Genomic DNA, 115,343 nt, shown 5'->3' with positions numbered 1-115,343 from the left:
CCCTTTATTATTTCAATTCTCTAAATTCTCAATCTTCCTTTCGAATCCAAGTCTGATAATGAATTGACTCGGGATCGAGGATTGTTCAAACAAGAATTACTTTGCTCTCTCCGGCTAAGATCAATCTAGGGTTGGAAATTCCGTACAAAAGACCCGACGGCTATCACGAGATTCGTAGCATCTTTCTTCGAATTAATTGGGGGGACGATATTAGGATTGCACCCATCGATCCCGGTCTCTTTCAACTTGTATCCGAAAATCAAATCATTGCAGAGAAGCGTTCCCTTTATGACGAAGTCTCCGAAAAAGGGGACGTAACTAAGAATATTCTATACAAAACCTATCAAAAGATTCGATCTCAGTACCGGGAATTACCCGGGGTTCGGATTCATATAACAAAAAGGATCCCGCCTGCGGCAGGGTTGGGAGGCGGATCTAGTAACGCCGCATCGCTATTATCTTTCTATTTCGGCTTAACCCAGGAATTTAGCTCGGACGGACTCTCCGATTTGGCAGCGAGCATAGGTTCGGACGTTCCTTTTTTTCTAAACGAAGGCCATGCATTCGTTTCCGGAAAGGGAGAAGTCTTGGAAGATATAGAAGTTCATTCGGGCCAGGGAATTTTAGCTCTCACTCCTCAGATTTTGTCTACGGCTGAAATGTATGCAGGTCTCAAAAAACCTTTACAAGCCGACCCTCCCTCGAAAAACTGGACTTCTCTAGCCAAAGACGTCGGATTTGCTCTGAAAGAAGGAAATTGGGCGGATTTGGAGGGAAAGCTCGTAAACGACTTCGAGCCGTTAGCCTTCCAAACCTTTCCGGAACTCGGGGGATTGAAGAAGTGCTTTCTGGCAAACGGAGCCAGCTATTCCTCGATGACCGGTTCAGGATCTTGCATCTATGGATTGGTTCAAGGATTGGAGATACGGGATGAACTGCTTGCAAAAATGAGAGCAGAGTTTCCAGGTCTTACGTTTGTAAGCTTTAATTATTAAAGATAGAAACTGGGCCGTCGCCAAGTGGTAAGGCAGCGGTTTTTGGTACCGCCATTTCCTAGGTTCGAATCCTAGCGGCCCAGCCATTGTTCTACTTCACCGGATAACGAATGAATATCTCAAAGGAAGCTGTTGCTGTGGTACTTGCTGCAGGCAAGGGAACCCGCATGAAGACCGATCAACCTAAGGTCGCGGTTTCTTTGAACGGAAAACCACTCCTGATCCATGTCATCGATCACCTTCGCGAATCAGGGGTCGGTGATATCGTCGTCGTCGTCGGTTATAAAAAAGAAGAAGTTCAGGCTCTCTGTGCGGGAATTCCCGATTTAAAATTCGCAGAGCAGAAAGATCAGCTTGGAACGGCTCATGCAGTTTTAAGCGCCGAGCATTCCATCAACGGACATAGCGGTCCTATCTTAGTAGCTTGCGGGGATGTCCCTATGATTACCGGCAAAACATTCCGCTCTCTTATTGCAACGCATAATCAAAACGGATTCTCTGCAACTCTACTCTCCGCGAAAGTGGATAATCCGACCGGTTACGGCCGAATCGTTCGTAACGGAAGCGGGGAAGTAATTGCGATCGTGGAAGAAAAGGATGCGGACGCAGAGCAAAAGAAGATCGATGAGATCAATACCGGAACCTACGTTTTCGATTCCGAGGCTTTGTTCGATTCGCTACGTAAAATTGGAAATAGCAATGCCCAAGGCGAATATTATCTCCCGGACTTGGTAGCTTTGTATAAGAAGGAAGGAAAGAAATTGGGCGCAGTTGTGCTGAAAGACAGCGGTGAAAGCCAAGGGGTCAACTCTCCCCAAGATTTAGAGGCTCTCTCGGCAATCCTAAAGGGAGAAGTTCCTGCAAAATGAGCCAATTAGCGGTATTCTCTGGATCATCCAATCGCACAATTACCGAAGAGATCTGTAAAGAGCTTCAAATTGCGCCGGGCAAAATCAATTTACGCAAATTTTCCGACGGAGAAATCGCCGTCAAAATAGATGAGAACGTGCGAGGCAGGGATATATTTCTTATCCAATCCACTTCGGCTCCGGCAAACGATCATTTGATGGAACTCCTACTCATCATGGACGCCTTACGAAGAGCATCTGCAAACAGTATCTCGGTCGTAATGCCTTATTATGGATACGGCCGTCAAGATAGAAAGGTGGAACCTCGCGTTCCGATTTCGGCGAGGGTCGTGGCGGACCTGATCGAAGTTCAAGGTCCGACTCGAATGATTACGATGGATCTTCACGCCGATCAAATTCAGGGGTTTTTTAAAGTTCCGGTGGATAATCTTCATTTTAATCCCGTTCTCGTAGAATATTTTCGTAATAAAAAAATCGATGATTTAGTCATCGTCTCTCCGGACTCGGGCGGCGCAGAACGGGCAAGATCCTTCGGTAAGAAAGTTAACGCTACTTTAGCGATCATTGATAAGCGTCGTCCAAAAGCGAACGTTTCCGAAGTAATGCATGTTATCGGAGAGATAGAAGGAAAGAATTGTATCCTTCTAGACGATATGATCGATACTGCCGGTACGATCTGTAAGGCGGCCGACGCTTTGTTGAAGAACGGAGCAAAAAGCGTCTATTGTGCGGCAAGCCACGGAGTTCTATCGGGAGAGGCAATCGATCGATTAAATTCGACTCCGTTCATAGAAGTCGTTCTTTCGAATTCCATCGAAATTCCGGAATCCAAAAAGATTTCGAAATTAAAAACTCTCTCGGTTGCCCCGCTTTTTGCCGCGGCAATCCAGAGAATTTCAACCAACCAATCGGTTAGCGATCTATTTAATTAGGAAACAAGGGTAGGAACCATGAGCCACAAAATTACCGTTAAAAAGAGAACGGAAACCGGCAAAAACGTCAATAATCGCCTTCGTGCGTCCGGAATGGTGCCCATAAACATCATCGGCAGCGGGAAAGCTTCTTCCGGAGCCGTTAATGAAAAAGAACTGGATAAACTAGTTCATTCCGGAATTCGTCAATCCACTCTTATCGACTTAGAAGTCGAAGGAGAAGGAACGCATAAGGTATATGTTAAGGAAATCCAAAGATTTCCAGAAATCGATCGGATTCGTCACGTCGATTTCTACAAAGTGGAGCCGGGCAAAAAGATCATCACTAAGATCGGAGTTCGCACGGAAGGACTTGCAAAAGGATCCAAAATGGGAGGTCAGTTCGACCATCTAATTCACGAGATTCGAGTTAAGACCATTCCCGAAGATCTGTTGGAAAGCTTAGTTATCGACGTTTCCGACCTAGATGTCGGCGATTCGATTAAAGTAAGCCAACTAAAAGTTCCTGCAAGCTGGGAAATTCTGGTAAACGGAGATCCTATCGTTGCTTCCGTTCTTAAAACGAAAGCCCTGCTTGCTCAAGAGCGTGCCGATGCTAAAGAAGCGGCCGACGCAAAAGCTAAAGCCCCCAAAAAGGGCGGAAAATAATCAGGAACGTGCTCGGGTCTAAAACTTCGGAATACGGTAATCTATGAAGCTAATCGTCGGACTGGGAAATCCCGGAGACAAATATAATAATAACCGAGCGAATATCGGCTTCAAGATTCTCGACGTTATTGCGAATAACATTAACGTAGAGATCAAGACGAAGAAGAAAAAGTCTCTAATCGGAAGAGGAGACTTCGAAGGCGAAGAGGTGGTTCTTCTTAAACCTCAAACTTTCAGCGACTTGTCTGGAGAGTCCGTACTGTACATTGCTTCTTTTTTGAAAATCCAAGTCCAGGATATCCTGGTCATCCACGAAGACTGGACCCTACCCTTGGGTAAGATCGTGGTGGATAAAGGAGCTAATGGCACGGAAAACGCCGGAGTGAAGTCGATCGTTCAATCTTTACGTTCCCCTAATTTTATTAGAATTCGGATCGGAATCGGAAACGATATTTTCGACGGTTCCAATTTGGAAAGCTTTTTGAAGGAAGATTTTCAACCTTTAGAGAATTTAAGTCTAATTCAGATTATTAACGATGCGGAAGCTGCAATTCGATCCATTAGTCTAGGCGATATCGAAGACGTAATCGAAAAATATAGACTTTGATCAAGACCATTCTGTAAGGATATGGGCCTATTTTCGCTAGGTCCATAACTTAAAATGATTCCATTTTTCAACACGGATTCTCCTTTACTTTTCCGGAAAAAACCTGATTCTGAATTAAAGGAACTTTTTGAGAGAAAAGAGTTTCCAAGCAATATCTGTCCGAATTGGATTTCGCGGCTTGTACGCAGTTTTTTGGAGTCTAAAAGTCGGACAACGGCGATCAGAAGGATCGTGGGGGTTAGAGCAATATGAATAACAATAATAAAGGCCTCAGATTACTAATTCTATTTATCGTGGGGATAGTCGTCGTCGCCTATTACGGACCCCAAATTAAAAACTACGTGGATCGAAGTCCTAAGTCGATTCCGTTCTCACAATTTATGAATATGCTTGAACCCGACGGTTCTAAGCCGATCGGAAAACTTGTTAAGAACGCAAAAATACCCGGCTGCGAAAAACTGATTATGGAACGCGATGTGGTGGAAGGTTGTTACGAGCCTTTGGATTCCACGTCTAAAGAACCTGTTCGTTTCCGCACGACCATTGCGCCTATCGATAAGGAACTCCTAACGTCCCTTCGTCGCTCTAATATGGATTTTGAATTCGTTTCCGCCGAAGACGGCCGCGGTTTCGGAATGTTGAGTTCCTTTTTACTATTAGGAGTCGTTGCAATATTCGTATTTTATTTCTTTATAATGCGCCAAGTTCAATCAACGGGTAATAAGGCCTTTTCTTTCGGTAAATCGAAGGCTAAACTAACCGTCGATCCGAAAGTCAAAGTAAGTTTTGCAGACGTTGCAGGTTGCGAAGAGGCCAAAACCGAATTGGTTGAAATTATCGAGTTCCTAAAAGATCCGAAGAAATTTCAATCGATGGGAGCTCGCATTCCAACCGGAGTTCTGTTAATCGGTCCTCCAGGTACGGGTAAAACTTTATTAGCTAGAGCTGTCGCCGGCGAGGCAGGTGTTCCCTTCTTCAGTATTTCCGGATCCGACTTTGTGGAAATGTTCGTCGGTGTGGGTGCATCCCGCGTTCGCGACCTTTTCGATCAAGGGAAGAAGAATTCTCCCTGTATTATTTTTATCGATGAGATAGATGCTGTTGGTCGCTTAAGAGGCGCAGGCTGGGGCGGAGGACACGACGAAAGAGAGCAGACTCTGAACCAAATGCTTGTCGAGATGGACGGTTTTGAAAAGAACGAAGGCGTTATCGTAATGGCTGCTACGAACCGTGCAGACGTACTCGATCCCGCATTATTAAGACCGGGACGTTTTGACCGTCAGGTAATGGTGGATCTTCCGGATTTAAACGGTCGGGAACAGATTTTGAAAGTTCATTCTAGAAAAGTTCCGTTGACTAGCGATATTTCTTTGAACTCGATCGCAAGAGGCACGCCTGGTTTTACCGGAGCGGATCTTTCTAACTTGATCAATGAGGCTGCTCTGCTTGCCGCTCGCAAGAACAAGAAACGAGTTACTCAAGACGAATTGGAAGAAGCTCGTGACAAAGTGATGATGGGTCCGGAACGTCGTTCCTTCTTTATTTCCGAAAAAGAGAAGGAAGTCATCGCATACCACGAAGCAGGTCACGCGATTTTAGGAACTCTTTTGGCATATACAGAGCCCGTTCATAAAGTTACGATCATTCCTCGAGGAAGGGCTCTCGGGCTAACTCAGTCTCTTCCTACTGAGGATAAGCATATTCACACGAAACCGTATTGGCTGGACCAAATCGTAGTGTGTATGGGCGGCTTTATCGCGGAAGAATATAAATTCAAAATGACTTCAACAGGTTCTAGTAACGATATTCAACAAGCGACCAATATTGCAAGACGTATGGTTTGCGATTGGGGAATGTCCGAAAAACTCGGAACGATTAATTACGGTAGCGGACATGAGAATCCCTTTGTCGGTCGAGATATGGGGCAGAGCAATAAAACGACTAGCGAAGAATTTGCAGCTTTGATAGATAAGGAAATCCGAGATATAGTTCAAACTTGTTTAAATAAAGGTCGCGAACTAATAAGAAAGAATTCGGCTAAGTTTGAAAATCTTGCTAAGGCTCTTTTAGCTAAGGAAACCGTGAATCACGACGAGCTTATGGCTATCGTTCACCCGGCCAACGAGGAATCGCGCAAAAAAACGGAAAAACCGGCTAAGAAAGAAAAGTCTTCAGGAATTCCTACAAAACCGGCTTATTCAACCGGGGTGGAATGAATTATTGGCTTTTTAAAACCGAGCCGGATGCGTTTTCCATCGATGATCTAAAAGCTTCTCCAGGGAAAACAGCTCCTTGGGAAGGCGTCAGGAATTATCAGGCGAGAAATTATTTAAGGGACCAGGTCAAAAAAAAAGACTTGGTTCTTTTCTATCATAGTAGTACAAAACCGACTGCGATAGTCGGTTTAGCCGAGATCGTAAAGGACGGTTATCCGGATCACTTCGCTTTCGACCCGAAACATAAGTACTACGATCCTAAGAGTAAGTCGGATGCGCCTACTTGGTTCATGGTCGACCTGAAATTTAAAGAAAAATTTTCTCGCGCAATTTCGCTGGAAGAATTAAAATCCCACGGGAAACTGAAAGACATGGTACTCTTGCAAAAAGGGGGCCGTCTATCGATTCAACCGGTTAGTCGAGAACAATTTTTTTATATCTGCAATTTAGCCGGGGCGAAGAACCTTCCCGGTTGAGGGGGGATTCTTGGTCAATTTTTTCCGGAAAGTCCGGGATGCGACTCTTGTTTGCTTTCTTTTCTTGAGCATACCAATTTATGTTCTAGGAGCAAAGGAAGTCGCCCCACCCGTATATTCACTCTCCGGTCATATGTCAGGAATCGCGCTAAATAAGTTTATGCTTATTAGCTCTACCAGTCTCGATAACGCACAAAAAAATCAATCCCAAGTAATCCAAGAAGATCAGTCATGGACGCCAGTGACCAAAGACAGTCTTTCATTAAGTTTTACCGACGAGATATTCTGGCTCCGATTTAAAGTAAAATCCCCTAAACAAGAGGGAAGTTTAAACTGGTATCTTGTGTTGAACAACCCCGGTATGGAAAATCTTGTGATTTTTCAAAGGGAAGAATATGGACAATCTGTCTGGCGTGAAATCGGAAGAGATCAACGTATTTCTTATATGCATCCTGCTTACCTCATTGAGACGCATTCGAATTCGGAACATGAATTTCTCGTTCGAGCTTCTAGTCGTCGTTCGGTAGTTCTCAATTTTCAAGCCTGGTCGCCGCAAGAATTTTCGAGTCGGATCCAAACCGAGAATTTGCTTTTGGGGGTCTTTTTCGGCGCGATCGGAGTTATGCTAGTATATAACGGATTTCTTGCTTTCGTAGTAAAGGATTCTAGTTATTTTTTCTACGTTTTCTATCTTCTATTCTATGCGCTCTGGCAACTTGCAGTCTCAGGAATCGGAGCCCAATACCTTATCCGCGTTTCTCCGATAGGCTGGAACGATTACCTCGTCGGTTTTGCATTTCTTTCCGTATCATTCTCTCTTTTATTTACCCGATCTTTTTTACATATGGAACGGGAGACAGGCTGGAGGGATTGGGCTTTCCTTATCTTATCGGTCTTTGCAATATTAGGTTTTTTTGTTTCTTTAATTCCTTCGGCTTACGGTTTTATGATGAAAGCCGTTTCTTGGTTTCCCTTCCTGGCTGCAGGCTTGGTAGTCTATTCCGGCTTTTTACGACTTCGCCGGGGATATCGCCCTGCTCGTTATTTTCTACTTGCATGGTCGGTTCTGATCGTCTCCGTTTTAGTTACTGCGATGCGAAATCTTTCTTGGATTCCTGATTCGTTCTTCGCTCATTGGTCGGCTCAATTCGGTTCGGTTATCGAAATGACTCTACTATCGTTTGCTCTTGCGGATAGAATCAAAACTTTGGAAAAGGATTCTCTCCAAGCCAGACTCGAAAACTACGATAGTCAGCTCAAGTTGACGGAGATTGAACAAGAGCTGAAAATTGCCCGCGAATTGCAGGAAGCGATTCTTCCCGATCAACTTCCGCAAGTACCCAATTTAAAATTATCCGTTAGAAGCGAATTTGCCAGTTCCGTCGGAGGGGATTTTTACGATTTTCATTACTTAGGTTCGGATAAATTGGGAATTTTTCTTTCCGATGTTTCCGGTCATGGAATTCCCGCGGCCATAATCGCTTCGATGGTAAAGTTGGCTTTCTCCATAGAAGCGAGAAACCATGAAGACCCGGCGGAAGTTTTACGGAATATAAATCGTTCTTTGAGCGGTAAATACGGAAAACATTATATTACTGCAGCCTATTTACTCGTCGATGGATCGACCGGAAAGGTAACGTATTCGAACGCAGGACATCCGCCGTTAGTCGCCATTGCCAGAAGTTCCGGAACGGCCAAGGAAATATATTTACCCGGTTGGATTATGGGGATGGATCCGAGTTTAAAGAATTCCGTAAAGGAGTTTCAGTTGGAACCCGGCGACAGACTAATCATTTATACCGACGGAATAACCGAAGCAAGAAATAGTAAAGGCGAGATTTTCGGTTTTCAAAGGTTTTATAAATTGCTCGGCGAGAATATCGGTTTGTCCGGAGAAATCATGGCAGAGACATTGTTTAAAACCGTACGGGAATTTACGGGAAACCGGAAGCATTTTGAGGACGACCTTACGTTAATCGTCCTGGATTTTCAGCCGGCTCCCGAAGTAAGTCCTGTAACGGAAGTTACTTCAATCCTTTCAAAAAACTAATAAGTTCGTTAGGAATCTGAATCGGTCTTTTTCTGTAGGTTTTCTTATATTCTTTTTTGTATTCCTTATGGCAATTTTTGCATGAAGATTCGAGATCTCCGCTCGAGATAGCCGTGTCGGTAATTTCTTTCCATTTCGTCTTTTGATCTTCTAAAGCAAAGTTCGGAACTTCTTTCAGGATTCTCTCTAATCCGGTTTTATCGCCTTTCTTAGCTTTTTTGGAAAACGGTTTGGTATAATCTTCCATAAAATCATGCAGAGTAGTTTCGGTCGTTCCTGCTTGGGCGGAAAGGGAAAAATTAGCGCCTACTAGTAGAACGGTTCCAATCATAAGGAATAAGTGGAGATTTTGTTTTTTCATTATTACCTCGGTCTAAGAATTTTTACTCATTTTCCCGATTTTCAGTATGTAGAAAAGCCATTTCTTATTTGAAAAGGCTAACGAAAACGGAGAATGAATATGCATTTTTTATGAACGAGTTTAGAATTGAACGGGTCGCACGAAAAGCGGTAAGATATCGCGCATAAATTAAATGATCGAATTTACATTAGATGGAGAATGTAAATATTTCCCCATCCAATCAAAGATAAACGTTATTCGGTCAAAATTTAATTCCCCAAATTTTAGTCTTTGTAGATAAATGAATAGAATATTCTTTTAAAAATCTCCGCCAGGATAAAGTACGCGATTACGATTCCCGCCATGGCAAAGTAAAAAGACGCAGGTAACGGAGTGAAGTCAAACAACGTCGAGATCGGAAGATACGGTAGAGCCAGCGTGAGGATTAGGACGAAAGAGGTAGCTAATAACAAATAGAATCCCGGCATACTTTTATAGAAGACTTTTCTTGTTCGAACTACTAGTACTACGATGGTAGCTGAAACTACCGATTCGATGAACCATCCCGATTGAAATTCTTTTTCCCCCGCGTCTAACACATATAATAGTACGCCGAACGTTGCAAAATCGAATACGGAGCTAAGCGTTCCGAATACGAACATGAATTTCCGGATTGCAATAATATCCCATTTTCTCGGCGATACGATCCATTCTTTGTCGACATTGTCCGAGGATATCGTCATCTCGGGAAGGTCAGTTAATAAATTCGTTAATAGAATTTGCTTCGGAAGCAACGGGAGGAAACTTAAAAATGCCGACGCTCCTGCCATACTGAGCATATTTCCGAAATTTGCGCTCGTTGCCATAAATACGTATTTTAAAGTATTTGCAAACGTCATTCTGCCTTGTTTAACTCCGTTAAGCAAAACGTTTAAATCGTTATTTAAAAGTACGATATCCGCCGCCTCCTTGGCGACGTCTACTGCGTTGGCGACGGAGATTCCGACATCCGATGCATGAAGTGCGGTAGCGTCATTAATTCCGTCTCCTATATATCCGACTACGTGTCCGGTTTTTTGCAAGGACAGAATGATTCTTTCTTTTTGGTTAGGCTCGATCTCGGCAAATACGTCAGTGCTATCCGCCTGCCGTTGAAGAGCTTCGTCACTCATACTCAGAAGTGCGGTTCCGGTCACTATTCTCGGATTTTTAAAACCGACGGATTCGGCGACTTGCTTAGCAATGAGATTATTATCGCCTGTTATGATCTTTAAGGAAATGCCTAGATCATTCAACTCTTTGATCGTTTGGTCGATGTTTTCGATAATCGGATCGGACAGCGTCACGAAACCTTGGAATATCATATTATCTTCATCAGCTACAGTAACATCGGTCTGATTGGGCAACGTCTTGATTGCAATTCCTAATGTTCTAAAGCCTTTAGAACTCAATTCCTTATATTTCGATTCGATGATATCCCGGACCGCTTCGATCGGAGTCAACTTCCCATCGGGATCTTGCACGAATTTTGATACGTTTAAGACCGTTGTTAAGGCTCCTTTGCAAATTAGGACTGTTTCAATTCCATTTGAAGCTAAAATGCTGATTCGTTTTCGGGAGAAATCGTAAGGAACTTCCGCAAGATACTCGAATTTATCCGTACCTGCGATCGGCAACGAGGAAATTGCCGAATCAATCGGGTTGTTGAATCCTTTTTGCAATTTAGAATTGATCGATGCGTAAAATAAGGAGAGTCGACTCGGTTCGCCGGAATAATCTAGAGTATTTTGGACTTTGACTTCCCCTAACGTTAAAGTTCCCGTTTTGTCGGAGCAAAGAATATCCATGCTTCCGAAGTTTTCGATGGAACTTAGTTTTTTTACGATGACCTTTTTTTCGGCCATCCTCGTCGCTCCTTGGGCAAGATTAACATTGATGATCGCAGGCAATAATTGTGGAGTTAGTCCGACTGCGATCGCTAGCGCGAAGAGAAAAGAATCGACTACGGGTTTTTGTAATAGTATGTTAATTCCGATGATTACGAGCACCAACACCATCGTAATTTCCATAAGCATATAGCCGAATCGTCTGACGCCGCGTTCGAATTCGGTAATCGGCTGCGCTTTTTTCAAGGTATCGGCTATCTTCCCGAACTCAGTATCAAACCCCGTTTTTACTATGATCGCTTTTGCGGAACCGCTTACGACATGAGATCCTGTAAAGAGGACATTCGTCCGTTTTGAAAGAGGAGTGGACTTGGACAACCGATCTTCGGTTTTTTCGACAGGAAAGGATTCTCCGGTTAAAGCCGCCTCATCCACATACAATCCGTTTGCTTCAATTATCAATGAGTCGGCAGGGATAACATCGCCTACCGTGAGAGAGACGACATCTCCGGGAACGATCTCTTCGAAATTCGTTTCCGACCAAATACCATTTCGCAGTATATTCGCGTTTAAACGAATCATCTCCAGTAATTTACTCACCGAATCGGATGCCCCTTTTTCTTGCCAAAAGCCCAGTATGCTGCTGATTAGAATGATTGAAAAAATAATATACGAATCCGTTCTACCTCCTAAATTCCAGGAAATGAGCGCCGCCCCCAGCAAAATCAGAGTAATCGGGCTTTTGAATTGACTTAGAAGCAATCTTAGGCTCGTGGCAGAGCGTGAAGATTTTAGAATATTCCTTCCATAGATTTTTTGCCGTGCCTTGGCTTCTTCGTTCGTGATTCCTTCGAGAGAACTGGATAGTAAGTTAAAGACCTCTTCGTTCGAGTAGGTCCAAAACTCTTTGATAGTCGGATTCGTTTTATCCATGGGTAATCTTCAACAGATACTTCGTTCCGAGAAACGTCCAAATCGTAAAGACTTCAATCGGGGAAATTACTCGCGATGAAAAGCAAGGCGATTGAGTGCGATGGGGTTTTTTTAAAATTCGATGTTTAGTTTCATTCCGAATCTTTACGGCATTAGTCGGGTTCTTTATTTTAGGATGGGACATTATACATTGGATGAGGAATATCTTCTTCGGTTTCCTCAGCGGATTCGCGGGCTTCCGACAGTAAAGAAACTGAGTCCGTGAGCGATTTTTTTCCGTATTATATCCCAGTTTGCTCTTCGAATAAAGAAAGGGAGGTATAATAATAGGATGACTCCGATTCCTACGATCTGAAGCGATATCAAATAGAAAGGCCATTTTCCTAAATAATCCAAGAATGATCCGTTAGCCGATTTATATCTTAGAAAACCGTAATTTGTGTCTAGTTGGAAATCCAAAAGTAACGCGAGGATAAAGTATATTTGACTATAAAGAAGTACTCTCGTCACAGACCCTTTTCGAGGATATAATTTAAGACCGAAAACCAAATATAAGGCTGCAATAATTAATCCGGAATGTCCGATGAAAAACAAAAAGAAGTACGCATGCGGAAAATTAAACTGTAAATTCGGAGTGATGGCCGCCTGTATGGATCCGCCTAAAACCCAAAAATAAGAAAGCTCGGAGACAGTCCTTTTACGGGTAACCAACGCTAATGTGGTCACGATCATCGCCCAATCGCAAAACTCCATTGGAAGATCGTAACGGAGGTCCCAATAGCCTCTGCTAATTCTGTAAAAGACATAGACTGACGCATTAATTATTAGTACGGCGGCAATTCCATAACCGATCCGTTTGACAGTTTCCTTTTTTTGCACGGATTTTGCGATCCAGATTAACGAAACGGATAAAAAAACGGTAATTATTAGGATAATATAATGCTCGAAGGATCCGATTATCGATTTCATTCCGTTGCGCCTTTGCCAATTTTCCGGTTCTTATTCTTAATCGGTTTTATCCGTGAAAAAAAGGCGGAGGAGTGTGAAGATACAGTAACGAATGAAAATAAGTTTATCATCATAATTTTCGCGGCTATTAAGATATTCGTCTACGTATGCGTACAATAACCGATTCTGTGATATTTTTCCACGCGATAATGATCAAACCGTCCTATAGCGAAGATGATAATTATCAACGGTAGGACAGTTAGGCAATTGAAAAGCGGAAGTCTCGCGGCAACGATGCGGAGGGTGCGAAGCAGTCACGGCAATAGAGTAAATATAGGTTTTAGAATCGATTTAATGCGCCGTGACCGTAGCGAGCGCGGAGTCCGAAGCAGCGTGACCCGAACAAAGAGAGGGGGCCGCCCAAAAATTCAATCCAACAATCGATTCCATTCCTGGTCATAATATCGAACTAACGATTGATTGTCCAGTCGATTGGATTCTACCGGAAGGCGAGACATGTCTTCCGGAAAGTCCGAAAGAGTTTCCAATTCCGTAAGATTCAAGAAACGTAATTCTTTCGGAAGGTCGCGACTATAATCCGGTAATTGTCGCGTTCCCGCTAATACGAATCCCCATTCGCCGAAAGAAGGAACGTACACATGTAAAGGTCTAGTTTTAAATCCGGACTCGCGAAGAGTCGCCTCTACGCACCAAAACGACATTCTTGCAAACAACGGCGAAGTGGATTGAATTTCGACGATCGATAACGGATTCAATCTGCGCTTCAAGCTTTTATAAAATGCAGTCGTATATAATTTTCCGATAGAAAAATTGCTAGGGTCCGGAAAGTCGATTAAAACTACGTCGAAAGTTTCGCCAGATTCTTCCAGCCAAAGGAAAGCATCCGCATTTTGAATTTTCACTCTCGGATCGTTAAGACTGGAACGGTTGATTTGCGTTAATAACGATTGTTGTGCGAAAAGCTTGGTCATTTCCGGATCCAGATCGACCAATGTCACGTTTTGCACGTTAGGATACTTTAGAATTTCACGAACTGCGAGACCGTCACCTCCTCCTAATACGAGAATTCTTTTAGGGTTGGGATGAGATAGCATAGCTGGATGAACTAAAACTTCGTGATATCTGTATTCGTCTCTCGAACTAAATTGCAAATGTCCGTTTAAAAAAAGTCTAAGTTCGCTTTTGTATCGGGTTACTATGATCTTTTGAAAACGAGTCTGTTTCGAATAAACGATTTCGTCGGTGTAAAGATTCTCCTCGCTATAAGTGGTAATCGATTCGGCGAAGGCCAGTCCAAAGGACAAGAATGTTAGAACGATTACGGATTTGGTTCGTAGCATATTCTTTTCCCTTTCCGATAAGGGAAGCATCCAGGTTCCCCATAGAGCGGTTCCGGCGTTTAAAATTCCGAAGAAAAAGGAAGTCCTGACCATTCCTAATTTAGGCGCAAAGAAGATCGGAAAGGCTAGGGAGGCTAGGAGGGCGCCTGCATAATCCAAACTCAAGACCTTGGAGACCAGATCCCGGAAACCGAGTTTCTTTTGCAGAATGCGAAGCAGCAAAGGAATTTCCATGCCGACTAGAATTCCCACTACGACTACGATCGCGAAAAGAGGGATTTGAAAAATTCGAGTATGCCCGAAACTTAGAAATAGCAATGCGGCGCTCGATCCGCCTAATAATCCTAAGGCGAGCTCAACTTCGAGAAATTTGGGCACCAGGTCTTTTAGAAGGTATCGGGAGAGCCAACTTCCGATACCCATGGAAAATAAATAAACACCGATGACTAGGGAGAACTGAGTGACAGTTTCTCCGAGAAGATAACTCGCGACGGTCCCGGCTAAAAGTTCGTAAACGAGTCCGCAAGAAGATAGGATTAATACGGAAACTAATAGCGCCCGTTGCAGATTATTTTCCTCCGGAATACGTCGAGAACCAATTATAATGGGATCGATAAATCCCCGGATTTTGCCTCACCGTTTTAGGAACTTTCGAAATAGTTTCGTATTCGGTCGAAGCTCCGCCCGTTCGATATTGGGAGTAAAATCCGAAGGCCATTGATGCGGCAAATAAAGGGTAAAGTAAGCCTTTTAAAAAATTCGACATAAACTCGTTTTAACCTCTTTTGCTTTCGAAGGAGTAACTTCGAAAGAAGGTATATATTAAGGGAATCCAAAGTAGAATTCCAAAGATAAAGAAAGGCGCCGGACTCATCACGCCTCGAATCACTTTTACTTTATACTTGGCTCCCGCACCATAACGAAAGTCCGATTGAGTTTCCAGACGTAAGTAATAATGTCCGGGTGGAATTTCCGCTAGCGATTTTGAATCCGACTTGGAACCTTCCGACCAGGATTCTCCGTCGTCCACTCCGTGATAGTAACTGGTTTCAACGGAAGTATCGTAAGCGGTATCAGTATCCGCATCGATTAATGCCAGTGAGAAATACATATATTTATTATCTAGATCGGGCGCTTCCAGTTGGATTTCGACGTTATCGGAAGCGCTTCCGGGAATTTCAAAAATATCGGTAACGAATGAATTATCCCTATAGTTCGGGGATCCGATATCGGTGCCAGGCACGGATGTTTGCGTATAATTGAAGTCACCTTCGAACACGGTAAGGTTCTTGGATTTTAAACAACCATATACTTGAAACAAGAAGAAGGCGGCCGTTAGTACTGCCGCTACGAGCAAATTTCGTTTCAACCGGATCTTAAAAGGATTGGGTTGGCAAGCACCTACATCCTCAGGGCGCTGTAATTTAGACGCGACTTCCAGAGGCACTGCGGTTTTCATTTGATCGAACGGAACAAAGGTCCCTTTCGACCAAAAAATTTCACGATCCGTTCTTTCGGAAGAAAGCATATACGGAGGAGACGTAAAATCCTCTATTTCCGCTTTTTCTCCCGCTTGGACTTTCCAGTAGAATTCACCGAGTGCAAGATCCGTATTGGAATCGGATCTTCCATACCAACTATATTTTTCCTTTCCGAAAATTCTTTTAAGCCCAGGAGCCCATTTCGGAATCCCGAGTAAAGGTTCAAAATAGGTCCAGTTTAGACCGTTTTCGTTTAACCAAGCATATCCGCCGGGATAGTGGAGTAGGTAATCAGTCCATTCGAACGTTTCCCCGTCGTCTTCGGTGGATTTTCGAAGGATTCCCAATACCTTCGACTCAGGGTGATTCGGTAATTTGATTGGAGTGCCCAGAGGTAAGAAAATTCCTTCTTTAGAAACTTTCTCGAATTTTGCGATGACTTTCAAATCGTCCCGCTCAGTGTCCATTACGGTTCCGCAATATTCGCATGCGATTGACTTGGAAAAATCAGGCCTAAGTTGGTTGATGGATGCCCCGCATCCGACGCATTGTATCGAACGCGCTTGGATTTGTCCTGCACCGTATGCGATCGCATTCTCTTTCAGATTTCTTAGATGAAGCTCTTCAAACGTTGCAGAATCACCTAGAAAGAATAGAGGCGGATTTTCGGAATAGTCGATCGTGGCGAAGCGACCTTCTTCATTTGCAAGATCCAATAAGACGGCGGTATATCCTGTTTCGAATCCGATGGGGAGCTCACCTTCGCCTCCGACACATTCGGCCGTCATGATTTCTTTTAGAGTCCAGGTTCCATTGAGACTGAACGTATCGCCCGGAGTTAATTGGTCTTTTTTCCCTCCTGCCTCGTAAACGAGTATGGGAGCCTCTTTTTCGGGGATCGGAATGTGAGGAAAAAGATTCGGTTGGATTTTAGAATCCAATTTGGTGTAAAAATAAGTTCCTTGCGCTTCCCCGATCCAAGCGGTATTTCCCCCGTCTTCCGTGACGTACCATTCATTCCAGAATCCGAGATCGAATTTTAGCTGAATTCTCCCGAGGACCCTGAAGTTCTTATTTTGAAACGTTCCTTCTGTTCCGATTTGGATAAGGGTATTGTCATCCGTTAACTCTCCGGACGTTCCGATTTTCTCGAGGTTTACGTCATTTTTTAACGAGAGAGTCCTGCAATTCGAGCAAATTGCGTAAACGGACGCTTTATTAACAAATGGTACGGGGGCTCCGCAGTTGGGACAAGTTAGTTCCGGCACAAAGGAAGGAAATACCGTTACGAAGACTAGTTGTCAATCCTGGTTTTATTTCGATGAAAAGAAATTTCCAATCGTGTCAGGGGCTTTTTAGGGAGTTAGGCTTCGTTTTGCCTGACGACGCTGGCGATTTAAGCCCGGATCGATTTCACCCAATGATTTCTCGAGTTCTTCCAAAGCCGGAGCCGCCCAAGTGGCTTCGTAGAGATTTTCAGCGTTGAAAATCATGAAGTTATTATCGAAGTGAATTCGGGAATATTGATCCGCTTTCGTGAACATCGCTCGATTGATTTCATTATAAACTTCTTCGAATTCGTGAGATTGCAAATCGGGCTGGAAATCGGATAAAAACTTAAGGGAAAGTAATACCATATACTTGCGGGATTGCTTTAATAACTTTAAGGATTCATAAAGATATTGGGTTTTGATACCGGGCAGGTAGGGCCTAGTATTGTCAGCGATCGTTTTCTTAATTCCTGCCGCTCCTAATTCCCTGTATCCGATTTCCAACTGATGAATTGCCTCAGCATCCTTTGTCCGGAGGGCGTATTTTGCCAGGAGGTCCAGCTCGCGTCGCACCTGATTTCGATTGGTCTCCACGACTCCGGAATATAGACCGACTAAAAGTCGCTGTGTTTGCCTCATTTCGTCATAGGAATGGGGCAAATCGAATTGCAGATAAAGAGTGAAGGTTTCTATGTGATGCTGGATGCAACGACGATATAAAGCCCTATCGTCCTGGCTTCCGAAGTTCGAGATTGTGCTATTTATGGTTTTGAGATGGAATTCGTTTTCCTTCAGTCCATGTTCAATTCGAAGTAATGCCGTCGCCCTGTTGCTGTCTATATCCGCTTTGATTCCGCCCGTTGGAACACCGAGCAAAATCGGTAAGCCGAATAAAATTAAGCCAAGTCGAAACTTGTTAGCAGGTAGGCTTAGCATACTCTAATTTTCGGTTTTATAGGGGGGTGAAATTGACCTCGCTGTCAGATAAGAACTAGTTCGTGAATTTCATCCTTATGTCCGATTCAACGTAGAGGCATACTGCGGAATTCGTCTTTCATTTTCTTTTTAAACGTAAGGCATTCCCCACAACCGAGACGGAACTAAACGCCATTGCGGCTCCGGCAATCCAAGGCGCCAAATAACCGGCTGCGGCGATCGGAATTCCTAACGCATTATATGCTAAAGCCCAAAACAGATTTTCTCGAATATTGCGCACTGTCGCTCTGCTGATTCGTATTGCATCTGCCAGTCTTCTCAAGTCGCCTTTTACAAGCACCACTCCGGCGGTTTCCATTGCGATATCCGTCCCGTTTCCCATTGCAAAACCGACTTCCGCTTTTGCCAGAGCCGGTGCATCGTTAATTCCATCTCCAGCCATTCCGACTTTTTTTCCGGTCGATTGAATGCTTCCGATAACATCAGATTTTTCTTTTGGATGTAAGGATGCACGGACTTCGGTAATCCCAAGTTTGGACGCGATGCTTTCCGCAGTAAGTTTATGATCTCCCGTTAAGAGCACCAATTCCAAACCCAAGCGATTGAGTTCATCGATGGCTTCTTTTGCGGTATCTTTTAATTTATCTTGAACGGAGAGGATTATCGAGGACGGAATAATCCCATCTACTTTTCCCCAAACTATTGTCTTTCCTTCCGCTTCCCATATTTTGCTTTGAACGACCAATTCGGGAGGGAGGTCTTCGGGATTGGAAGAGAGGAATTCCGCCTTTCCTACGATAACGGACTCGTTACTGATATGAGCCCGTAGTCCTCCTCCCGGCTCCGCTTGAAGATCCGTCGGAAGTTCTAGGCGCAGCCCTTTTTCTTTTCCGAATTCTACGATTGCTTTTGCCAGCGGATGTTCCGAAGCGGATTCGGCCGAAGCAATTTTTCGCAAAATCTCCAATTCTCCAATTCCGATCGTGAGAATTTCGTCAACGGCGGGTCTCCCTTCGGTTAACGTACCGGTTTTATCGAATGCGAGTACTTCCAGGGTTGCCGTAGTTTCGAGGGCTTCGGCATTTCTAAATAAGATGCCTTGGCTAGCGGCTTTTCCGGTACCGACGAGAAGGGAAACGGGAGTCGCAAGACCCAAAGCGCACGGACAAGCAATTACAAGAACTGCAATCGATTTCTCTAATGCAGCTCCCAAAATTCCGGACTCCAACCAAAAATACCAGAGAATAAAATCCAAGGCTGCAATAAGAACCACCGATGGAACGAAAACTGAGGAGATTCGATCCGCGACTCTTTGAATCGGCGCTTTTGAAGCTTGCGCCTCCTCGACGGTTCGAATAATGGAAGAAAGAAGTGTTTCCGATCCCACTTTATCCGCTCGAACGATCAATGCACCGTTGCCATTGATCGTCCCGCCCATGACCTGAGATCCTTGGTATTTTTCGATGGGGAGGCTTTCTCCGGTTAGCATCGATTCGTCGACGGCGCTAGATCCCGAAAGCACAGTTCCGTCGGTGGGCATTCTTTCTCCGGGACGTATCTGAATTTCGTCGCCTGGATTCAAATATTCGGCAGGAACTTCGATCCATTCTTCTCCTTCCCTTATTCTCGCTATTTCCGGCTTTAACGCAAGCAGGGATTGTATCGCTTGTGAACTTCTGCCCTTAGCAACCGCCTCCATCCACTTCCCCCCTAGTAAAAACGTGAGCAATACTGCGGACGTTTCGTAATACAAAGGCGGATATATCGAATGTGCCGAGTGATTGTCGGTTACCAGAAAAAACGGATTTCCGTTCGCAATTCCGGTAACAAGACTGATCGCCAAACTATAGCCGAAAGCTGCAGTCGTTCCGAGAGCAACTAACACGTCCATATTCGCCGCGCCGTTTCTTAAAGCTCGGAAGGCGCCTCTATAAAATGGAAATCCGATCCAAAATTGAACCGGAGCTGCAAAGACGAATTGAACCCAAGGATTCATGAGTAAACTCGGTAACGGTAGGAATGAAAGGAATCCGAAATGGGAGACCATCGAATAAAGTAACGGAAGCGAAAAAAAAGTAGATAATAAAAATCTAATTTTCAAGGAATTCATTTCATTTTGATGGGCTTTACTTACTTCGCCGGAGTTCTTATCAGAATGCTCGGAGGCTTTATATCCGAGCGACTCGACTTTTGAGAGCAGGTCCGAAGTCTTTGTTTCGGAATTATGACGCACGAAAGCGGTCTCTCGCGCGAAATTGACTCTCGCTTCCGAGACTCCCGGTAATTCGGACAGACCTTTCTCGATTCGCAAGGCACAGTTTGCGCACGTCATACCGAATAAATCTAACGTAACTTCTTCGGTAGCTTGGGTTTTATTTGCGATCATTTTGATTACGATTTCTCCTAAACGAATACCACGGCGCGAGTATCGTCATTGTTTCAAGAGTTCACAATACGATGTTCGGGAATATTCGATTTCATCTTTGTGACTCTATATATTCTTAACGGACACGATAGTGTATCCCTCTTCCCGAATCGCTTTCGAAAGGTCGTCTTCGGAAGAACCGCTTTCTATTTTAGCTATGCCTGTTTTTAAGTCGATTTCGATCTTCGCATTCGGATCCATTTTCTGAATCGCTTTTTTGACCGTGGATACGCAATGATCGCAGGTCATTCCATCAATCTTTAGCTCTCTCATTTGAGTTTTCTCCTCTATCGCTATGGCATAGTCTAAAGCTTCCCACTATGGGAAGGTCAATAGGCTAAATTAAAAAAAAAAGATAAAAAGTAACTTTTCTTCAATCCTTCCCGTTATTGGAATGTTTTACGATTAAGAGAATTCTTAATTCGGGTGCAAATTATGAACATTGGCGAGTTGTCTAAACTTACCGCGATCAGTGCAAAATTGATCAGACATTATGAATCCACCGGACTTATTCCAAAAGCCTATCGGACCGAATCAGGATACAGAATCTACGAAGAAAACGACGTACACACCTTGAGATTCATCAAGCGTGCACGCGGGTTAGGTTTTTCTTTGCAGGAGATTAAACAGCTTTTAGGATTATGGAGAAATAAATCCAGAGTCAGCGCCCAAGTGAAAGCGTTAGCAATGTCTCATGTAAGGGAAATGGAGGAAAAAATCGCGGAATTAGAAGGAATGTGCGCTACCTTACGTCACCTTTCCAAACATTGTCATGGAGATAATAGACCGGATTGTCCGATACTGGAGGAACTAAGCGGTAAGTAGGGCTTTCCATTCCTGACGATAACGGCGATTCAGGGCAGATCATCGCGGAATTTATTAGACTAGAGGCTTCTTATCCTTATCGAAAAACTTTTTATGAATCAGATCTTGGATTAGTTCGCGATCCTCATCCAAAAGATTAACGAAGATAACATTGGCTTTTTTTCCGGAGACTCGGATCACTTCGGATTCCAGTTCCATGTTCTTGCCGTTGATGGGCGCAAAGAGAAAGATTCGATCCCCTTCGAAAACGGAAGTTCTAGTTTCTAGACCTGCCCCTCCCGTTCCGATATCCACTACGTGTACCGGAAATCGCTGAGACTTCCCTTTAACTGAAAAATCGGCATCAATCGTGATTTTGACGCGAGCGTTCTTCCTCTTTTGTTGAGAGGGGTCCCGGTACTCGTATTTATCGTCGAAAAGAGAATGCGTGCCCGCCATAGGACAATCATAGAGAGGTTCGAAATTCAGTCAAAGTGAAATTGAATTCTTCTTCGGGACCTTCTTCGCAAGGTTGAATCGGCTTATAGAACAAGTTAACTTGTTCGTTTTCGACAACAAAAATAGTTCTAGATACCGTAGTCGCGTCTCTTCGATGCATGCATGGTGAGAGAGCTCCTTTTTCCGGTAAGTGCGAGGAAAGGAAATTCTTCGCTAAGGAAAGGAACTCATTTCGATCCGGTAATATCGGCGGTAAAAAATGTTTTTCGAAGATGTCCCGTCTTACTACCTGCGCTTTTGGACCCTGCGTGAAAGAACTTCCGAACACCGTATAGATGCCCTGATCTTTTTCGGTTTCATACGTTTGGCTATCCCAAACAAAAATATCAGTTTCATCCCGTCGAATCCTGAATAATTTAAAAGGATAGTACTGCCCGAGTTCCGAAACGGAATATGATTCCGGAGTGCGTTCTTTCAAAAGAATAGAACGCACTAAAAGTCCCCGGCTAGTCGGATTGCGCAGAAGTTTTAAGGTAGCTTCGTAGTAATTCAAAAGACAGATAATCTCCCCGTCTCGTGAAATTCCGATCCAGGTCCCACCCGCGTCTCCGTCTATGGGTGCAATCGCTTTCCCCGAAGTAGATTCCAATAAAATCGGAGATAGGGAAGGCTTCCGTTTTACGGATTCGTCCCTGTTAAATCCAAGTCCGTAAAGATTGCGAGTCGGATCCCGATAGATTAAGGCTGTGCACATTTATTATTTTCCCACACTTAGAAAAAAATCAATTCGTTGGTTTCGATCCATTTCGTAAATCCCGTTTCCCGGGATCAATGGAAGAGTTTCTCCGAACCCTCGAAATCGGTACCTACCGAATTCCGATTCTTTCCCAAAGAAGGAGCGAAAGATTTTTCGGGCCTTCTCTTCCGAAAGTTTCAAATTGTATTCATCGTCTCCATAATGAGAGGTATGAAATTGGAGTTCGATTTTATATCCGGGTAGTTTAGTTAAGATGGATTTTAGAGTCGAAGGGAGAGTCCACCAACGTTCTTCATAGAGTCGTTCCGGAATTGAAATCCTATATCCTTCCTTTTCTTTTATAATCAGGATACCCGTTCTAAGACGGCCGACTTCCTCCTCTCCTTCTCTCCCGAAAAGATCTTTATAACGAAGGACGACCCGTAACGGAGCTAAGGAACCGATCCGTCTTCCTTGGTCGTCTTTTCCGGACCATGACAGTCTGTCCGGAATTGAGTTTTGTCCCGACCATACTCGAACGATTCTTTCCTCCTTTTCATCATCTCCGAAGGATTCTAAAAGAGAGATTTTCCAATTTAAGATCGGCAATTTTTTTGAGCGAATCCGAATTTCCAAACTATCCTTATGCCAATCGTCGTCGGGAGTTACTCCGTTTGGGAAAACGTCGTATGAAAATTTTGCCTTATCGTCGGATAACGTGAACTTCTTAGGGAAGCTCGAGAATTTATCGTAGCGACTGTAAATTGTTAAGCGAACGAAATATGTTCCGGAACTTAGAGGTCGATTTTCCTTATCTTTAGGTTCCCAGGTCCATTCGGCAGGAGGCTCGCCAAGTCCTTTATGCGAATAAATTTGAGTTTCGTCGTCGCCTTTTCGTTTAAAAACCTCCCATTCAAACGAATCCGATTTTAATTTGGAGGAAATAAAAGCGATAAATCGAATACGACTTAACGTGACGCTCGGATCGGTGGAGTAAAGTTCCGTATCCGTATTGATATCCGCTCCGACCGCTTCAGATTTAACGGAGAGATTATCGACTCGGGCGGAGGATTCATTTCCGGCGGGATCTCTCGCGGTCAGTTTGTAGGAATAAAGTCCGACAGGAGCCTGTTTTCCGGATGCATCGGTTCCGTCCCAACTTAAGGTAGAGGGGAGATCCCTCGTTCTCCAGCTATAGGATTTTATCGAGCGGCCTTGCGCGTCCAAAAATTCACCCAGAAAAATATCGGCCGATTCTCCGACTCCCTTCTGCTGGATTTGTATCTTGGATAAATTTCTATCTTCGAAAAGAAGTAGTCGGTTTTTTGTTCCGATCTCCACTTTCGGGGGATGCGAATCCAAATAAATGGTGGCTTCTTCGGAAAGAATTCTTTCTTGGTTGGAGGTTAATAATAATAGTTGGTAAGTGTAGTAACCGTCCGGAACGATATTACCGTTTTCATCTTCTCCATTCCATTCTAGATTATCCGGCACTATCACGTCTTCCGGAGCGAATTCGTTTTCGTCCCAAAAGAAGACGAAATCCTTTCTTCGAAGACGATTTGCCTCGAATTTGCGAACGGAATCTCCGGAAGCATTTCGAATCGTGAGTTCCCAATCTTGCAATTTCGGTAGGGAGGAGGACTGAATTTTAAATCGGAGGGAATCGATCGATCCGTCCAAATTAGGAGAAAATGTCGTAGTTTCCGTGCTAATCAAAGAATTGGCATGCAAAGCAGAACCCAAAAAAATCCCGAAGATCAGCAAGCGCGGGATCAATTTGATACGCATGCTCCTAGAAAAATTCGGTTCGGAAAAATTGCATCGGTTTTTCGAATCTTGGAGAAGGATAGAAATATTCGATCTAAAGAAATAAATCGGGCCAATGATTCGGAACCTGTCAATCCACATTCTTTTTCTTTCGATCGGCGGATAAGGAACCTAGGTGAATTCCGCTTTCGGGAATTCCTTCTTCCTCGGTATATTTACGTAAGGCATACGTTACAGAAGCGAAAGCGATTTCTTCCCAAGGAATCTCATCCGGTGAGAATAACTTTACCTCCTCGGATTCGGGACTTACGTCGAATTTTCCGTCTACGAGATTCGCTAGGAAAAACATATAAACCTGGCTGATATGAGGAATGCTATAAACGGTATGCAGTCGGAGGATTTGTATTTGCGCGTTTGCTTCCTCGGAAGTTTCCCGAGAGGCGCCGTCCTCTACAGTTTCTCGATTTTCCAGAAATCCGGCTGGAAGAGTCCAATAGCCTTTTCTGGGTTCTATCGCTCTCTTGCATAAGAGGATTTTGCCTTCCCAAATCGGTATGCTTCCTACGATCACCTTCGGATTTTGGTAATGGATAGTACCGCACGTTTCGCAGGTATATCGAGGGAGACTATCTCCTTCGGGAACCCTCAATGAAACCGCGGAACCGCAAACGCTGCAAAATTTCATGTTCGAGAAAACCGCCTCCATGCTAGGATTGCCTCCACCAGTAACCAGAGAGTGAGCAGGATTAAGGTTCCGCCCACCGCCGCGAGTAGGTAATTCGGAGTTTTATCGAATAGGAATTCGTAAAAGTTCACGATCATCGCCCATAAAGTCGCAGTTAATACGAATAACATCGGAATAAACGAAACCCAAGTTTTTCGTTTCGAATATAGTAAGTAAATCGTAACCACGAGTAAGGCCAAGCCTGCCAGCAATTGGTTTGTAGTCCCGAACAATTTCCAAAGAGCCAACCCGGCGGCTTTTTTCTTTCCTCCTTGTTCGACTTCAAGAAAGGCAAAAAAGGCGATGGCAAGACAGGCAATCGTGCTTGAAATATATCGATTTCCTAATGTTTTTTTTATAAAATCGATTCCTGTGCTTTCGGCAATTTCTTCCACATTATAACGCAGTAAACGTGTCGCCGAGTCTAACGACGTTAAAGCGAAACTGACCACGATCAATGCGATAAACCCCTGAGCGAATCCTTGATCGAATCCTAATTGGGAAATGAATCTACCGGTTCCGTAAATATACGCTCCGACCTGAGGAGCTAAGCCCTGAATTCCTGCCCAAGATTTATAGAAGGAAGACCATTCGGTGGCCGAAGAAAAACCGATCGTGCAGGCTACGACTGAAGTGAGACCCAATAAGGATTCGCCGATCATTCCGCCGTAACCTATCGGTCTTGCGTCCACTTCACGATTTAACTGCTTAGCGGTTGTTCCTGAACTGACCAAGGCGTGAAATCCCGAAACGGCTCCGCAGGCGATCGTAATAAATACGAAAGGTATCAAATCCAAACCGATCGATTCCGAACGAACTGCATCCGCATTGAACGATGTGAATTCTCCGAGTATGCTTCCCTTGAAGAAACCTAGATATATGGCGATGATCCCGATGTATAAAAGAAAGGAATTAATATAGTCGCGACTTTGTAGCAAGAGCCAAATAGGAGTTACGGACGCTAAAAATGCATAGAGTAGAAGCAAAATTTTCCAACTAGGAATACTCGGCGATCTATCGGCGTCCCCCAATCCCGTCCAGGAGAGAACGGATTCGTTCATTCCGATAACCATTACGATTAATGTAAGAACTACAGAGAGTATGGTAAGCGGTGCAAGCTTGAACCCTTTCTTAAAATGCAACCAACCGACCAATAAAGCGAGAAGCATGAGTCCGACTGTCGGAATAACTGCTTCCGGAAAATTACTTCTCAATTGAATCGGAGAAGGGCTCTCGATTCGAATTTCATCGGAATGAGCGTGAACCGAGGGAACCTTTTCTTCCTGAACGGAAACCGTCGGCTTTGGATTTAGAGGGACTATTTTTTTCCCCGCCGAGAACATTTCCGCAAGTACAATGACGAAAACGCCCATGGCCAGCGCGACTAGGAAAAAAATAATTGCATGGAATAGACTTCTTGCGCGCGGCCCTAATAAATCTTGTGCCACTTGTCCGATGGACTTTCCTTCGTTACGAACGGAAACGACTAAGGCTCCAAAATCGTGAACGCATCCTATAAAAATCGCTCCGAAAACGACCCAGAGCATGGCAGGAAGCCAACCCCAAATCACCGCAACGGCCGGTCCTAAAATAGGAGCCAGTCCGGCAATCGAGGCATAATGGTGTCCGAACAGTATTGACGGTTTGGTAGGAAGGTAATCTACCCCGTCGTTGTATCGATGCGCCGGAGTATCCCCTGTCGTATCTTTTAGCTGGAAAACGGACCTGGAAAGATATCCGGAATAGAATTTATAGCCTAAAAAATATAGGAGGAAACAACCGAGAACGGTAATAAGGGGTAGCATGGGGGAAAGGTCTTTCCTTACCCGGCACCGATCAAACCTTTTTTACCGGGAAAAGGATTGGACAATCAACCTTGAAGAAACAGGGTCTAATTTAGGGAACTGATGTGGCGGCGAAAAGTTTCGATCAAGTGAAGTCCTCTATCGAGGATATACTTTTTGAAATCCAATCTTCTAGTACGGATTGTGAATGGTATATTTCTGCCGACAAATTAATCGAAATATTGGATATCCGAAGGGAGGACTACTATAAAATCCTCTATGGTCTTCGGGCAGACATGGCATATTCTTCGAAAGGAGCGCAGGGGTTTCGGGAATCTAGAGCTGATATCCTGGTTCTTCTCTTAGGTAAGATTCTAAAGATCGAAGGGTTGGAACACGAATTTGCAAAAGCCGGTGTCTATTTCGACGACGTTTATTTAGAGGAACTTCGGATCCATTTAAAAGAGATCGTAATCGCAAAATTGGACAAACACGATTTGGATAAAGAGCTGCTTTTACTCTTAATCTCCTCTACTAAGAGATTTGAAGATGCTTTCGATTCCTACTTCGACGATAAATTCGATTTGGGACGTTTAGTCGATAACGGAATTGCGGAATTTTTGGATCGAAAATCCATCCCGGCAGATTACGGAGCGGACGTTTTCCTTCGAAAGTACTTTTACCAAATCTTAAACACAAAGGTTTTTCCGCTTCGGGAGTTCACAGCAGAATATCGGGACCGAGCTTACTATGAAATTTTCGGTCGCTTTCGAAAGGATGAACAAAAGAAGAAAAAAACCAAAGCTCATAACCGTCGATCGCGGGTCGTAAATTCATATGAAGAGGACGAAGAGACACGCCATCATAGGGAATTTTTGGGTTTGGCAGAAGAGTATGACAGTGGAGATCTTAGAAAGAAGTATAAGGAATTAATTAAGAAATACCATCCCGACGTAAATAAGGATGGCCTTGAAATGACTCAGAAGATCGTAGCTTCGTATAACTATCTCATTATGAAGGGAAGAAGCGAATGATCGCTTCTTCTGTAAATAAAGGATTTATAAATTACGGAATTTCCTTTTTCTTTGGGAGTTTAATCCACTGGTCGTTCGCTTTCTTTATATTTCCCGGAATGTCTCGACTCCAGAATCCATTTACTTTTTCATTATAGTTCAGATATAGTTTCCCATCCACGATTTTCCATGCGTTCGGATCGATTTCATAGGTTTCGCCATCACGCATAGCATACGCGCAATATCCGCCGTATTGAGGCGCAAAACTTTCGGGCTTTTTCTTAAATGCCTCCATATTTTTATTCGAGGAAAATTTCCATTTCGCCCCGTTCCAAGTGGTTTGAAATTTTTCGTTTCCGGCGACGGCTTTATTTTCCGAAAAGTAAGCTACAGGATCATAGCCGCGAATCGCGACCAAACCGTCGGCTTTAAATATCGGGTCGACTGCCTGTCGGGCGCTACAAGCCGCGATGAAAAGCAAAAGAGATGGAAAAAGAAAATACAACTTGTTCATGTAACAAGCTTCGTTTTAAATCGAAGTAAGTTACATATAACGATGAGCTGGTATAAATTCCTAGCTTAATAGATGGGGGGGAGTCGCACTTTATCGATAAAATTCCCCACCCTCGTGGGCGGGGGCCGGAGCGAAGCGGTGGAAAATGTCGAATTTCACAAAATTCGTCGTTTTTCAAACCTTTTTCCTAGGGTAATTTGTGGGAGTTCCTACGGAATTTTGCGTTTTATGTTTCGATCGAGAAGCTTGAAGAAAGGATTAGAACAAAATCGTTGAAGTTATTGGAATGATTCAGGATGGGAGACATAGTGAACATGCCGAGTCCGAAAAATAAGGATCGATCGATCGACACCTTAGGCATCGGTGTCGGCCTTCGCTCGGAACATTATCCGTACTTACGGGAAAGAAAACCGGTTAGAATCTCTTGGTTCGAAGCGATTACCGAGAATTACATGGATTCGGAAGGAAAGCCTCTCGCAATGCTTGAAGAAGTTCGAAAGGATTTTCCTGTCGCATTGCATGGAGTATCCTTATCGCTGTTAGGTGGGTCTTTCCCGAATCCGCGTTATATGAGCAGATGGAAGTCCCTGATAGAAAGAATCGATCCCGTGATCGTCTCCGATCATCTGTGCTGGACGGATCATGACGGCCAATATTTGCATGATTTACTTCCATTCCCGTTTACCGACGGATTTCAAAAACTGGCCGTCGAGAGAATTGAAAAAATTCAAGAGTTTTTAGGAAGAAGAATTCTAATTGAAAACGTTTCGACATACCTACGATTTCGTTCGGACGAAATGACAGAATGGGAATTTCTTGCAGGCGTTCTGAAAGAGAGCGGTTGCGGCCTACTATTGGATTTAAATAATGTTTATGTAAATTCGTTTAATCATAGTTTTTCTGCGAACGAATTCTTAGAAGGGATTCCTTGGGATTCGGTAGGGCAAATTCATATCGCCGGGTTTACAGATACCGGAGAGTTTCTGTTCGATACTCATTCAAAACCGGTTTCGAAACCGGTTTGGGATCTGATGGCCGCATATGCAAAAAAAATTGAAACCATCCCGATATTATTGGAGTGGGACGCCGATATTCCCGCATTTCCGGAATTGGAAATCGAAGCTTTGAAAGCCGCGGAATTCCTATCGATTGGAACGATATGAAAGAAAATACCTTTCGGGAGCTATTTGCTAGCGTAATCCTAACTTCGAATTCAAAAAATCCCCTACGGAAGGAAATTCTTCCCGCGGCGCAATTGAATGAAGTTTCGGCTCTGGAAATTTATTCTTCCGGATATATCGTACGGCTAACAGAAGCGTTAGGCGAAATTTTCGAAACTGTCTGGAGAGTCTTGGGAGACGAAGAATTTTTTAATGTTTCAGAAACCTTCCTGCGCGGTGTTCCTTCTATTTCGTATAATTTATCCGATTATGGGAAGGGGTTTCCCGCCTTCTTGGACCGGAAATTTCCGAAGATCGAATTCTTGAGAGAACTGGCAGAGTTCGAATATTTGTTCGCACAACTTTTTCACCGACCGGCCGGTTCAACGATCGATCCGAAGAATTCTTTGGAGGGAAAAGATCCGGGAGATCTTCGTTTGATTTTTTCCGATTCAGCATTTTTTTTGAAAAACAATTTTCCCGTTTACGAGCTATGGAAGAAAAGAAAGGAAGAATCTTGTCAAATTCCGGAGGAAAAAAACGCCGAATTTCTGTTATTAGGTAAAAAAGGGCAGGATATTCGAATCGAAGTTCTGGATGAATGGCGGTGGACGTTTGGTAGGCAGTTACAGGAAAATAAAACCCTCCTGGAGGCAGTGGAATTGATCGGAATGCCCGCCGCATCGGGCACTAAAGCCGTCAGCGATTTTTTATCCACTTTGATCCAAGGAGGGTTCTTAAAGGATATTAAGATTTCTTAAATGTTCCTTTTTTAGCGTCACAATCCTTTTTTGAAAGGGAGAGCCAACCATGACCCTTGCAGGAATTTTTTCCGGCGCATGAATGTCCTTTCCCGCCGCAGTCCCCGGTTCCCTTACAGGAATTAATTCCATGACATTCGCCCTTCGAATCGTCCGATCCGGATTTATCTTCCGCGATGGCTCCGGTCGTTAATAAGCCCGTTAATGCCGCTCCAATGAGTAAATGTTTAGCTAGATCGTTCATTTGATTTCTCCTTTTGAAATTGGGAAGATCGTTCGTTTTTTAGAAACGGTTATGCTTCCGTTAATCTTTTGTTAATTCGGTTAGATGGAGAAATAGTTACAAGATACTAAGAATGTGAAACGATAATTTCAGATTGAAGTCGTATTCGGAAGAGAAAAAGCCAGGAAAAGGCTGCCGTACGATAGGGAGCTATCGAGGTTTGAAAAGCGGGAACGAAAGTGATCCCGCTTTTCTTATTTGATTTATTGCTCCGGAACTGCTTCGCCTTCGATGCGAATAGAAACTTCTTCTCCGACTAACACTCCGCCGGTTTCGAGAGTTTTATTCCAAGTTAGGCCGAAATCCTTTCTATTGATTTTGGTTTCTGCTTCAAATGCAAGATGGGTATTTCCCCAGGGGTCTTTTGCAGAACCGCCGTATTTTACATCGAGTACGATAGGTTTGGTGACACCTTTGATGGTTAATTCGCCGGTAACTTTAGATACGCTCCCTTTTTTAACGGAAGCTTTCGTTGCCTTGAAGGTTATGGTAGAAAATTCGCTAACGTCGAAGAAATCTTTCGCTTTCAAGTGCTTGTCGCGGTCCGCGTCATTCGTCGACACTGAAGCTGCTTGGATCGTTACTTCCAATCCGGTTAAGCTATTGGTTTTTTCGTCGAACGTAAATTTGCCGTTATATTCCTTGAATGTTCCGGGAACATTAGAGATGGCGAGATGTTTGACTTTGAAGCCGACAGACGTATGAGCATTGTCTAACTTAAAGTTTCCAGCCTGCGCGCTAGTAAAAGCGAAGGCTCCCAGCAACAGTGCGAGTAGAATATTTTTTTTGTTCATAAGTAATTACCTGACTCAAATGGAGTTGTATTTGGATAGTTCAACTTGTAATAGTTTAAATTACAAGTATTTTTTTTGAAAAATTCCCGATCGGATTTTTTTACGAAAGACTCGCACTTCGCTTAGCATTTTTTACCGTAATTGCCTTATCGTGCCGGATTTTTGTAGATGAAGTCAATCCGCGAGACTATCTTGCCTTATCTGCCGCATACAGTTTCAAGGTGGCAAGGTCCGACAGGACCAAGGAAAGTATTTAAGTGCGCGATAAAAATCTAAAAGAATTTCTCGTTTTTGCCGTCGCATACTTAGGTTTATTGATTTGGATCAAACCATGGAATGGATTCTTTTCAGATTCTTTATTAAAAATACATGAATCCTATTCGCTCGTTGCCTCCGAGCTTCATTCGGAATTACTTTTGTATCCGGGAAAGGCGATCGATCCGAATTACGAATTTTTTCTATGGCAAGGTATATTTACGTTTCGGTCCGCGGACGGACTTATCGGAGTTTTCCCGGTTTTCTTATCTGTTTTATATCTTCCTCTGACTAGTTGGGAAGCATTTTCACTTATTCCTTTTTTCGGGGCGCTCTTTCATTTGGGGTCGGCATGGATCCTACGAAATCATTGGAAATTATCGTGGTTTTGGACTGCATTTGCATTCTTTGGAACGTACGTTTTTTTAATGGGGCCGGACGCCTCGGAGCATCCGATTCTTTTATTTCTACTTCTGTTAGGTATCACGCAATTTTTCAAATTCGAACATCAAGGGATGATATTAGCAGGTTTACTTTTTGGCCTCGGAGTTTGGCTTCGCCCGGAGACGCTAGTTTTTTTTGTTTCATTCTGGATTGCCGGTTGGATAAGTTTCGGAAGAAATTGGCTTCGAAAATCTTTTTGCTTTTCGATATCCTTTTCCATAATCGTTTTCTTATTCTTCTTATTTAATTTTTGGGACTATCATCATATTTTTGGTCCTCGCGTTTCCGAAAATTTTAAGCCTGACCTTTCGGTCGAAAATACGATCTTCATGAGAGCTTGGGATATTCTTGTGGGATCCTATGCGATGCCCGGATTCTTACTATATTTGCCCGTATCAGCGATATTGTTAGGGGGAATCTTCTTTGCCTGGTCAAAAATCACTTCCGTAGAAAAAATCCTGTTCTACACACTTTGCATTTTTATTCCTGCAATCGCGATTCTCTCTCCAAATAACGGGATCTCCAACTGGGGTCCTAGATATCTCGGATTATCCTTATTTCCTTTCGCAATACTTTTATCGAGAGTGTGGACGGCCTCCGATTGGAGGATCACCCGCGTATCGGGAATTTTGAACGGAATAGGTATGCTTTTGATACTTTATTCTTTTCTAATGAGTCTTGCGGGAATTTTGATTTATAGAAGCAGCATTCGTCAGGTTCAGGATACACGCTCAGTTGCCGAAAAGGGACATCCGGATATTCTGATCTATTCGGATGGTGTTCTTTGCAATTCGATCGGCACCGAGTTTTTTAGAAAAATCGTATTTTGTTCCCAAGCTGGAATTTCCAAGGCGAGAATCGAAAAGCTATTAAACGATATATCCGAATCTTACAAAGGTAAACGACTAGGTTTTATTTCCTACGGAGAAAAAGCTTACGAGATGGCCTCGCAAAAGAAAGACCTAGACTCCAATATCCGCGGGTATTTTTCCGCGGTGCTTTCCGGGAAACAGAATAGGGACTTTTGGCTCGATTCTTTTCGAACAAGATTCGGAGAAGAAACACTGGAATCGAGGAAAATCTGGGAATATAGGGAGTATATAATTAAATGAGAATTCTCTATATTAAAAAAGAGTAAATTATCCGAATAAATTATATCTTACTATGCAGTAAATGGCCCGAAATCCGTCTTTCCATCCGATTTTCTTACCTTCCGCGTAAGTTCTGCCGTAATAGGATATGCCTACTTCGTAAATACGAATTCCCGGAATCTTAGCTATTTTTGCAGTAATCTCCGGTTCGAATCCGAATCGATTCTCTTTAATCTGGATGCTTTGAATAATTTCCCGCCGAAAAGCTTTGTAACAGGTTTCCATATCGGTGAGATTAATATTTGTGAACATGTTTGAAAGGGTGGTTAATACTAAATTCCCGAGTCTGTGCCAATAATAAACGACTCGATGTGGGCGGTTTCCCATGAAGCGACTTCCAAACACTACGTCAGCCTTGCCCTTATAAATCGGGTCTATGACGATCGGAATTTCAAAAGGATCATATTCGAGATCCGCATCCTGTACGATAACTATATCTCCGGTCGCAGATTGAAATCCGGTTCTAAGTGCGGCTCCTTTTCCTTGGTTTTTTTCATGAAGAACCAATCGGTCGTACAGCTTTTTAAACGCGGGTGTCTGTAACAATTCCCGAGTTCCGTCGGCAGAATAATCGTCTACGACGATGATTTCTTTATCTTTGAAAGGCACTTTGCGGACCGTTTCCAAGATGTTTTTAATAGTTTGTTTTTCGTTGTAACAAGGAATAACGATGGAAAGTTTCATTTAGGATCCAAGCCCACTAATTCGCTCATTCGGAAATCCCGGATGATATTTTCGACGCGGACTATTATTTTCTCTAACGCGATGCCGAAAAGCAAATTCTTATAGGCTTCCGCGGCTTTTGGAAATTCCCGTTCGGATATTTGCACCGTCATTCGATCGCTCACTCGATTTTTTTCGATACAATCTTTAATGGTTTGCATCAACTTCGCCAAAGCTATGGACACTTCTTTCAGTATATTCTGACTATCGCGCTCCATAGTAGATTGGTTTCCATTGGCGTCTAACAACGCTTTAATGTGTTCCGCGATTCGTAAGGACGGCATTCCTCTTCGAGTAACCCCGATTCTTTCAATCATGGCCAGAGAGTCTTGGAAGGAAGAAAATTCGGGAGTTCCTCGGAAAATATGGATCAAAACAGGATATTCCGTTTCTGCGAAGCTTGTCATTGCTCCATAAAAATATCTCATTTCCGTTCTCGCCAAGGGGTGAAAATCGACTCTGGGATATTTGGAAAGTTTTTCTTCCTGCTCGTCCAAGATCCGGTTAATCGTATCCCCTTTGGAAGCGTTGCGCCGCTCCACTAGTTCCCGGTGTTTTTCCTTAACTTTTTCTAAAAAGCCTACTTCGTCCTTCAGGAATTTTTCCAGATTTCCCCGATGCTTCAGAGTCTGGATATACCTGTCTTCAAAACCTTTATTGTCGAAAAGCTTCGGGCTCTGTTGAGCGCCTTCCCGGTATTCGGACCGGATTCTTTCCACGATTTTTTTGAGTTCTTCGTCAGTGAGAGACATGCGGAAGGTTCTACCCTTCGCTATCTACCCATTTTTGCAAGGATATAAGTAGTGCCCCTACATCCTCCGAGCAATATAATAAAGCGTTCCTAGCGTCTTTGAACATTTGCTGCTGGTTATAGGCGATTTGCTTAAGGTGGTTATCGTTCTTAGTATTTAAAACGTTTAACGTATCGAGCATCATTTTCTTCAATTTTTTCGTTAAAGATAAGAGCATTTCCTGCATTTCCCAGCGGATCACGAGTTGTAATTTCTCTTGGTCGCCCGATCTAGACTGAAGCGCTTGCTTTCTGCCCGACTCGTACTTTGCGACATAGTAGGTTATTGATCTAGGGAAAGCGGTCAATTCCTTATGATAATTCAAGATCTTGTCTAATTTTTGAAAAAACTCCAGGTCATACTCCCGATTGAGGTTGCCGATGATATTTTTATTCTCAGAGGGATCCCCGGTGGCTTCAAAGATCTTAGAGTTACGAATATTATTCAGAACCGATTCGATTCTTTCCTTAATTCGTAAAAATCCTGCAAGCGTATCTTCGATAAATTTCGTTTCGCGACCGGCATTGCCTTCCGACGGTTCGATAAAAAATGGAGTATCATCCTTCTCGGGAACGGCAGTATTTCTGCTTTCCATAATATTTAAATCGACTTTAGAAAGATCGAATTTGTCGAAATTAGCGACGGAAGTTTTTGCCGCCGCTTCGGAGAAATCGGTCGCGGAAGTGACCATTTCGACTTCGCGGGCGGGAATTCCCTCCGCATTGGCGGGAGAGATCGCCTTCGCTTCCTTTGCCTTTTCCACAAGGGCGTCTATCCATTCGGTATTTTGCTGCTTCGTGCTCTTCAAGAGAACCGATAATTTTTCGAGATCCAGCGGCTGTGAAGCTTTGCCGGACTTAGGTCTTGGGCGCTGAGGCGGAAGCGCCTCCGACGCTTTTTGTAATGTTATCCGAACTAATTCGGCTTTTCGATTTTCCTTATTAAAGCGAACCGCATATCGATTGCCGAGACGATCCATATACTTTGTGCCTAATTGTGAAAGGGAGAGTTTGTTCGGATCTATTTGACTGATCGAATTAACGAGTATGTATTGCGGTTCTTGTCCAGGAATCATAGTGAATTCGTTCTTAGCGACGTTAGGATTGGACGGTAACGCATAGTAAAAACTACCTAGGCTTTCCCATTTGAACTAGTTTTTTGAACGTAAGGAAAGAAAAAAAATCTAATATTCTTAGCGAATCGGTACAAAGTGTTTCCGTCTCCTCCCTTCTTTGAGTGATCTGTCTTCGAGTCCGCATGAACCGTTCGACATGTTTGAGCTTTAGCCGGAAAAAATCAGAAAGTAAGTACAAGAAAATCGGAGAGGAAGGTTTTCCCAGCGAACAGAGCAACTGATTTGAAGACATAATTTAAATGTCTCATTACAATGAAATCATTCAAACCCAAAAAACCGTATTGACACCGAAGAAAGATGCGAAAACCTGGATAACATCCCTCTATAGGAAGGTCGATCCTTGGCGAACATAAAGTCTTCAGAAAAAGATATCCGTAGGACTAAACGCAGAAATGCGGCAAATTCCCAGAATCGGAATCGCCTTAGGACCCAAGCAAAGAAGATCCTAAAGGCCATCCAAGATGGTGAAAAGGAAGTGCTTAAAAGCCTGTACAAGGAATACGCTTCTCTTCTCGATAAAGCAGCCAAAACCAACCTCATCCACTCTAAAAACGCAGATCGTAAGAAGAGTCGGATGGCATTGCGCATTAATAACCAAGCTGCCACCGCGTAAAAACCGTTTTCATAACGGGCGATTAGCTCAGCTGGGAGAGCGCCTCCCTTACAAGGAGGATGTCGGCAGTTCGATCCTGTCATCGCCCATGTCATTTTTCAATTTCAAGAGATTCTATCCGGAACCATGGCTTTAGATCCACGATCACCGGTTTTCCAACATCCCGATCTGATGGTTTCCGTCTCCGGAATCCGCGGCATTATTCCGACGGGACTCAGTTCCGATGTCATCTATGACGCACTCCGTGCTTTCGGCTCCTGGCTAAAAGGCAATACTGTCGTAATTGGGCGGGATTCTCGTCCAAGCGGAGCTTTCATTGAAAGTATCGCGATCGGTGTTATGCAGGGCCTGGGGAAAAACGTAATTCTACTTGGAGTAGTTCCTACTCCGACAGTTAAAGCGGTTGTAAACCAAACCAAGGCGGCAGGTGGAATCATGATCTCCGCCTCGCATAATCCGGTAATTTGGAACGCTTTCAAGTTCATTGGCCCGGGCGGCTTTTTTACCGGTGCGAGCGACCTGGAAGAAATTCTGGATATAGTCAGAAACGAGAGTTATAAACCGTTTCAATTTAAGCCGAATGCAAGGGTGGAGGAAGGCCACGATAAGATTCGAGGACATATTGATTCCGTACTTGCTAGGGTCAATGTCGCCGCCATTAAGAAAAAAAAATACACGGTATTCTTAGATGCGGTAAACGGAGGAGGAAGCTTTGTTTTACCTGAATTATTAAAGAGTTTAGGTTGCAAAGTGATTGCCTTACATTGTAAACCAGACGGGACATTTCCTCGTCCCCCCGAGCCGACGCCGGAGGCACTACGCCAATCCTCGAGAACGATGAGACAATCGGGAGCCGATATCGGTTTTGCTCTGGATCCGGATGCGGATCGTTTGGTTCTAATGACTCCAAAAAAAGGGGCGATTTCCGAAGAATATACTTTGCCATTGAGTTTTTTGTCTTATCTGGCCTTCAATAAAGTTCCGAAGCGCGCTTCCCTCACGGTAAATCTTTCCACGAGCTTTATTAACGATTGGGTCGCAACCTCGGCAGGGATTCCCACCTTTCGCTCTAAAGTCGGAGAGGCAAACGTTGTGTCGGAAATGATACACCGAAAATCGGTGTTCGGCGGGGAAGGAAACGGCGGTGTTATAGATCCGGCTATTCCTTCTTTCGGTCGAGATTCCCTCTCAGGCGTGGCTCATGTCTTGAATCTGCTTGCCCTGAAGGGAGAAGGAGTCGATTCTGTGCTGAGCGGTCTACCGGCTGTCCATATGCGAAAAATCGCCTATAAGATCAGCGGTAAAAAGCCGGAACAGATCTATTCCCAATTCAGAAATGAATTTCCGGATCACGGGGAAGACGTGAGGGATGGTTTGCGCTTAGCCTCCGAGGATTCGTGGATTCATATTCGTCCGTCGAATACCGAACCTATTCTGAGGGTTATCGCCGAGGCTCGAACGAAAAAAGATCTTGCTGCGCTGATAGAAACGGCAGGAAAGATTATGGAGAACTCATAAATATGTGTGGAATCGTAGGATACGCCGGTGATAAAAATGTAGAGTCCGTTTTGGTAGTGGGACTCATCAGCTTGGAATACCGGGGATACGATTCTGCTGGAATTGCAGTCTTGGATAAAGGCGAAATCCAAGTTCGGAAGCAAAAAGGTAAAATTAAGGACTTGGAAAATTACCTGAAAGAGCATCCGGTCCGTGGAAACGTGGGTATCGGCCACACTCGCTGGGCGACTCACGGCGAACCGAGCCAAATTAATGCCCATCCTCATACCGATTCTAAGGGAATCGTAGCCGTCGTCCATAATGGAATTATAGAAAATTACGGAGAACTTCGCCAGGAACTAAAACACTTGGGTCATGTTTTTCACAGCATGACGGATACGGAAGTACTGCCGAATCTTTTGGCCGAGAGTCGAAAGCAAGGAAAATCGAATAGGGAAGCTTTCTTAGACCTTTTTTCTAAAGTCGAAGGTAAATGGGCCATTGCGGTGGTATTCGATAACGAACCCGAACGCGTTTATTTCGCTCAAGACGGAGCTCCTTTATTGATAGGAAAGGGAAAAGAAGAGTATTACCTTGCCTCCGACATTTCCCCTTTAACCCGCAATTGCCGGGAAGTTTACTTTATTAATTCGAAAGAATGGGGATACTTTACAAAAACCGAATGTAAAATTTTCGGATTCGACGATGTGGAAAAACCGCTCGAATTTAAGAAGCAAGAGATTAAATTCGAGGACGTGGATAAAGGCGGATACCCGCATTTTATGATTAAGGAAATCCACGAGCAGCCCGGAATTTTCAGAAGGATCATCCAGTCTAGAATTTCGGATAACGGAGAAATACAATTTCCGGAAACCGCGATTTCAAGAGACGTACTTTCACGGGTTAATCGAATTATCATTCAAGCAGCGGGAACAAGTTATTATTCCGGTATGCTCGGAAAACATTATCTTGAAAATTTTGCAAAAATTCAAACCGATACGGAAACATCCTCCGAATTTCGGTACCGAAATCCGGTAGTGGAAGGCGATACACTAATTATCGGAATTTCTCAATCGGGCGAAACTGCCGATACTCTCGCTTCGATTTTAGAAGCGAAGGCAAAGTTCATTAAAGTCGTTTCTCTCGTAAATAACGTAAATTCGACGATAGCCAGGGAATCCGATTCTTATATTAGAACCGACGCAGGACCCGAAATCGGAGTCGCAAGTACGAAAGCGTTCACAGCTCAAGTGATCAATCTTCTGTTATTTTCCCTATACGTCGCGAGATTGAAATGGATTATTTCCGAAGAAGAGCTCCGAGTTCTACTGGACGAAATTCGACTTTTACCCGGAAAAATGGATCAGATTCTTGCCAAGGCTCCTTTGCTAGAATCTTGGGCGGCGGATTTCACTAAGACCAAGGATTTTGTTTTTCTTGGACGAACTTACAATCATCCGGTTGCTCTCGAAGGCGCTTTGAAATTAAAGGAAGTATCTTATATTCACGCTTCAGGTTACGCAGGCGGTGAATTTAAGCACGGACCGATCGCATTGATTACCAACGAAGTTCCGGTGGTTTGTATTGCGACTAAATCGGAGATTTATTCCAAAATGCTTTCGAACATTCAGGAAATCAAAGCTCGAAACGGAATTATTATTTCGATCGCAACGGAAGGCGACAGAGAAGCTAGGGAACTTTCCGACTACTGTTTTGAAGTGCCGGATTGCCCCGAAATTTTAAGCCCCATTCTGAACGTTTTGCCGCTTCAACTTCTGGCTTATTATTCGGCGGTCGCGAGAGGCTGTCCACCGGATCAACCGCGAAACTTGGCCAAATCCGTAACCGTGGAGTAACAATGGCTAGGGTCCAAAGAATCCTAATCGATGAGAGGGAAATTCCTTCCGGTTTAAAGGCTTTAACGAGAGTTAGGTCTTTCACCGAAATTCGCGACGGAATTCTAACACCCTTAGAGCGATTAAAGGCCCAATACGGAGACGCAAAATTCTTCTATGCTCATTCTCTCCCTATATTCGAAAAAGCTTTTTTAGAGCGGAATTCAAGAATCAACATCTACGACGGTCGCGACGTGGATTTGATTATTACTCCCGAAGAATTTCTGCCATGGAAATTAATAGACGGTACCGGTCGCTCGATCGAGCAGGATATCGATTTAAATAAGGATCTAAGAAAGTGGATTCGAAAATTAAAGGTGAAATCCGGAGATTTTCAAATCGTAGGAAAATCAAAGCATTTACACGTACATCCTTCGGCCAGTATTTTTCCGGGAGTCGTTATCGATGTCACGTCAGGGCCCGTCATTATCGATAAGGACGTAAAAATCACTTCCTTTTCTTTTTTAGAAGGTCCGCTGTACATTGGTCCGAGCGCTCGAATCGATAACGCAAGAATCACAGGCGGCACGACAATCGGGCAAGCTTGTAGAATAGGCGGGGAGGTCGGCGAAAGTATTATATTAGATTATTCTAATAAGCATCACGAAGGGTTTCTCGGCCATTCCGTCGTCGGAAGCTGGGTGAATATCGGAGCCCTGGCTACTACTTCCGATTTAAAAAACAATTACGGTATCGTAAAAATCAAGGAAGAAGACGTCGAATGCAATACCGGGTCCATAAAATTCGGATCCATTATCGGCGACTATTCGAAAGTCGGAATAGGCGTAATGTTGAATACGGGTACCGTGATCGATTTCGGTTGTAATGTAGTCTCTTCGCGAGTTGGAGGTTATCTTCCTCCCTTCTCATGGGTTAATGGAGAACCGTACATACTGGATTTATTTTTGCGCGACTCTAGGAAGATCATGGCTCGCCGCAACCGGGAACTTTCTTCTTCCGAATCCGAACTCATCCGAGTTCTTTACGAAACTAAAGTACGTAAGTAAATTCTTCCTAGGAGGGAACCATGGAAGTTTTAGAATCGCAAATTCGTACATCTTCGTCCGAATATAAAGAAAATTACGAGGATCTATCGAAGAGAGTCGAAGCGACTCGTCGGCTCCTGGAAAAAGTTAGGAAGGGTGGTGGCGATAAAGCGATTCAACGTCATAAAAGCCGCGGGAAGTTAACCGCACGTGAACGAGTGGAGGGCTTGCTCGATCCGAACACTCCTTTCTTGGAATTCTCGGGTTTGGCCGGACAAGAAGTCTATGCGGATGAAGTTCCCGCCGCAGGTATCATTACGGGAATCGGTAGAATTTGCGGAACACCTTGCGTGATCGTCGCCAACGACGCCACGGTAAAAGGAGGGACTTATTATCCCATGACCGTGAAAAAGCATATTCGCGCACAGGAGATCGCTCGAGAAAATCGTCTTCCTTGTATATATCTGGTCGATTCCGGCGGTGCGTTTCTTCCGATGCAAGACGAAGTTTTTCCGGACAAGGAGCATTTCGGAAGAATCTTTTATAACCAAGCAAATTTATCGCGGGAGGGAATTCCCCAGATCTCTATCGTAATGGGAAGTTGCACGGCCGGCGGCGCGTACATTCCGGCGATGTCGGACGAGTCCGTAATAGTACGCGGAAACGGAACCATTTTCTTGGGCGGTCCTCCTCTCGTTAAGGCAGCAACGGGAGAAATCGTGACTCCGGAAGAGTTGGGAGGCGCGGACGTCCATTGCAGAATCTCCGGTGTAACGGATCATTTAGCGGAAAACGATATTCATGCCCTCGAAATTGCGAGGCATATCGTATCCACGTTAGGTTCTGCGGGAAATTCGTCGATCCGATCCATTTCCTACGAAGAGCCTTTATATCCTGCCGAAGAAATTTACGGCATTATTCAAAAAGATATTCGCAAGCCCTACGATGTGAGAGAGGTAATCGCTCGGATTGTAGACGGTTCTCGATTTCAAGAATTTAAAAAGAATTATGGAACGACTATCGTTACGGGATTTGCAAACATTTATGGAAAGTTAGTCGGTATCATCGCAAACAATGGAGTCCTTTTTTCGGAAAGTTCTCTTAAAGCGGCTCATTTTATAGAGCTTTGCAATCAGAGAGATATTCCTTTGATCTTTTTGCAGAATATTACCGGATTTATGGTCGGGAAGAAATATGAAAATTCCGGGATCGCAAAAGACGGAGCGAAGATGGTAAACGCGGTTTCCACTTCGGTAGTACCGAAATACACCGTTGTAATCGGAGGTTCTTACGGCGCCGGTAATTACGGAATGTGCGGGAGAGCCTTCGGTCCTAGATTTCTTTGGATGTGGCCCAATGCGCGTATTTCCGTTATGGGTGGCGAGCAGGCCTCGAACGTTTTGCTTACCGTAAAATTGGATCAATTGGAAAAAGAAGGAAAGACCTTGTCCGAAGCTGAAAGGGAACTTTTCCGAAAGCCGATTTTGGAAGATTACGAAAATCGCTCCTCCTATTTATACTCGACTGCAAGACTCTGGGATGACGGGGTTTTAGATCCTGCTAGAACTCGTGAATCGTTGGGCTTAGCATTGTATTCCGATCTTTCCGTGAGAGGACAGAAACCGTCCTACGCGATCTTTCGAATGTAATTCTAACGAATGCTTCTTATTTATTTTGAGATTTTTTAGTCATTTGCCAGTCTTGGAAAGTCTAATTTCCTCAAAAATTTGGCAATTCCCCAAAATGTGCTTAATTAATAAGCAAAGTGTCGACCATCGTATTCTAAAACCCAGAATATCTGTTGCAGCTTGGAGACAAACGAGAGTTTAGACGAAGAAAAACCCTTTCCAGATCAGTATTTTGCCTCTCTCCTGAACGAATCCGTAAATTTCATTTTTTTTTCCATAAATTATAGTTCGGGTACTCTTTTTGCATTAGGGGGAGTAAACAAAATGCCCGAGATGAGATTTGAGAAAATGAAATCGGTTAAAAAAATTCTTCCGTTCCTGATCCTCGTGATTCCAGCCCTAGTATGGGGCCAGGACGCAACTCCTGCTGCCGCAGCTCCCGTGCCGACCTTGGATAAAGGTGATACTGCATGGATGATCGTAGCTTCAGCTTTCGTGTTCTTTATGATCCCCGGCCTCGCCTTGTTCTATGGCGGTCTGGTAAGATCTAAGAACGTTCTTTCCACAATGATGCATAGCTTTATCGCTATTCTCGTATTGACACTGCAGTGGACTATCTTCGGATACAGCTTTGCTTTTTCCGGGGATAATCCTTACTTTGGCGACTTTGCGCTCGCGTTTTTGAACGGAATAGATGAAAATACTTTGGAACTAACCGTTCCAAAATACGTTCACTTCTTGTTTCAAGGAATGTTCGCATTGATCACGCCTGCACTGATTTCAGGTGCGATTGCAGAGCGAGTTAAGCTTTCAGGATACATTGCTTTCATTCTGCTTTGGGCGACATTCGTTTACGATCCTGTCGCGCACTGGGTATGGGCCGGTTCAGGTTGGTTATTTAAAATGAGCGCCCTTGACTTTGCAGGAGGAACCGTCGTTCACTTGATCTCCGGTATTGCAGGATTGGCAGCGGCCATCGTTATCGGAAAACGTAAAGGAGAAGGTATTTCCCTTGTTCAACCGAATAATTTGACTTACACCTTGATCGGTGCCGGTTTACTATGGTTCGGTTGGTTTGGATTCAACGCAGGTTCAGGACTTGCTACTAACGGTATTGCTGCTCGTGCATTCGTGGTAACATTGATTGCTCCAGCTGCTGCGGGTGTTGCATGGTTAGCGATCGAGTATTTACATACTAAGAAAGCGACTGCACTTGGCGCCGCTTCCGGTATTGTAGCAGGCCTCGTCGTTATTACCCCTGCTTCAGGCTTTGTCGGTCCGGTAGGATCCATCTATATGGGCTTGATTGTCGCTCCGATATGTTACGGTGCGATTCTTCTTAAAGGCAAACTCGGATACGATGACTCTCTTGATGCATTCGGTATTCACGGAGTCGGCGGTGCGATCGGTGCCATTCTAACGGGTGTATTCACTCTTACGTTAGGAGCAGGAGTTGCTAGCAAGGGAGATCAGATCGTAGTTCAGTTGATTAGCGTCGTAGCTACCGGCGGCTACTCGTTCATCGTTTCCCTCATATTAGCTTTCGTTATCGAGAAAACTATTGGATTCAGAATTTCCGAAGAGAAGGAAATCGCGGGTCTAGATTCGGAAATTCACGGAGAGAAGGGTTATATTCTTTAATCCTTTGAAAATTTGATTTAATAAGTAAAGGAGAGCATATGAAATTAATCGTAGCAATTATCCAGCCCCATAAACTGGAAGAAGTCAAAGCCGAGCTGACAAAGAACGAGATCTATAGGCTTACGGTCAGCGACGTGCAAGGCTACGGGCAGCAGAAAGGTAAGACCGAAGTCTTCCGCGGTCATGAATACCAAGTAAACCTTCTTCGCAAGGTAAGATTGGAAATCGCGGTAAACGACGAGTTTGTTAAGCCTACTGTGGATGCCATCTTGAAAGCGGCAAAAACCGGCGACGGAAAAATCGGCGACGGAAAAATCCTGATTCTTCCGCTCGAGGATGTTATCCGCATCCGTACCGGCGAAAGAGGAAGCTCCGCTATCTAAAGGATTGATTCTTCCCCCAAACGAGTCGAACCTGCTTGGGGTCGGTATTTACCGGCCCCTTTTTTGTGATTATTTCGTTAAGCGAAGGAATCTATTTTTATGAGATAGATCTTTCCGGATCAATGCTTCCGAATACCCGACGGAAAGGGCTTCTTCGGATAGCCATTGCGAATATTCCGGATGAGTCTCTAAATAAAGTTTTCCGCCCTTCGGTAGGTAAGCTAATGTTTCCTTTAGAAGTTTTGCATGGAATTCTTTGAAATTCGACACAAAGAGAGCGATATGCGGTTCGTAGCCGATCACATCTTGCATTATTTCAGTCTTTTCGGATTCAGGAATATAAGGGGGATTTGCGACGATAAAATCGAAAGAGAGAATCGTAGGTACGGGGGCGAGTAAATCCCCGATGAAGAAGTCCATCGTGCGTTCATTTCCAAGAATTTCCAATCCGTTCCGCTCGGAGATTTTGGAAGCTTCTTGAGAAATATCGGAGAAACTTGGAGACCAATCGGCTCTTGCCTTCGCGAGGCTAATTCCTATACATCCGCTTCCGGAACAAAGATCTAAAAATTTTAGCCGACTGTTCTTATCCGGAAATTCTTCCAGTATCCAAGCCACCAATTCCTCCGTTTCCGGTCTCGGAATCAGCACGGTATTATCTATGAAGAAATCCGAATCGAAGAATGCCTTTCTTCCGATAATATAAGCCGTCGGGCGGAATCTAGAACGTTCCACTATTCTTTCCCGATATGCGTCTTTCTCTTCAGTCGAAAGCGGACGTTCAAAATCCACATATAACTTTACGCGAGGAATCTTGAGGAGGTCTGCCAATAATAATTCTGCGTCTAATCGAGCGGAGGGAATATTCTTTTTCTTAAGAAATTCTTCCGACTTCTTTAGTAAATTAAGGACGTTATCCTGAGGATCCGGCATGATAAAATGAATGGTGGCCCCGAGAGGATTCGAACCTCCGACCAAAAGTTTAGGAAACTTCTGCTCTGTCCACCTGAGCTACGGGACCGAATTTAAAGCGAATATAATCCCGGATATTAAATCGGGATTGCTCAGCCGTCTTTACGACGGTTTGCGCTTCTGGGAGACTATTCTTTGAAAGTCGTTAATATTGTGAATAACGATTTTATCGGAATAGATCTCGATTTTACCGCTTTTTGCGAATTGATTAACGACCTTTTGGACCTCGCCTACCGGTTGTGCGCACCAATCCGCAACATCCTCCACGGTAATGTTCAACACGACTTCCTTAAAGTCCGTGTGAGTGTGCATTTTTTCGTAAAGCATTAGGAATACGTCGGCGACTTTGCCCGTAATATCATCTAATAATAATATAAGAAGACGTCGTTTTGCATCGTAAATACGAACCGAAAAAATCGTGAGAATCTTGAGCGCCAGAGTCGGGTTTTTAGTTAAAAGCAATTCGAAGTTCGCTCTATTAAAATTCAAAACCTTCACTTCGGAAATAGCGATCGCCGTGGCGCTACGAGGCTGTTCTTCCAATATCGCCATTTCGCCGAAGATGTCCCCCTGTTCGAGAATATCCAAAGTTTTGATGGAAGTCCCGACGGTTTTAGTGATTTTCACTTTCCCGGTTTGAATCAGGTAAAAGTCGTTTCCAGGTTCGTTTTCGCAAAAAATAATCTGGTTCGGATCATACGTCTTTCCGAACTTGGAAAACATGGATTCAAGCATCAGATCCATTAAGCGCTAAGCTCCTTGGCCTTTTGCCGGGCTTTTTGGGAGAGACTATCCCGTTCAGGAGGGAGTAGGGCGACTTTGCCGAATAGCATACCGGCTCTCTGGCGATCACCCTGTTGTTCCGCTATTTCAGCCAAATGAAACAAGGATTCTTTGACGGATTCGCCGGAAGGATGTTTTTTAATATACGTAGAAAACGTGTTACTTGCAGTCTCCAAGTTACTCAACTTGAGAAAGCAGACTCCCATTTGGAAGAGAGCATTATCCACAAGTTTTTTCTCGGTGTCATATTTAAAGTCGTTTCGACCGGTCAAATCTTTGAAAATTCCGATAGCTTCTTCGAATTTACCGACATTCAAGAACGTATGAGCCCTATTATAAAGCGAAGTAATCGAATTATCCACTCCCGATCCTACACTGGATTTCTCAGCAGCCGGTTTCATAATATTTTGCAAGTTTTCCTGAGTCATGCGAGGGGCAGAACCCGCATCGTATACGAGCGGGGGCATGTTAATCGGGTAGGGGTTTCCTTTTCTTGCCAGATCTAAGAGTTCGGCCGCTCTACCAGCGTAAGGCCCGCTTGAGTAATGCTCCAAATATTTTGAAAATGCGTACGCGGCATGCTCGAAGTTAGTATTTTTATAAAATACTTCCGCAACGTTCATCAGCTCGAAAGCGGGGTTCCGCGCTTCAGCCTGACCTAGAATTTCTCTCAATTTCTTATGAACCTGGCGTAATTGGCTAGAGAAAACCTTCATCATTTTAAGAATGAGGTGAGTTTTTTCCGAAACAAAGATTTCGAACTCGTGGAGCTTGAATACCAATACGGTAGCCCCACCTACGACCTGCGCCGTCTCTTCCCTTGGGTATTTTCCCAAGGCCGATTTGACTCCAAAGAATTCGCCTAGTCTTACGTCTTCTTTCACTTCATAACCGGTATCGATTGCAGTGTACGTAAGTACGACTCGACCGTTCCTCAGGACATAGATATCCTCAGACCGATCTTTCTCGAAATAAATTATGGAGCCGCCTTTATAATTCCGGATTATGGGCCCAGCCAAAACCGTTACCTTCCACTCTAAATCTCACCCGATGGGAAAAAATGCCAAATCCTTTTTGTAACCAAGGGCGCGAGTGACCGATTCTACCAACCCTAGGGGATCTCCTGCAAGGTATTTATCGGTTCCCGCGATCCTTATTTCGCGTCCAAGAATTCCAGTTTCGTCGAAAAATTCTTTCAAAGTTAGATCCCCATATGCCGGTTTTCCATCTTTGATAACTAATCGTATCGAGTCCAAGTCAGCAGAGCAGAGCGCTTCGTAGGCGTCTTCCTTTTCTGAGGAAAGCACCAAGATATCTGCAATTTTTCCTTCCTCTAAACTTCCCAAATCCTTCGAGATTCGGAACGCTTTTGCCGGATTGGACGTAACCATTTGGAAAATCATCTTTGGATCCAGATCTTCTCCGTATTCTTTCCTAAAAAATGATCGGGCATTTTTAATTTCATCTAAGATGTTCAAGGAACCGGATAGGGGGGAATCCGTACCCAAGCTGACATTGATCCCGGCCTCTAAAATAGCTCGAATTGCAGTCGTTTTTCCGAACATATAAAGATTTGATTCCGGACACCAGACGAAATGCGCTTTAGCTTTTGCTATGGCTTGTATGTCCGCTTCGTCGAAGGCGATTCCATGTACTAATACACTGTGCTCTCCCAAACCTCCCAGAGACTCCAGGATTTGGACGGAATTTTCGGATTCTTCGTCGAATCCTTCGCCTATGTGAGTTACGAAAGGCAAATCTTCTTTTTTGGCCCTTTCATATTCGATTGTGGGACCATCACCCCAGCCTAGCGAATAAGAGCAGATGCTGTGAGCGAGAGTATATCGATTCAGGATACGAACCGGGACCTGATCGACGAAGGGTTCCTGCACGAAATGCGGAATATGATCTTGGACCGAGGTGACTCCGCTAATTAAATTTTTATAAGATCCTAAAAAGTATAATTGTTCCGGTTCCAATTGTTGGCGTTCGGCAAAGACGACTGAGGATTTGAGGTCGTTGTCCCAAGGAAGCCAGTTCGGATACGGACGATTAGTTCCTACCTTTGGAAGATAGGAACCGAGCAGGTGATCGTGAGCGTTGATTAATCCTGGATAAACGAACATCCCGCCTAGATTCAAACGAATCGGGAGATTATCGGAAGGTCTTCCCTTACGGATGGACGCGATTCTCCCGTCCCTTACGCGAATCGTCGCGTTTTCAAGGATTCCTACGGGAGTCACTGCTCTTGCATTAATAATTTCCCATTCCATCAGGTTCTACGTATTTCCTGTCTTAAGACTCGTTTTTAGTTCTTTAATGGCTAATGAAAGGTATCGGGTCCATAGCTTTCGATCCTTGATTGATCTGAAAATACAGTCCTCTCCCTTCTTCTAATTCGCCGACAGCTGCGCCTTTTTTTACACTATCCCCTTCTTTAACGCCAACGGAACGTAAATTCGCATAGATAGTGGAATACCCCCCGCCATGCTCTAAAATAATATATTTCCTGTAGCCGTCCATTTGGTCCACCACAACAACCTTTCCCTCGGACACTGTCCGCACTTCTTTATGTCTTCCCGCTTTGAATAATACTCCCTTATTCGGATAATAACTTACTTTTGAAAAGGGAAGTGCAACCGGCGGAAGCCTATCCAACGGTTTCCTAAATTTAGGTCGAGTCGATACTGTTCCGAGTCCTATCGGTTCTCCTTTTGGTGTTGAACCTTTGGACGGATCGGGAGGCAATCTTAAGACTTCTCCTTTTCGTAATCCGTCGGATTCTTTCTTGCCATTCCATTCAAGGAGAAGGCGCCAATCGATTCCATGCTTTTTGGCGATGGAAAATGCAGTCTCCTTGAGCTGGACGGTATGGGATTCCGAGGGCGAACGAGTGCCGCCTTCGGACGGTTGCGAGATTAAAAGTAGAATTCCGGCCGTAAGTGAAAGCAAAATCGAACGGATTCGGAAGCATTCGCACATACTTTTGGTATCGGCAAATGGTAGGATAAGAAAAAGAAAAGGGAGCCGTAGATGGCTCCCTTTCCGAGGAAAAATCCTGAAAGATCCGGATTAATCTTCGTCTTTCGAGTGCGGCTTGTATTTCTTCATTAGCTCTTCCGCAACGTTCCTTGGTACCGGTGCGTAGCGAGAGAATTCCATCGAGAATTCCGCCTTACCTTGGGTAGAGGAACGGATGACGGTCGAGTAACCGAACATATCCGCTAACGGAACTTCAGCTTCCACTTTGCAGTAGCTGTCTTGTTCCGTAGTGTTTAGGATCATCCCTCTTCTTTGGTTCAAAGAAGCAAGGATGGCTCCTTGAAATTCTGCCGGTCCGTCCACTTCTACTCTCATAATCGGTTCGAGGATTTGAGGGCTCGCTTTTGAGAAACCTTGGCGGAATGCATAACGACCGGCGATTTGGAAGGCCATGTCCGACGAGTCCACATCGTGATACGATCCGTCATTGATAGTCAGCTTTACTCCGATAATCGGGAAGCCGATTAGACTTCCGCGATCCAAGCAACTCTTGAATCCTTTATCTACCGAGGAGATGTATTCACGAGGTATCGATCCACCGACGATAGCATTTACGAATTCGTAATTTTTACCTTCTTCTTGAGGAATCGGTTCGATAAAACCGGCTACGCGACCAAACTGACCCTGACCACCGGTTTGCTTTTTGTGAGTATAATCAAAGTCCGCACGTTGAGTAATGGTTTCTCGGTATGCAACCTGAGGAGCTCCCGTAACCAATTCCACACCGTATTCGCGCTTCATCCGCTCGATATAGACTTCGAGGTGTAGCTCTCCCATTCCTTTAATAATGGTTTGGCCGGATTCCTGATCGACGTGGGTTTGGAAAGTCGGATCTTCTTTGGTAAAGCGATTGAGAGCTTTTGCCAAATTGTTTAGGTGCTTGGATTCCTTGGCTTCGATGGTAAGAGAAATAACGGGAGCCGGAACGAACATGGACTCCATAGAAACTTTCATTTTACCGTCGGTAAACGTATCTCCGGACGCGCAATCGATTCCGAAAAGAGCGATGATATCTCCCGCTTCCGCAGAATCGATGTCTTCCATTTCGTCCGAGTGCATCCGACAGAGGCGCCCTACGTTATGTTTCTTGTTATTGGACATATTGTAGATCGTCATACCTTTCTGGATTTTACCCTGGTAGACCCTTACATAGGTGAGCTGGCCGTAACGTCCGTCTTCCAACTTGAAGGCGAGGCAAACGAGGGGCTTTTCCGGATCGGAAGGAAGAATGATTTGATCTTCGTTATTATTAACGTCAAGAGCCTTGTTGGTGACATCTACCGGAGACGCAAGATAATCTAAAACTCCGTCGAGAAGTTTCTGAACACCTTTATTCTTGAACGCAGAACCCATAAAAACCGGGGTTAATTTTAAAGCGATCGTACCATTCCGAATCGCAGTCTTAATCTGCTCCACCGTAGGTTCGCCTTCGAGCATCGCTTCTGTGAGTTCGTCCGAGAACATAGAAGCAGCATCTAAGAGCTCTTCGCGTTTTTTCTGAGCGAGCTCTAGATGTTCTGCCGGAATTTCTTTCTCGACGATTTGCATTCCTCCGTTCCCTTCGAAATAAATGGCCTTCATCGTTACTAAATCGATGATTCCTTGAAGGTCGTTTTCTAATCCGATCGGAATTTGGACGGCTACGGCATTATGCTTAAGCTTGTCGCGAAGTTGATCGATCACTCGGAACGGGTTGGCTCCGGTTCGGTCCAGTTTGTTGATGAACGCGACTCTAGGTACGTTATAACGACGCATCTGGCGGTCCACAGTAATGGACTGAGACTGAACACCGGAAACTCCGCAAAGAACTAGGATGGCAGAATCAAGTACTCGAAGAGAGCGTTCCACTTCGACCGTAAAGTCCACGTGGCCCGGAGTGTCGATAATATTGATGGTATAATCTTTCCACTTGCAGTAGGTAGCAGCGGATTGGATCGTAATCCCTCTCTCTCTTTCCAGCTCCATGCTATCCATTTTCGCGCCGACTCCGTCTTTTCCACGAACTTCGTGGATAGCGTGGATACGATTCGTATAGAATAGAATCCTCTCAGTCAGGGTGGTCTTTCCGGAGTCGATATGGGCGGAAATTCCGATATTCCTGGTTTTGAGGAGTTTTTCACTGGCTTTAAAATCCGCGACGGCAGTACTCATAGGGTCCTCGTAATAAAGATTGGGTTATAAAAACGTCAGAGGCCCCCAGGGTAAAGGAGCCCTAATTCTTACCAGATTTCTAGAAGCGCCTCATTTGTAAAGATATTCTTAATCGAATCCCTTCTTCGAACTCCGAGCGTCAGGTTTTTCATTGCCTGGCCTGCTTATCGGAAAAAAATATCCCTTCGGAAGAGGGTTTCCCTCACCCAATGCAGTCGATTAAATTTTTTAAGAGAAACATCAATCGGATAGCCCGGGCATTTTTACTGCTTTCGGTCGCTAGAATCCTGTGTTTAGGCTTTGCTGCGGCGATCCTGCTCGGCTCGTTTATGATCTATGCCTCCGAATCCGGCAGATTAGGTTATCCCGACTCGTTTTACATCGCGGCTTCGGCCATTTGTGTCACCGGATTGACTACCGTTTCCATCAGTGGACTAGCATTTTCTACCCAGGTGATCATGATGTTCCTGATCCAGATCGGCGGGTTAGGGATTATTACCTTCACGGTATTAGTCGGAATTCTCGTAGTCAGAGGTTTGTCTCGGAGTACCCGAATTGCAGCATTCGTTTTCGAAGCGATCGATTCGCATGAATCCGAAGACGGAGTGGAGAAATCTTCGAAGAAAGCGCATTATGTAAGAAGAATATTGCTTTCGATCGTTAATATTTCCGTTTCGCTGGAATTGCTTGGCGCACTCTTACTTTATCTATTCATGCCGAAAAATTTAAGCGAATTACCCGGCGACCCAAATCGGGTTTTCCTAAGTTTATTCACCGCAGTATCCGCGTTTAATAATGCCGGGTTTTCTATAGTGGACGATGTTAGTTTTCTTGCAAGCGAACCGGTATGTCTTGTCATCATACAAGGATTGATCGTGATGGGAGGTATCGGATTTCCCGTTATAATCTTCTTCGAGAAAACATTGTTAGAAACGTTTCGCAAAATTATGAATCGTATCGAAGTCGCGATGGAGACATATTTAATGTCTCGAGCATTGGAGGAAGGAAAGGAGCCTTCCTGGATTTACCTACTTCTGATCCGTCTGTCCTTCTGGGCCGAGGATCGTCTGAGTCTATACCGACAAGCCCTGCACGGCGAGTCGAATCGCATTCAGATGAAAGTAATTCTTTATGGATCCTTAATATTGGTACACGTTGGAGGGTTGGGAATCCTTTTTGCGGAATGGGATAATCCGGATACGATCGGAAAATTCGGTTTCATGGATAAACTATTCAATTCATTCTTCCTTTCCGTTTCATCTCGGACGGCGGGATTCAATACGTTCGACCTTTCGGAAATTAGAAGCCCGACATACGTTCTCCTTTGCTCCTTAATGTTCGTAGGAGGCGGGCCTCAGGGTGCGACCGGGGGTATTAAGATTACAACTTTCGTAATTCTCTTAATGTATTTGAGAAACGTAATCAATCCCCAGGCAAGAGTAACCATAATGGGCGAAGAAGTATCCAAAAACTCGGTCGCAATTTCCACTCGAATCTACTTTCTGGCGACGATCGCCATCGTATTTTTTATGTTGGTGATCACCATTACGAACGAACATAGGCACGGGATCGAAGATATCTTTTTCGAGGTGATGTCGGCTTTCGGCACGGTCGGCTTAACTAAGGGCTTGACGCCGTATATTACAGGGTTGGAAAAATTCTTTTACCCTTGCATAATGTACGTAGGGCGAGTCGGGGTCTTTACTCTTTTAATCGCTTTTACCGGACATTCGGGTCTGGGCAGCCTCGGTTCGAAGGACGACGGGATTAAGATTCAAGTAGGATAATACTTCATTATCCGAATCGAGTGGTCAGTTAGCCCCACCCTTCCTGGGCGGGGGCCGGAGCGAAGCGGCGGTACCCCGCTTCCTTATCAGATTTTGTATCCAATGAAAAGCGTTTTTTCTTTCGGATTTCTTTGTGGGAGTTCCAACTCCGGTAAGCAGCAGAGGGGCAAAATGAATTGTTCAGTGGACGAGTGCCCTCGGATCGTCGCAATTTCGAATCAGTTTTTAATTGAAACTCTTGCGAAGAACAACATCCTGTCCTTCACGAACGACATTTCTCCCTGGAGCCAGAATGCTAGTCCCTTACATCAAGCTACTCCGCCCTCATCAATGGGTTAAGAATATTATTCTCTTTGCGGGGATTATTTTTGGCAAAAAACTCGGAGACCTAGAATCCGTTGAACGTGCGATCGCTGCATTCTTTCTATTTTCACTGACTGCGAGTTGTCAGTATGTGATTAACGATTTTTTGGACCGAAAGGAAGACGCTTTGCATCCGGAAAAAAAGCATCGGCCGCTAGCTTCGGGTGCGATTACGCCTACGGTCGCTCTTTTTCTTACGGCGATACTACTCTCGGGAACCCTCATCTTATCGTTTCGTTTACAGCCTGAATTCTTTTATCTAGTTACATTCTACTTGGTTTTCAACGTCATATATAGCCGTTTTCTTAAGCATATGGTGATCTTGGATGTTATGAGTATTTCGATAGGCTTCGTTGTTCGAGCAGTGGCCGGTTCCGTCGTAGTCGGAGTGAGCTTTTCGTCCTGGCTTTTACTCTGTACTTTTATGTTGGCTCTTTACTGGGGCTTCGGAAAAAGAAGAGGGGAGCTTATCATTCTTGAGGATGGCGCAATCGGACATAGAAAGATTTTAGAAGAATATTCGGTAAACTTTCTCGATTTGATGATGGGAATCGTCGCAACCATGACCCTCGTCACTTACGTGATGTATGTGACGAGTCCGACAACGATAGAAAATCTAGGAACGGATAAAATGGTGTATACGATTCCGATCGTAGTTTACGCTATCTTTCGCTCTTTGTACATCATTTATATAAAGAATATGGGTCACAATCCTACGAGAGCCATTCTGACGGATTTAGGGGTGTTGGTTGCCGGGTTTATTTGGCTCCTCTTGGTGGTCTGGATAATGTATTCCGGCCCCGGTCAAAGTTTGCCCATTCACCTTTAAGACGAGTCTAAACAAAGGATGAACGCGAAGACAAAGAGTGCTTTTCAATACGGTGCAGCGCTCATGTTGCTCCTTTTCGCCACGTTTTTTCTCGCTTGGTTTAGGGCTTTAGATACAAAGCCTGTACTTAGTTTGGAAGGAATGGAGTTTCGTATTCCGGAAGGGAAGAAAGCGGAAACAAAAGGGAAAACGACAGTCGTTTATTTTTGGGCAACTTGGTGCGGTGTATGCACTACGAATCTTCCGCTTGTTAAGTGGTATGCGTCATTATTAAAGGAAAGATCAGGTTTTACTTTTCTAAGCGTCGAAGAAGGCGAAAATCCGATCGCTCTAAACGAGTATATCCAGAAAAAATCGATCGATTTTCCCGTAATCCCGGGGAATCCGATTCTTCTCAGAGATTGGAGTATCGGCGGATATCCTAGTTTTTATATTTTAGACGGAAACGGAAACGTTCGTTTTGCTGAATCCGGAATAATGAGCCCGTTCGGCATCTTTCTCCGATTAATTTGGGCGAAAATCTTTTGGCCTTAATCGTCGAATCTAATAGAATATCGTAAGTCGGCTCTGAATTACCGAGCCTTCGATTCCGATAGGATTCTAAAATGGACTCGTACAAACCAAAACCGCTACTCAATAAAAGCGAGCTCCGTCAAATTAAGCGTTCGCGGACGAGAGTCGGCGGAAAGAAAGTAATCACCGATGACGTAAAAAAACTCAAGTCGTTAAGCGTCACTCCGGATCTTCCAGCCGAAGAACTGATCCAGTATTATAAAGAGCCTATTTGGATAGAATATTATATTCCTCGAGAGTCCAGATTCGCATACGAAATAAAATATCTATTCGTAAAGTTGATCGACGTGGAACCGAGACCTGAACCTCAGGATGCGATATTAAGAGAAGCAAGGCAAAAGGATAGCTTCATCGATTTAATGGAAATTATCCGTTTATATCCTGAGAAAGAAAAATTAATAAACACTTCGTATATCAATACGCTTCAATTTTTCGAATCCGTTTCTTCGGGATATCAGCAATATATGCAAACGAAGGATTCTTATTATTTACGAATTCCCTTGTATCATACTGAAGCATTGATGAAACGCGAACCGTCGTTAGCTGCACTGGAATTTTTGGGATCCTTCACTTTGCATAATTTAAATTGGCTAGTTCGTCGACTCAATCAAGGGGGGAAGGAATTTTCTCTCGAGGACGAAACTATTTCGGTATTGATCAAACGTCGGAATGAATACTGGGAAAAAAAGAACCTGCCGGAAGACGAGGACTTCAACTTATTTTCCGCTTTGTTTTACGAACAGGCGTTTCCTCATCGAGGTCTTGAAGATTTGGAAGCCGACGAACTTTTAGAGGAAGAATAGAGTTTATATTTAAGGGATCTTTTTTTCGGACTCATTCCATCCTCTTTCGAAAAAAAAGAATGCAATTCTGAACTTGCTTGTAAGTCTAACGGTTACAGGAGACATTTTCCTTGAAAACTGAAATTTCAATTTATTCGGACGTAGTATGCCCTTGGTGTTATATCGGGAAAAAACGATTAGAGAACGCTATAGAACAATGGAAAGTTACGCATCCGAGTGATTCGATACAAGTTAATTGGAAACCATTCGAGTTAAATCCGGATATTTCTTCAGACGGAGAAGACCGAGTCGCACATATGGTCAAAAAATTCGGCTCTTTGGAGAGGATCCGTTCGATGACGGGGAGAGTCGCCGATATAGCAAAGGAAGACGGTTTATTTTTTTCTAATTTAGATAAAGGTCATCAACCCAATACGTTTATTCTTCATGCTTTGATTCGTAAAGCGAAGCAGTACGACAAGGAATCCCAACTGGCCGAAATATTCTTCCGAAACTTTTTTTCGGACGGAAAAAATTTATCGGACGAATCGGTCATTTTGGAGAGTCTTCGAGAGGCCGGCATACCGGAAACGGAATTCTCATCCGTGAAGGAAGATAAATTGCTATTATCGGAAATCGAAAGAGAGGAAATCGAAGGGAAGAATATGGGTGTTACCGGAGTTCCATTCTATATTTTTAACGAGAAATATGCGGTTTCAGGGGCGCAACCTGTCGAATTATTTTTACAGGTATTCGACCGTTTAGAATCGGAAGGGGCATAATTCGTAGTTTTTACGCCGAAGAATCTCCTCGGATTGCACCGTCTCCCAACCAGAGAAACATTCTACGAATCCTACCGTTAAGGACGGATTGTCCTTTATCATCTGGAATTTTTGGAATATTGGGAAATTCGTATTCTCGGATATTCCGTGGAGTTCCCCCCCAAACTATAGCTTGGTATCCGGATTCTTCGCAAGCCGATCTTAAAGCGAAGCGATCTCGAATAAAAAGTAATAGATCTTTAGGATCGAAGAATGCCTTCGCTAAGTCCTTTAAACCTCTGGCCAGGTCTTGATAAACGTTTTCTCTTCCAAAATCGATTAAACAAAAGCTAAGCGGAAAGTAAGGAACCCCTAAAATAGGACGAAGCTTCTCGATTAATTCTCTGGCTTCGAAAGATTCAGCGTCCAGGATCAACAATCCCGGCTTCGTTTCTTTTAAAAGATTCGGAAGTCCGAAAATATCTCTACACCAATATGCGTTGGAGCCGGCGGCCCTAAACAGGGACCTGTATTTATAATATAAATTTTCGTTCCGAGTCAGTAGAATCGCTTCGGGATGAATCGGTTTACTCGGACGAAATATCGGAAATTCATCCAAAGGGAAAACAGTTAAATCGTAAATTCGATTCGCTCCGGCTCTCAAAAAGGCGTTCTTTTCTTCTCGATCAAACCTTCCGAGTAAGCAAGCTTCGCGCGACCAATCTTTTGTCTGTGCGATGTCTTCCGGTTGTGAATCCGACTTCCATATTAAAGTGTCTTTCGAAACGGAAGGAAAACCAGAAGAGGTCACCCATTCGAAAAATGAAATTCCTTTCCACTTTAGAAGGGCTAACAAGAATTCTCGCTCTTCCGGAGTAAGTCGTCTTAGAAGTAAAACGTCTGAGAGTAGATTCATACCTGCTTGGAATAGAACGGGTTTTTTCCTTGACCTTGGGGATTTTAACCCGATCCTAGAATTGGTGCGTTGCGAAAAACCCGCAACTAGAAAGGCAATCCGAAACAAAAAACGGACTCCTCCTTTATTCGGCTCTGGATCCAGCGCATCGGTCTCGGATTTTTCGAAGCAAAGGCAAACGCCCGAATGAAGGTACTCAAACGATACGCAAACCGAAGGTTGTACGACCCCGAGACTAGCAAAACCATCACCTTGGAAGACGTCGCAGAAATGATTATTGCGGGAAGTGAAATCAAGGTGATCGATAATATGACCGGCCAGGATATTACGCCAAAAATCCTCGGTCAGACGTTCCTAAAAGTCAGCCTAGGACAGAGGAACGAAGAATTTTCCAACTACATGCTTTCGGCGTTAATCCGTGAAACGGGTAAAAATATCAGCGCGCTGTTCGGGCGATTAGTTCTGGGCGGAATCGGACTGGCATATCTCACGAGAGAAAAAATGGACAAAATTCTCCAGAGCATGGTAGCTCTAGGGGAATTAAAACTGGAAGAAGTCAAAAGTTATAGAGAGGACCTCCTCACGCACTTAGCTCAAAGAGCCAGCGAAAACCGAGAACAAATCCAAGAAGATCTCAAAAAAGTGGGTCGAGAATTGGAAGAAGGCGGCGAAAAGGAATTGGCGGTGGAGGACTTTTCGGAGAAAATTCGGAAGATTGCAGAAAGGGTTCGAGACAAAGACTCTCTCTGATTCTTCTTTCTTAGGCCCTAGTGGGTTAAGACGGGGGACCCGAAAACCGATATTTTAGGGGAAAGGGGGGGCCATGTCCGTTTCCAGAATTTCAAGCCTATTCCTAGGTGTATTTTTATTCGTTTCCTCAGCTGTTTCGGCAAAGGAACCAATCCATGATAAATTGGATAAATTATTCTTCGAACAAATTCATAATTTAGAGAGCGGTAGCTTGGAGGAAAAAATCCAAGCCGCCGATTATCTAAAATTCGTTAAAAGCAAACTTGCCGTCCGACCTCTCTTGAATGCACTTAAAGGGAATCCGAAAGTTCCCAAATCGGAGGAAAATTCTCCCACACTTAAATTTGCGGTCGCTCAAGCGTTGGGTGCGATGGAATTGGATATCGCCGCTCCCGAGCTTATGGAGGAATTTAAACGAATCTCTCCTCTCGTTCAGGAAACGGATATTCCGAGTTTCAGTTCTCCCGAAGGATATAACCTGACGATTTCCGTGGGGGAGGTACTTAGAAGCATCGGACTTCTTCCATATTTAAAAGAAAGCGAAGATATTATCGTTTCCGGATTGAGCCATTCTAATTTCTATGTTCGCGCATCGGCGGCGGACGGATTGAAAAATTTGAATCGGAAAGAAACGCTTCCCCAGCTAAATGCGGCTCTCGATAAAGAAAAAAATTCATTCGTGAAAGTTGCCATTTTAAATGCGATTGTTTCAATCAATAGAATTGCGAATCAAAAGTTCTACGACCTCTGTTCCTTTTTAAAGGATGAATCGCCTATGGTTCGTTACAGAGCCTCGATGGCGGTCGGAGAAGTGGATTTGAAAGCGGGAGAATTCTCCCTTAGAGAAGCATTGCTGATCGAACATGAGCCGAACGTTCGGGAACAAATTAAAAAGGATTTGGCGAACGTGATCGGTTTTAAAATGCCCGCAACTAGCTTTATGTTCACGGAACAAATCGGAAAGTAAACTTTTTCAGGATATCGGCTTTCCATAGTAGAGAGCCGATTATAGAAAATTTGCGGGGTGGTGGGAGATACTGGGATCGAACCAGTGACCTCTACCATGTCAAGGTAGCGCTCTAACCAGCTGAGCTAATCCCCCGGTAGCGACCAGTATTTTGCCGTATTCATTGTCGTAAAGCCTTTTCGCCCTTGCATTCTCCTCCTTTATCTTTACTCTCTTTTTACCTCTCCTTTTACGGCACAGAATTCTTGCCAAAATCATCCATTGCTTCCGGTGGGATCCGCGGATCATCGGAAAAATTTTTCCAATAATCCTTATCGATTTCGGAATTAGCTAGGATTTTCCGAGATCGGCGGGCGACCTTTCCGAACATAGGTTATAGTAACCGCTACAAAAGTCGACGTGCTGACTGGGAGACACCTATGACCGTCCAAATGAAACGTAAAAAGAGGGATTTGAAACCGATTGATGCGCAGGCGCCGAGCGTCCGTAAAATGGATTTCGAAGGCTTGGATCAGCTTTCTAATTATTATATCGCCGGGAATTCATTCGTCACGCATACGGTAAACGCCTATCATATTATTTTTCCGGAGGGCGAAAGATTCTTCATTAAAAGCGTAAAAGCTTTCGCTGACAAAGTTCAGGATCCGAAACTCCAGAACAATATCAAGGCCTTCATCGGACAGGAAGTGCAGCACGGTAAGGAACACGAAAAGGCTTTAGAGATGCTTGAGAAGAAAGGATACCCGGTCGCTAAGATTCTAAAATTTTATGTAAAGACGGCGTATGAACTCTTCTGGCCTATTCTCGAGTTTCTTTTCGGTAAAAAACTGAAGTTGTCCGTAACGGCGGGTTTGGAGCATTATACCGCCACTATGGGCGAAATTTCGTTACGTCACAACTTGCACGACCAAGCCGAAGGTGAAATGAGAAACCTTCTTCTCTGGCACGCTTGCGAAGAGATCGAACATAAATCGGTCGCCTATGACGTATTACAGACCGTGTCCAAAAGTTATCTTTTACGGGTTTTCGGCTTTATCGTAGCGACCTTTATGTTTTGGGGTTACGCAATCATAATACAGCATTTGTTTATTTTCTCGGATCCCGGAATCGGTTTTAAAAGGTATTTCGCGGATATGAAAAACGCCGGGCCATATGCAGGATTACTTTGGAAAGATATTTCCAAAGCATTTCTGTTATATTTTAAACGGGATTTTCATCCCGATCAAACCGGCGGGTATGAATTGGCGAACGCTGCGTTAGCAACTATATAATTTAGGTTTTGGTGAAGAGAAATGAGTAATGTAACAACAGCTAAAAAAAGAAATTTAAAGCCGATCGATGCTAAATCGCCGTCGGTTCGCAAAATGGATTTCGTCGGCCTTGAAAACGTATCCGATCACTATGTGGCCGACAATTCCTTTTTAACGCATAATGTAAACGCTTATCATATTCTGTTTCCCGAAGGGGAGAGATTCTTTATTAAAAGTGTTAAGGCCTTCGCAGACCGAGTAAAGGATCCAGGATTGCAGAATAGGGTAAAAGCTTTCATCGGACAGGAAGTCCAGCACGGAAAAGAGCACGAGAAAGCGCTTGAAATTTTGGAAGCCCAAGGTCGTCCAGTTAAGGCCATGCTGAAATTTTATATAAAAACCGCTTTTGGAATTCTGTTGCCCTTACTGGAGTTTCTTTTCGGGAAAAAATTAAAACTTTCAGTCACTGCAGGATTGGAGCATTATACCGCAAGTATGGGCGAGGTCGTTTTGAGAAACAGACTTTACGATTATGCGGAAGGTGAAATGCGAAATCTACTTCTTTGGCACGCATGCGAAGAGATTGAGCATAAATCGGTCGCTTATGACGTCTTGCAAACCGTTTCTAAAAGTTATACTTTAAGGATTTTCGGCTTCTTGATCGCGTCCGCAATATTCTGGGGATATTCACTTTTCTTACAGCATTGGTTTTTAATCGCGGACAAGAAAGTGGGAATCCGCAAATACTTTAAGGATTTAAACGGCGCACGCCCTCAAGGACGAGTATTGTATCCGGCGCTTGCAGGAATGGCGCTCCTTTATTTTAAACCTGGTTTTCACCCGGATCAAACCGGAGGTTACGAACTAGCTAACGCGGCGTTAGCAACCATTTAAGCACCCATCCAATCCACTTGCTCCCAGCTTCCCGCTCAACAATGAGCGGGAAGTCGGTTTTTTTCCATCAACAAAACGTAAAGAATAATCCCGGTTTAGGATCCGGCATTATTTTTGCTGAATCCAATCTTCTAAAAATGTTTGGCGTTTTACCGGAGAAAATTCGGTGAATTTATAGCTTGCATAATCATATTTTTGAAACGGGTCGTTTTGGAATATATCTTGGATTTCCTGCAAAGATTTGGACTTTCCTAAAATCACTCCACCAATTCGAGGTTCCTTGGGGCCGGAGAGAAGGAGAATTCCTTTATCATACAAGGTTTGCAAAAAATTACGATGCTCTACGACTGCCTCGTCAATTTTTTCTATGGGCACGGTGTATAGTAACTCTATTAAGAAAAATTTCATCAATTCTATCCTTGATCCAAAATTTCATTACATTCGGTAAATGCAAAGTATAAGATGCTTTTATCCAGGAGGTTTTTTCCAGGTGGGAAGGACCTTTGCAAAATATGAGAAGAAAAGATCTTCGGCCGTTTCCCTATTAGAATTTCTCAAAGATCCGATAATCACTAAACTGTCTTTGGCTCTAGATAATGCCACATACAGGACTCGGTGTTCTTCCTCTAAGACTTCTTGTGGAGACGTTTGTTTTACGTTCCAGCCGTCGGCGATATCCACAAAAACGGTGTGAAATTCCAGACCCTTGGATGCATGTATTGTCATTAAAAGTTCTTCCGGAATGCCGGCTCGGATATATTCTCTAATACGATGATTGGAACGGCAGAGAATTTTTAATTCGCCTCGACTTAATCGGTATGCTTGACTGAGAAAGGAAAAGAGATCGCTGATTTTATTTATCTTGACACGACCTACGGATGCTTTTCCTGAACGGTGAGCTTGCACGATCTTCGGGATTTTGCTTTTATTTCTATCGATTGGAATCGCCGATATCTCCACGATTTTCGGTAGGGAGCGATAATTCGTAGTTAATGCATGCTGACTAGTTCCCTGAAAAAGTTTCGGATAATCAAGAAATAATTTTACGTTCGAACCTCTGAAGGAATATATACTTTGTGAGTCGTCGCCCACGACTAATCCCTTCATCACCTTTCACAAATCGCAAAATGCCAGCACCCACACCTTCCTACGGAAAGTGCTGGGCACTGATAATTTGCCTACTGTTTCAGGTGAGAATGGATTAGTCGTAACCTCCGACTCGCGTCGCAGTAGTACTGTTAAGCAACTAAAACCTTCAGCAAAAACTCGCTTCAACAGTAAATTTCCTCATATCAATATTTTCTACCATACAGAACTAACGAAATCGCTTCTTAGAAATCTGTATCCTAAAGATTGTCCTAGCTGTAATGTTTCTCTTTCTAAAGATGTTTCTACGAGGGAGAATGTAATTCGATGCCCAAAATGCAAGTATCAGATTTCTAGGACTTCTGGGACACCCTTAGAGCATTTAAAAATTCCATTGTGGACCTTCAGCTATGTATTATTAGAAGCGATTCATAGATTTCCATTAGGATTATCTGCGTCGGAGATACAACGTAGGTTAGGGATTTCTAGTAGAACCTCAACTCTATTAAAGAGGAGACTACAGGTATTTTTAAGTGATCTTATACCATCAATTAAAGATGAGATGGTTAAAGATATTAAGAAAGCTTGGAGAGGTAAAAATTTGCCAGAAAATGGCGATTTAAGACCTTTTATCGAAGGTAAGCCAGTAGTAAGCGTTGATACACTTGCTTTGTTTTCTGCTAGTCAAAGAGCAAATGGTTTTCGGAAAAGATTTAAGCATAAAGGTCAAACAGCAAGTATCTATTTGTCAGATGCCGTAGCAAAACAAAAGGGAGTTTATCAGATCGGGACCTTAGCATTAACCCAAGCTATTAAAGGTGGTCCAGTAATATTCGATTCTATTCCAGATCAAAAACAGAGAACTGTACAGCCTTTCTTAGATTATTTACCTAAGAATACAGTTACTTTTGGTGATGAAGGTTTTCCCTATTTAGAAAGAAATAATGTTAACTATCGCCAGGTGAATCATTCTTTAAGAGCGGTCGATAGTAAAAGGAATGTTTGGGGTAGAAATAGATGGTCTACAGAGGCAGGGGTAAATAACCAGTGCGCCGAAGGAAATCAAAGATCTATCAAGTATTCATTTTTAGCTTCTTACAGTTATTTTAAGCCATCAAATTCTATATTATATTTAAATGAATATTCTGCTTTAAAGGGAATTCGGGTATATGGTTTAGAGAAATTAAATAGTAAAAATCTAAAATTACTGCGAAATGTAAGTAGTAGATCTAGATTTTCTATTAAATCCCGTAGAACTGACCTGAAACCCATAAAACTACTAAAATCAAGGAAAGAACTCCTATATGATTTACCAACGCCGGAGAAGCGAATCCATTTGGATCAAAGTCGATCTAGAAAGAGAATCGATAAGAAATTTAGAGAAATATTACACGAAAATCGTTTCTTCCACCTAAAACAAGCTCACATCGATTATCTAGATTTTATGGAATCTGGTCCTAAACATCGTAAGATTAAAGAACGCTATTATAATTCTGTAGCTTATATGCTTTGGAATAACATAGATCTGAATTCTCCAATTCATCAGAAAAGCTATGAATTATTGGGCAAAAACTCTCAGCGTCCTCTCCTTCGAATAGCAAAACGTTGGGCTAAACTCGGCATAGCTGAAGTTACTCAGGTAATCAGAAAGAAAAGTGATCCAATACAATACTTTATAGAGAAGCACATTCCCGTTCTGCCAGACATTCTATATACATTTGATCGAGATGAATTTCTCAAGGGAAAGGATGATGGGAATATTGAAATAACAGTCCACGAAACACAGATCGGTGCTAAAAGTAAATATGGTTTTAACATGAGAGAGAGGAGAAGATTATATGGGAAAGTTTAAAGAAGAAAGAAAGAAGACATCTAATTTTTCGTGTAGTTCGGAAGAATTTGAAGATATGCGTCGGAATCAAAATAATAGGTGCGCTCTTACAGGACATGAACTTACTCCATTGAATTTAGAAGTAGAAAGAAAAGATCCTTACAGAAGTAAAAATCCAGAAGCTTTATCGAATCATTACATGGTGATTAGGAAACTTTCGTTTTTAACAAGACATGTCGAGGAAAATGAAATTATCAATCTCGCGGTTGATATAATAAAATTTAGGGGTAAAGAAATAGGTTATACTTTAAAAAAAGTGGAAAAGCAGTCGAATAATGAATAAAGATTCAGTTTATACACAGCGGGTTATTCGTACAATTCTATTAAGAACAAGATCAACTCATATAAGAGCTAAAGAAAGAAGGCGATCGGAAGCTGTAGACCAAATCGTAACTTGGTCTCAATGTTTACGACGAAATCAGTGTAAGACATGGAGATTGATAGGTCGAGCCAGGCGAAAGCCCGATATTGATTTAATGGGTAAACAATGGAAATCTGTCTATACCTTTCAAAAGGCTAAGTTGACAAGACTCTATGGATATTTCGAAGCTTGGTCCGCTGTTCAATTTAAGTTACTAGAAAAGATAAATAATCAGAAATTTCCCCAGGAAAAAGGTTATCTTTGGCAATTCATATACAGAAAACAAAGAGCTAAATATAAATCTCTAAACTTTGTACAAAGAAAAGTAAGTAATTGCGATCTTCTAAAAAGGCAGAGAGCTAAATTGTATATGTTTAAGAAAATAAATAGGAAGACTGAATCAGACCGGGAATGGATGATTTGTTTTCTTTCTCAAAAGAGGAAACTTTTAGGGCTTTATCGGGATCAATGGACAAGAAAAATAAATGAGCAGAAAAAGAAATTGGAGCGGAGGCGATAAGGAAAAGAAGATTTAGTATTAAAAGGTTAAATTCTTTACCTTTATTATCTGAGTAAATTAGTTTACCATCGTGAAATATTAGATTTATACACGAAGAATCGCTGTATGAATTGCAAGTAAAGTTTTCTGTAGGACTCAAAGAAAATACGGTATAATTTAACGACGAGTCGTATATTTCAGGGACAATAAAACTTCCGACAGAAGACTCAATTTGCTTTTTAATAACCGGCAAGTAAAGATTAGCGGCTTCTTGCTTCGTAACTAAATTAGTATTAAAAATCCATCTCCGGAATGTCTTTGATTCAGCTGTTTGTATAACTTCAGCCCAACGTCCGGGCATGTTAAAAATATGAACTGGCTTATAAAGGACCTTTAAAAGTTTAACCATTTTCCTTTAATTCCATCTACAATAACTTCATCTTGCGATTCACTGAATACAATAATCATTGTATCCTTAGCAATAACTTCGATAACTTTCCCGGAAAGGCTAGGCTCTTTTCTTAATTTTACCCCCGATTCCGGCATTACATAAAGGTTCTTAACGGAATTATTTTTTGCCCTGCACGTAATTATAATAAAAATGAAAAATAAGAATATGATCCTCAATAGCATCTTACGAACTTCCTTGATATTCGGGACTGATATTTTATATATTCATTAAATAGAAAAAAATCCATTGATAAATAGACCAGCATGGATCGGTTTCTATTTCTTCGATTGCGACTACTTGGGAAATACATAAAATAGAAATGACGGTGAATTATACTCGGGTATTAGTGGCCGGAAAACTCCAGACGTAGATTTAAAAACCACAAGTTCAATACTTCCCGTCAATTCGCTTTGAGTGAAATGAAATTACTGACAGTTACCTCACTTGGATTTCTTTACTTTCATAATTACTTTTCGAATAAAATAAATTAATCCAAAAAGTAATAAAAGACCAAATCCATCAAAAATGAAATTTGCTAATCGAGTGGCCGAAGGAAACCAATAGTAGCCATGACCTTCTTTAAAATGCAACTTCGAAAGTACACTTTTAATTGCTAAATTATCTTCCGGGTTCTTTTCGACGGAAGAAATTGTTATGCTGTATATATAATCTTGATCAAAAAAACCAAAGTTAATATTCGTTTCTGTTGAATCAGGTTTGGACAATCTATACTTTACTGCTTTTCGACCTGCTAATTCGACAATTTCTCTTTCGCTAATATGAGAGATTCCTTTTTCTTTAAGAGCCTCTAAAAAGGTTTTCTGATAACTTTCTTTGGATATATCAAAAAAAAGGGCAGGATGATCGATTCGATTAACGACTACACCGTTTTTTCGTTCGAGATCGTGAATTGAAATCATCTTCTTCGCATCACCATCGACTCTAACCCAATTATCTGGCACTGTTACGATTAATTCATGAAAATCAATTTTCTGTTCCGCGAATAAGGGAAATGAAAATAGGAGGAGAGAAAAAAGAAATAATGCAGCGAATTTTTGACTGTTTATCAATTGAATTTTCCTTAATGATTGTCGATAGAGCATATTCTTTATGGTCCATCACTATCAACTAAATTTTCTTTAGGGAGTCAAATAATCATATCGAATTATAAGAAGCTCTCTTCACCGATTTAAACAACGATTCTAATTTACTTATTGTTAGTTTTTCCGACGCAAAATCGATCGATGATTGAGCAAATCGGGACCTGACGGTTCCTGCGTAGCGAAATAAATTTGTTCTCGAATAATAATTAAACACTCTTAAATATTACCTGGAAAACATGATGTGAATTCTTTTAGCTGACTTGTATAGAATTAGTATTACTGCTTGACGATATTTAATTTATAATCAAATTCACAAAAATTATGCTATCTCATCCTGAAAATCCACTTGAACTAGCTCTTTCAAAAGCGGCAACAGAACCTGCTTATCGTCCGGAATTCTACAGATTGCTGTTGGAGTCTCAACTTTTTGTTCTCGGAGAAAGCGATATAGAACCAGATGCAAATGGAGTATTACAAAGCGAAGCGTCTATCCAGCTTATTAATATTACTTTTGAAAATGAATATTATATTCCTATATTTAGCTCTTTAAGAAGATTGGAGGAATATATTTCGGGAAAAGAGAGTTATTTAAATTTTGAAGCGAAAGCCTTTTTCCAATTTACAAAAGGCTCGCAATTCTTTCTGAATCCAGGTTCAGACTATGGTAAGATATTGAAAGCAGGAGAAATTGAAGGTTTACTTAATGGTAGTCTCTGGCGTCCTAATGAAAGGATTGAAGTGAAAGAAGAGACAGAGATTTTTTTGGGTCAACCCTCCGATTACCCTCATAAACTCGTAGATTCTTTGAAATTGATTTTTAAGGAAAAGAAAGAAGTAAAGAGAGCATATTTGGCTCGTATATTCAATCCCTCTTCTGGTGATCCAGGACATATTTTAATTGGAATTGAAATATCGAATGAAGCTGACTGGGATGAGGTAATGAAGGATACAGGTTTTGTAGCGAAAGAAGCTATGGAAGGTTTAATCGATTTTGTTAGGGTTAATCCACTAGAAAAGTCGTCAAACTCCGTAAGTTCGTATCTGATAAATGATACGAAACCATTTTTTAAAAGAGGATTTTTCGGATAAAATGAATTTTTGAATAGGATAATTAAGATTTGAAAATCGATCTTTTTTTAAAGAAATAATCATGGACCTCATCGAATACCAAAATAAGTGGAGGAATGTTCATTTCTGTGAAAGCAAATTAAGTTTTTTGCAAAAAGTTGGTAGCCATAACTCTATTAATCGAATTTTTTTTGCGGCATACGAAAGAAGGATAATCTTCATCGCGATCTGCATTAAAGATGAAGATCTAAAATCTCTATAGAGAGAAATTTAGCTAAAATCATCGACATTACAATTATCAAGGGTGGGTTTGTTGAGCAAATTATTTTGGATTTACTATTATGGTTTGTCTTACAGACATCGCCAATGAAAAACTAAAAGGCATCTGCCTAACATTTATGATCGAAACTGAATACAAATCAAAAGAAGTTTACGGTAATATTGATGGTTATATGAGTAATATTTGGTCTGAAAATTTTATGGTCTATGATCCAATATTTAATAGTTTATCGAAAGTGATTTCAATCCTTTGTAATATTATCTATGGACAAATAGAATTATTTACAATTTCGAAAGATTTATAAATGAAAGATTTAGAGTCGGGGAGGAATTTCTCTTTCGAAAAAACTTGAATGACCAAATTTTCACCGACTGTCAGCTAATTACTATAACGCTACAACAAACACAATATCTAACGTTACTAGATCGCAACTGCGTTCTGGAGGATATGCTTGGGCAATTTGGGGATTATGCTAGTTCGGGACATCGCCAAAAAAATTATTACTCATTTAGAAGCTCAACGTCTTATGGCATCAAAGTTAGTTTCAGCCTGGATCTTCTCCCATTACAAATCGAGTCCTGTAATGCTCAACGCGTTTCGGCATCAAAGTTAGTTTCAGTTCAGAAATAAAAGATCCAAGGCTTGAAATCTTAAAATATGCTCAACGCCTTTCGGCATCAAAGTTAGTTTCAGCGGACATGTGGCTGAGTTCCAACACCCGTTTCAAATATGCTCAACGCCTTTCGGCATCAAAGTTAGTTTCAGCGATATCGATGTTGGAACCGGCGCAATTAGATACATGCTCAACGCCTTTCGGCATCAAAGTTAGTTTCAGCCCTTGGAAGCCTATCACCACCTTGATCGATACTTGATGCTCAACGCCTTTCGGCATCAAAGTTAGTTTCAGTCGGAACGTCTGGAACTGGGTCACACTATGACATATGCTCAACGCCTTTCGGCATCAAAGTTAGTTTCAGTTCTTTGATCTTACGAATCTCGTCCGCTCCCTTGCATGCTCAACGCCTTTCGGCATCAAAGTTAGTTTCAGACGCAAACGATTCCATTTACGTGGACAGCACCGACGAATGCTCAACGCCTTTCGGCATCAAAGTTAGTTTCAGTAACTCAAAGTTGGTTAAAATGGAATTTTGGAGCAAATGCTCAACGCCTTTCGGCATCAAAGTTAGTTTCAGTCCAATACCTGATTCATATAGTCCCTAGGACAATATGCTCAACGCCTTTCGGCATCAAAGTTAGTTTCAGTCACGTGGACAGCACCAACGACATACGATGTTTATTATGCTCAACGCCTTTCGGCATCAAAGTTAGTTTCAGAGCAATTTATACTGGTGGGTTCTTCGAAGAGAAATTGAGGATACAAGAGGAATTTCTAACGCAAAACAAGTATATTGGATTTTAAAACTAAATTTCATCTGAAAAATTCTCTTAGGTCATTATTTTCTTTCAAATCCCATTAAATATTTAGTTTAAACCATTCAAGTATAAACTTGATGACTTCCAATCATATCTGCTGCTGTAAATTCTGCAACGAAGAATCTTTGATTTATACTTACTATATAAAATGATCTTATAAGGTAATTCTCAGAATATTTAGAATATAGTAGATTTTCAATTCTTCCAAGAAAGCCGATCTACTGGTTTCCTAAAAAATTATGTCTATGCCCTGGATTGATGCTTGAATCAGAGAATTTTGAGGGTTTTGGGGGTGGGAGGCCAGGCGGACTTTTTCTCTTGCGTATGTGCACCGGAAGCACATTTTGCACAGAGAGTTAAGTAAAATACTTCATCTTCTTTTTCAGTTACTTTTGCCAATTTCCAGCGGAGTTTTTCCAATTCCCTGTCCGTTGAGTAGATTCGAAAAACGCTAAACTGGATTCGTTCTCCGAATCCCTCCATAATTTTGGCAACCTTTCGAAGTCGTTTTGGTTCGCGAATATCATAAGCAACTAACCTCCAATGTTTCATTATCTTAACCTTGCTTGTGCGAATATCCCGGCTTCTCCGCTCCATTCTTTTTCCAAGAGCCGAGTTTCCAATTCGATCATTCGGTAATAAGAAAGTGAATAATTTACAACTGGATGTTTCCAGCTATCGTCCAATCTTAATTCGTAGAGCTGCGTTGCCTTTTTGCGACCCGGTTCGGAAAGCCAAACCTTATATTTCGTAATTTCGAAATCCTCCTCATTCCAGGACTTCCGATTTATACTTCCGATAAGTGTCATATCACAGATACTAACTCGAAATAATTCCATTAAATCCAAGACAAGAGGTTCTGCCGAAGATCTTGGAGTATGATAAAAGCCAAAACTCGGATCAAGACCAACAGATATAATTGCTTGCCGAACCGATTTGTAAAGTAGCGAGTAAAAAAAACTTAAAGCGGCGTTAAATGGATCCTTAGGTGGTCGTTTACTCCTGCCATTCGGTATTAGGAATGATTCAGAACTTTTGATTAGAGTAGGTAACCCCGAAAAGTATGCTCTTGCGGATGAACCTTCAATACCTAATAGCTGACTAGCCGACCTTGCTAATTCTATATTTTTGAGTCCATTTCGAATTGTTCCTATGTATCCTTCGGTTTCATTTCTGGTCTCGTCTTTTCCTCTTGTAGCTCGGAGTAAATATCGAAGTTGGGATTCACATTTAGCTGATACTAATTTTTTGGTTAGATTCAATCGAATTGTTTCTTCCGTTAGAGCCTTGAATTGTCTAATTCTCCTTTGAACACCGGAAGGATTGATATTAATTCCGCCTATATAGTTTCCTCCTCCCGAAAACCAATGGATCGGAATTTCTTCTGCAGCTAGAAATTTAATGGTCTGACTTGAAATTTGACAATTTCCGTGGATATTGACAGATTCGATCTCTTGAATTGGAATTTTTTCTAATTTAGGCTTTTCTCCTTTTTCTGCGACATTTTCTACGAGGAGAACGTTGGCAGATTTTTTGATTCTTGAGTCATGACCGAAGACATGTATAGTCGCCCGATCTCTTTTTTCCGGGAAAAGTCTAACCGGTTCGTATTCTGTTTCAGTGACTACTCGAGTTTCTTCCGGTAAACAAACGGGGGCTAAGGAACAATTTTTGCATAAATTTTCGTTTTCTGTTACCGGCGGCCTTTCTGTAGACGTTGATAATTCTTTCGCCCTATTGATTGCTTTTACAGCTTTTAAACGGAGTTCTTCATCAATTTCAATTCGAACTAAATCTTTACTACCATGATATCTAATTTTACTTTCTTGGATTGTTCTGCCCGTTGCCTCTTCCAAAAGTAGGGCATAGACTGTTACCTGGCATTTATCAGATTCCCACGCTTCTGGACCGTTTGCTCCAATTCTTGCGCGACCTCTTTTGTGCTCATAGGGTATCCAGTCTCCGTCTCTTTTTTGAATACGGTCTACCTTGCCTGAAATTTCTAGTTTTTCGCTCGTATAATGAAAAGTTTCTATCCTTCCTGAGGTATCTTCGGTCGGCTCTAATTCTTCGTGCAAAGTTCGTCCTGCGTAAACTCTATCGTCAGCAATTAATACACCTTCCACTTCCTCCAAGTAGAAAAGTCTTTCACAGTATAGAAGGGAATGAATTCCCATTGCACGTAAATTTCCGTAGGAGTCCATATTTAGTTTATAATCCGAATATCGGTTTTCTTAATATCGTATTTTAAGGGTATAAAAATTAGAGATCTAGAATATTTTAATTCATTATATTAAAAAATAATCTATTATTAACGTAATGTATTTCACCGTATCAGGTGAAGCCGTTGAAACATTAATTCGTTATTGATTGGATTAAGTAGGTGGCGTAGGCAATGGATACATTAGACTTTAATTCACTGCATCTTTAGATAGATCCTTTGATTTAAGAAAATCTACCGCAAACTTTCGAGCTTTTGTAAAATTTTAATCTAAGCTCATATTCTTCAACAGGGCCTTACGCCAAGTTGTGTATTCAATTCGGTCCCGATTGTTGAGCGCTATAAAACATTCCGCGTGAACGTCGTCCATTCCGGAAATTAATACTTTAAATCCTTCGTTCTATATCGCTTTTCATTCAATAGCCTCCGTCAATTTGATAAAATCAATTGTAATCGGTTCTCAGTTTTCAAATACTTGTTGAATTAGGAAATTTAGGGTCCTTTCAGTCCATATCCGAGGGAAAGGAAGTAGAGTCACGGGTGAATAGAAATAAATTCGTCGTCTGTAATATCTCTGTATTCTAAGGTTTCCTCAAATAGAAACTGTTGCCATTTTGTTTTAAAAGATCCGACATGATCTGGCCATATTGGTAAACTGATTTCCCCGATTTCAGTTGGTTTTAAGAGTTGAAAGGATTTACGATCGGAATCCTTTGCATACCGTATATCATTTATAAGGTGTGTACTTTCTCCCAGGCAAAGAGAGCCAAAACGACGTATCCCTTTCGGGTTTTCAAATGCATTATTAATTCTCTCTTTCAATGGAGTTTGGTTTATATCCTTTCCATTCCGGACCCAAATAAGCAATTCCGTTCCGGTTAGTAACTCCTGAAAATCGGGCGTAGCATTGTTCCCAAGTCCAGGCCCTAGCTTAACTGATTTAACTCTCCACATCTTTCTTAATATTGTTGAGCGTTCTGGTTTTGAGAGCAGTGCTATTGCGATTTCAACTCCGGAGTGCTTTTCTCTTTCTCTTTCTCCAACGAGCGAAAGTAGCATACCATAAACTGTGGAAGGGGCAGGTACTGGCAGGGTCTCCGCGTAGGTCCTTGCATAGGGTGCACGAAAACAGGCTACTGGAACTGAAACATATAAGCAGATCGAATCACTCATTTGAGATCCACTTTCATTCTTTTTTCCAGTTCGGCAAAGCCTTGTTTAACTCCATCAAATAAGGCGACTTTCTTCTCGCTCAGTTTGACTACTTCTGGGAGTTTAGAAATGGGACCTGCGATAATCAGAGTATCAGCTTCCAAATCTCCTGAATTAACTTTTTCAATGATTGATGGAATCGATAGTGCATTATCAGATTCTTCGAATGCATATAATATTCTTGGAGCGAAATCGTCAGTCCAACGAAGGATCACGGATTCTGGGGAAAAGTCATATAAAAATCTACTTTGGTTTCCTGCTACCTGGTTGAGATTTAAAATTGCATTAATAACCTTAAAAGCCCTGGTTTTGTCTTTTAACATTTCAGGAGTTAGAGAAAAACCGTACTGATAGCGAGTTGCATGAACTTCCGTTCCATAAAGACTTGTATTTGATTTTTCTCCACTCTTTGAATTAAAGGTAATATCTCCGGCATATGGGGTTAATGAAATTGCTCTCGAAAATTCTAACCTACCTTTTCGAATCGTAGCAGTGCCTTTTTCACCGTCTTGTTTACCTGCTTCCGCTAGCATAAATCCTAATACGTCATCATCAATGTACGCCTTAGACCCTTTTTGGGGATTTTCCACCCATCCACGCCATTTGTTATCTTCGAATTTGTGATTATTTGCGTTTGCATCCCAAATACGATTAACTTCTTCTCCTGATAATTGCCAATAATAACGTAATGCCCACCGAATTGCTTCTGCAGATACTGTCGTATGGATTTCATTTTTCCATAGCAGTTTTTGTAGGGTTGTAATATTGCCCTCTGTTTCCCCCCTATTATTTGCGGAGGTCCCATAGGGTGTAATTACCTGTCCAAATAAATGTTTACTCATTATCCTCTCCTTCAATTTCTATATCTAGAATTTCTAATTCTTCTTTCTTTTCTGGTTTATAGCTTACCAAAGATAACAACGCTAAATCTCTGCCCTTTTTCCAATTTTCGGGTCCTAGTAGTGTCATTATCTTTTCCCATCCATCTCTAAGTTCTGGGATATTTCCTGCTCTGGACCAAAAATCTGTGATTGTCTGTCGAAATGATTCAAGGTTTTTACTTTTCGATAGGGCTACTCGTAGTCTTTCGAAATCTCTTGCTACAAGCTTATCAAATGAACCTGCTCCTGGTTTCTTCGAATCGGAACCTAATTTACCGAGTCTATGTTTCCAAGCAGTATGGCAGATCTTAATAAATATTTTTTCCCCTTCATAATCAAAATTAATTTTTTCCACCACTTCGTTTAACTCCTTTTGCTCAAACTTAATCCTGTATATTAATTTCCCCGAACTGTCTTTAGTCGGAACTACCAATTTGTGAAAATTGCTATAAAAAGGTTTTCCATTCGTTAAATTATCGCAGAAAAGTTCTTTTGATACGGGAATTGTGATGTAGCTGCGTTTAGGATTTTTGATGTTTCCTTTTTTATCTTTTTCTTCTTTTAGTAATTGGCAACGAGGTTTTAAGATTTTCGAAATGATAGCATATTTACTGACTTCTTTCTCAGAAGCCATTTTGTATTTATGTAATGAGGTTTTACTTTTTTGGGTTGAGTTCCACTTAGTCTCACCGATACTTATTACTGTGGTATATAGGTTTTTGACAAGGGAACTATTTTGTTTTATATAAAATTCCCGAGCTAAGTATAAACTCGCTTCAGAGAGTCCCGCCATTGTAATTTCTAATTCATTTGATTGAGCAATCCTTGCTCGATTAGAGGCAAACGAATCTAAGTTATCGACGGAAGAAATTACAATCGACGCTCGTATTTTTTTCTTCAAATGCGGATCGGTTACTTTAACAGGTAAATAAATACATCCGATACAAGCGTATAAAAGTGGAAACGCCGTTTCTATTCTCTCTGAAAGTTTAGTGTGATTTCCTAATCCTGCGTGCTTAACTGAGCCACCTATAAACATCCAATTTATTATTTCGATTTCTTCCCGTAATTTTTTCTTTCTGGAATTGTAAAATAATTCAAAGCTTGTCTGACTTGCATATGATATTAGCTTCGAGAAATTCACAACTATAGGTCTGCTCTCTTCTCCGGCAAAGTTCTTAGGAACGGCCTTCTCGCTTTTAGAACTTTTTAGAGTTGGTTGAAAAAAAGTTGTTAATAAAGATTTATGAGAAATTAATTTATTTTCAATTGGTTGGGCTCCGTTGAGTTCTAAAGCTGGAAAATAAAAAAAACCTGTTCTATCTATTTGAAAGGAATATTTAATTAGCTCTGTAAGCGCCTTCCCTAATTTTTTATCATCGAAATTAAGGTTTATACTCGTTGTATTTAACTCATAATTTAATCCTGGAATCTTTTTCTTTTTGAGATCCAATGATTTCAAGGTCATATATAAGCCACCGAGACCTACTTTATGCAAATCGCTCATGCCCGGATTGGACAATGATAAGTTTAATTCTGCCATTTCGCACCTTCCATCTTGTCGTAGCGAATTATTGAATCAGGAAGGATAACAACGTGCTTGTAAAAGTTTGCGGTTTTGAAATTAAATGCGGAATTAATTGTCATGGGTATGGTAAAATTAGTAATCTCCTTTGGACTCTCTTTGATACTAGCAAAATCACTTTCTAAAATGCAAAGTATCGTATTACTTGGTCCTCTTAATCCTTCTATTGCGGGCATAAAATAAAACGTGGGTTTATTGAAATCATAATAAATAGGTGGGTAAAGATTTTCGCTTTCTGGAGTGAGTTTTAAGAAATAGTTTTGTAACTGATTTTGACTAATTTCCACATTCGCCATTCGTAAGTTTTCAATCCACTTTTCTGTAAGCTGCAGATCCGCCTTGTCGTATGGAAATGGTTTTTCCGGTTTAAAAAAATAGACACCCCGACTAGGAAGTTGATTATCCGGGGTAGTTCGTCTATTTAGTCGACCTAAGCGTTGTATAATGGCTGGGATCGGCGCTAGTTCGGAAAAAAGAATATCAGAATCAATATCCAATGACATTTCGGAAACTTGAGTTGTCACACCAACAACGGGTGGTGAGTCTTCTTTAAATGCTGAAATAAATTCCCTGTGCCGAATGACTCTGTCCATATATTTGTATCTACTATGATAAAGTTTTACGTTGAGCACGGATGTGATTAAATTACGATAAATCGTTTGTGCGCGTTTTACCGTATTTACTACTACAAGAATTTTCCCGGAGCCAGCATGTTTCTTGATTCCGTCTAAAAGAAATTCCGATTCTTGAACTTCATTAAACTTGTATCTGGGTAGGTTCATTAAATCAGCTGGAGATTCAACCTCTTGAACATTTAGTAATTCTCGTTTTAGTAGCTCTTTTCTGTCTGGCTGCAACGAAGCACTCATTAATAGAAATTTTGTATTTTTGAATAGTTGCATAAACCGAATCAGAACTAAAAACATTTCATCATTGTAAGAATGAATTTCGTCAAAAACGAATGTGCCAGTGGCAATTGAAGCAAAGGATAAAATAGCCTTTCTGCTATTTTTCATTAAGGAAAGGACTGTATCAGCCGTACAGATTATAATCTTAGGGTGATAAGAATGGAGCGCATTGATTCTGTCCGCTATTTCATTCTCCTCTTCCTCTCCAGTTTTTTGAATTCCTTCTAAATCTACCTGTGATCTCGAATGAATTAATTTTGCCTCATAAACTGAATCGCCAACATAATCTAGATACCCCTCGGTAGCTGTTCCAGTCGTAGGATAACAGAAGAATAATTTAGAATCTAATGCATTATTTGCGGCCCACAAATAAGCTCCTACTGTTTTACCTGACCCACATCCAGCTTCAACCAGTGTAATTCGTCCCCGAGAATTTGCGATTTGGCTTTGGAATTCACGAGGAGATTTCCCGTTTAATCTTTCTAAAACGATCCGATTTATATCATTTTGCTCGATATAATTCTGCAATGATTCTATTATCCAATTCTTATATTCGATCCCTTTAGGAACTAAGGCACTTGCAATAACATCGGCTGAAATTACAAGTGGCTTTAGAATCATAGAAAATATATACCAATCTTCGTTCTCTTTAAGAAAAGCCTCCCATTCAGAGCTAATCTTTTGGAATTCATCGATCCAAGTCTGTATTGACTTAAATCGTTGCTCTGTGTGCGATGATAAGAATGAAAAATAAAAAGCATTAGTCGGCTTATCTTTCCCAAACAAAATATCGAAGTCTGGCGCGTTTGCATATGAAATCAATTCGGTTGGTATTCCACCATTTGAATATAGGCCCGGACAGGCACGCTTTAAATCGATATCCATTTTTAGATGATGAGCCAGGATTCCGCTGTAAATGGAATTAATAAGAGGTGTATAAAACTCTTCATTTTCAATGGAACTGATTTCAGTTTTAAGATACGCCTGTAATTTGTTCTTTGAACGCAGTATCATGAGTACAGAAAGAAATTCGTGTCTTATTGGTTGGCGTTTTACAGAATTGCCTTTAACTAATTCCTGAAACCAATTGTTCGCCTTACCCAAATCATGTAATAGACAGGAAAGGGGTAGGATCTTTTGCAATCTTTTACTCCAAATTTCCGATGATAGGCCGAATGACTTTAAAATTTTTTCGCCTATAGATTCGTAGATAATTAAACCAACCCTTTCCGCTGCTCTAAGGTGCGGAACTAAATACATTTCTGCAGAGTTGTCGCGAGGATCGTTTGAAAGGCGCTTTGCTAATAATCTTTCCGGGTTCATATCCGGACCCCGAGAAAATTCCCGCATCCCATTTTACGTCGTCCACCTAGTCCAAGTTCCTGTATTTTTAGAGAATCTTGAGGTGATAGATTTAGTAGTAAGACCGGAAAACCAACGATTTCCTTGTCGTGGATTTTTGTTGTTTTTCTAATTATTTTTTGGTTGTTATCCGTTATGGTGCCACGGAATAGCAAGGCTTCGCAATTTACCTCTAGAGTTGTTAATTTCTTTTGGATGGAATTTAGAAATGGTTCTTCTTCAGTATATCCTTTAATGGTAACTAATCTGCTATAAAGAGTACGATGCGGTTTTAGGAGTGAAATGGTCGGAATTCCAGTTTGGATTTTTTCATTTGAGATTTGAAAGCTTTTCCCTGCCAATTTAAGTAGTTCAGGTAATAGAGAATATTCGGCTCGGATACGTAATTTGCTACTTGAATTCAAATGGAGGGTTCGATTTCGGTCGGGAATTCCAGAAATTCCGCAAATCGAGAGTTTTTCCGATTCATGGACTACTTGATTTTGTCTAGAAAGGGCCGAATACAATCGAAATCCATGATCCGCCGGAATAGTTTTGCCTATTATTGGAAATTTAAGTTCAATATATTGCATATGGGATATGTTCTTAAATTGCTCTAACTATATTTATTTTTTTGGAGATACTTTTAAAGAAATTTCTTCTTCAAATTCAATTGAACTCTCAGATCCTAAAAAGAGTGAAACCTTTGTCTATTATAAAATACTTCTATGGGCTTTAACAGTATTCGCCCCAGTTTCATCAATTACTCCAGATTCAATGATTTGAAACGTTGGTTGGGATTCGTTTAAGTAGGTCACTCTATTTGCCAGTGGCGGAGACTAATAGTGCCGGAAGACATAAAATCCAAGAATGAATTCAATTACGGTTACTACAGTAAGAGAATGGTTAAATATGTAGTTAAAATATTCAACTACATCAATTCTTCGTTTGAAATTGAACTTAGTTTTTCCTCAAAGGAAAGCCTCTGTAGATCATTGAGAATATGGAAAAATTTAATGAGAGGTTTTTAGTTTATTCGAAAAGACTAAAAACAATTCACTTGACTTCACAATTTTCATTTTCTCCGGGATCGATCTTAGATTCGAAGAAGTATTAAGCCTTTACATAATATATAAAAAACTTGTTCTTGACACGTCTCACTCTCACGTTATACTTCTTAATTTCATCGCCTTTCTATGATTATGTGTTTGGCTCTTTAGGAGGTGGATCTTGGCGGAAAAAGTTAAAGATGATTTTCGGAAAATAATCGATGGTTGTATTTTATTAAATCAATCTTCTTGGAGAGAATTTATACATCGATATGATCGCGTTCTTACAGGGACAATTGTTAACTTTCAAGGAAAAGATGAGGCCGACGATGTTTTCCAAAAAGTATTGCTCAAATTGGTCGAAAAGGATTTTTTCCTTCTACGAAATTTCAGGGGATCAACGGAAGCAGAATTTCGTAGTTACATAATTCAAATTACCAAAAACTTACTTAGAAATGAGAATAGAAGTTTTTTTCGAAGGCGAGAATCATTTTTATTAGAGAATGAAGAACTGGACTTAGCATTGATAAAAAAATCTGAGGAAGCCTGGAAAAAGGCAGAGGAAAACTTAATTTACCGAGAAATGTTTGAGAAATTTGAAGGTCTATTGCAAAATTTAGATTTAAAGTCCCGAGAGATTATTTATTTTCGCTTACGAGGATTAAAATTCAGGGAAATTTCTAAAATATTGGGAATAAAAATAAATACTGTCCTTTCTCTCAATAAGCGAGCCTTAGAAAAAATTAAAGCTTCGAGAGAATTTCCGAATTTTCTGCAATAATATAATCACAATGGGAAACTCTCCAGAAGAAGACGAGCACATATCAGAAGATGTTCTTTTACAGTTTATAAATGGACTTCTTTCTTATGAAGAAGCTGAAGCAGTTGAAATTCTACTTAGGAATTCTAAAGAAACGTTCTTGAAGTATATATCTTTGAAAGAGACTTTATTTTTGGAATCGAAAGGAAAAAAGATCTCTAAAGAAATGGAGGATAAGATAATTTCATCGATCCTCCCTAAGAGAGAATCCAATTTTCTACGTATCCTGGTTCGTTATAAAAAAGAGCAGGTTTTCGTTACCTCTTCAGATCAGGCGGCTCTTGCTTTCGAGGGTTTCATGACCGAGTTTAATGGTATATCTAGCGCATCTGGACCTATAAGTATTAGCCGGAAAATTATAGATCGAGAAGTTACTTTAATTGTTCAGCCTGGGGATAATTTAGAGGAGAGGCTCCTTTCCTTAAATATAGAAAGAAGCAAAGGAATTAAGGCTGAACTTTTCGTCGATAGTCAACTATCTGATAGAATAGAAGACCTCTCTCAAAGACAATTATTTCTTCCTTCGATCAATTCTTCGAATTCAGTTGAAATCAAACTGATAGAAGAAGGCAAAGTGTTCTTTACAATCGGTTTATTCCTTCAAATAGAACAATAGCCTTTAAGCCCAAGTTCTCTTTATTTACTTCGTAAATCCTTAATTTTTGCAATAATTCTTAAAGTTACGAACACTACTTAATTGGATTGCTAATGCATCTGAAGGGTAGTATGTTTCGTAAGAAGAATAAAAAATTCATTAGAAAGGCTCTGCTATTTTTTATCGGCCTATTCTACTTGAACTGTCTGCACTATTTAAAATCGTCCGTTCCAGTCGCTGAGAAAGAAATTTCCAGAGAATTTATTAGCAAGAAACTAGAAAACAAACTCGATTACAAATTAACAAAAACCGCAATAGTTTTCAATTTAGTCGAATTCGAAAATTCAACATATAATTCAAAGATTGAAGTTACATCCAAAGAATCTTCAAATCCAGACATACGATCCATGCGACATTGCGGCATTGGATATGGCGACTATTGGGATTGTATGCTTGTACTGCCACTTGCAACTATTGGAATCGGTTATATATTTACAATTCCCGCTATAATTTATGATTTTATAATGTATCCTTTTTCGTCTTACGCAGATAAAGAGAAAAAGGAAATTAAAGAAAAAAATATTACGGAACCCGGAAAGGAAACTCCTTTTTCAAAAGCCAAGTTAAGATTAACAAACGAAGATACTAAATTCGATAAGGTTTACACTTTTAAAAATGGGAAAATTGAGGTTCCCTTCTCGGAAGTAAATGTTAATTATCTATTTAATAGCGACGATAAAGAAGTAAGTGATCGTTACTATTATTTCTATTCAATTATCGACTCGTCAGGAAAAGAAATTATTCCCACTACTTCTTTTAACGGTTCCAAGTTTAAAGATGACCAGAACTTCATAAAACTAGCTAATCAAGACTTCGACAAAGGCAAGCAACAAGAATACAAAAGGTGCTCTAGTAAATTTGAATTATCCGTTTTAAGAGAAGGTTACAAATACATTTGGGACAATGGCGGAAGCTTGAGTGAGGATGAACTTATCATTCAGGCGATCCTATATAGAGCCTGCCATCAGTTCAAAGGCACTGATTCGCATAGGGTCTGTTTAAATGATTTCTACGATTGTATCCCAACCGTACGATATATAGATAATAAAAACGTAAAATACAATAAAAAATAAGGGTAAGTTATACGATTTAAGGCAATAGATGAATTTCATGTACTTAACTAGGATTGTATCAATGGTTTCGCTTAGGGGCCGATTTTATAAAATCTTACCAGCATTAATAATTATCTGGTCAGTTTGGTTTGCTTATCAAAATCGATTCTTACAAGACGATGCATTTATTACTTTTCGGTATTCTGAAAATTTATCAAAAGGATTCGATCTTTTTCCAAGTTCTTTGGACATAAATAGTGCCTTTAGCAACCTTGAAAATCTTTCAAATGGAATTGGTCCTGTATTTAACCCAGGTGAAAGAGTCGAGGGCTACACAAACTTTCTTTGGATGATATTAATCGCAGCGGGCATTTGGATAGGTATAGTTCCAGAAACCTTCTCGATTTCTTTAGGATTAGTTTTGTATCTCGGATCTTTGATTATATGGTATAGTATTTCAAAATCGATTTTAAAATCCATAAAACTTGTTTCTCTATTTCTATTTTTAGTTGGGTCTAATTATTCGATCTCTTCATACGCAACCGGCGGGCTTGAGACATCCTTAGTAACATTCCTAGTTTCTGTTTCGTTATTAATGGCTTTAAAGGTACTAGACGAAGACCTCGAAGATTATCGATCCTATATCTTTCTCGGATTTGTTTTCTCATTACTTATTCTTACAAGGATCGATCTCGCTGTAGTTGTAGTAATAATTTCCTCGTTTATCAGCTATAAATTTCTGTTAACGAATCGAGAATCCATTTATAGATTTATATTCTGCGTAAGCTTCCCGGTGATATATTTGGTCGGTGCTTGGTTTGTATGGAAAGTAAACTACTATGGACGTTTACTTCCAAATACGTTCAATGCTAAACTGCAAGGTGGATCTCTCTTAAATCTATTATCCGGCTGGGAATATTTTCATCTGCTTTTCTCAACTTACTGGTTAGGACCTTTTATCATTTTGCTTTTAGTTTCCGTAATAAATAAAAAGTCAAAAATCGATCATTCCTTTTTAAAAATGGGAGGATTTCTCCTAATCATAGAATTCGCTTACATATTTTTCATTGGTGGAGATTTTATGGAATTTCGATTCGTAGTTCCGTTTTTTCCACTTTTGGTCCTACTTCTTCTAAATTATCTTAAAAATGAATTCAATAGAATCGCGATTATCTCTCTGTCCTTATCATTAGTCGTTTCTTCTTTTTATTTTAGAATCAAAGATCGTTTGAACTTGGTTACTGATATTAGCTTTGCTGGCGTTGAATCTATTCAGACTTTACAAAATCATATAAAAAGCCCGATAGAAAATTGGAGTTTTATCGGGAGGAAGTTAAACCAATACTTCAAAAACTCAAAAACTAGAATAGCTGTTACTTCCGCCGGAGCGATTCCATATTATTCGAAGCTCTATTCTTTGGATATTCTGGGACTACTGGATATAAATGTAAAAGACCCAGATCGGTTCGATACGTTTAATGGGTTAAAAAGCGGGCATAAAAAACATGCTAAAATCAGTTATTTAATCGAGAAGAATATTAATCTTGTTGTCGGCCATCCTAGATTAGCCCTAACAGAAGAATTTGTAAAACGAAACCCTGCCGCAGCAATGGTAATTCAATCGAAATTCGTTAATATAGAAATGAACAAGAAAAGTCTAATTCGATTGTTTTTTCCCTTAATTACCGAATCGGAAATTCAAACGCTTCCAGAACTGAAATACTTTTGGATGCCCTTAGATGATACAACAAAGCTTTTAGTTCTGTATTTGACGCAATCCAATGAAGTAGATCGGGCAATTAAAAAAGAGGGTTGGAAAACGTTCTAATAATTACAAAAATGCGAACTTCTATTTTTTGGATTATAGTCTTTCTATTAGGATTTATTTTCTGTTGTAGAACAGATCAAGGAAACCAGGAGCTATATAAGGACATTAAAGTTCTAAACTGCTATTGTACAAAAAAGGCTCTTCCACTTATCGGAGGATTCATCGCCGGAAAACATCCAGAAATGGCGTATGAACTTTGGTGTTCGGCTAAATTAAAGAATGCATCCAAGAAAATAATAGAATCGGTAACAGTTACTGTATATCTTCAAACAGAAACAGGTTATACTTTGAATAAAGACGATATATATTCCGATCCTGATTATTATAAACCTGGAAGTACTATCAATTTAAAATCAAGTTACGGATCTAGTTTTGATCACAGGTATCGAAAAGCATCCTGTTCAATCAAAGAGATTAGAATTAGGAGAGAAAAAAAAGAAAAATGAGAGAATTCTTTGGATTACTTCTACTATTTTTATTAGTTTCAGGTTGGATCTTTAAAGGTTGCGAAGGCTGCGATAAAACTCCGAAGCAAAAGGCTGTTGAGAATAAAAATCTGTTTCCTTTTGTAAGCTGTAAATGTTGGAGAAAAGCGTTACCATTTGCAGGAGTCATAAACAAATTCGCTCCTAATGACGGTTATGAAATTTATTGTTCTGCTTCTATTAGAAATAAATCAAAAGAAACATTAAAGAATATTGCCGTTAGAGTTTACATTCTTACTCAGAATGATTACGAACTTGATTCTATTAAGATCAGAGCACAAGAAGACAAATATCCCCCGAACTATATAATCAAGTTTATTTCCGATTCTCCAATGGAAAACAGATCCAATTTTAGTAAGTCAAGATGTGAATTATTAGATTATGAAGAGTTGAGGTAGTTGTATGCATTTCTATTTTTTGGCCAACCAGTATATAGAGCTTCCTAAAGAATTAGAAATACCTTCTGGAACCGGGAAGCAAGGTACGTATGAAATAATTGCAGGTCATTATGATACAGTTAAAAAAACCAATCCTGTTTTTCGTTGGAGAACAGAAACAATTAGTACAGAGGACTATTTGGACTATCTACAAGAAGTCAAAAGGTCAACCAAACAATATTGCGGATTAGAACAATGGGAACTCGTAAACATGCAATGCTTTCAAGAAAGAAGGATGAAGACAGTATTTGGTCAGATAGAAGAATATGATAATGGCGAATATGTATATGAAACATTTTATACCGCAATCCTAGTTTATAAAAGAAGAATGAACAAACAAGAGTTTGTTCAGTATTTAGCAGAAGCAGAGGAATCCTACTTTAGTGGAACGGATAATATTGATTGGGATAGTGAATTCGATAAATCCGATTATTTTGGCTAATTAAATTGGTAACAAGGAAATATGGAGTCATTCTATATAAAATCGCAAAAGGATGCTTTTATTCTGTTAGAAAAACTTTCAGTTTCTAAATCTCTGATTTCTCATCACAAAATAGTTTTACAGACAGCAGAAGAAATGCTAAATCAACTCCCTATCTCGATTAAGAACAGTATAGATAGTAATTTAGTTATGATCGGAGCTTCCATACATGATATAGGTAAAGTCCTATTCCCCAATGAAGAATCTGAACCTGGATCATTTCACGAACTAGCTGGTAAGAGACTCTTGTTGTCCTTAGGTATTCCATTAGAAATATCTAGATTTTCTATGATCCATTCAACAAAAATACAGTCTTCTACAATTGAGGAAATAGTCGTAAGACTTGCTGATGTAATTTGGACCGGTAGTAGAGATTTTGAAAGTGAATTGGCTCTTGCTTATCGTCTCTCTATTAAACTAGAGATTAATTTCTGGTATCTGTTTTCTCAATTGAATGAAATATTCGATAATGAATCAGATAAATGTTTTAGAAGGTATAAAAACCATTTATTAGAAAATAAAATCTTGGTTCGGTAGAATGAAATGAATATCTACAGTTATCATGAACATAAAGGTTTTTTTGTTAAGAGTCAACACTGGATCAGTTTAGACAAAAGTCTAGATGCAGAATGCATATTTCTGTTACTTTCATTAAAGAATGGCGATCTTCTCCGAACTTACTATGATTCTCTACCGCCAGAAGATCATGAGAACCATAGACATCTAAAAACTGCTCACAATGGCTTTAAATTTACTGATGGAACTGCCTACGGAGTAGGTTTGGCTATCCAAGGTGGTAAAGAGGGTCCAGAAGGTCTCCTATTGCCTCTAAAATCGTTTCAGCAGGAGTTTTGCTTCGATCGAATTAGAGATACTATTGGTAATAATATCCATTCTAAAGAAACAGAGAGATACTCCTATAGCTTGTATAAGATAATATTGAAATTGGATTCACTTCTAATTCATTTAAGTGAAAATAAAGAATTGAATAAATAAATATCTAATAATATAGAAGCAGTCGAACTATTATGTTTATCTACTTAGAAAAATATGATCAATTAAATGTACCTATTAATTCAGCAGGAATGATATTTTGTAAATATACAATAATTTTGTCATAAAGAAATTAAAATGAGATATTGTTGTGACCAAACAATTTTCAAGAAGAGGAGAACCCCCCAATTAGGGCAGAAGAAGATAAAAGCCACCTGAAAGTAATCCAAGTGGGTGAGGCCCAACTCAGGAAGGACTTGAGTGAACTCGTAAGAGGTTCAGTCGAAGAAACGCTGAATGCTCTCTTAGATGAGGAGGCAGATAAACTCTGCCAAGCCTCGAAGTATGAAAGAAATCCGGATCGAGTAGATACCGGGGCCGGTTCTTATAATAGAAACTTCGAAACAGAAGCTGGAAAAGTAAGGTTAAAAGTTCCTAAACTTAGAACATTTCCGTTCGAGTTTGCGATCATCGAAAGATACAACCGCAGAGAGAGTTCTGTACAAGAAGCTCTCATGGAAATTTATTTAGCCTATATGAATTTTCCGTCGTGGCATTGGAGAAATACTCGAACGAATAATCCTCTAGACCTGATTATTAAAGAGATCAAGAGAAGGGCGAAAATAGTTGGAGCTTTTTCGGATGGTGAGTCTGCTCTCACGTTAGCAACTGCTCGACTCATGCTCGTTGCTTTTACTAAATGGGGAGCATGTTGACATGGAGAAGTTAAAAGAGTTAAAAATTACAAAGCTTGACGGTCTTGATAGTCATATCTGAAATTCTAATCGTGTGAAACTTTCTGGACATTAAATAAAATAATAAATATATAATATTAACTGACGTTTTGACTAAATGAAAATGAATCCTGTCAACTAAAAAGTATTAATAAAAACATAAAGTGAATTTCTGTATTAAGCTTGACAAAAAATATTGGGTCAGATTAATATTGTTCTTATAAAAGCAATTTATTGCTTAGTTGAGGTGAGGAACATACGAAATATTAATGGCAAAGTTGTACTTAAAAGACAAAGAGTTTTCGCAAGAAAACAAAGCGAAGATAGTTAAAAGATTTCGTGAAAAGCTAAAAGAAATAGAAGATTCCGAGAAATCTCTGGAATATCTCCACAACTTTGTAATCTTTCAGATACAATCCCAAAGTTATATAGATTTTAATCTTTCTGATCAAGTTTCCCCATATTTAATAGGACAAGCCCTATTAAAACTAAATAGAAAATCAGTTAGAGGTTTAGATGGGGTAGACATTTACCTCCGTTTTAAACAGGGAATTAGAGTCTGTAGAGCGATCTCCAGACGAATACAGAGAGGTTTATATAGCCCAAGCCCTTATAGGATAGCAGAGTTCGTAAAAGACCCCTCAGAGCCTTCTAATACTCGTAAAATAGGTATATTCTCGACTACTGAGAAAATCATTCAAAGAATTTTAGTCGATATTTTAGAGCCAATTTACGAGCCACTATTCCTTCCTAATAGTTTCGCATACAGACCAGGACGATCCACCTACAGCGCAATTGAATATTTAAAAGAAACTCTTATCTCAAATGAATACAGATTCTGCATCAAAATCGATATTAAAAAATACTTTGATACAATCGATCATTCTTACCTTTCTAGAATGCTCAACAATACTATTAGATCTCAGGACATTAAACAGTACATTCGAGAATTTCTAAAATCCTCAAAACTTGAAAAACACCAGTATGTAGAGAATTCGCGAGGCACTCCGCAAGGATCGATTCTTGGACCAATCCTTTCAAATATTTTTCTTCACCATGTATTAGATAAACCAGTTAAAAGTGAATACCCAAATGTAGAGTTTATTCGCTACGCCGACGATATAGTATTCTTTACTAAAACTAATGAAGAAGCAAAAAATCTCTACAATTTAATTCTAAAACAGTTATATAGCTATAATCTAAGTATTTCTATAAAAATCCAACAATACCTATTTGATTTAGAAATAGAAGAGGTTCATTTCCTCGGGTTTACATTTAAGAAGGAAAATGGGAAAATCCAAATTTCCCCTAATGAACTTCGGATTATAGATAAATGTCAAAAATACTCTAATATTTTCTTAAGAACATTAGAGAAATACGGTGAATACTCAGTTATAGATTTAAGAGAATATATTGGGCAAGAAATACCGAAATCAATTCTCAAAGCATCACTCTTTAAACAGATAGATAGATTCAAGAATTCTCTACAACAGTATCGAACCGCAACAGTTGATCAGTCTAACATTTTAGCAGAAATAAAACTCCTACTAATAGAACTGAAAGACCAACTGTTTAGGTTTAATATTAGTAGAAATAGAATTAGAACTGTAATGAGATACAGTGAAACTAGGCTACTGAAAACAGTACAAACGGAGGAAACAACAGTATAAACATAGAATAAATAACAGAAGTAACAAATGTAATGGAAATCTGAAAAAATAGAGATTCGGCGGGAGTATGAATACACTGGTAGATCTCGGTAATTATTGAATTTATTTAGTTTTTATTATTTTTAGAATTTAATTCATATTTGAAAGCTATGAAAAAATTTTGAGAGTTTTAAATCTAAAATAGAGCTTTCATTTCTCGTAGTTAAGCTTATGCGAGAGTCTATTTAAGGAATTCAAGAATGCGAAAAAATATTCAGAATTTGTAGAGCGATATGGTTTTTGAGGACCATCGCAGGATCGCGGAAAAACCTCAAATATACTCGTAGTAACAATAAAAATAGTAAAAATTTATTTTAGAAAAATGAAAAACATTATCAGAAGGTATGAACAATGCCAGCATTATTAAAGAAGTAAATTATCAAAATAGAATAGTAGAAAAAATTAAATTAATAAGAATAAAAAATACATTACCAAAATCAAAAACAATGAGGGGTTCTTCTCTACCGATGTGCACAAGGCGGAGAGGATTCCTATAAAGAAGGTTAGAACATAACCACCAAGTTCAAAAAAAAGATAACTTAAAAGCGAGCCTAAGTTATTTTTCGAGATATTATATAAAGAAAAAACAATAAAGGAAATATAAAATGACGATTAAATCAGTAAAACAAGCATCGAAACAATCCGCAAAGAAATCAGCGAATGGAGATTCGATGAAAGTTAAAAAACCCAGATTTTTCAAAAAACTACCTGGAATTGATAAACTGTTTGAGAAAGCCGAGAACGATCGAAATGCTTTGGATGCAATTTGGTTTATTTATAGTTATCAATGGGAATGCTTATCTGTTTCATATTGGAAATATGAGCACGGACTATTGGCAAGTATTATGAATGCAGGGTATATACCATTCGAAGTCCTCGAAGAATCACGATCGTTACTTTCAGAATTCGGTAAATACATTGGTCGAGCAGATGCGAGAGATCTTAAAAAGGCTAATAGAATTCTTAAAAAACTCTCCGATAAATTGGCCGACGATTTACTATCGCGAAATATCGATCCTTGGCTACTTAGAAGTTCTTTGGTCTCAGAATCATTGTACACTTGGAGATTAGCAGGTTTAAATGGAATTAATGCCGGTTATAAAGTAATGCGCGGAGAATTTGATATGACTAAAAGGTTTAGAAAATTGCAAAAAACTACGCATCAAGTGTTAGAGTACTTCAATGACCCCGAAAAAGAAAATAGGGAACTCATTCGAGCATTGGTAGAGTGCGGCTGGGCATTGTCTTACCGAGATTTTAGTCATACGTTAAAAGTTGGAAGAAGATAATATGAGCCAAAACGAATATTTTATAAGACATACTAGCGTCTTGGAAATGTACAAAGAAGACCTATATAATCTATTTAATCAAAGAGAAATCGCAATTCATTTTGAATCGATTGATTCTATTGATCCTGATAAGTATACTGGTCCTGTCGCCAAGGGAAATATTCGTCGATTTGCCGAATTTGCTTTAACAGGAGGTTACGTATGGTCGGATTACTCTTCGATTGGTAAGAGCATAATTGGGCGAGTAAACCCTTTGCAAGAAGTAATTTATCGTGACGTTGATGTTAGATCTGAGTTCAAAGATAAACCAGAATTTATAAAAAATCCAAAAATTAAACTTAAGATAATCCGCTTAAATAGAGAAATTCAAGTCGTAAATAGCTCCGATCTACTGATGGCGAAAGCTCGTAGGCCAAGACAAGGAACGTTTGTTCACTGGCGCAGTATGAACGGATTATTAAGAAGAATAATTGAAAATAAAGGAATAATTAAGATTGAAAAATGGGCGGATCTTACTCCTGACCAACAAGAGGTGGTTGTTGCTGAATATTTACGATGCAAGAAGAATCCACTGAAACATCTCTTGATGCCAATTGGGAGAACTTTAAAAGGTATTGATATCTATGGCTATACTGAAAATGGAAAAGTCCTATTCTGCCAAGTTACTAATTACAAAGAAGATTCTAAAGCTATTAAAGAAAAATTGAAAGCTATAAAGGATTACGAAGAATCCGATAGTGAATTGTTATTTGTATGTGAAAAATCTAACGATACGGAAAAGATTATAAATGAAAATCGTTCCAAAATTAATTTTATTTATATTGAAGAAATCGATCGGTGGCTTAAGTCGAATGAAGAATTCTTGATGAAATTATCAAAATGAAGTAATCAATGAATCCTGCAAGAATGCACGTAAGAGGGGATTTTAATTCTTTATGGAAATAGAAAGGAAGTTTCTAGTTTGTAACGAAGAATACAAGAAATTAGCTCAGCCGGAGCATATTGTTCAAGGTTATCTTAATTCAGATAAAAGTCGAACCGTTAGAGTTCGATTAAAGGAAGCGAAAGGTTTTATAACTATAAAATCAGTAACCGTAGGAATCTCTCGGGAAGAATTCGAATATGAGATCCCAAATGATGATGCTAGACAGATTCTTGAAAATATTTGTGAAAAACCAATCTTAGAGAAGAACCGTTATTCGATAAATTACCGGGGATCTATTTGGGAAATAGATGAATTTCTCGGAGATAATCAGGGACTCGTAGTTGCGGAAATCGAACTAGATGATCCAAAGCAACTATTCGAAAAACCGGACTGGATCGGAAAAGAAGTGTCAGACGATCCAAGATATTTCAATTCTAGTTTAATAAAGAATCCATTTAAAACTTGGAAATGAAAGTTAAATAATTACAAGTAAATATCATAGAATTCTTATTTTATGTCAAAGACGATACTTTTAATATTAACCTAGTTACACGAAAGTAGGCCCTTTTTCGCTCAAAAAGAGGATACGGTAAAGATGAGTAGAAAAGAAAAATACTTTCTTGAGAATAAAAAGCACGCAGTCACCGAACACTTTCTGGTTCATTTGTATTTAAAGAAGATTCCCTATCATTAGGAATCGGTTATTTTGTGTTGTTACAACGGAATGTCCAAAACCATCATATTCCCCAAGCTCATTCCAACCTACCAACCAGCATTCATCTATTAGTTAAATATAATCCTTCCCAACCTTATAAGGGTCCCGTCTTTCTTAATTCTTCATTGGATTGGCAAATTAAGTAGTAATTCATTTTTTACAATTTGTTTGATTTGTCCTTCGTTAAACCGATAGAAGGTGGGAAATATAAATGGACCTTACGGTCAGCCTACTTGGAAAAGAAGCTGGTCCCGGACACTAAACATCGTCTTCTTTCGACTCTAAGCATACTTTTCATACATCTAACTGATTATTAATTTTCTTTTTCTTTACGCGACGTACTGATTCTGTTGGAGGCGGTGTAGCTTTAGTTAGGACGCTATCTTTACAGATAGTCTTTATATAAATTTCCTTAGTAAAAAACAGTTGGCACAAAACATCGAATGCGGATTTTAGAGGATGACGTAGATATTATTCAATGAACGACATTTCTACATTTCTTGGCATTTTCTAATTAAGGATAATAATTATGCGAACAGGAAACATTACTTTATTGGTTCTCTTAGTTGTGTCAATTACAATTACGGCAAGTCCCAAATTGGAATTAACTACGAAAGCTCAGGACTACTACGATCGAACAAAATTTGGACCTTCCGGAATATTTTCCGATCCGAGTTGGGCATTTGTTAAGAGTTTAATTATTCACTCTGTATTAATAAATTCTAAAATTACTTATCCGGACGCCATTCAAAATTGTATAAATGATCCTATTTGTTTTCCCTATAGCTTGATTCAGTGGTCGATAGCAGATGCAAAAGAAATTGATTTAGTCTTTCAATCCCTAATTCAAATAAATTTGATTCAAAAAATAGAAATAATCCCGAGTAGTGGAATTTCAGTTAAATATAATCCTCAAGCCATTCCATTGCTTTATAATAAATTTTATGAAGATGCAAAAAATACATTTTCTGGACCTCAACTTCAAGAAATATATAACTTAAAAATTAAAAAATGGCTTCGTGCTCGAGTTAAAATGACTAGAGCAATACTTTCGAACAAATTAAGGTTTGAAAATCTTTCGTCAGAATACGAGTATGGTTCACAAAATGATCCAAATTTTAATGGGACCGCTGCCTCTACTAATATTTCAAAGCTAATAGGTTGCTCAGTATCTGATTTGTCGACATATAAGGATATTCCTGGATTCAAATGCGATGAACGTTGGGTAGGGATGCTAGTTCGAAGAAACAATGATGGGTCATTACCAGTCATTTTACAAACAATCAATCAGATATTGAAAGATTTTGACTTCGAAGAATATCAAAAGGGCACTTTATCTTTGGAATCTGAATGATTTAATCTATATTTTATTGGCAAACTGTTTGAAAGAATAGCGTTGAAATAAAAAAAGGGTTATCCTTTTTAATTAGTGTTCGCGGAATGCCATAAAAAATAAAGGAGTTATTTATGATAAAAATATTTAGAAAGGCTGCGGAATTAATTTTAGGTATATATTATATACTTAGTTTAAAAATCCAAATTAATAGGAACAGACTTTATAAGAAATTCTATATTTTGCTTTTTATCTTACTTTGTTTTCCGGCATACGGTCAAAATTCTAATTCGGTGTTTCATTTCGATACAGAGAATGAGTATATTGATTTTTACTATGCTCTAAAGCCGCTTCTTATACAAATTTATCCTAAAGTTTCAACAGCTTGGGTTCAGAGAAATACTTCACAGTATGAATCGGATCTTGAAAATATAGTACGATTAGCGGATCGAGATTACAAGAATTATAGGAAAGTTTCTATTGTTAAAATGGGCACAAGCGATTTAGGACCTATGGTCACCCCCGTTATATCGAGCGGAGTTGTACTAATGGCTAAAAGAAAAAAAACAGTAGGTAATGAATCAAGTTGGATAGTTGTAATTGGTTTTTTGAAGAATGGCGAGATATTAATTATTAATGATTCTAAGTTAGACGCAATGCTTGAGATTCCTGTAAAAGATATTGGATCTGCTTATTATTTTTTAGTCGAATCTGATAATGCCCAGAAGAAGAACTAACGAATTAAATTATAAAATTATCACTAATTAAACGGTTTGGATAAGTATGAAAAAACTATCAATTGTCATTATCCTGTTAATTTTAAGCGGGGTTGCCTGCCAGAGTTTTCAAAAAAAGAGAACTCAAGAATTGACGGAAGATTTTAAAAATGTACTGAGCGATTCGAAAGTTTTAATTCGACAACTAGTACCCCCAAAGTTCGAGGTTGTTCCTGTTGATTCTGAAGTTCCATTTCATTACGATTACGCTTTAAAGTCGGCAGAATTGGAAATAGAAATACGTTATAAGATTATTTCGATTCCGGCATATATGAAAGAATTTGAAGAATTTAGGAAGAATAATCCGAAAGCAGTTCTCGTTCCACCTAAGAAAACAGACTATTTGAATCAATTTATTCTGAACCTGCAAAATCTAGCTGGTAAGTCAGAAAATATTTTCTCTACGAAACCTTTTCCGGAGAAAGCAGTTAAGGAAGAATTTGGAGCTGATTGGGGAAGTAATTCCTTTTTAAAATTAGATCTTTCGTATGATAAAAAGTATAAATTTTGTAGTATGACTGTGCTCCATAAAGACAATGTAGCGGATATATACATAATGTATTTATCGAATGATAAAGAAAAATTGATAAAATTTTTAAGCGGAACTTATCTGTATTACAATTTAATATATCAATGAAATTATATTAAGTAGATTGCGAATGAAATTTACAAATTAAATCCTGCTGGATGCCAAGATTTAGAATATTAGAAAAAAAATATACTAACAATTATGAAATGAATTACATCTTTCATTATAGACAATACGAATAAAATCTAAAATACACTTAAGGATGAAAAATGGTTGACCCAAATTTTGATATTATTAAATCGAAAATCAATATCTTAGTTCGAATTTATTTTAATTTTATAAAATTATCTATTTTAATCTTCGGGTTAACAATTTCTCTGATTGAATTAAGGGCAGAATCCTATCCTTTTTTGGATACTTGGGAAGGTGAGTATATCTATTATCTAGATCATCGGTATCCCCGGAATTTAAGAATTGTTGGAATCTTGAAAGTTGACGATTCTACTGTATTCGTTCGCAGCAAATCGGTAAATTCAAACGAGGTGACTATCGTCTCGGCGAAAATCAGCTTAAAAGATGGCGTAATTGCATTTAAACCGGATAAGGAGTATGCAGGTTCCGCTTCTCGGGATAATCAATATGTATTTTTGGATTTGGCAAATTGGGGTTTATTAAATCCCAAAGTTCCTTCAACTCAATTATCAACGATAGATACGTATAGTTTGTCTGACCCGTGGCCAGAATTTAATTATACACTTAATTTTAAATATGCTTATTGGGCACCGCTATTTAAAATTATTTCTATTTCACATTTGGAAAGTAAAGGAGTGAAAGGCTTTAAAGTTATTAAAATTGGTCGAATTGGTCGGGAAGTTGATGAATTCTTGCAATTTGAATATGAGTCCTTAAAAGTAAAATTACCGGCTAAACAGGATTATAAAGTTCCAGTTGCAGAAAAAACTGTATTAACGGTCGACGGTGTAAAGTTGCCTTTGGACCGAAATTGGAAAACGGAAGAGCAATTAGGAATAAGAAAATCTCTCTCTCCTACTTACGGAATAGATTTAAAATCAAAAAGGGACGCGGAAATGTCTGTTCAGAAAATTCCAATTGAGAAGGGGACAAATACTGATGCAGTAATTCGTCGCTATCTCTCCGGAATCGATGGCATCGACTACGACTCAATTCATCATAGCCTGTATAAAGGATTTTCTAAGATTGAGTTTAATACCTTCATGAAGAGTAGGCAACCGAATCGGTTTTCATACATTTTTATTCCTGGTGATGAATTTGTAAGAGTCATTGCCTTTTCATCGTTCCTTTCTGCTTACATTTCAAATACGAATTACTTCGAAAAAATATTGCAGGCAATCGAAATAGAGCCAATATAATGTACTCGTAAACTGTTGCTAAAATCTTATATTCGTTTGCGAGAAATTGAAAAGTAATTGAGAGCCCGTAGAAGGTGTGGTTGATATGAATCTTATCGATTGAATCGGGGACTGGCTTCAAAATAAAAAGATTATTTTAGGGACGTTTTGGGTTTAAAGAATATAGAGGAAGTTTAGATTTACTTGAAATCACCTTTCAATATTATTGTTCTTTGTGTTCGGCATTAATTTCTTAGTTCTTATTGGATTCGTCTGCTGCGTAATGAGTTTTTACGTAATTCTAACGAGAAAACCAGTTGTTTATTTGTCGAAATCAATTTCAAGAACTATAGTCTTGAATTAATAATTGGCAGGTCCTGCCATCTAGTCGTTACGTGAGGTGATATCTTTCCTCTCCTCATTCGCCAGTTTTTCTTTCCGAAACCCGTAATTGCTGTTCGAATTTTTCCAGAATAATACGCCGCATTGATTCCGACAATTGCTTCAGTAACGCGGGTATCGGATTCTTCGTAAAATAAATCCCTTTGCAGTTGGTCCCCAAAAACTAAATCAGAAAGCATTATTCCTGATTTCTTGTATAGATGATCCTCTCTGTAGATTTCCTGAAGAGCCGCTATACAATATTTCTGTAGTTCGAATAGATCTCTAGTTGCTACAGGTAGTTTAACAAAGATACTTTCTGAATATTGTTTTTCCTCTCTTTTGAATGGATCAGTTCGAATAAAAATGGTGAGTGTTCGAGTATAACGATTTTCTTTCCAGAGCTTCTCAACAGCCCGAGAAAGGTAAGTTGTAGTGGCCTCTGTAAGATTACGAAGATTTGAAATTCTTTCTCCGAAGGCACGAGAAACAACAATTTCCTTTTTGGAAGGAATTGAAAATTCTAATTCGTTACAGACATGTCCTCTAAGCTCATATGCTATCCTTAACCCAATGACGGTCATGTTTTTTTTAATCCAATCGTTTCGTAGTCGAATAAATTCCCAAGGATTGGTTGCCCCAATGCTTCTGAGAAGCCTTTGGTAGGCAGCTCCAAAACCCCAGATTTCGGATATATCGAAAGAGGACAGAACTTCTTCTTGGTCAGCAATGGGATCTATGAAAAAGACTCCGTCACAGCTAGTATCTAATTTTGCTCTGCTGTTTGCAAGTTTCGCTAACGATTTAGTGACTCCAATTCCGACTGAGACAGGTAAACCGAGCCATTGATTAACTCTATTTTTGATTTTCTTCCCGAGAGCTTCTAGAGCCTCTCCAGAGTTAGTGAGACCTGTTAATTCAAGAAAACATTCATCGATAGAGTAGGCTTCGACATCAGGACAAATAGTTTCTAATACCTCTTGAAACCTGCGACTCATATCTCCATATAAAGCATAATTGCTAGAAAGTGTTATAAGATTTGCTGTTCCTGGTAGATCTCTCGCTTGGAAAATAGGCATGCCCATTCTGATGCCAAGAGCTTTAGCTTCTGCACTTCTGGAAACAGCACAACCATCGTTATTGGACATGACGACTAACGGAACATTTTGTAGATCAGGTCGGAATGCTCTTTCGCAGGAAACGTAGAAATTGTTTACGTCGACAAGTGCAAAGAACCTTTGCTCCCTAGAATCTATGGAGGACATAAGTAACAATTCCCCAGACTTGAACCTCGGAATTGGGTTCAATAGGAATGATTCGTGCGTTATCATCTCTTCCAAGAAAGCATAAGTAATCGCCAATTTTACCAATCCGTCGAAGAGTAAATTCTCCTTGATAAGTCACAACAGCTAGACTGTTATGAACGGGCAAGAGTGAACGATCGATCACGACAAAATCATTGTCATGGATTCCAAACTCCTTCCAAGCATCACCTGTGATACGCATGTAAAACGTAGTCGTAGGATTTCTTTCCAACAATTCCTTCGGGTCTAATCTTTTTTGTAAGTAATCATCCGCTGGTGATGGGAAACCTGCTCGCACCCTCAATTTTAATAATGGTATCTTAACGATATCCGGCTCTCTATGAATTTGAGTAACACTCATGGTTACATGCGTATAGTAAATATATGAAAAGGCAAGTACTTCAGAATAATTCAGAAGAATTTTCAGAGAGAGAGATTTCGTCGAGGCAACCTTCCCCCTGAATACGATTTTTTGTGCTGAAGATTCTGTTAGAAACAGGATAAACTTTCATACCCTCTTCTGGAAAAGTCTTAAAGAAGGAAGATATATGTTCTTTCGTCGTTAATTTTTCATCAAGCCAAGCTTCATAGCTCTCAGGTGGTAGAATCACTGGCATCCTTTTTTTATCATGATACATCGCAATAAGTTCGTTTGCGACTGTTGTAATTATTGCGAAGCTGATTAGCTCATCCTTCGTATTCGGATCGTGCCAACGGGAATAAATTCCGGCCATACCAAAGGGCGCATTATCCTTCATCCTAATTGCGTAGGGTTGTTTTTGTCCTTTTGGTCCTTTGGCTTCATAAAAAGCATCAACAGGAACAATACAACGCTGCGTATAAATTTGCTTTTTAAATGATACCAAATCGAAGATAGTTTCCGCTTTAGCATTGAAAGTAGTATAATTGAAAGCCTCCTTTAGACTTCGAGATTGCTCATTTACGAGCCAGAACATAGCGTCCTCGACAGTGTAATCGATTCCAGGCTTGAGAATTATCTCGGCTCCTTCCGTAAGAGCAATATTGTAACGGCTTTTTAGCTCATTAATAGTTTTAACGAATTTGAAGGATTTCGATTTTGACCACTTGTTCGATTGAGCTATTCGAGAGCACATAATGAGAATGAAAGTAAGTTATTCGATTCCTTAGACGACTAATTCTATATTTTCTGAAAAATAATATATGCTATAAATATGTTAAGTATAATCGCAAATTTCAAAACATGGCAATATGTGTAAAAAATGAAAAACTTCCGTATATAAAAGATACATATTCTCTCAGAAATGAAAATGTATTCTAATAAAGTAATTATCAGTTTAATATTTTTCGCTTTAGTTTTAAGTTCCTGCGAACCGCAAAAAGTTTTAACAGTAAAACTTCCCGTTGACATGGTCGGAATTTGGAAACCGATGAATATCGAAAACTTACGATCAGGTGATACTTATGTGTTCTCGAAGAAAGGAACTGCATTTTTCTTTTTTGATCCCGCCGTTTGTATAAAACGAGAAAGGGCGATATTTGGCGAATCGCTATTTAGTTCTTACGGTCTTACAATTTATTTCTATAAGACACTACAATTAGAGGGGGGTGATTTGAATAAAATAACAGAAAAATGTAATACAAAAGGGTTTCAAACTGATATTAATGAAAAGCTAATCGAGTTAGAAGAAGGAAATTATAAAATAATCAGCTATTATGATTTTACTCAGAAGCCTTCCAGCTCGGAACTAGAGGATTTTGTAACATTTAAAATAGCGGGAAAAGAGTTCTATAAGTTTAGTAGATTCCCTGAACATTTTCAAGAAGTCATCGACTATGAAATTACTGACGAAAGAAGACTGTATACGAAGCAAGGAGATATTTACGTTCGCACTAATGGAAAAAGGCCAGCACGAGTAGTATTCGAGTAATTATAACTAAAAAATTCCAGCTCATGAACATCTACTAACTAAATAGTAAATTATCTATTTAGGAATTACTGATGAATAAAATATTCGGCTTAAGCTTTGATTTGGATACAGCATCTATGACTGACTCGGGAGTCACGGAGTCTGAAAGAACTAAAATGTATGCATTCGAGCTTCCAATTTTCTTATCAGAACTTGGATTCGCAAAACACGAACTGGGGTCTGTTTATAAAACTGCCTTATTTGATAATTCAGATAGTCTTATAAAAGCTCTTAAAAAAGAATTAGAAATACAAAAACCAAAGTTTGCTTATTGGATAAAAAGTTGCGCTATTTTTGTCCTAGAGCCATGGAGCGACGTAACTTTACTTTTAAAATACGGATCTTCAAAACCGAAGGCAGAAAAAAGGAATCTACAAAAATTAAAAGGAAAACGAAAGAAAGTAAAACAGTCGAAAAAGTTAAAAGATAAGAAGTCGAAAGGAAAATTAAATGAAGAAGTTTAAAAATCGAAATCGGCAATAGAAAGGAAGAGATCCCACCAGGGAATTTGGTAATATGCGGATATCATATATTTCCAAGAATTTACGCTTTATAATTCATTTTGAATGTTATTGGAACAAGAAATGCTTCGGAGGGAAGGTTCATGCGGTGATAGGAAAATCAATACTATTGTCTAATTTTTCTTTTACGGGTTTTAAGAACTTAAATTTTTATATAATAAGCTTTATCGGGAAAAAATCCGGGATCTACCAATTTTGATTTAAGGAAATAGTTTAACAATCCCGCGATCGGAAGCGTTCCACTGATATTCGAAGAATGGATACTCTTCTTTAAATTTGGGATGTAATCATCTTCATTCACATAGTTTCGTCCAAATCGAGCATTGTTAAATCATCGATGGCTGCGGAATTTTCATTATAAATATCAGTTAAGTTCGTAATATGAAATGCCGGGTGATCTGAGATTCCTCTATTCTTAAATTCATCTCGTTCTCGTTGGATTCCATCGATATGAACCCATGTCCATTTATGAATTTTATCCTCATTCGATATTAAGTGAGCTTGAACAAAATACTCATAATTATTTAAGCCTAATGATTTACAAAAAATTCGAATATTTGGAGCAATTAACAATTTCTTTTGAAAAACTCGTATGGGATCGTCTTGCCTTCCTAATGCTGTTTCGTAATAGGTAATTAGAGATTCTAGGATCTTTTTAAATTTATCGATTCCAATAGCATCGATTTCTTTCCAGGTGTTTATTTGCATGTAGCTCCTCCTAAATAAATAATGTAAAAAAATTGAATTTTTAATCCCAAGTTAGAAATTTATTCCCATCGAAGAACCTGGGAGAATAGAATTTACTGCTCGTATTTGCGGAGGCGTGACCTAATAGTTTTTGAGTAGCAATTGAGCCAGCATATTCTAACATCCTTCTTCCAGCAGTATGGCGAATTGCATGACAAAATATATTACGGCCTTCTAAAGTTTTTACATTCCATGAACTAACTATAAGCTGAAGACCTCTTTTAGAGAGAGGAGACCTAATTGATTGGTGTCTTTTAGGTCGAGAAAGAAGAAAGTAATCTGAACTTATCCCGAATTTACTATGGTATTCTCGAATACTTTTAAGCGTATCTTCGGACAAAACTGAATAAGCTAATTTGCCCCCTTTTTTCCGGTATTTTACCAAAGTTTCACTTTTGGGAGAGTTTAAGAGATTGGAAAAGCATAATGAAACGATTTCTGCTGCTCTTAAGCCAGATCGGGACATTAGGAGAAAGATAGCTCTGTTTCGATAATCCAATTCCGAAATTGGATTGGAGAATCTTTTAGAAAGAGTGCGCATCGTTTCGTCACTTAGTCCTCTACCGAACACTGACTCTTCAACGTCTTTTTTTCCAAATCCTCTACTAGAACGATTTCGATATGAATCTAGTTTAATGATTTTTGCAGTATTTCCAGGCATTTAATACCTCCAGACCATGTACTATACAAATGTATAGTACATGGGGAAATGTGCAACTCTTTTTTGAATAATTTTCAGCTAATTAGTTTTCTAAATCTAAGTTGGAATTAGATCGGTTTTCAAGTGAATTATTTAAGTTTCGGTTAACGGTAGTTTAAAAAACTTAGTTGAATAAAAGCATTAAAGAAAGAGAGGTAGTGGGATTTTAAAAGGAATCCAAAATGCCCGAGAAAGTATTGCCATTCTTAGATAGATTTAAGCACCCAGTTTTCAAGAATTCTTCATTTTTCTTTTTAACAATCAATTTTGATGTTCTCTATCCTCTCCTCGTTTCGACTATTTACCCTAAATATTATGAACCAATGTTAGAGGTAGAAAATGTAATTAAAACTATAGAGGATCATTACTACGCTCGGGCGATCTTACCTATCATTCTCGGATTTCTCATAGCTGCTATACTTCCTGTAATCGACGCGGGATACAGATTGCTTGGTGCTTATGTGGATAGAAAAAGGGAGAATCTAGTCACTAAAGAAGAAGAAAAAATATATCTAAGAAAAATAGATCTACTGAATTCAAAATTAAATTCTTTGATAGGATTTATAGAAGTCCCCTCAGAAAGAAGTATATTTAAAAAAATAAGCGACGATTCTCATTTGTATTTGTTTCCTTGCGATCAAAGTTTAACTGAAGCAACTTGGGTTAAGTATGATAGTAATAAACGAAAAATATATCCCGCTTCGAAAGGAGATCCAAATGTTCTTGGGGTAGTTTTAAAAGTTATAAATCGCGAAGTGGCCCTCGTCCTTAAATCCGGTATAATAAACGATCCTTCTCTTTTACGAATCAAAGAAAATGGCGTATATAATATTACCGAAAATGGAGGATTAGAAAAAGCAGATCAGTCACAAAGTATTCTGATTGAGAAATCGAATGATATTGTAACAGTGCAAGGCATCGCCGATCTTACAGTTGCAAACTTTTTGGACAGAGAAAAATAAGAAATCCTGAACTATTATAATTGAAATTCATTAAATGCAAAAGTAAAAACGCAAAATTTCATTATTTTCAAGTGCATGAAATTATCTGAAATGTGTAGTTGAAGCTGAAGAAATAACCCCATAAATTTTATGAATAAAAAAATTGCTTTTTTTCCTTGGGTCTCCTTCGAAGAACCTATCAAATTCAAAGAAATAGAACTAATTCCATATAGGAAAGGGGAATTGCCAGGAGGGGAAGAGCAAGCTATACTTGATAAAATTGGTAGCTTACATAAAATTCATAGTCAGCTGGAAATTTATTCCGGAACATTGATTCGTTATAAAGATGAACTACTGATTAGTATTCTAGAAGAGAAAGACTTGAGCAGATTGTACTTATTTTCAGACGTGCTAGCATTTTCAGCGTTATCTTCTCGCCAGTTTTTCTCTTACAATTACACAAATAAATCATCGTTTCAGCTCTTCGTGTATCCGTACGACGAGAAAAAAGAACATATTTCAATAATATCGAGAAGAACTGACGGGGAGGCAATGAGCGCAATTCCGTTAGAGTATTATTCAGTAATTCGCCCCTTTTACTGCTGCGACGACAGCCCGAAGTGTGATCAAATTTTGATATCTAAAATTTATGAATTTGCCCAAATAACAGCGGGTAAAAATATTTTTGAATCCATTCAAATTTTTAATATAGCAAATACTGATAGTGATCAACTCTACAAGCACATTGAAATTACCCTTTTATGCGGAGCGTTGGAAAGATTATTTGGAATAAATGGCGGGAAGTATAGTAATTTAGAAAGGGAATTCACAAAATACGTTCAACCAAAAATGAGGGTCGAGCCTAAACATTGTGATAGAATAAAAAATTATCCCAAACAAGATAAAGTAAATTCAATTATTAAAAAAGGAAAATCACTTACGGAAGTTTGGCTTTCTGATTTTTTCTTGTTGCGAGGTGAATATGCACATGGAAGAATACGCAGTAGCCAAGAACCAATTTGGTCTTTAAGCGAGCATATTTTGTTTTCTTCTTTTATTTTTCCGTTAGTAGTTAAGGCAATGATGAATAAAAATTTAGATTATGAATTGAATTCATCGGATAAGTTACATTTAGATTCTTTCGAATTATTGCTCTGCTCAAAGCCATTCGAAGGGAATAAACCTGAAACTCATTCATTTACCTGGAATAACATTTTGACGAAAGCTAGCTCGGCAACAATTTTATTCAATTTAATGAATTCATAGGCCATGCCTTAAGTCTTTCACATAATTAATATTTAAGGTGGATAGTGTCCTGAAAGTTTCGCACAATTAGAATATCTGATAAGGCTCTCGGGGACCGTCAAGCCGTGAGCTTTGAAATATTTAACTCTTTTAACTTCTCCATGCCGACATACTTTTTAGCTCCGCGATTATGGAGTCAATGTGACGAAGCTGTGATTGCAAGTCTAATAGCTAGATATCTAAACTAGTTTTTCATTTTTTCAAAAATGCAATTTCGAATTTTATATTTTGCAGTCGTTTTATTTGATACTTCTGTGACGGTATAATCCAGCTCGTCTAGAAAATACACACCACCATTCATTTCGTCAGATTTTAAATACTGACTTCCAGGTAGAGATCCATAAAAATTATCGCCCTCTGTAGATTTATTATACAAAGTAATATTTTGAAAACTGATCACAAGTAAACAAAGATTCGAATTTATTACTCTATCGGGTTTTAAGCTATGATAAATTACGAAAGGAGTATTCGACGTTAAATCAAAATATTCAAACTGCGTTTCTTCGTGAAAATCATACGTTACGATCTTTGATGTAACTAATATTCCATCAGGGATTGAAATATAGTAATTCTTTCCATATTGAGAGACTGCTTTGTCAAAAAAATCTTTTTCATTGTAGCTTCCTTTCGGAGCATATAGATTAGCGATCTGTTTCTCCGATAACGGTTTATCGTTAAAAATCATTATATATCGACCGAAAACCCAGCCTTCGATCCGGTCTCGTATTAAAATTTTGTACCAGTATTCATAGTAATTATTAATTTCTTCCGCACTTTCAGATCTTTCTAATATTTTTACTACGTCTCCCTTTTTTAATGAGGAAATTTTTTTAGAATTAACATTCCCGGTTATTCTTACATTAATATCATTGCCTCTAATAACGCCAAATTTTTCTGTAAGTTTCTTTTCCGGTTTAGATTTAACAATAGGGTTGCAAAAATATATGCAAGCAACTATTAAAAGCGACCTCAGTATCTTTATAAATATCATAATTCAGCGTATCTTAATTGATCGAAAAACGCGATCTATCCGAAACATTTCTCCTGTCTAAAATTCCAATAAATGCAGTTAACGTTTGTTAAGACAATTGAAAATTATGAAAAATAAAAGACAAGTAAATATAATTTTAAGGATGTTTGTGCCAGTTTTCATGCGATTAATTCAGACATTTGAATTAACGAAAGCACTGCTCCGAAGTTCAGTGCGGACTAGACCGGAATAAAAACAACGTACTTAAGCCAGATAGGGATAGAATGGACAAATTGTAGTAAGCAATGATTAAACAGGCCGATCTACTGATTCTCTTTTATTTCTCCTTCTTCGACAAATTCGTGTAATAAGCATTCCAATCATCTTCTAAAATATCTACGTTACCGAAACCTAAAAGAAAATCGACGAGTTCCAGAAAATTTAACTCCAAGGTGAGTCCAACTAAAAATGCGATTCTTAAACGAACGCGCCCGTAGCTGGAGATAGGAAAAGATCTTTTTCTAAGATCCACAGTAAGAAATCTTTTTCCTCTAAAAATAAAGTATTCGTCATTATATAAACTAAGTTCTTCCCCATGAACAAGATATTTATTTTGCCATCCTAACAATATAGTTCCCGAAACATCGTTATATGAACCACAATAAGAATATTTGCACCCTATAAGACTAGTATGAAATCCAAGGCCAGAGGAAACTGGACCTACGCTTCCAGAAATCCCGAGACCTGAATCAAAGGAAATTGAAACAATATCTCCTAAATCATTCCCTCGATCCTTGATATAATTTTTCGATCCAGTACATTGTAAAAATATTAGAATTGGTATGGTGAATGATATCGTAAGTTTAATTAGAATCCGAATCATTGTAAAACTCGCCAGATCCTTTCATCAGAAATGTTTTCATGACTATGAATATTGTGACTTCTTAAATCAGAAGTTTCATGGCAGCCAACTCTAAACGTAGGATCGAATTTTTCGATTCGTAATCGTTTTTGAATGGATTCTAATCTTTCTTCTTTTTTATCCATTTCCCATTGTTTTTTCTGAATCGAGCTAGCCACCTTTTCATATTCTAAATCGCTGAATAAAATTCTGATTGCCCAATGATATTCACCGGGCGCAATATTATTGGGCACTACGTAAATAAACTTTCGAAGTTCTAATCCAGTACGAGCATCGTTTATATATTCAAGCTTGGTCTTATCGATTCTTTCTTTTAAATAAAGATTCGAATCTTTATAAAGTATCATTTCTATTCCATCGAGAGAGCAGCTCGTATAGAAAAGTATCGGGATTTGATCTCCTGCAACCACATCTCTTTCGGGTTCTTGTAAAATCAATCGAACCATGCTTCCTCCAGATTGAGATGTATTCAGCAGTGCAAAGATACAAAGAAGCAACACTGAGGAAAATTTCACTCTTTGATAGGAATGTGCTTTTAAAGTCAAAGCTCGCCCAAGTCGTAAAGTTTTAAATTTTCTAATGCATCCGAGATAATAGAAGCTGATCAGTAACCAGGAGATGGGGATGCAAACTATATCTGTCCTATCAGCCATTCCAGGCGGACTGAATAAAAGATTTCGATAGAAAAAATCATTCCAAGACTGTTTCCAGTTTATAAATATGAAAAGAATATCTGTTAATAAAATACTGAATAATAAACAATAAAATTCTAAACTCTTATCGATAGAATCGTACGATTTTCGATTCCAGATGCTAAAACCGAAAAGAAATAAGTACCCAACAAAAAGTGGAGTAATAACTAAGCCTGAAACATCACTTAGCTTTCCAGTAACGACTCCTGGGTATACTCCCTTCCCCCATGAATCGTTTACAATCCAAGTAAGAAGGAGGAAAATTGATAATGGTCTGGATAGAAAATATAAGTTCCGATTGCCAATCATTCTCAATACTAATCCTGATCTTCGAATTCCTTGAATTGAGCATTTTGAAAAGATATTTTCTAAAAATACAGCATTAAACGAAAGTCTAATGTTTTTCTTTAAAAATCTCCCGAGATCGGCCATAATGAAAAAAATACATCGCATCAATTATATCCTTGAAGAGGATCTTTTTTTAGAATAACTAATTCGCTCATGAAGGTCATCCCGCCAAAAAGAAATCCCCAATACGGAAGGAAATGGATTTCAGTTCCAAATTTCACCATGAAGTCATGTCCTAAATGTGAAAGTTTAGAATCTGTAGAAAAGATACAGTATTTTAGTTCTGAATGGAAACGCTGGATTTATAAAGTCAGATGCGATGAATGTAAGATCGAAACTAAAGAATGCTATTCTCTAAAGGAATCTATCGATACTTGGAATCGAGATGAAGTCGAATATTCGACAGTGTAGATTAATTCGACTTAGTGCCGTATTATTAAGGTACTTAGATTATTTTATAAAAATATTGAAACAATCTTTGGGGAAATAATCTCGAACCATTAATTATTTATTTTGAAGGTCACCGATGAGTAGGCATTTTACGCTAGCGTCGAGAAGTTAGCGATGTTCGATAGGCGAATCCTTACAATTTATAAATCAATAAACTCAATCCTAAATTCGGGCGGCAAAAAATTACTTTCGAGTATTGGAGAGTTTAATGAATCATTATCGGTGAAAGTATTTTTTAATCTAATGAAGTCGGATTTTATGTATTATTAATCGAAATGCCGGAAAGCCTAATACATCTAATAAAACAATTTGACAAAATGGCTATGAGAAATATTTATCAAGGTGCATGAATGGCAAGGTTTGGACTTACAGCGAAGACCATTTTCTATATACCAAATATCATTTATACACGCTTGAAGAGGTGGCAAATAAATTAAATAGAAGTAAGCAGTCTGTCGTTATGAGGGTCACGAAACTTAGAAAAGCTGGATTAAAAATATTCCGAGCAAAAATGCCGGGAAAATTAATTAGAGTAGCACCCAGCAAATCAACTCTGTCGAAGTTAGCGGAAGATCATTCGCTGACTGAAATCGCTAAGAAACTGAATATTTCCAGAAATACAGTCGCTTACTGGATAGAGAAATACAAAATCAAATTCAGGAAATCTCGGCGGAAATGGACTGATAAGGAAATAGAAATTTTAGAAGCTAGGTTCGGAGATTTAACTTTAGAAGAATTATCGGTAGTTTTAAATAGGACTAAGCATGCAATATCCCGGCAGGCTCATTTATTGGAGAAAGCAGGAGTGGAAATAGCGAAAAGATCAGCAAATCCCGAGATTAATCGAGGAATAAAAATAACAAGGTCGGAATTACTCGAACTTTTGCAAGAAAAGGGGGTTAAAGGATATAGCGACGGATTGGGCGGTGACTCCGAGTGCAATTATGTATTGGGTAAAAAAATATGATATCGATCTTTTGAAATTAAAAGACAATTCTAAATCAGATAGCAGTCGTGCTAAATACAAAGTTGGAAAGCAAGGTCAAAAGAAACGATCGACCACCAACAATCTTTAGTAGATTTTCTAAACGACGAAATGAATTGGAACGCTCAGAGTTTCTATTAAGATAGCTAAGAAAAGGTGCAGGTCAATTGGCTTCACTACCTTCGCCACCAAATGCTCCTAAAGAACTGTTATTTATTAATTTGTATTATAGAGGATAAATTTTCCCACATAAAAGTGATGTCATTTTTTACGGACCTATGATACACATGAATGTTATGCGAACTTTTATTATTTTAGTTACTCTTATCTTTTCTATAGGCTGTTCTAAAAAATGGACCACGGCAGAGCTAAGCGATGAATACTGGAAGGCTAAAAATGCTTTTACTAGTAAGAACATTTTTGCAGCTACAAAAGGATTTGAAAATTTATATAGAAAAGATTCCAATTTTCGCTCTACTCGCTTGATGTTAGGAAAGTGTTATATCGAATCTAAAGAATTTTCCAAAGCAAAACAAATTATGGAAGAGGAATTAGTTAAAAACCCTAGCGATCTTGAAGCTATTGGATGGCTGTACGTAATCAGGATTTCTTTGGGTGAAAAACCTGCTCAATTGTTACCCGAATTTGAAGCAATATTAGATAGGATGCCTGATAATTCTGATTCTTCTTCTTTAAAGGGACAGATATTCGAGATGACAGGTCTTTATTATGAAGCCTTGGAAAACTATGAGAATGCTCTACATCGAGATTTGGAATATACGAGTTATATTCATCTTAGAAAATCAGAAACGTACGAGAAAATAAAGGATTATAAAGAAAGCGAAATAGAATATTCTAAAGCTAGGTCCTTAGGTTATAAAGATAATAAAGTTAAAGTCGATTTTCGGGATAAGCATTTATAATGAGAAAAATTGTATTATCTATTTGCGTTATAGTTTTTTTCGTTATACCGTTCAATGGCTGCGGAAAAAATTCACACGACAATAGTTATTATTATTCAGCATTGGCTCTGATCCAGAATAAAGCTTCATGCTTACCTACCACAACTGTAACAAAAGGTGGTCCAACGGTAACTGGGAGCGATATAGGGTATAACTTTTATTATTATGTCGGAGCAGGGTCCACTGATACGATAACTTTCAATTCAACGCCTTCAGGAAGTAGTGGTGCCCTTTTTTACCTAGGAAATCAGAATACAACTCTAACGGTCGATAATATCGCGATCGTAGCAAATTTTGTAGTTAATAAAATAGTCGCGCCTTTTACGTTTTCTGTAGTAACTAACTCTGGATATTTTCGATGCATTTTAGTGGTTGTCGAGCACGCAGGAACTACTTACTCCCTCAAAGTTCAATAGTGAATAACGTTTGTAGTTAGTTTTTATAAAAATTAAAAAAATGATTCAGAATCTCTTTTACTATTCCTGACGAGATGACACGCATACAAAAAGCCCAAGTATTTTTGAACCTTGGGCATAATTGTAGGTCGCTTTACACTATTGTTGTTGGTTTGTTACATCAGTTGGCGCAGTGCTAGCAATGTAAAAGAACATGCCAGTGAAGGACTGCGTAAAGGTTACCGTGGCAGTATGGTTCGAGTTCGTTATAGCGACACTGTAGGGAGATGGGCTTAAAGATTGTGAAGTGCAGCTAATCAAAGCTCCAAAATTTGCAGCGCTAAACGTAGTAGTGGTCGCTGTAAAAACAATTTTCTGTCCGGCAGTCAAACTTATTAGAGAAAACGAACCATAAGATCCCGGATTAAGTAGCGAAGAACTTGATGTATACGTTACTTGTAACGCCGAGGTATTGATTGTATTATTGGCACAGGAATAGCTAGGTTTAGAAGCCAAAAGAGCTACGAGTGCCGAATTATCGCTGTTACTGCTGCTTTTGTTGCAATCTAACAAGATGAAGGAGGAGAGAAATAAGAGGAAAAAGGAACAAAAGATTTTTTTCACTAGAATATGGCTCCGAAATTAGTAGGTCGAGTTCCAGTCATAAGTTACAGTTGGTTTTGAAGCAAGCATTTTCGTATTAGCTTTTCATTATTCCTATGGTAGGAATTTGGTCCCATTCAAGATAGAATTTCGTAGCCGAATTTTTGTCTCGAAAACAGGGGAAAAGTTGATTTGACAATATATCGGTTGAAAAACTTCCTTTCTTTCGTGCGAATTTACTTCAACTTTGTTTTACGTCTCGTTTGCTACTTCTTTATTCTAATTAGTGTTTTTTATTGCTCAGACGACAAAGATCTGGAAAAAAAATACAATCAGGCCTTAGAATATTATTCAGCGAATAAGAGACAAGACGCGATTGATGCTCTTAAGTCCATATATTCTAAAGATCCAGAATTTAGAGATTCTGGTTTCTTGCTTGGTAAATTGTATTACTACGATTTGAAATTTCCCGAGGCAAATCATTATTTCGAAGAAATTCGAGAGCGAAACCCAGAGGATTTGGATGCTCTTCTTTGGTTGATTAAAACAAGTTTTGCTCAGAAAAAACCGCCTGAGAAAATCTTAGAGATGACAAAAGAGTTTCTATTAAAGGATAGCACTCAGCTAGAGGTCCTGTATATCGCTGGCAGAATGTATGAGTCACAAAATATAATGGATAAAGCTATCGCGAGTTATTCAAAAGCCGTTCTCGTTTCTTCCGCAGTCGAATTTTCACACGAACGATTGGCCGAAATTTATGAAAAGGCAAGAATTCCCGAGAAGGCGAAATTTCATAGGGGAATGTATAATATCTTACACTCCAAATTGCTCCCTTCTTCTGAACCGGTGGATTCCGAAAAAGAGAAAAAACAAAATACTTCCAAACCAACTAGGAAAAAGAAGAAATGAAGAGCGTCTTGAGTTTCATAATGGGGTTAATTCGAGAGAATTGGTATACTAGATCATTTAAACGAAATCTTGAAATATATCGAAACCCAGAAATTATATTAAGTGATTCTCCTCGAACGTTTCTAATCCGAGTAGCTAAAAGCTATTTTTTGTTTATGGGGACTTACCTCATATACGCGCTTCTCGTATCATTATTGAACTGGGAAAGATTACAGCATCTACGGCAATCCTTAACTCCATTCTTTAAAAGAGGTCTTTTGGGTTGGTCTTTCTACTATTCCAGCGTATACCCGTATAACATTTTTTATATGCTTACTCTGATTCTGCTTTTTCAGATTTATTTTGCGGCAACTTCATACATCGCTCTGTGGTTTTTAGGCGAGGAGAAGAGATCGTTTTATAGAATTTTGGGGATAACATTTACCTCTTCTTTATTTTTTGTTTTAGCTCTTTTTCCTATATCGCTACTATACAGCGTAATGCCAAATAGCGTCCAGGGAGATATTTTTAAGACCATATATTTTCTATCTTTAGTAGGAGCTTTTGGATTGGCAGGATTCTTTACGCAAGCCTTCCTCTTTATTAGGATGTGTAAGAAGGTATTTGCCCAGAATTTTGGTAGGGCATTTTTGACCTGGTTTTTTCCGTTATTTATATTCTCATCATTTCTATATAATGTTTTAGCAGGCAAAAAATAACCCTAAAAGATTACTCTCTAAAACTCTTTAATTCGGGATGACGTGGTTACGTCTCTAAACCCTGGTCCTTTAGTACCTTTTTAACAGAGATTAATCTGATTATATAGCAAATGGGATAGAAATCTCATTAAAAAAGTTTTCTTCTGCCTTTGATTCAATTCAAATAGACACAAAATCCAATATTTTTCAATATTGGAAAAGTTAGAACGAAGATTCCGTATTTCGGACAAGAAGTCATCCGTCGGATAGAGTCTATTTAATATCTGGAGAGTTTAAGTATGAAATTTCGGGGTAAATTCTTATTATTTTCTTGGACATTTCTTTTACTCTTCGTTTTGAATTTTCAATCGGCTTTTTCCCAATCCACAAATTCGATGATTCCGAATTTGAATACACCTCAATTTAACCCGCAAGATGTCCAACAGACATACCTAATTGCGAACCAACTTTCGGATGTAAGTGGTTGGGACAATTTGGTTTCTCAAAGTTTAGGCCTTTTATATTCCGAATGGGAAAGTCAGGTTAATGCATCCATAATTTCAACAGTCGATTCCATCAATACTGCTAGTACCTATGATAGTGTAACGACTTACCAGAATGCTGTATACCAAGCATTAGTATCGCAAGAAAAACAAGCACTCAGCGTGTGGGAACAAGCGGCAGAGAATTCGGTGCTTTCCGAACGGGCGAATTTCGTAGCGGGACTGTCCAATAATAATTTGAGCAACACCGCAACCGTGGCAAGTAATACGAACACGACAACGAACGCTCAGGCTCTTTGGCAAACCACCTTTCAATCAAATCTTCAGAATGGACTATCCCAATATCAGAATTCTCTAAGTCAGCTTTCTGCCGAATACCAAAATCTTTTGCTTTCAGTTCAACAAGCTGATACTCAATACCAACAAACGATGTATACGATTCAGCAGAACGAACAAAACGTTCGGGTAGGGATTCTCGCAGAAACCTTACAATTACAACAATATCTACATTCTGATTTGAATGCAGCTACCGATCCTGCCGGAAATAAGCAATATATGTTCCACCAAGCAAATTCGGATGGAACGGTTTCGTTAAATGCGGCAGGGCAGCAGCTCGAAGCCTTGGTTTACGGTGTCCTGGGATTAGCGGCTCCAGCTAACAATGCCTATGATGAATCGTTAGCCTTAAATATGCTTGCCGATGAAGTTGCGCAGAATCTTTGGTCGGATGGAACTAGCACGCAGAATATTCAGAAAAATCAGTTTTTATTCCACCAGCTAAATAGTAACGGTACTGTTACCCTGAATACTCAGGGACAATCCTTAGAAACAATGGTATACCAAGTCCTCGGATTGACAATCCCGGCCAATGGAGTCTGGAACGAAGCAAGCCCTTATAATACTTTGCAGACCCAATTGAATAATCCAATATATCCGAATTTAAGTTTGTCACAATTTGCTGGCCAGATGCAAACTTTTTTGACTTCTGAGCAAACCTATGCCCAAAGCCAAATTTCTCTATACTCAGGGCTGGTATCTCATTCTTATACTTTACCTCCCGACGTACAATTAATGAGCGATTATAATAATGGAACTGGGCAATACGGTCAGCTCATGAGGGATATTGCAAATGCCTATAATACTAACGGCGGGACGGATTTCTCCGGAGCCTATGCAGATTTAGCTTCGGCGTTGGGGTTGGGTGCAGGTTTAAGTATTAGCTCGATTACTGGGGCAGATTTACAGGCGTCAGATTTTAATTCGACTTCGTACTACGTCGGAACTTTGCTTGGATTTCCAATTGGAACATTTTCAGGAGCGAATTTATTCTATTCTCAGGCAGGGAATAATTTTCAGTATTTTACCCAAACCTATCCGGTTTGTTGGGGTCAATGTATCATCATGAGTAGTACTGCTCAAGAGCAAAACGTTGAAATCAAAAACATGAATTATACAGTCCACGATGGAAATGCTGCTGCCGATGCTGCTATTTGGGGCAGTTATAATACGAGTATTACGAACTACTTAAATTCTTGGACTAGCGGAGTTTTACCCGCAATTAATAGTTGGGAAGCTAATGTGGCTACCTTCCAAACTCAATATAATTCTTGGGAGACTCAAAAAGCGAATCTGCTAGCTCAAGCTCAGCAGAATTACGAACAAGGCGTTAGTCAAATTCAACAGCAGGAATCGGCATATTTATCACAAATGTCCGAATACCAACAAGTTCAGAATGCTAAATTTGCTTCGGCACAAACTCAAGGTGCAAGCTTGAGTTCTGTCCAAACCGATCCTGCCCCGACGACTAATGGAGCTTCCTTGACTAGCACTTCAAATACGTTTAACCAGCTTGCGAGCCAAGTACCTCAAAACGTAAATTTTGATTCTTCGAATTTTAATCAATTAAATGCTCTTAGCGACCAGTTAAATACCGCCTTTGGAGGTGCTCAACGGATCGCTCTAGTTAGCGCGATGAATAATAGTGCGTACAATCAGAGCTTAAGTGCTGCTCAAACACTTGCGACTTCTTTACAAAATCAGAGATCGATGACAGATGACGGCTATGCGTCTCTACTCAATTCGTTAAAATCGCAAGGGTATTCATTCCAATATACGAAAGGAGAAATCTCAGGAATCGTAAATTCGCAAGGAATGCTCCTTAAGAATACAGATGGAACAAATGAGTCGATGAACGCGTTTATTAGTGGAGCCTCAGATTCGGCTTCCAAGTTAGGAATCTCTGGATCATCTCAAAATTACGGATATTGCGGACAGAATTATGCGAATTGTACTCAATACACAACAAACACATATAAAAACGTAACCGTAAATTCAGACGGCTCGATTAGCGTAACTAAATCAATACACGACGGAACCGTAACGTTTAATGGAGGAGATCCAACAAAATCCGCTAGCTTTAGTTCAAATACAACAGATTCGAGTTTTATAATTCCAGCAGTAGGGGTAGTGAAATTATCCGAATTCGGGGTAGTTGGTGGAGTTGCAACAGCTAGCTCAACTACGAATAATCCAATTAGTTCGAGCTTATCTAGACTATTATCAGCTAGAACTATGTCTTTATCATCTAGTGCTGCTTCATCATCCGCTCCTCTATCTTCGAGTATGGACTTTTTTAGTAATACGGGTTGGGATACTAGTTCGATGAATGCGGCAAGCGGTGCGCTTAGTCAAAACTATCAAGCCTTTAGTAGCGGGTTGAATAGTTTGGCGAATGCGGCAGAGACATATACTAGTACTCTCGCTCAAATCGATGCGAATGGAACTGCTTCCGCTGATGCGACTATAAGTCAAGATACTAGTTTAGCTCAAACTTTACTATCAGGTGGAACTTGGCAAGCCTGGGCATCCAACCAGGTTCAAAACGCAGTGCAAGGCGTGTATGCATCCGCGTTGATGAATACGTTTAATATAGATCCGCAAACGGCTTCTTATCTAGCGGGCTATAAATTAAGTCATGATGCAGCCGAGAAAGCAGAAAGTTCTATGACAGCTGTAGTTGGGAAATTCATTTTATCGAACTTAGCATTACCAGGCATTGGAATGTTCTTAGGTAATAGCCAAGGAAGTAAGTTAACCGATGATGTATCTGGAATCTTAGAGAAAAATCGTATATTGAGTAAGAGTCAGTACAATAGCATCGTTGCACCGGACGCAGCTAAGCAAGCATTCCAAAATTATAAAACCCAGGGCTATGAAATGGTCGTAGACAATTACGCTCAGAGCCAAGGTAAGAGTGATGATGAAATCAAATTTATCAACGGAGCTATCGGAGCTTATGAGACAGCTCGGCAAGCTAATTCGGAATTAGCTGGCGATGGAATTTTTCATGGTCTTGATAAAGGTATCAATGGAATATTTTCAAGTATAAATGGTGGAACGTTAAAAATCGTAGCCGACGTATTGAAACATACGAATATAATTACTGCCGATCAAGCGAAGTCTATCTATAAGGGCACGGATTTACTACAGGGAGATGTAACTGGAAGCTACTTAGATTCTCAGAAGAAATCGCTATATAACTATTATAATAGTACTTATCAAAAAGCTATATATACAAGTCTCTTAGGGCCGGTTGCTGATCAATACGGAGTCAGTGCGGAATTATTAGGAGATTATGCATATGAGCAAATGCAGCAAAGGGTAGAGAGAGCAAATACAAGGCAGGAAAAACTAAACCAAGCTAAGCAAGTGGTGGAATTAGCAGCCTTGGCAGCGATCACAATTTTTAGTTTAGGAACTTCATCCGAAGTTACAGGACCAGCAATGGCAGAAATTAGTGCGGAAATGGAATCAGCGGGTGTTCTCGCAGATTCTACTACCGCTATAGATGCGTATGCAGAAGCCGGAATACAAGCTGAGGAAGAAGCACAGACAATGTTACAAGTAGTACAAGGTGGAGCAGCTCTGGTCAATGCTGGAATCGATTATTCGAGTGGAAATAAGAACGGGGTCTTAGCGGACATTATTAACGGTGCGATTGGAATGTTTGCACCAAACGTTGGATCAATGTTCGGGTTTCTCAAAGGGGGTATGACACTCCTTCCTGAAGTAACTTGGACTCAAGGAAAGCAGACGAATCCATTGGATTTACCAGGTGGAACAGATTCGAAATCTGGTTGGGGTGTCGCAGTTGAAATAGGCAAAGCTATAGGGGATACTGGCGTAACAGTTGGCTGGGGACCTAACGGATCAATTATTGGTGTCACTCCGGAGGGATCTGGTGATACAGAATTCCCGTTTATAGTCTCTGGTAATGGCGATGTAAGCATAGGAATCGGATTTCCTGGTCCGAATGGTAGTTTGATTCCTTGGAAAGGCGGTATTTCAATAAACAACAATGGTGAAATCGAACTTTCTCCGATCCAAAGTGCACCAGAAGAAAGCAGCGGTGGAGAGACGACAAAAACTACGAATGAAGGT

The 115,343-nt window shown here is 40.0% G+C and carries 104 protein-coding genes, 4 tRNA genes, 2 pseudogenes and 1 CRISPR repeat array (1 of these 111 only partly in view); of the genes and pseudogenes, 61 read left to right on the top strand and 49 right to left on the bottom strand.

Annotation, left to right across the window (positions count from 1 at the left end; all coding sequences use genetic code 11):
• Positions 1-101: 101 nt before the first annotated feature.
• The 9 genes from LEP1GSC050_RS10125 to LEP1GSC050_RS10080 all read left to right on the top strand — a co-directional run bounded on the left by LEP1GSC050_RS10125 (position 102) and on the right by LEP1GSC050_RS10080 (position 8,793).
• A complete protein-coding gene (locus LEP1GSC050_RS10125) occupies positions 102-995 on the top strand; it encodes a 4-(cytidine 5'-diphospho)-2-C-methyl-D-erythritol kinase (protein ID WP_010571099.1) in 894 nt (297 codons plus the stop codon).
• Positions 996-1,005: 10 nt separating this feature from the next.
• Positions 1,006-1,081: transfer RNA gene (locus LEP1GSC050_RS10120), tRNA-Gln, on the top strand.
• A gap of 24 nt (positions 1,082-1,105) precedes the next feature.
• The gene (locus LEP1GSC050_RS10115; RefSeq protein ID WP_010571098.1) at positions 1,106-1,864 is read left to right on the top strand and encodes a sugar phosphate nucleotidyltransferase; all 759 of its coding nucleotides are present in this window, start codon (positions 1,106-1,108) and stop codon (positions 1,862-1,864) included.
• Positions 1,861-2,796: a ribose-phosphate diphosphokinase gene (locus LEP1GSC050_RS10110; RefSeq protein WP_010571097.1), complete on the top strand. Its 936-nt coding sequence runs from the start codon at positions 1,861-1,863 to the stop codon at positions 2,794-2,796. The genes LEP1GSC050_RS10115 and LEP1GSC050_RS10110 overlap by 4 nt, the downstream gene beginning before the upstream one ends.
• Positions 2,797-2,814: 18 nt before the next feature.
• Positions 2,815-3,444, top strand: a complete 630-nt coding sequence (locus LEP1GSC050_RS10105; protein WP_010571096.1) for a 50S ribosomal protein L25/general stress protein Ctc — start codon at positions 2,815-2,817, stop codon at positions 3,442-3,444.
• 43 nt (positions 3,445-3,487) lie between these two features.
• Positions 3,488-4,051, top strand: a complete 564-nt coding sequence (gene pth, locus LEP1GSC050_RS10100) for an aminoacyl-tRNA hydrolase (protein WP_010571095.1) — start codon at positions 3,488-3,490, stop codon at positions 4,049-4,051.
• A gap of 248 nt (positions 4,052-4,299) precedes the next feature.
• The gene (gene ftsH / locus LEP1GSC050_RS10090) at positions 4,300-6,267 is read left to right on the top strand and encodes an ATP-dependent zinc metalloprotease FtsH (RefSeq protein ID WP_010571094.1); all 1,968 of its coding nucleotides are present in this window, start codon (positions 4,300-4,302) and stop codon (positions 6,265-6,267) included.
• Positions 6,264-6,743, top strand: a complete 480-nt coding sequence (locus LEP1GSC050_RS10085; RefSeq protein ID WP_010571093.1) for an EVE domain-containing protein — start codon at positions 6,264-6,266, stop codon at positions 6,741-6,743. The genes ftsH and LEP1GSC050_RS10085 overlap by 4 nt, the downstream gene beginning before the upstream one ends.
• Positions 6,744-6,753: 10 nt before the next feature.
• Complete coding sequence (locus LEP1GSC050_RS10080) at positions 6,754-8,793, top strand: 7TM diverse intracellular signaling domain-containing protein (RefSeq protein WP_010571092.1); 2,040 nt, start codon at positions 6,754-6,756, stop codon at positions 8,791-8,793.
• On the opposite strand, the gene LEP1GSC050_RS10075 is transcribed toward LEP1GSC050_RS10080, so the two are convergent.
• The 9 genes from LEP1GSC050_RS10075 to LEP1GSC050_RS10030 all read right to left on the bottom strand — a co-directional run bounded on the left by LEP1GSC050_RS10075 (position 8,768) and on the right by LEP1GSC050_RS10030 (position 20,647).
• Complete coding sequence (locus tag LEP1GSC050_RS10075) at positions 8,768-9,154, bottom strand: hypothetical protein (RefSeq protein WP_010571091.1); 387 nt, start codon at positions 9,152-9,154, stop codon at positions 8,768-8,770. The genes LEP1GSC050_RS10080 and LEP1GSC050_RS10075 overlap by 26 nt on opposite strands.
• A gap of 263 nt (positions 9,155-9,417) precedes the next feature.
• Positions 9,418-11,952 carry a magnesium-translocating P-type ATPase gene (gene mgtA, locus LEP1GSC050_RS10070; protein ID WP_010571090.1) on the bottom strand — a complete coding sequence of 845 codons (2,535 nt, stop codon included), beginning with the start codon at positions 11,950-11,952 and terminating at the stop codon, positions 9,418-9,420.
• Between the two features lie 219 nt (positions 11,953-12,171).
• Positions 12,172-12,921, bottom strand: coding sequence for a YwaF family protein (locus LEP1GSC050_RS10060; RefSeq protein WP_010571089.1), 750 nt, complete (start codon positions 12,919-12,921; stop codon positions 12,172-12,174).
• 407 nt (positions 12,922-13,328) lie between these two features.
• Positions 13,329-14,828, bottom strand: a complete 1,500-nt coding sequence (locus LEP1GSC050_RS10055; RefSeq protein WP_040911273.1) for a polyamine aminopropyltransferase — start codon at positions 14,826-14,828, stop codon at positions 13,329-13,331.
• Between the two features lies 1 nt (position 14,829).
• Positions 14,830-15,027: a hypothetical protein gene (locus LEP1GSC050_RS10050; protein ID WP_010415379.1), complete on the bottom strand. Its 198-nt coding sequence runs from the start codon at positions 15,025-15,027 to the stop codon at positions 14,830-14,832.
• Between the two features lie 9 nt (positions 15,028-15,036).
• Positions 15,037-17,010, bottom strand: coding sequence for a DUF4178 domain-containing protein (locus LEP1GSC050_RS10045; RefSeq protein WP_010571087.1), 1,974 nt, complete (start codon positions 17,008-17,010; stop codon positions 15,037-15,039).
• A gap of 87 nt (positions 17,011-17,097) precedes the next feature.
• Positions 17,098-17,949 (bottom strand): adhesin OmpL37 family surface protein, encoded by an 852-nt coding sequence (locus LEP1GSC050_RS10040; RefSeq protein WP_010571086.1) that lies wholly within the window; start codon positions 17,947-17,949, stop codon positions 17,098-17,100.
• A 118-nt stretch (positions 17,950-18,067) separates the two neighbouring features.
• On the bottom strand, positions 18,068-20,335 hold the full coding sequence (locus LEP1GSC050_RS10035) for a heavy metal translocating P-type ATPase (RefSeq protein WP_010571085.1): 2,268 nt from the start codon (positions 20,333-20,335) through the stop codon (positions 18,068-18,070).
• Between the two features lie 105 nt (positions 20,336-20,440).
• Positions 20,441-20,647, bottom strand: coding sequence for a heavy-metal-associated domain-containing protein (locus tag LEP1GSC050_RS10030; protein WP_010571084.1), 207 nt, complete (start codon positions 20,645-20,647; stop codon positions 20,441-20,443).
• 162 nt (positions 20,648-20,809) lie between these two features.
• Here LEP1GSC050_RS10030 and cueR point away from each other — a divergent pair, with 162 nt between their 5' ends.
• The gene (gene cueR, locus LEP1GSC050_RS10025; RefSeq protein WP_010571083.1) at positions 20,810-21,199 is read left to right on the top strand and encodes a Cu(I)-responsive transcriptional regulator; all 390 of its coding nucleotides are present in this window, start codon (positions 20,810-20,812) and stop codon (positions 21,197-21,199) included.
• A gap of 54 nt (positions 21,200-21,253) precedes the next feature.
• Here the strand turns inward: cueR and LEP1GSC050_RS10020 are convergent, their stop codons facing one another.
• The 5 genes from LEP1GSC050_RS10020 to LEP1GSC050_RS10000 all read right to left on the bottom strand — a co-directional run bounded on the left by LEP1GSC050_RS10020 (position 21,254) and on the right by LEP1GSC050_RS10000 (position 26,672).
• A complete protein-coding gene (locus tag LEP1GSC050_RS10020) occupies positions 21,254-21,637 on the bottom strand; it encodes a PilZ domain-containing protein (protein WP_010571082.1) in 384 nt (127 codons plus the stop codon).
• Between the two features lie 7 nt (positions 21,638-21,644).
• Positions 21,645-22,391, bottom strand: a complete 747-nt coding sequence (locus tag LEP1GSC050_RS10015) for an NRDE family protein (protein ID WP_010571081.1) — start codon at positions 22,389-22,391, stop codon at positions 21,645-21,647.
• Positions 22,392-22,394: 3 nt separating this feature from the next.
• Positions 22,395-24,164: a cell envelope biogenesis protein OmpA gene (locus LEP1GSC050_RS10010; protein WP_040911602.1), complete on the bottom strand. Its 1,770-nt coding sequence runs from the start codon at positions 24,162-24,164 to the stop codon at positions 22,395-22,397.
• A gap of 109 nt (positions 24,165-24,273) precedes the next feature.
• Positions 24,274-24,828, bottom strand: coding sequence for an NUDIX hydrolase (locus tag LEP1GSC050_RS10005; RefSeq protein ID WP_040911271.1), 555 nt, complete (start codon positions 24,826-24,828; stop codon positions 24,274-24,276).
• The gene (locus tag LEP1GSC050_RS10000) at positions 24,825-26,672 is read right to left on the bottom strand and encodes a carbon starvation CstA family protein (RefSeq protein ID WP_010571078.1); all 1,848 of its coding nucleotides are present in this window, start codon (positions 26,670-26,672) and stop codon (positions 24,825-24,827) included. The genes LEP1GSC050_RS10005 and LEP1GSC050_RS10000 overlap by 4 nt, the downstream gene beginning before the upstream one ends.
• Positions 26,673-26,776: 104 nt before the next feature.
• Between LEP1GSC050_RS10000 and LEP1GSC050_RS09995 the strand changes: the two genes are divergently transcribed.
• The gene (locus LEP1GSC050_RS09995) at positions 26,777-27,685 is read left to right on the top strand and encodes a DnaJ domain-containing protein (RefSeq protein WP_010571077.1); all 909 of its coding nucleotides are present in this window, start codon (positions 26,777-26,779) and stop codon (positions 27,683-27,685) included.
• A 31-nt stretch (positions 27,686-27,716) separates the two neighbouring features.
• On the opposite strand, the gene LEP1GSC050_RS09990 is transcribed toward LEP1GSC050_RS09995, so the two are convergent.
• Entirely contained in the window at positions 27,717-28,178 is a 462-nt protein-coding gene (locus LEP1GSC050_RS09990) for a YHS domain-containing (seleno)protein (protein ID WP_010571076.1), read from the bottom strand.
• Between the two features lie 314 nt (positions 28,179-28,492).
• Here LEP1GSC050_RS09990 and bufB point away from each other — a divergent pair, with 314 nt between their 5' ends.
• Complete coding sequence (gene bufB, locus LEP1GSC050_RS09980) at positions 28,493-29,341, top strand: MNIO family bufferin maturase (protein ID WP_010571074.1); 849 nt, start codon at positions 28,493-28,495, stop codon at positions 29,339-29,341.
• Positions 29,338-30,099 (top strand): HvfC/BufC N-terminal domain-containing protein, encoded by a 762-nt coding sequence (locus LEP1GSC050_RS09975; protein ID WP_010571073.1) that lies wholly within the window; start codon positions 29,338-29,340, stop codon positions 30,097-30,099. Before bufB ends, LEP1GSC050_RS09975 begins: the two co-directional genes overlap by 4 nt.
• On the opposite strand, the gene bufA2 is transcribed toward LEP1GSC050_RS09975, so the two are convergent.
• Together bufA2 and LEP1GSC050_RS09965 are read right to left on the bottom strand one after the other, a co-directional pair.
• Entirely contained in the window at positions 30,086-30,343 is a 258-nt protein-coding gene (gene bufA2, locus LEP1GSC050_RS09970; RefSeq protein ID WP_020987682.1) for a BufA2 family periplasmic bufferin-type metallophore, read from the bottom strand. The genes LEP1GSC050_RS09975 and bufA2 overlap by 14 nt on opposite strands.
• Positions 30,344-30,585: 242 nt before the next feature.
• Positions 30,586-31,176 carry a YceI family protein gene (locus tag LEP1GSC050_RS09965; protein ID WP_010571072.1) on the bottom strand — a complete coding sequence of 197 codons (591 nt, stop codon included), beginning with the start codon at positions 31,174-31,176 and terminating at the stop codon, positions 30,586-30,588.
• A 257-nt stretch (positions 31,177-31,433) separates the two neighbouring features.
• On the opposite strand from LEP1GSC050_RS09965, the gene LEP1GSC050_RS09960 reads away from it, so the two are divergent.
• Positions 31,434-32,987 carry an LA_3751/LA_3752 family putative glycosyltransferase gene (locus LEP1GSC050_RS09960; protein WP_010571071.1) on the top strand — a complete coding sequence of 518 codons (1,554 nt, stop codon included), beginning with the start codon at positions 31,434-31,436 and terminating at the stop codon, positions 32,985-32,987.
• 27 nt (positions 32,988-33,014) lie between these two features.
• Here LEP1GSC050_RS09960 and LEP1GSC050_RS09955 read toward each other — a convergent pair whose 3' ends face one another.
• The 3 genes from LEP1GSC050_RS09955 to LEP1GSC050_RS09945 are packed head-to-tail and all read right to left on the bottom strand — an operon-like array spanning position 33,015 to position 35,615.
• Entirely contained in the window at positions 33,015-33,710 is a 696-nt protein-coding gene (locus tag LEP1GSC050_RS09955; protein ID WP_010571070.1) for a glycosyltransferase family 2 protein, read from the bottom strand.
• Entirely contained in the window at positions 33,707-34,501 is a 795-nt protein-coding gene (locus tag LEP1GSC050_RS09950) for a hypothetical protein (protein ID WP_010571069.1), read from the bottom strand. The genes LEP1GSC050_RS09955 and LEP1GSC050_RS09950 overlap by 4 nt, the downstream gene beginning before the upstream one ends.
• Positions 34,502-34,511: 10 nt before the next feature.
• The gene (locus tag LEP1GSC050_RS09945) at positions 34,512-35,615 is read right to left on the bottom strand and encodes an LIC_10450 family protein (RefSeq protein WP_010571068.1); all 1,104 of its coding nucleotides are present in this window, start codon (positions 35,613-35,615) and stop codon (positions 34,512-34,514) included.
• A gap of 400 nt (positions 35,616-36,015) precedes the next feature.
• On the opposite strand from LEP1GSC050_RS09945, the gene rpsT reads away from it, so the two are divergent.
• The 8 genes from rpsT to LEP1GSC050_RS09900 all read left to right on the top strand — a co-directional run bounded on the left by rpsT (position 36,016) and on the right by LEP1GSC050_RS09900 (position 44,318).
• Positions 36,016-36,288 carry a 30S ribosomal protein S20 gene (gene rpsT / locus LEP1GSC050_RS09935; RefSeq protein ID WP_010571066.1) on the top strand — a complete coding sequence of 91 codons (273 nt, stop codon included), beginning with the start codon at positions 36,016-36,018 and terminating at the stop codon, positions 36,286-36,288.
• Between the two features lie 16 nt (positions 36,289-36,304).
• Positions 36,305-36,377, top strand: a tRNA-Val gene (locus LEP1GSC050_RS09930).
• A gap of 37 nt (positions 36,378-36,414) precedes the next feature.
• Positions 36,415-37,806, top strand: coding sequence for a phosphoglucosamine mutase (gene glmM / locus LEP1GSC050_RS09925; RefSeq protein WP_010571065.1), 1,392 nt, complete (start codon positions 36,415-36,417; stop codon positions 37,804-37,806).
• A 2-nt stretch (positions 37,807-37,808) separates the two neighbouring features.
• Positions 37,809-39,641 (top strand): glutamine--fructose-6-phosphate transaminase (isomerizing), encoded by a 1,833-nt coding sequence (gene glmS, locus LEP1GSC050_RS09920; RefSeq protein WP_010571064.1) that lies wholly within the window; start codon positions 37,809-37,811, stop codon positions 39,639-39,641.
• 2 nt (positions 39,642-39,643) lie between these two features.
• On the top strand, positions 39,644-40,687 hold the full coding sequence (locus LEP1GSC050_RS09915; RefSeq protein ID WP_010571063.1) for a GlmU family protein: 1,044 nt from the start codon (positions 39,644-39,646) through the stop codon (positions 40,685-40,687).
• A gap of 20 nt (positions 40,688-40,707) precedes the next feature.
• Positions 40,708-42,315, top strand: a complete 1,608-nt coding sequence (locus LEP1GSC050_RS09910; RefSeq protein ID WP_010571062.1) for a carboxyl transferase domain-containing protein — start codon at positions 40,708-40,710, stop codon at positions 42,313-42,315.
• A gap of 327 nt (positions 42,316-42,642) precedes the next feature.
• Positions 42,643-43,935: an ammonium transporter gene (locus LEP1GSC050_RS09905; RefSeq protein WP_040911598.1), complete on the top strand. Its 1,293-nt coding sequence runs from the start codon at positions 42,643-42,645 to the stop codon at positions 43,933-43,935.
• A 38-nt stretch (positions 43,936-43,973) separates the two neighbouring features.
• Entirely contained in the window at positions 43,974-44,318 is a 345-nt protein-coding gene (locus LEP1GSC050_RS09900; RefSeq protein WP_008595143.1) for a P-II family nitrogen regulator, read from the top strand.
• A gap of 69 nt (positions 44,319-44,387) precedes the next feature.
• On the opposite strand, the gene prmC is transcribed toward LEP1GSC050_RS09900, so the two are convergent.
• From prmC to fusA, 7 genes are all read right to left on the bottom strand, one after another.
• A complete protein-coding gene (gene prmC / locus LEP1GSC050_RS09895; RefSeq protein WP_020987470.1) occupies positions 44,388-45,251 on the bottom strand; it encodes a peptide chain release factor N(5)-glutamine methyltransferase in 864 nt (287 codons plus the stop codon).
• Between the two features lie 11 nt (positions 45,252-45,262).
• A tRNA-Arg gene (locus tag LEP1GSC050_RS09890) sits at positions 45,263-45,339 on the bottom strand.
• A 53-nt stretch (positions 45,340-45,392) separates the two neighbouring features.
• Entirely contained in the window at positions 45,393-46,034 is a 642-nt protein-coding gene (locus LEP1GSC050_RS09885) for a Crp/Fnr family transcriptional regulator (protein WP_010571059.1), read from the bottom strand.
• Positions 46,034-47,092, bottom strand: a complete 1,059-nt coding sequence (locus tag LEP1GSC050_RS09880) for a cyclic nucleotide-binding domain-containing protein (RefSeq protein WP_010571058.1) — start codon at positions 47,090-47,092, stop codon at positions 46,034-46,036. Before LEP1GSC050_RS09880 ends, LEP1GSC050_RS09885 begins: the two co-directional genes overlap by 1 nt.
• Before the next feature lie 24 nt (positions 47,093-47,116).
• Positions 47,117-48,346, bottom strand: a complete 1,230-nt coding sequence (locus tag LEP1GSC050_RS09875; RefSeq protein ID WP_010571057.1) for an amidohydrolase family protein — start codon at positions 48,344-48,346, stop codon at positions 47,117-47,119.
• Between the two features lie 43 nt (positions 48,347-48,389).
• A complete protein-coding gene (locus tag LEP1GSC050_RS09870; protein WP_010571056.1) occupies positions 48,390-49,055 on the bottom strand; it encodes an LIC_10271 family cell wall hydrolase in 666 nt (221 codons plus the stop codon).
• Positions 49,056-49,145: 90 nt separating this feature from the next.
• Positions 49,146-51,266 (bottom strand): elongation factor G, encoded by a 2,121-nt coding sequence (fusA, locus tag LEP1GSC050_RS09865; protein WP_010571055.1) that lies wholly within the window; start codon positions 51,264-51,266, stop codon positions 49,146-49,148.
• A gap of 209 nt (positions 51,267-51,475) precedes the next feature.
• Between fusA and LEP1GSC050_RS09860 the strand changes: the two genes are divergently transcribed.
• The 5 genes from LEP1GSC050_RS09860 (at position 51,476) to LEP1GSC050_RS09840 (ending at position 56,382) form a co-directional block, all read left to right on the top strand.
• Positions 51,476-53,053 (top strand): potassium transporter TrkG, encoded by a 1,578-nt coding sequence (locus LEP1GSC050_RS09860; protein WP_010571054.1) that lies wholly within the window; start codon positions 51,476-51,478, stop codon positions 53,051-53,053.
• Between the two features lie 292 nt (positions 53,054-53,345).
• Positions 53,346-54,245 (top strand): decaprenyl-phosphate phosphoribosyltransferase, encoded by a 900-nt coding sequence (locus LEP1GSC050_RS09855; RefSeq protein ID WP_010571053.1) that lies wholly within the window; start codon positions 53,346-53,348, stop codon positions 54,243-54,245.
• A gap of 18 nt (positions 54,246-54,263) precedes the next feature.
• Complete coding sequence (locus LEP1GSC050_RS09850; protein WP_010571052.1) at positions 54,264-54,779, top strand: TlpA family protein disulfide reductase; 516 nt, start codon at positions 54,264-54,266, stop codon at positions 54,777-54,779.
• A 71-nt stretch (positions 54,780-54,850) separates the two neighbouring features.
• Positions 54,851-55,621: a hypothetical protein gene (locus LEP1GSC050_RS09845; protein WP_010571051.1), complete on the top strand. Its 771-nt coding sequence runs from the start codon at positions 54,851-54,853 to the stop codon at positions 55,619-55,621.
• Positions 55,622-55,731: 110 nt separating this feature from the next.
• Positions 55,732-56,382 carry a DsbA family oxidoreductase gene (locus LEP1GSC050_RS09840; RefSeq protein WP_010571050.1) on the top strand — a complete coding sequence of 217 codons (651 nt, stop codon included), beginning with the start codon at positions 55,732-55,734 and terminating at the stop codon, positions 56,380-56,382.
• Between the two features lie 10 nt (positions 56,383-56,392).
• Here LEP1GSC050_RS09840 and LEP1GSC050_RS09835 read toward each other — a convergent pair whose 3' ends face one another.
• The gene (locus LEP1GSC050_RS09835) at positions 56,393-57,385 is read right to left on the bottom strand and encodes a hypothetical protein (protein WP_010571049.1); all 993 of its coding nucleotides are present in this window, start codon (positions 57,383-57,385) and stop codon (positions 56,393-56,395) included.
• A gap of 78 nt (positions 57,386-57,463) precedes the next feature.
• Between LEP1GSC050_RS09835 and LEP1GSC050_RS09830 the strand changes: the two genes are divergently transcribed.
• Positions 57,464-58,027, top strand: coding sequence for a polyhydroxyalkanoate synthesis regulator DNA-binding domain-containing protein (locus LEP1GSC050_RS09830; RefSeq protein WP_010571048.1), 564 nt, complete (start codon positions 57,464-57,466; stop codon positions 58,025-58,027).
• A gap of 73 nt (positions 58,028-58,100) precedes the next feature.
• Complete coding sequence (locus LEP1GSC050_RS09825) at positions 58,101-58,994, top strand: HEAT repeat domain-containing protein (protein WP_010571047.1); 894 nt, start codon at positions 58,101-58,103, stop codon at positions 58,992-58,994.
• Between the two features lie 58 nt (positions 58,995-59,052).
• Here LEP1GSC050_RS09825 and LEP1GSC050_RS09820 read toward each other — a convergent pair.
• A tRNA-Val gene (locus tag LEP1GSC050_RS09820) sits at positions 59,053-59,129 on the bottom strand.
• A 284-nt stretch (positions 59,130-59,413) separates the two neighbouring features.
• Here LEP1GSC050_RS09820 and LEP1GSC050_RS09810 point away from each other — a divergent pair.
• Together LEP1GSC050_RS09810 and LEP1GSC050_RS09805 are read left to right on the top strand one after the other, a co-directional pair.
• Positions 59,414-60,265, top strand: a complete 852-nt coding sequence (locus tag LEP1GSC050_RS09810; protein WP_010571046.1) for a metal-dependent hydrolase — start codon at positions 59,414-59,416, stop codon at positions 60,263-60,265.
• A 21-nt stretch (positions 60,266-60,286) separates the two neighbouring features.
• Complete coding sequence (locus tag LEP1GSC050_RS09805) at positions 60,287-61,138, top strand: metal-dependent hydrolase (protein ID WP_010571045.1); 852 nt, start codon at positions 60,287-60,289, stop codon at positions 61,136-61,138.
• A gap of 108 nt (positions 61,139-61,246) precedes the next feature.
• Here the strand turns inward: LEP1GSC050_RS09805 and LEP1GSC050_RS09800 are convergent, their stop codons facing one another.
• Positions 61,247-61,546: a YciI family protein gene (locus LEP1GSC050_RS09800; protein ID WP_010571044.1), complete on the bottom strand. Its 300-nt coding sequence runs from the start codon at positions 61,544-61,546 to the stop codon at positions 61,247-61,249.
• A gap of 60 nt (positions 61,547-61,606) precedes the next feature.
• Positions 61,607-62,236: pseudogene (locus LEP1GSC050_RS09795) on the bottom strand (3'-5' exonuclease); the annotation flags it as partial.
• Positions 62,237-62,294: 58 nt separating this feature from the next.
• On the opposite strand from LEP1GSC050_RS09795, the gene LEP1GSC050_RS09790 reads away from it, so the two are divergent.
• Both LEP1GSC050_RS09790 and LEP1GSC050_RS09785 read left to right on the top strand, forming a co-directional pair.
• The gene (locus LEP1GSC050_RS09790) at positions 62,295-64,076 is read left to right on the top strand and encodes a hypothetical protein (RefSeq protein WP_232225694.1); all 1,782 of its coding nucleotides are present in this window, start codon (positions 62,295-62,297) and stop codon (positions 64,074-64,076) included.
• Entirely contained in the window at positions 64,063-64,398 is a 336-nt protein-coding gene (locus tag LEP1GSC050_RS09785) for a hypothetical protein (RefSeq protein WP_010571041.1), read from the top strand. Before LEP1GSC050_RS09790 ends, LEP1GSC050_RS09785 begins: the two co-directional genes overlap by 14 nt.
• A gap of 452 nt (positions 64,399-64,850) precedes the next feature.
• On the opposite strand, the gene LEP1GSC050_RS20840 is transcribed toward LEP1GSC050_RS09785, so the two are convergent.
• Together LEP1GSC050_RS20840 and LEP1GSC050_RS09775 are read right to left on the bottom strand one after the other, a co-directional pair.
• Entirely contained in the window at positions 64,851-65,384 is a 534-nt protein-coding gene (locus tag LEP1GSC050_RS20840) for a hypothetical protein (RefSeq protein ID WP_156895960.1), read from the bottom strand.
• A gap of 482 nt (positions 65,385-65,866) precedes the next feature.
• On the bottom strand, positions 65,867-66,496 hold the full coding sequence (locus LEP1GSC050_RS09775) for a hypothetical protein (protein ID WP_010571038.1): 630 nt from the start codon (positions 66,494-66,496) through the stop codon (positions 65,867-65,869).
• A 354-nt stretch (positions 66,497-66,850) separates the two neighbouring features.
• On the opposite strand from LEP1GSC050_RS09775, the gene LEP1GSC050_RS09770 reads away from it, so the two are divergent.
• Positions 66,851-67,618: an enhanced serine sensitivity protein SseB C-terminal domain-containing protein gene (locus LEP1GSC050_RS09770; RefSeq protein ID WP_010571037.1), complete on the top strand. Its 768-nt coding sequence runs from the start codon at positions 66,851-66,853 to the stop codon at positions 67,616-67,618.
• A gap of 771 nt (positions 67,619-68,389) precedes the next feature.
• Positions 68,390-69,212: direct repeats of the CRISPR family, unit length 36 nt; unit sequence ATGCTCAACGCCTTTCGGCATCAAAGTTAGTTTCAG.
• 366 nt (positions 69,213-69,578) lie between these two features.
• Here LEP1GSC050_RS09770 and cas2 read toward each other — a convergent pair.
• The 7 genes from cas2 to cas6 form a co-directional block, all read right to left on the bottom strand.
• Positions 69,579-69,863: a CRISPR-associated endonuclease Cas2 gene (gene cas2 / locus LEP1GSC050_RS09755; protein WP_010571035.1), complete on the bottom strand. Its 285-nt coding sequence runs from the start codon at positions 69,861-69,863 to the stop codon at positions 69,579-69,581.
• A complete protein-coding gene (locus tag LEP1GSC050_RS09750) occupies positions 69,863-71,488 on the bottom strand; it encodes a type I-MYXAN CRISPR-associated endonuclease Cas4/Cas1 (protein WP_020987694.1) in 1,626 nt (541 codons plus the stop codon). The genes cas2 and LEP1GSC050_RS09750 overlap by 1 nt, the downstream gene beginning before the upstream one ends.
• Before the next feature lie 578 nt (positions 71,489-72,066).
• Positions 72,067-72,705 carry a type I-MYXAN CRISPR-associated protein Cas5/Cmx5/DevS gene (gene cas5, locus LEP1GSC050_RS09745; RefSeq protein WP_010571034.1) on the bottom strand — a complete coding sequence of 213 codons (639 nt, stop codon included), beginning with the start codon at positions 72,703-72,705 and terminating at the stop codon, positions 72,067-72,069.
• On the bottom strand, positions 72,702-73,586 hold the full coding sequence (cas7i, locus tag LEP1GSC050_RS09740) for a type I-B CRISPR-associated protein Cas7/Cst2/DevR (RefSeq protein ID WP_010571033.1): 885 nt from the start codon (positions 73,584-73,586) through the stop codon (positions 72,702-72,704). The genes cas5 and cas7i overlap by 4 nt, the downstream gene beginning before the upstream one ends.
• Complete coding sequence (gene cas8a1 / locus LEP1GSC050_RS09735) at positions 73,579-75,168, bottom strand: type I-MYXAN CRISPR-associated Cas8a1/Cmx1 (RefSeq protein ID WP_010571032.1); 1,590 nt, start codon at positions 75,166-75,168, stop codon at positions 73,579-73,581. The genes cas7i and cas8a1 overlap by 8 nt, the downstream gene beginning before the upstream one ends.
• Positions 75,156-77,441 carry a CRISPR-associated helicase/endonuclease Cas3 gene (locus LEP1GSC050_RS09730; protein WP_010571031.1) on the bottom strand — a complete coding sequence of 762 codons (2,286 nt, stop codon included), beginning with the start codon at positions 77,439-77,441 and terminating at the stop codon, positions 75,156-75,158. The genes cas8a1 and LEP1GSC050_RS09730 overlap by 13 nt, the downstream gene beginning before the upstream one ends.
• Complete coding sequence (gene cas6 / locus LEP1GSC050_RS09725) at positions 77,438-78,052, bottom strand: type I-MYXAN CRISPR-associated protein Cas6/Cmx6 (RefSeq protein ID WP_010571030.1); 615 nt, start codon at positions 78,050-78,052, stop codon at positions 77,438-77,440. Before cas6 ends, LEP1GSC050_RS09730 begins: the two co-directional genes overlap by 4 nt.
• A 637-nt stretch (positions 78,053-78,689) precedes the next feature.
• Here cas6 and LEP1GSC050_RS09720 point away from each other — a divergent pair.
• The 19 genes and pseudogenes from LEP1GSC050_RS09720 (at position 78,690) to LEP1GSC050_RS09635 (ending at position 94,660) form a co-directional block, all read left to right on the top strand.
• A complete protein-coding gene (locus LEP1GSC050_RS09720; RefSeq protein WP_010571029.1) occupies positions 78,690-79,289 on the top strand; it encodes an RNA polymerase sigma factor in 600 nt (199 codons plus the stop codon).
• A 10-nt stretch (positions 79,290-79,299) separates the two neighbouring features.
• Complete coding sequence (locus tag LEP1GSC050_RS09715; RefSeq protein WP_010571028.1) at positions 79,300-79,944, top strand: hypothetical protein; 645 nt, start codon at positions 79,300-79,302, stop codon at positions 79,942-79,944.
• A 110-nt stretch (positions 79,945-80,054) separates the two neighbouring features.
• The gene (locus tag LEP1GSC050_RS09710) at positions 80,055-81,056 is read left to right on the top strand and encodes a hypothetical protein (protein WP_010571027.1); all 1,002 of its coding nucleotides are present in this window, start codon (positions 80,055-80,057) and stop codon (positions 81,054-81,056) included.
• A 328-nt stretch (positions 81,057-81,384) separates the two neighbouring features.
• A complete protein-coding gene (locus LEP1GSC050_RS09705; protein ID WP_156895958.1) occupies positions 81,385-82,863 on the top strand; it encodes a hypothetical protein in 1,479 nt (492 codons plus the stop codon).
• 11 nt (positions 82,864-82,874) lie between these two features.
• Positions 82,875-83,309, top strand: a complete 435-nt coding sequence (locus tag LEP1GSC050_RS09700; protein WP_010571025.1) for a hypothetical protein — start codon at positions 82,875-82,877, stop codon at positions 83,307-83,309.
• Entirely contained in the window at positions 83,306-83,746 is a 441-nt protein-coding gene (locus LEP1GSC050_RS09695) for a hypothetical protein (RefSeq protein WP_010571024.1), read from the top strand. Before LEP1GSC050_RS09700 ends, LEP1GSC050_RS09695 begins: the two co-directional genes overlap by 4 nt.
• A gap of 4 nt (positions 83,747-83,750) precedes the next feature.
• The gene (locus LEP1GSC050_RS09690; RefSeq protein ID WP_010571023.1) at positions 83,751-84,227 is read left to right on the top strand and encodes a hypothetical protein; all 477 of its coding nucleotides are present in this window, start codon (positions 83,751-83,753) and stop codon (positions 84,225-84,227) included.
• 21 nt (positions 84,228-84,248) lie between these two features.
• Complete coding sequence (locus LEP1GSC050_RS20390; RefSeq protein ID WP_010571022.1) at positions 84,249-84,803, top strand: HD domain-containing protein; 555 nt, start codon at positions 84,249-84,251, stop codon at positions 84,801-84,803.
• A gap of 6 nt (positions 84,804-84,809) precedes the next feature.
• Positions 84,810-85,262, top strand: a complete 453-nt coding sequence (locus tag LEP1GSC050_RS09680) for a hypothetical protein (RefSeq protein ID WP_010571021.1) — start codon at positions 84,810-84,812, stop codon at positions 85,260-85,262.
• Positions 85,263-85,447: 185 nt separating this feature from the next.
• Positions 85,448-85,792 (top strand): annotated as a pseudogene (locus LEP1GSC050_RS21360) (transposase); the annotation flags it as partial.
• Complete coding sequence (locus LEP1GSC050_RS21355; RefSeq protein WP_456297486.1) at positions 85,775-85,975, top strand: transposase; 201 nt, start codon at positions 85,775-85,777, stop codon at positions 85,973-85,975. The pseudogene LEP1GSC050_RS21360 and the gene LEP1GSC050_RS21355, both read left to right, overlap by 18 nt.
• 287 nt (positions 85,976-86,262) lie before the next feature.
• Complete coding sequence (locus LEP1GSC050_RS20385; protein ID WP_010571019.1) at positions 86,263-87,663, top strand: reverse transcriptase domain-containing protein; 1,401 nt, start codon at positions 86,263-86,265, stop codon at positions 87,661-87,663.
• 644 nt (positions 87,664-88,307) lie between these two features.
• On the top strand, positions 88,308-88,991 hold the full coding sequence (locus LEP1GSC050_RS09665; protein ID WP_010571018.1) for a hypothetical protein: 684 nt from the start codon (positions 88,308-88,310) through the stop codon (positions 88,989-88,991).
• Between the two features lies 1 nt (position 88,992).
• On the top strand, positions 88,993-89,874 hold the full coding sequence (locus LEP1GSC050_RS09660) for a hypothetical protein (RefSeq protein WP_010571017.1): 882 nt from the start codon (positions 88,993-88,995) through the stop codon (positions 89,872-89,874).
• A gap of 52 nt (positions 89,875-89,926) precedes the next feature.
• On the top strand, positions 89,927-90,388 hold the full coding sequence (locus tag LEP1GSC050_RS09655; protein ID WP_010571016.1) for a CYTH domain-containing protein: 462 nt from the start codon (positions 89,927-89,929) through the stop codon (positions 90,386-90,388).
• A gap of 772 nt (positions 90,389-91,160) precedes the next feature.
• Positions 91,161-91,985, top strand: coding sequence for a hypothetical protein (locus LEP1GSC050_RS09650; protein ID WP_010571015.1), 825 nt, complete (start codon positions 91,161-91,163; stop codon positions 91,983-91,985).
• Between the two features lie 113 nt (positions 91,986-92,098).
• Positions 92,099-92,701, top strand: a complete 603-nt coding sequence (locus LEP1GSC050_RS09645; RefSeq protein ID WP_020987710.1) for a hypothetical protein — start codon at positions 92,099-92,101, stop codon at positions 92,699-92,701.
• A 46-nt stretch (positions 92,702-92,747) separates the two neighbouring features.
• A complete protein-coding gene (locus LEP1GSC050_RS09640; protein WP_010571013.1) occupies positions 92,748-93,377 on the top strand; it encodes a hypothetical protein in 630 nt (209 codons plus the stop codon).
• A 161-nt stretch (positions 93,378-93,538) separates the two neighbouring features.
• A complete protein-coding gene (locus LEP1GSC050_RS09635) occupies positions 93,539-94,660 on the top strand; it encodes a hypothetical protein (RefSeq protein ID WP_010571012.1) in 1,122 nt (373 codons plus the stop codon).
• 326 nt (positions 94,661-94,986) lie between these two features.
• Here the strand turns inward: LEP1GSC050_RS09635 and LEP1GSC050_RS09630 are convergent, their stop codons facing one another.
• The 3 genes from LEP1GSC050_RS09630 to LEP1GSC050_RS20380 are packed head-to-tail and all read right to left on the bottom strand — an operon-like array spanning position 94,987 to position 97,439.
• Complete coding sequence (locus LEP1GSC050_RS09630; RefSeq protein WP_010571011.1) at positions 94,987-96,285, bottom strand: Y-family DNA polymerase; 1,299 nt, start codon at positions 96,283-96,285, stop codon at positions 94,987-94,989.
• Entirely contained in the window at positions 96,266-96,685 is a 420-nt protein-coding gene (locus tag LEP1GSC050_RS09625; RefSeq protein ID WP_010571010.1) for a LexA family protein, read from the bottom strand. Before LEP1GSC050_RS09625 ends, LEP1GSC050_RS09630 begins: the two co-directional genes overlap by 20 nt.
• Positions 96,686-96,725: 40 nt before the next feature.
• Positions 96,726-97,439 (bottom strand): SOS response-associated peptidase, encoded by a 714-nt coding sequence (locus LEP1GSC050_RS20380; protein WP_010571009.1) that lies wholly within the window; start codon positions 97,437-97,439, stop codon positions 96,726-96,728.
• A 174-nt stretch (positions 97,440-97,613) separates the two neighbouring features.
• Here LEP1GSC050_RS20380 and LEP1GSC050_RS09615 point away from each other — a divergent pair, with 174 nt between their 5' ends.
• Both LEP1GSC050_RS09615 and LEP1GSC050_RS09610 read left to right on the top strand, forming a co-directional pair.
• On the top strand, positions 97,614-98,234 hold the full coding sequence (locus LEP1GSC050_RS09615; protein ID WP_010571008.1) for a hypothetical protein: 621 nt from the start codon (positions 97,614-97,616) through the stop codon (positions 98,232-98,234).
• Between the two features lie 71 nt (positions 98,235-98,305).
• On the top strand, positions 98,306-98,737 hold the full coding sequence (locus tag LEP1GSC050_RS09610; RefSeq protein ID WP_010571007.1) for a hypothetical protein: 432 nt from the start codon (positions 98,306-98,308) through the stop codon (positions 98,735-98,737).
• 354 nt (positions 98,738-99,091) lie between these two features.
• Here the strand turns inward: LEP1GSC050_RS09610 and LEP1GSC050_RS09605 are convergent, their stop codons facing one another.
• Both LEP1GSC050_RS09605 and LEP1GSC050_RS09600 read right to left on the bottom strand, forming a co-directional pair.
• A complete protein-coding gene (locus LEP1GSC050_RS09605; protein WP_010571006.1) occupies positions 99,092-99,502 on the bottom strand; it encodes an LIC_13246 family protein in 411 nt (136 codons plus the stop codon).
• 40 nt (positions 99,503-99,542) lie between these two features.
• Entirely contained in the window at positions 99,543-100,202 is a 660-nt protein-coding gene (locus tag LEP1GSC050_RS09600; protein WP_010571005.1) for a tyrosine-type recombinase/integrase, read from the bottom strand.
• A 221-nt stretch (positions 100,203-100,423) separates the two neighbouring features.
• Here LEP1GSC050_RS09600 and LEP1GSC050_RS20965 point away from each other — a divergent pair, with 221 nt between their 5' ends.
• Together LEP1GSC050_RS20965 and LEP1GSC050_RS09585 are read left to right on the top strand one after the other, a co-directional pair.
• Positions 100,424-101,203: a hypothetical protein gene (locus LEP1GSC050_RS20965; RefSeq protein ID WP_010571004.1), complete on the top strand. Its 780-nt coding sequence runs from the start codon at positions 100,424-100,426 to the stop codon at positions 101,201-101,203.
• A gap of 129 nt (positions 101,204-101,332) precedes the next feature.
• Complete coding sequence (locus LEP1GSC050_RS09585; RefSeq protein ID WP_010571003.1) at positions 101,333-102,448, top strand: hypothetical protein; 1,116 nt, start codon at positions 101,333-101,335, stop codon at positions 102,446-102,448.
• 223 nt (positions 102,449-102,671) lie between these two features.
• Here LEP1GSC050_RS09585 and LEP1GSC050_RS09580 read toward each other — a convergent pair whose 3' ends face one another.
• The 3 genes from LEP1GSC050_RS09580 to LEP1GSC050_RS09570 all read right to left on the bottom strand — a co-directional run bounded on the left by LEP1GSC050_RS09580 (position 102,672) and on the right by LEP1GSC050_RS09570 (position 105,380).
• Positions 102,672-103,478 (bottom strand): SH3 domain-containing protein, encoded by an 807-nt coding sequence (locus LEP1GSC050_RS09580; RefSeq protein ID WP_010571002.1) that lies wholly within the window; start codon positions 103,476-103,478, stop codon positions 102,672-102,674.
• Between the two features lie 316 nt (positions 103,479-103,794).
• The gene (locus LEP1GSC050_RS09575) at positions 103,795-104,340 is read right to left on the bottom strand and encodes a hypothetical protein (RefSeq protein WP_010571001.1); all 546 of its coding nucleotides are present in this window, start codon (positions 104,338-104,340) and stop codon (positions 103,795-103,797) included.
• Positions 104,337-105,380, bottom strand: coding sequence for a hypothetical protein (locus LEP1GSC050_RS09570; protein ID WP_156895957.1), 1,044 nt, complete (start codon positions 105,378-105,380; stop codon positions 104,337-104,339). Before LEP1GSC050_RS09570 ends, LEP1GSC050_RS09575 begins: the two co-directional genes overlap by 4 nt.
• An 835-nt stretch (positions 105,381-106,215) precedes the next feature.
• On the opposite strand from LEP1GSC050_RS09570, the gene LEP1GSC050_RS09560 reads away from it, so the two are divergent.
• The 3 genes from LEP1GSC050_RS09560 to LEP1GSC050_RS09545 all read left to right on the top strand — a co-directional run bounded on the left by LEP1GSC050_RS09560 (position 106,216) and on the right by LEP1GSC050_RS09545 (position 109,723).
• Entirely contained in the window at positions 106,216-106,836 is a 621-nt protein-coding gene (locus LEP1GSC050_RS09560; RefSeq protein WP_010570999.1) for a helix-turn-helix domain-containing protein, read from the top strand.
• A 305-nt stretch (positions 106,837-107,141) separates the two neighbouring features.
• A complete protein-coding gene (locus LEP1GSC050_RS09555; protein WP_020987717.1) occupies positions 107,142-107,777 on the top strand; it encodes a tetratricopeptide repeat protein in 636 nt (211 codons plus the stop codon).
• Positions 107,778-109,006: 1,229 nt separating this feature from the next.
• The gene (locus tag LEP1GSC050_RS09545) at positions 109,007-109,723 is read left to right on the top strand and encodes a tetratricopeptide repeat protein (RefSeq protein WP_010570996.1); all 717 of its coding nucleotides are present in this window, start codon (positions 109,007-109,009) and stop codon (positions 109,721-109,723) included.
• Between the two features lie 397 nt (positions 109,724-110,120).
• Here LEP1GSC050_RS09545 and LEP1GSC050_RS20960 read toward each other — a convergent pair whose 3' ends face one another.
• Positions 110,121-110,414 carry a hypothetical protein gene (locus LEP1GSC050_RS20960; protein ID WP_198012835.1) on the bottom strand — a complete coding sequence of 98 codons (294 nt, stop codon included), beginning with the start codon at positions 110,412-110,414 and terminating at the stop codon, positions 110,121-110,123.
• Between the two features lie 285 nt (positions 110,415-110,699).
• On the opposite strand from LEP1GSC050_RS20960, the gene LEP1GSC050_RS09535 reads away from it, so the two are divergent.
• Positions 110,700-115,343, top strand: the 5' portion of a protein-coding gene (locus tag LEP1GSC050_RS09535; RefSeq protein WP_010570994.1) for a TIGR04388 family protein. 225 nt of this gene lie beyond the right edge of the window; only the first 4,644 of its 4,869 coding nucleotides appear in the window; it begins with the start codon at positions 110,700-110,702; its stop codon lies off the right edge, out of view.

The sequence above is a fragment of the Leptospira broomii serovar Hurstbridge str. 5399 genome (assembly GCF_000243715.2).
GTDB lineage: Bacteria > Spirochaetota > Leptospiria > Leptospirales > Leptospiraceae > Leptospira_B > Leptospira_B broomii.
Note: the sequence above shows the minus strand (reverse complement) of the source record. Positions and strands in the feature narration are given on the sequence as shown.

What these genes read in the sequence shown, in the direction of transcription:
- LEP1GSC050_RS10115 (WP_010571098.1), top strand. Translation starts at nt 1,106, where the DNA reads ATGAATATCTCAAAGGAAGCTGTTGCTGTGGTACTTGCTGCAGGCAAG.
- LEP1GSC050_RS10110 (WP_010571097.1), top strand. Translation starts at nt 1,861, where the DNA reads ATGAGCCAATTAGCGGTATTCTCTGGATCATCCAATCGCACAATTACC.
- LEP1GSC050_RS10105 (WP_010571096.1), top strand. Translation starts at nt 2,815, where the DNA reads ATGAGCCACAAAATTACCGTTAAAAAGAGAACGGAAACCGGCAAAAAC.
- pth (WP_010571095.1), top strand. Translation starts at nt 3,488, where the DNA reads ATGAAGCTAATCGTCGGACTGGGAAATCCCGGAGACAAATATAATAAT.
- ftsH (WP_010571094.1), top strand. Translation starts at nt 4,300, where the DNA reads ATGAATAACAATAATAAAGGCCTCAGATTACTAATTCTATTTATCGTG.
- LEP1GSC050_RS10085 (WP_010571093.1), top strand. Translation starts at nt 6,264, where the DNA reads ATGAATTATTGGCTTTTTAAAACCGAGCCGGATGCGTTTTCCATCGAT.
- LEP1GSC050_RS10075 (WP_010571091.1), bottom strand. Translation starts at nt 9,154, where the DNA reads ATGAAAAAACAAAATCTCCACTTATTCCTTATGATTGGAACCGTTCTA.
- mgtA (WP_010571090.1), bottom strand. Translation starts at nt 11,952, where the DNA reads ATGGATAAAACGAATCCGACTATCAAAGAGTTTTGGACCTACTCGAAC.
- LEP1GSC050_RS10060 (WP_010571089.1), bottom strand. Translation starts at nt 12,921, where the DNA reads ATGAAATCGATAATCGGATCCTTCGAGCATTATATTATCCTAATAATT.
- LEP1GSC050_RS10050 (WP_010415379.1), bottom strand. Translation starts at nt 15,027, where the DNA reads ATGTCGAATTTTTTAAAAGGCTTACTTTACCCTTTATTTGCCGCATCA.
- LEP1GSC050_RS10040 (WP_010571086.1), bottom strand. Translation starts at nt 17,949, where the DNA reads ATGCTAAGCCTACCTGCTAACAAGTTTCGACTTGGCTTAATTTTATTC.
- LEP1GSC050_RS10035 (WP_010571085.1), bottom strand. Translation starts at nt 20,335, where the DNA reads ATGATCGCAAATAAAACCCAAGCTACCGAAGAAGTTACGTTAGATTTA.
- LEP1GSC050_RS10030 (WP_010571084.1), bottom strand. Translation starts at nt 20,647, where the DNA reads ATGAGAGAGCTAAAGATTGATGGAATGACCTGCGATCATTGCGTATCC.
- cueR (WP_010571083.1), top strand. Translation starts at nt 20,810, where the DNA reads ATGAACATTGGCGAGTTGTCTAAACTTACCGCGATCAGTGCAAAATTG.
- LEP1GSC050_RS10020 (WP_010571082.1), bottom strand. Translation starts at nt 21,637, where the DNA reads ATGGCGGGCACGCATTCTCTTTTCGACGATAAATACGAGTACCGGGAC.
- LEP1GSC050_RS10015 (WP_010571081.1), bottom strand. Translation starts at nt 22,391, where the DNA reads ATGTGCACAGCCTTAATCTATCGGGATCCGACTCGCAATCTTTACGGA.
- LEP1GSC050_RS10010 (WP_040911602.1), bottom strand. Translation starts at nt 24,164, where the DNA reads ATGCGTATCAAATTGATCCCGCGCTTGCTGATCTTCGGGATTTTTTTG.
- LEP1GSC050_RS10005 (WP_040911271.1), bottom strand. Translation starts at nt 24,828, where the DNA reads ATGAAATTTTGCAGCGTTTGCGGTTCCGCGGTTTCATTGAGGGTTCCC.
- LEP1GSC050_RS10000 (WP_010571078.1), bottom strand. Translation starts at nt 26,672, where the DNA reads ATGCTACCCCTTATTACCGTTCTCGGTTGTTTCCTCCTATATTTTTTA.
- LEP1GSC050_RS09990 (WP_010571076.1), bottom strand. Translation starts at nt 28,178, where the DNA reads ATGAACAAGTTGTATTTTCTTTTTCCATCTCTTTTGCTTTTCATCGCG.
- bufB (WP_010571074.1), top strand. Translation starts at nt 28,493, where the DNA reads ATGCCGAGTCCGAAAAATAAGGATCGATCGATCGACACCTTAGGCATC.
- LEP1GSC050_RS09975 (WP_010571073.1), top strand. Translation starts at nt 29,338, where the DNA reads ATGAAAGAAAATACCTTTCGGGAGCTATTTGCTAGCGTAATCCTAACT.
- bufA2 (WP_020987682.1), bottom strand. Translation starts at nt 30,343, where the DNA reads ATGAACGATCTAGCTAAACATTTACTCATTGGAGCGGCATTAACGGGC.
- LEP1GSC050_RS09965 (WP_010571072.1), bottom strand. Translation starts at nt 31,176, where the DNA reads ATGAACAAAAAAAATATTCTACTCGCACTGTTGCTGGGAGCCTTCGCT.
- LEP1GSC050_RS09955 (WP_010571070.1), bottom strand. Translation starts at nt 33,710, where the DNA reads ATGAAACTTTCCATCGTTATTCCTTGTTACAACGAAAAACAAACTATT.
- LEP1GSC050_RS09950 (WP_010571069.1), bottom strand. Translation starts at nt 34,501, where the DNA reads ATGTCTCTCACTGACGAAGAACTCAAAAAAATCGTGGAAAGAATCCGG.
- LEP1GSC050_RS09945 (WP_010571068.1), bottom strand. Translation starts at nt 35,615, where the DNA reads ATGATTCCTGGACAAGAACCGCAATACATACTCGTTAATTCGATCAGT.
- glmM (WP_010571065.1), top strand. Translation starts at nt 36,415, where the DNA reads ATGGCTTTAGATCCACGATCACCGGTTTTCCAACATCCCGATCTGATG.
- glmS (WP_010571064.1), top strand. Translation starts at nt 37,809, where the DNA reads ATGTGTGGAATCGTAGGATACGCCGGTGATAAAAATGTAGAGTCCGTT.
- LEP1GSC050_RS09915 (WP_010571063.1), top strand. Translation starts at nt 39,644, where the DNA reads ATGGCTAGGGTCCAAAGAATCCTAATCGATGAGAGGGAAATTCCTTCC.
- LEP1GSC050_RS09910 (WP_010571062.1), top strand. Translation starts at nt 40,708, where the DNA reads ATGGAAGTTTTAGAATCGCAAATTCGTACATCTTCGTCCGAATATAAA.
- LEP1GSC050_RS09905 (WP_040911598.1), top strand. Translation starts at nt 42,643, where the DNA reads ATGAAATCGGTTAAAAAAATTCTTCCGTTCCTGATCCTCGTGATTCCA.
- LEP1GSC050_RS09900 (WP_008595143.1), top strand. Translation starts at nt 43,974, where the DNA reads ATGAAATTAATCGTAGCAATTATCCAGCCCCATAAACTGGAAGAAGTC.
- prmC (WP_020987470.1), bottom strand. Translation starts at nt 45,251, where the DNA reads ATGCCGGATCCTCAGGATAACGTCCTTAATTTACTAAAGAAGTCGGAA.
- LEP1GSC050_RS09885 (WP_010571059.1), bottom strand. Translation starts at nt 46,034, where the DNA reads ATGGATCTGATGCTTGAATCCATGTTTTCCAAGTTCGGAAAGACGTAT.
- LEP1GSC050_RS09875 (WP_010571057.1), bottom strand. Translation starts at nt 48,346, where the DNA reads ATGGAATGGGAAATTATTAATGCAAGAGCAGTGACTCCCGTAGGAATC.
- LEP1GSC050_RS09870 (WP_010571056.1), bottom strand. Translation starts at nt 49,055, where the DNA reads ATGTGCGAATGCTTCCGAATCCGTTCGATTTTGCTTTCACTTACGGCC.
- fusA (WP_010571055.1), bottom strand. Translation starts at nt 51,266, where the DNA reads ATGAGTACTGCCGTCGCGGATTTTAAAGCCAGTGAAAAACTCCTCAAA.
- LEP1GSC050_RS09860 (WP_010571054.1), top strand. Translation starts at nt 51,476, where the DNA reads ATGCAGTCGATTAAATTTTTTAAGAGAAACATCAATCGGATAGCCCGG.
- LEP1GSC050_RS09855 (WP_010571053.1), top strand. Translation starts at nt 53,346, where the DNA reads ATGCTAGTCCCTTACATCAAGCTACTCCGCCCTCATCAATGGGTTAAG.
- LEP1GSC050_RS09850 (WP_010571052.1), top strand. Translation starts at nt 54,264, where the DNA reads ATGAACGCGAAGACAAAGAGTGCTTTTCAATACGGTGCAGCGCTCATG.
- LEP1GSC050_RS09845 (WP_010571051.1), top strand. Translation starts at nt 54,851, where the DNA reads ATGGACTCGTACAAACCAAAACCGCTACTCAATAAAAGCGAGCTCCGT.
- LEP1GSC050_RS09830 (WP_010571048.1), top strand. Translation starts at nt 57,464, where the DNA reads ATGAAGGTACTCAAACGATACGCAAACCGAAGGTTGTACGACCCCGAG.
- LEP1GSC050_RS09825 (WP_010571047.1), top strand. Translation starts at nt 58,101, where the DNA reads ATGTCCGTTTCCAGAATTTCAAGCCTATTCCTAGGTGTATTTTTATTC.
- LEP1GSC050_RS09810 (WP_010571046.1), top strand. Translation starts at nt 59,414, where the DNA reads ATGACCGTCCAAATGAAACGTAAAAAGAGGGATTTGAAACCGATTGAT.
- LEP1GSC050_RS09805 (WP_010571045.1), top strand. Translation starts at nt 60,287, where the DNA reads ATGAGTAATGTAACAACAGCTAAAAAAAGAAATTTAAAGCCGATCGAT.
- LEP1GSC050_RS09800 (WP_010571044.1), bottom strand. Translation starts at nt 61,546, where the DNA reads ATGAAATTTTTCTTAATAGAGTTACTATACACCGTGCCCATAGAAAAA.
- LEP1GSC050_RS09785 (WP_010571041.1), top strand. Translation starts at nt 64,063, where the DNA reads ATGGGAAAGTTTAAAGAAGAAAGAAAGAAGACATCTAATTTTTCGTGT.
- LEP1GSC050_RS20840 (WP_156895960.1), bottom strand. Translation starts at nt 65,384, where the DNA reads ATGGTTAAACTTTTAAAGGTCCTTTATAAGCCAGTTCATATTTTTAAC.
- LEP1GSC050_RS09770 (WP_010571037.1), top strand. Translation starts at nt 66,851, where the DNA reads ATGCTATCTCATCCTGAAAATCCACTTGAACTAGCTCTTTCAAAAGCG.
- cas2 (WP_010571035.1), bottom strand. Translation starts at nt 69,863, where the DNA reads ATGAAACATTGGAGGTTAGTTGCTTATGATATTCGCGAACCAAAACGA.
- LEP1GSC050_RS09750 (WP_020987694.1), bottom strand. Translation starts at nt 71,488, where the DNA reads ATGGGAATTCATTCCCTTCTATACTGTGAAAGACTTTTCTACTTGGAG.
- cas5 (WP_010571034.1), bottom strand. Translation starts at nt 72,705, where the DNA reads ATGAGTGATTCGATCTGCTTATATGTTTCAGTTCCAGTAGCCTGTTTT.
- cas7i (WP_010571033.1), bottom strand. Translation starts at nt 73,586, where the DNA reads ATGAGTAAACATTTATTTGGACAGGTAATTACACCCTATGGGACCTCC.
- cas8a1 (WP_010571032.1), bottom strand. Translation starts at nt 75,168, where the DNA reads ATGGCAGAATTAAACTTATCATTGTCCAATCCGGGCATGAGCGATTTG.
- LEP1GSC050_RS09730 (WP_010571031.1), bottom strand. Translation starts at nt 77,441, where the DNA reads ATGAACCCGGAAAGATTATTAGCAAAGCGCCTTTCAAACGATCCTCGC.
- cas6 (WP_010571030.1), bottom strand. Translation starts at nt 78,052, where the DNA reads ATGCAATATATTGAACTTAAATTTCCAATAATAGGCAAAACTATTCCG.
- LEP1GSC050_RS09715 (WP_010571028.1), top strand. Translation starts at nt 79,300, where the DNA reads ATGGGAAACTCTCCAGAAGAAGACGAGCACATATCAGAAGATGTTCTT.
- LEP1GSC050_RS09710 (WP_010571027.1), top strand. Translation starts at nt 80,055, where the DNA reads ATGTTTCGTAAGAAGAATAAAAAATTCATTAGAAAGGCTCTGCTATTT.
- LEP1GSC050_RS09705 (WP_156895958.1), top strand. Translation starts at nt 81,385, where the DNA reads ATGATATTAATCGCAGCGGGCATTTGGATAGGTATAGTTCCAGAAACC.
- LEP1GSC050_RS09700 (WP_010571025.1), top strand. Translation starts at nt 82,875, where the DNA reads ATGCGAACTTCTATTTTTTGGATTATAGTCTTTCTATTAGGATTTATT.
- LEP1GSC050_RS09695 (WP_010571024.1), top strand. Translation starts at nt 83,306, where the DNA reads ATGAGAGAATTCTTTGGATTACTTCTACTATTTTTATTAGTTTCAGGT.
- LEP1GSC050_RS09690 (WP_010571023.1), top strand. Translation starts at nt 83,751, where the DNA reads ATGCATTTCTATTTTTTGGCCAACCAGTATATAGAGCTTCCTAAAGAA.
- LEP1GSC050_RS20390 (WP_010571022.1), top strand. Translation starts at nt 84,249, where the DNA reads ATGGAGTCATTCTATATAAAATCGCAAAAGGATGCTTTTATTCTGTTA.
- LEP1GSC050_RS09680 (WP_010571021.1), top strand. Translation starts at nt 84,810, where the DNA reads ATGAATATCTACAGTTATCATGAACATAAAGGTTTTTTTGTTAAGAGT.
- LEP1GSC050_RS21355 (WP_456297486.1), top strand. Translation starts at nt 85,775, where the DNA reads ATGGAAATTTATTTAGCCTATATGAATTTTCCGTCGTGGCATTGGAGA.
- LEP1GSC050_RS20385 (WP_010571019.1), top strand. Translation starts at nt 86,263, where the DNA reads ATGGCAAAGTTGTACTTAAAAGACAAAGAGTTTTCGCAAGAAAACAAA.
- LEP1GSC050_RS09665 (WP_010571018.1), top strand. Translation starts at nt 88,308, where the DNA reads ATGACGATTAAATCAGTAAAACAAGCATCGAAACAATCCGCAAAGAAA.
- LEP1GSC050_RS09660 (WP_010571017.1), top strand. Translation starts at nt 88,993, where the DNA reads ATGAGCCAAAACGAATATTTTATAAGACATACTAGCGTCTTGGAAATG.
- LEP1GSC050_RS09655 (WP_010571016.1), top strand. Translation starts at nt 89,927, where the DNA reads ATGGAAATAGAAAGGAAGTTTCTAGTTTGTAACGAAGAATACAAGAAA.
- LEP1GSC050_RS09650 (WP_010571015.1), top strand. Translation starts at nt 91,161, where the DNA reads ATGCGAACAGGAAACATTACTTTATTGGTTCTCTTAGTTGTGTCAATT.
- LEP1GSC050_RS09645 (WP_020987710.1), top strand. Translation starts at nt 92,099, where the DNA reads ATGATAAAAATATTTAGAAAGGCTGCGGAATTAATTTTAGGTATATAT.
- LEP1GSC050_RS09640 (WP_010571013.1), top strand. Translation starts at nt 92,748, where the DNA reads ATGAAAAAACTATCAATTGTCATTATCCTGTTAATTTTAAGCGGGGTT.
- LEP1GSC050_RS09635 (WP_010571012.1), top strand. Translation starts at nt 93,539, where the DNA reads ATGGTTGACCCAAATTTTGATATTATTAAATCGAAAATCAATATCTTA.
- LEP1GSC050_RS09630 (WP_010571011.1), bottom strand. Translation starts at nt 96,285, where the DNA reads ATGTCCTCCATAGATTCTAGGGAGCAAAGGTTCTTTGCACTTGTCGAC.
- LEP1GSC050_RS09625 (WP_010571010.1), bottom strand. Translation starts at nt 96,685, where the DNA reads ATGAGTGTTACTCAAATTCATAGAGAGCCGGATATCGTTAAGATACCA.
- LEP1GSC050_RS20380 (WP_010571009.1), bottom strand. Translation starts at nt 97,439, where the DNA reads ATGTGCTCTCGAATAGCTCAATCGAACAAGTGGTCAAAATCGAAATCC.
- LEP1GSC050_RS09615 (WP_010571008.1), top strand. Translation starts at nt 97,614, where the DNA reads ATGTATTCTAATAAAGTAATTATCAGTTTAATATTTTTCGCTTTAGTT.
- LEP1GSC050_RS09610 (WP_010571007.1), top strand. Translation starts at nt 98,306, where the DNA reads ATGAATAAAATATTCGGCTTAAGCTTTGATTTGGATACAGCATCTATG.
- LEP1GSC050_RS09605 (WP_010571006.1), bottom strand. Translation starts at nt 99,502, where the DNA reads ATGCAAATAAACACCTGGAAAGAAATCGATGCTATTGGAATCGATAAA.
- LEP1GSC050_RS09600 (WP_010571005.1), bottom strand. Translation starts at nt 100,202, where the DNA reads ATGCCTGGAAATACTGCAAAAATCATTAAACTAGATTCATATCGAAAT.
- LEP1GSC050_RS20965 (WP_010571004.1), top strand. Translation starts at nt 100,424, where the DNA reads ATGCCCGAGAAAGTATTGCCATTCTTAGATAGATTTAAGCACCCAGTT.
- LEP1GSC050_RS09585 (WP_010571003.1), top strand. Translation starts at nt 101,333, where the DNA reads ATGAATAAAAAAATTGCTTTTTTTCCTTGGGTCTCCTTCGAAGAACCT.
- LEP1GSC050_RS09580 (WP_010571002.1), bottom strand. Translation starts at nt 103,478, where the DNA reads ATGATATTTATAAAGATACTGAGGTCGCTTTTAATAGTTGCTTGCATA.
- LEP1GSC050_RS09575 (WP_010571001.1), bottom strand. Translation starts at nt 104,340, where the DNA reads ATGATTCGGATTCTAATTAAACTTACGATATCATTCACCATACCAATT.
- LEP1GSC050_RS09570 (WP_156895957.1), bottom strand. Translation starts at nt 105,380, where the DNA reads ATGATTGGCAATCGGAACTTATATTTTCTATCCAGACCATTATCAATT.
- LEP1GSC050_RS09560 (WP_010570999.1), top strand. Translation starts at nt 106,216, where the DNA reads ATGAATGGCAAGGTTTGGACTTACAGCGAAGACCATTTTCTATATACC.
- LEP1GSC050_RS09555 (WP_020987717.1), top strand. Translation starts at nt 107,142, where the DNA reads ATGAATGTTATGCGAACTTTTATTATTTTAGTTACTCTTATCTTTTCT.